Here is a 114,573-nt window from a genome sequence, read left to right on the forward strand (position 1 = left end):
GAACCGGCCGGCGCCCACGGCGGAGGCGTCGCCCGCCGCCGTGTCGTCGCCGCACGCGGCGGTGTTCACCGTGACCTGCGCGCCCGGCGCGACCGACGAGGGGTATACCTCCAGGTTCCCGGCCGACGGCCCGCGGGATTCCACGGCGTACGCGGGCGGCGCGGCGAGCAGCCCCGCCGTGGCCACGGCGAGCACGGCGCCGGTCAGACCGGTCATCCCGGTGACGCCGGTCAGCAGCCGGGCGGTACGTCGCATCGATGCTCCCTCGAGCTCATGAACGGGACCCGGCCCCGCGGCACCCCCAGGTGCAGCCGTCGGACGCGTCCCTGCCTCTTCGAGGTAAGTGCCACCGCGTCGGTACCGCTTCCCGAGCAGGCGCCGGAACGCGGGCCGAACGGGTGCCGCGAACCCCCGAACGCGCGCTTCCCGCACCGTGTTCCAGCAGGTCACCGGCGCCGTGCCGGACGGGTCGCGGAAAGCACCCGAAGGGTGGGCGGCGCGGCGGTGAACGGGTGACCGGTGCGGACGGCGGGGGAGGGGTTAGGGTCGCGTGCGGGGAGGTGGGCCGGCGTGAAGGTGAGACGCGGCAGAGTGGTGCTGGCGATGTGGGTCCTCGTGACCTGGGGGACGGTCCAGGCCTGCGGGGGAGTGACGAACCACGGGTTGAGCAGCGAGGCCGAGTGCCCCTGGCTCAACATCGGCCCGGACGGCGAGGAGCATCCGGCGCCGATGGGGCCCGGCGACCTGTGCCATACGGAGAGCGACGTCACGCGGACCTACGACGAGCAGTGGGCCTTCCAGCGCGAGGCGCGCCAGGACATCGTCATCGGTGCGTGGGTGCTCGGCGTCGGGGCGGTCGGACTGGGCGGGCTGTCCGTCGAGCGGCGGTTGCAGCAGGCGCGGGCGCGGCGCCCGTACGAGGCGCGGGCGCGGCGACGGCGCATCGTCCGGGAGGCCCGCCGGCCGTGAGGCGCCGGGGTGGCGCGCCGGCCGGTGGGCGGCGTCGTCGTGGGCGGGTCGGCGCGGGGCGGGTCAGCCGTGTCCCGCGTCGTCGTGGGGCGCGTCAGCCCCGCCACTCCCCGCCCTCGATCAGCTTCCCCCGCACCCGCAGCCGGGCGGCGACGGCGGGCGCCGCGACGTACACCCAGGCCCGCACCGCCGTCCCGTCGCCCGTCCGGACGACGTCCCGCGCCGTCCGCTCGTAGAGGTTGCGCGGATCACCCGGTACGTACTCCTCCAGCCGGTCCAGCTCGGCCAGCAACCCCGGGTACGCCTCCGGCAGCGCGGTCACCAGCTCCCCGCCCACCGCCGCCGCGCCCGGCTCCTCGACGGCGTACGGATAGCCGGGCCCCTCGTACAGCAACGCGCCCCGGAGCAGGCCGGGTTCCTCGCTCAGGGTGCGGCCGCGCAGGAACAGGCCGTGGTTGCGCCCGCCGGGGCGGAGCGTGCCGTAGACGAAGAAGGGGAGGGTCACTCGGGCCGTCCGCGGGGTCGGTCGGAGCCCCGCCGCACGGAAGACGCGCCGGAGCCTTGCGGGAACGATTCTCGCCCCTCGTACGGCTATTCGGGCCGTACGGCCTCCACGCGGACCGCGCACGCCTTGAACTCCGGCATGCGCGAGACCGGATCGAGGGCGGGGTTGGTGAGGCTGTTGGCGCGGCCCTCACCGGCCCAGTGGAACGGCATGAACACCGTGTCGGGGCGGATCGCGCCGGTGATCCGGGCCGGCGCCACCGCCCGCCCCCGCCGGGACACCACCGCCACGGGGTCGCCCTCGGCCGCGCCGAGCCGCTCCGCGAGCCGGGGGTGCAGCTCCACGAAGGGACCCGGAGCCGCGGCGTTCAGCTCGTCGACGCGCCGGGTCTGCGCACCGGACTGGTACTGCGCCACGACCCGCCCGGTGGTCAGCAGCACGGGGTACTCGGCGTCGGGCTCCTCGGCGGTCCCCCGGTGCGAGACGGGGGCGAACCGGGCCCGCCCGTCCTCGGTGGCGAACCGGTCGAGGAAGAGCCGCGGCGTGCCGGGGTGGCGGTCGGGGAGGTGGCCCGCCGCCGGTTCCCCGGGCGCCGGGCAGGGCCAGAAGACGCCGTTCTCCTCGGCCAGTCTGCGGTAGGTGATCCCGGAGTAGTCCGCCGGGCCGCCCGCGCTCGCCCGGCGCAGCTCCTCGAAGACCTCCTCGGGGTCGGTCGGGAAGCCCTTCTCCAGGTTCCGCTCCCCGCCGAGCCGCGCGGCGAGCTCGTGCATGACCTCCAGATCGCTGCGGACGCCGGCCGGCGGGGTGAGCGCGCGCCGCCGGAGCAGCACCCTGCCCTCCAGGTTGGTCGTCGTCCCCGTCTCCTCCGCCCACTGCGTCACCGGCAGGACCACGTCGGCGAGTTCGGCCGTCTCCGACAGCACCACGTCGCACACGGCGAGGAAGTCCAGCGCGCGGATCCGCTCCTCGACGTGCGCGGCGCGCGGCGCCGACACCACCGGGTTGGACCCCATCAGCAGCAGCGCGCGGATGTCCGTACCGAGTGCGTCGAGCAGCTCGTACGCGCTGCGTCCCGGCCCGGGCAGCGCGTCGGGGTCCACCCCCCACACCTCGGCGACATGCGCCCGCGCCGCCGGATCGGTCAGCTTGCGGTAGCCGGGCAACTGGTCGGCCTTCTGGCCGTGTTCGCGCCCGCCCTGCCCGTTGCCCTGCCCGGTGAGGCACCCGTACCCGGACAGCGGGCGGCCCGCCCGCCCCGTCGCCAGGCACAGGTTGATCCACGCGCCCACCGTGTCGGTGCCCTTGGACTGCTGCTCGGGCCCGCGCGCGGTCAGCACCATCGCCGTCTCCGGCTCGCAGAACAGCCGTACCGCCTCCCGCAGTCGCGGCAGCGGCACGCCCGTGATCCGCTCCACGTACTCCGGCCAGTGCGCCATCGCGGCCGCCCGGGTCTCCTCCCAGCCGGCCGTGCGCTCCCGGATGTACGCCTCGTCGGTGCGTCCCTCGGCGACGACGAGGTGCAGCAGGCCCAGCGCCAGCGCCAGGTCCGTGCCGGGGCGCGGCGCCAGATGCAGATCGGCCAGCTCGGCGGTCCTCGTGCGGCGCGGGTCGACGACGATCAGCGTGCCGCCGTTCTCCTTCAGTTCGGTGAGGTAGCGCACGAACGGCGGCATGGTCTCCGCCGGGTTCGACCCGACGAGGATCACACAGCCGGTCCCCGGGATGTCCTCCAGCGGGAACGGCAGCCCGCGGTCGAGCCCGAACGCCCTGCCGCCGGCCGCGGCCGCCGACGACATGCAGAACCGCCCGTTGTAGTCGATCTGCGAGGTCCCCAGCACCACCCGGGCGAACTTGCCGAGGCCGTACGCCTTCTCGTTGGTCAGCCCGCCCCCGCCGAACACCCCCACCGCGTCCGCCCCGAATGCCGCCCGCGTCCGCCCCAGCCCCTCGGCGACCCGCCCCAGCGCCTCCTCCCACGAGGCCGGCACCAGCGCGCCCCCCTCGCCCCGCACCAGCGGCGAGGTCAGCCGCACCCGCGACGACAGCACGGCCGGCGCCGTACGCCCCTTCCCGCACAGCGCCCCCCGGTTCACCGGGAAGTCCGCGCGCTCACCCACCTCGACGCCCGCCCCGTCCGGGGCCGGCGTCAGATTCATCCCGCACTGCAGCGCGCAGTAGGGGCAGTGCGTGGGCGTCACGGTGTTCTGCATACGACCCAGGCTGCGCGCCGGGTGTTACGCACCGCACCGACCGCTGTTACACCCCGGGTACGGCGACCTCCCGGCCGCCGCCGGCTCACGGTGAGGTGCCGGCTCTCCCGCTCGGACGCCGATCAGCCGCACACGGTCACCGCACAGCCGGGACATGTCGTCGATGTCGGACGTCAGTAGGGCCACCGGGCCGGGCTGGCGCAGTGCCATCTCGGCCACCGTCGCGTCGATCGCGTACTCGTGTCCGTGCGGGCCGGTGGTCTCGAGCAGCGCCGCCGCGGCTTTCGCCGCCTGCTCGGTCACCGGCTCGACCCTGACGCGGGACAGTGCCCACCGCAGCCGGGCCGTGCTCACCCGCGCGTGACTCACTTCCACGATGGTGTTGGCTCCGACGACGAAATCGGCACCCGCCGCATGGAACACCTGGAACATCGCGGCGGTCTTGCGATCCTGGGAGATCCACGCGGAGAGGCCCGCGGAGTCCAGGACCACGGTCTCGACGTACTCCCTCACGCAGCGCTCGCCGACCCGTCGGCATCGGTGTTCCCGAAGATCCGGGAACGGGCCTCCGCCGGCTCCTCATCGGTGAAGGCTCCGTATGCAGGGCCCGTCAGTCCGGCGTCCCCGGGCCCCGGGCCTCCGTCAGCGCCCGCTCCACCCCCCGTTCCCTCGGTCCGAGGAAGCGCGGGTCCGGGCGGAAGGCGGCGTCCAGTGCCGCCTTGCCGGCCGCGAAGATCTCCCTGACGCCCCCGTAGTACCAGGTCACGTCGTGACGGTCGGCCACGCCGACGCCGTACGAGGAGACCCCGGCCGTCTCGCACAGGGCCACCGCGCGGCGAATGTGGAAGCCCTGGCTGATCAGCACCGCGCGGTCCACGCCGAAGATCCGCTTCGCGCGGACGCAGGAGTCCCAGGTGTCGAAGCCCGCGTAGTCGCTGACGATCCGGGTGTCGGGCACACCGTGCCGGGTCAGGTACGTGCGCATCGCGTCCGGCTCGTCGTACTCCTCGCGGCTGTTGTCGCCGGTGACCAGCACCACCTCGATGCGCCCCGCGCGGTACAGCTCCGCCGCCGCGTCCAGCCGGTGCGCGAGGTACGGCGACGGCTCCCCGTCCCACAGGCCCGCGCCGAACACCACGGCGACATCGGTGCGGGGCACGTCGGCGGTGGTGCGCAGCCGCCCGTCCGTGGCCAGCCGCAGCCAGGTCGCCGGCAGCAGCGCCAGCACGCACACCGCGACCACCGCCCGCACCAGCCGCCGCTGCCCCGCACGCGTACGCGGCAGACGTGGACGGCGCACTTCGAAACGGCGCATCGGACGGGCCCCTCCCCGGTCGCTCCCCGACCGTGAGAGACGCCCCGCCGACCCTTCCGGTTCACCTCACCCACTGTGACCGGCTTCACGGCCGGCCCGCACCCGCAGGTCGAACGGCCTCACACCCGCCGCCGTCCGCATCGTGAACCGAGGGAAAACACCCGTCACGCCCGCGCAACGGGAAGGCAACGTGCCGCCTCCACGATCGGTGCATGACGACGTACACCACGCCCCCTCCCGCCCTCGTCGTCGTGGCGCACGGCAGCCGCGACCCGCGCGCGCTGAGCACCGTACGGCAGCTCCTGGACCGCGTCCGCGCCCTGCGCCCCGGCCTGCCCGTGCACCTGGGCCACATCGAGCTGAACGCGCCCCTGCTCCCCGACACCCTCGCCGGGCTGGACGCGCACGGCACCGGGGCCGCCGTCCTCGTCCCGCTGCTGCTCAGCCGGGGCCACCACGTCAAGCGGGACATCCCCGAGACGGCCGCCGCGGCACGGCCGCACACACGCGTGGCGGCCCCGCTCGGCCCGCACCCCCTGCTCGTGGACGCCCTGCACACCCGCCTCACCGAGGCCGACTGGCACACCCCGGCGGACGCCGCGACCGCCCGCGCGAGCGGTGTCGTACTCGCCGCCGCCGGCTCCCGCGACCCCGAGTCGAGGATCGACACCGGCCGCACCGCGCGCCTGCTCGCCGACCGCCTCGGCGTCCCCGTCCTCCCCGCCTACGCCTCCGCCGCGTCCCCCACGGTCCCCGAAGCCGTCCACGCCCTGACCGCCCGGGGCCGCCACCGCGTGGCCGTGGCCTCCTACTTCACGGCCCCCGGCCGCTTCGCCACGGAGTCCGCGGCAGCGGCGCCGGGCATCGCCTCCGCACCCCTCGGCACCCACCCCGCGATGGCCCACCTGATCCTCCACCGCTACGACCGCGCCCTGCGGACTCCGGCCGCCACGCCCCTGGAACTCACCTCGGCCTGAGCGTCGTTCGCGTTCAACGAGGACGAGGACACCGGCAGGGCTGCCGAGGACCTCGTCGGGCCGGTTCCCGCTCGCGGCCTCGGCACGTCCCCCGTCCGTCACACCCTCCCCGTACTGTCAAGGCATGGAAGGCACCGCACCACCCCCCGCATACGACCCGACGTCAGTCGCCCGCTGGGCCCCCGAACCCGACAAACGCCCCGGCCGCACCGCCTTCCAGCGCGACCGCGCCCGCGTCCTGCACTCCGCGGCCCTGCGCCGCCTCGCCGGGAAGACGCAGGTCGTCACGCCCGGCGAGCAGCACCAGATGTGGGACGCCAGCCCCCGCACCCGCCTCACCCACTCCCTCGAATGCGCCCAGGTGGGCCGCGAGCTCGGCGCCGCCCTCGGCTGTGACCCCGACCTCGTCGAGGCCGCCTGCCTCTCCCACGACCTGGGCCACCCGCCCTTCGGGCACAACGGCGAACAGGCGCTGAACGAGTTCGCCGAGGACTGCGGCGGCTTCGAGGGCAACGCCCAGTCGCTGCGCCTGCTCACCCGCATCGAACCCAAGCGGTTCACCGCCGAGGGCTCCGTCGGCCTCAACCTCACCCGAGCCGCCCTCGACGCCGCCACCAAGTACCCCTGGCCCCGCGACGCCCACCCCACCGACCCGGCCTCCCCGAAGTTCGGGGTCTACGAGGACGACCGTCCCGTCTTCGACTGGGTCCGCCAGGACGCCCCGGGCACCCGCATCTGCTTCGAGGCCCAGGTCATGGACTGGTCCGACGACGTCGCCTACTCGGTGCACGACGTGGAGGACGGACTGCACGCCGGTCACATCGACCCCAACTGCCTGCACGCCGAACCGGAGCGCCGGGCCGTCTTCGCCGTGGCCGTCGGCCGGTACGTCCCCGCGGACACCGACCCCGCCGAACTGGCGGAGGCCCTCGACCGCCTCCTCGCCCAGGAGTGGTGGCCGCACGGCTACGACGGCACCGCCGTCGCCCAGGCCCGCCTCAAGGACGCCACCAGCCAGCTCATCGGCCGCTTCTGCCTCGCCGCGGAGGGCGCCACACGGCAGGCCCACGGCACCGGACGGCTCACCCGATACGCGGCCGAGCTGGTCGTACCGCGCGCCACCCGTATGGAGTGCGCGGTCCTCAAGGCGGTCGCCGACCGCTACGTCATGCAGCGCGCCGAGCAGGAGCTGCTCCGCGCCGACCAGCGTGTCGTCGTGCTCGAACTGGCCGAGGCGCTCACCGCCCGCGCCCCCGACGGCCTGGACCCGCAGTTCCGCACCCTGTTCGACCGGGCCCCCGACGACCGCGCCCGCAAACGGGTCGTCGTCGACCAGATCGCGTCCCTCACGGACATCTCGGCCCGCTCGCTTCACGCCCGGCTCACCGGGCAGAGATGACCCGCATGGCCTGATCGGGTCACTCCCCCTTCCGGCATCATTCTGCGTGCGGGACTCTCGCAGATGGCTACACCGTTACGAGGAGGCATCACGTGGTCGACGCGGATCAGACTTTCGTCATCGTCGGAGGCGGACTGGCCGGCGCCAAGGCGGCGGAGACGCTGAGAGCGGAGGGCTTCACCGGCCGGGTGATACTGATCTGCGACGAACGCGACCACCCGTACGAGCGCCCGCCCCTGTCCAAGGGCTACCTCCTCGGCAAGGAGGAACGCGACAGCGTCTTCGTCCACGAGCCCGCCTGGTACGCGCGTCACGACGTCGAGCTGCACCTCGGCCAGACGGTCGACGCCATCGACCGTGCCGCGAGGACCGTCCGCTTCGGCGACGACGGCACCACCGTCCGCTACGACAAGCTGCTGCTCGCCACCGGCGCCGAGCCGCGCCGCCTGGACATCCCGGGCACGGACCTCGCGGGCGTGCACCACCTGCGGCGCCTCGCCCACTCCGAGCGCCTCAAGGGCGTCCTGACCTCCCTCGGCCGGGACAACGGGCATCTGGTGATCGCCGGCGCCGGCTGGATCGGCCTGGAGATCGCGGCGGCGGCCCGCCAGTACGGCGCGGAGGTCACCGTCGTCCACCGGGGTCAGACCCCGCTGCACTCCGTCCTCGGCCCCGAGCTCGGCCAGCTCTTCGCCGAGCTGCACCGCGAGCACGGGGTGCGCTTCCACTTCGGGGCGACGCTCAGCGAGATCACCGGGCAGGACGGCATGGTCCTGGCCGCCCGCACCGACGACGGCGAGGAGCACCCCGCCCACGCCGTCCTCGCGGCGATCGGCGCCGCCCCGCGGGTCGCTCTCGCGGAGGCGGCGGGACTGGAGCTCGCCGACCGCGCGGCCGGCGGGGGTGTCCTGGTCGACGAGCGGCTGCGCACGTCGGATCCCGACATCTACGCGGCCGGGGACGTCGCGTCCTTCCCGCACGGCCTCTTCGGCACCCGGCTGCGGGTGGAGCACTGGGCCAACGCGCTGAACGGGGGGCCGGCGGCGGCCCGCTCGATGCTGGGGCGGGAGGAGGGCTACGACCGGGTTCCCTACTTCTTCACCGACCAGTACGACCTGGGGATGGAGTACTCCGGGTGGGCGCCGCCCGGGTCGTACGACCAGGTGGTCATCCGCGGTGACGCGGGGAAGCGGGAGTTCATCGCGTTCTGGGTGAAGGAGGGGCGGGTGCTGGCGGGGATGAATGTGAACGTGTGGGATGTCACGGACCCGATCCAGGCGCTGATCCGGGGGCGGGCGCGGGTGGACACCGACGCACTCGCCGATCCGCGGGTGCCGCTGGAGAGCCTCGCCGCTTAGCGGACCTCACCAGGACCTTCCTGAGTGCTCCGGGCGACCACCGGTCCCCACGAACTCGTGGGGACCGGATCTCTGCCACATTTTGATTGTCAATGCGCTTAAATAATCAACGATGATCAAGAAATGGCACTTACCCCTTGTGGGAGGAGCACGTCAGAATGCCGGAGCTGCCCAAACGGACCACAGGTCGGGGCCGACCCGTGGAATTACCACCGGACAGGCCCTCCGGTGTCAACGACGCGGCGAAGCTGGCGGCAGCCCGTGCCGCTCTCGCCCGTGCGGCCAGGGCTCACCGAGCCGACACGGGTGAGGACGAGGCAACCGCACGACCGGAACCGCCCGCCGGTGTCGGCGGCCGTGACGCATCCGCCACCGGACCGGCGGCGCCGGACGGCGGCCCCCGGCCCGGCCGACGCCGCCCACCCGTGAAGTGGATGGCTGTCGCCGCCGTGGCCGTCCTGGTAACAGCCGCCGGAGTGGCCGTCACGGTCGGCGGGACGCAGGAGGAGACCGGCCGGCCGTCCCCCGTCGCGGGCGGGCCGGGCACGTACGATGCGGCCGGACCCGAAAGCCCCCATACGCAGCGGTCCCCGAGCGCGACCACATCGTCCCCGTCCCCGTCCTCCTCCGCCGTCTCCCCCACGCCCTCCGATCAGGAGACGCGACGGAGCACGGGCAAGGCGGAGGCCGGCGCGGAACCCAGCACGAGCGGGGTCCCGCTCAAGGACGGAACCGACCGAGGGGGCGACGCGGCTCCCGACCCCGGCAGGGCGCTCGTGGTCGAAGCCTCCGGCAACTGCCTGACCGGCGCCGGCCCGGGCGCCGAACTCGTGGTCGCCGCGTGCACCGGGGCTTCCTCCCAGTCATGGAACACCGGGTCCGGCACGGCACTCCGGCAGGGCGACCTCTGCGCGACCGTCACCGGCACCGCGGACCGCACGCCGGTGCTCCTCGCGCCGTGCGACCGGTCGTCGGCTCAGCGGTTCAGCCTGTCCGGAAAGTCGTTGCTGTCCGCGTCGAGCGGCAAATGCCTGGACCTCTTCGGAGGGGCGTCCGGCACCCAGGTGGTGCTCTGGGAGTGCAACGACCGTGACAACCAGCGGTGGACCAGTACCTGACCACGGTGCACGAGGGTCCGGCCGCCCGCCCGGGGCTGTCGGAGCGCACCCGTAGACTTCAGGTGTGGCTGGGCGGATCAATGATGAGGACGTGAAGGCGGTTCGGGACGCGGTTCCGATCGACGCCGTGGTGTCCGAGTATCTGCAGCTGCGCAACGCGGGCGGCGGGAACCTCAAGGGGCTCTGCCCGTTCCACGACGAGAAGTCGCCGTCCTTCCAGGTCAGCCCGAGCAAGGGACTCTTCCACTGCTTCGGCTGCCAGGAGGGCGGCGACACCCTCACGTTCGTGATGAAGATCGACCACCTCTCCTTCTCGGAGGCGGTCGAGCGCCTCGCCGGTCAGGCGGGCATCACGCTGCGTTACGAGGAGGGCGGGTACAACCCCACCCACCAGCGCGGCGAGCGCATCCGCCTGGTCGAGGCCCACAAGATCGCCGCCGAGTGGTACGCGGAACAGCTCGCGACCTCCCCGGAGGCCGAGACCGGCCGGGTCTTCCTCGCCGAGCGGGGCTTCGACCAGGGCGCCGCCGTGCACTTCGGCGTCGGCTACAGCCCCCAGGGCTGGGACCACCTCACCCGCTTCCTGCGCGGCAAGGGCTTCAGCGACAAGGAGCTCGTCCTCTCCGGTCTCTCCCAGGAGGGCCGCCGCGGTCCCATCGACCGCTTCCGCGGCCGGCTGATGTGGCCCATCCGCGACATCGGCGGCGACGTCGTCGGCTTCGGCGCCCGCAAGCTCTACGAGGCGGACAACGGCCCCAAGTACCTCAACACCCCCGAGACCGCGATCTACAAGAAGTCCCAGGTCCTCTACGGCATCGACCTGGCGAAGAAGGACATCGCGAAGTCCTCCCGCGCGGTCGTCGTCGAGGGCTACACCGACGTCATGGCCTGCCACCTCGCGGGCGTCACCACCGCCATCGCCACCTGCGGCACCGCCTTCGGCGGCGACCACATCAAGATCCTCAGACGGCTGCTGATGGACAACGGGTCGGCGCGCGTGATCTTCACCTTCGACGGCGACGCGGCCGGCCAGAAGGCGGCCCTGCGCGCCTTCGAGGACGACCAGAAGTTCGCCGCCGAGACCTACATCGCCATCGCCCCCGACGGCATGGACCCCTGCGACCTGCGCCTCGCCAAGGGCGACGAAGCCGTCGCCGACCTGGTCGAACCCCGCACCCCGCTCTTCGAGTTCGCGCTCCGCCAGGTCGTGCGCCGCTACGACCTGGACACCCCGGCCGGCCGCGCCGGCGCCCTCGACGAGGCCGCCCCGATCGTCGCCCGCATCAAGAACAGCGGCGCCCAGCACGAGGTCGCCGTCGAACTCGCCGGGATGCTCGGCATCCTCGACACCCAGTTCGTCGTCAAGCGGGTCGCCCAGCTGGCCCGCTGGGCCCGCGACCGCGGCGGCAAGGGTCCGGCCCCGGACCAGCGGCAGCGCGGCGGCGGTGGCCCGCAGCAGTACGCGCCCGCCCCCGCCGCCCCCCGCGGCCCCGCCCTCAACCTCCGCAACCCGGTCTTCGCCACCGAACGCGAACTGCTCAAGCTCGCCCTCCAGCGCCCCGAACTGGTCTCCCCGGCCTTCGACGCGTACGGCGTCGACGAGTTCACCGCCCCGCCCTACGCGGCCGTACGCCAGGCGATCCTGGACGCGGGCGGCGCCGAGCACGGTGTGGGGGACCCGCAGGAGTATCTGATCCGGGTGCGCGACGCCGCTCCCGACGACACCGTGCGCGCCATGGTCACCGAACTCGCCGTCGAGGCGATCATGCTGCACCGGGGCGTCAAGGAGGTCGACGAGACGTACGCGGGCGCCCAGCTGGTCACTGTCCGCCGCCGTGCCGTCGAGCGCCGCATCCGCGACATCGCCGGCCGCCTCACCCGCCTCGGCGCCCACGGCGACCCCGCTGAACTGACCGCCGTACAGAACGAGTTGTGGGTCCTTCAGCAGTACGACCAGGCGTTGCGGGAGCACGGCGCGGCCGCGCTGTGAGGCGACCCGCGTAACCGGCCGGTCACGCCCCGGACGCAAAAAGTCACCGCACGCCCCTCGTGGGGACGATGTGTCGTACCCCACACTGGGGGGCGGTGCCTGAGTCCTCGGAGCGCGGCCGATCCGTCGTCGGCGGGTCCCGGACATCCGCGGCTGTGCTCACCGCGTACGGGACGGACAGCGGCGAGGCCGTCGACTCCGCCCCCGAAGTACCGCTGCCCCACCCCCGGCAGCGATCATCCTGGAGGTCGCCCCCGTGCAGACCCAGACCCAGACCCTCACCCAGCCCGGCGCGGACGTGCTCGTCGCCATGCCCGCGCAGAGCAGTGTCGCGCTCCACCCCGAGACACCGCCCGAGCCCGCCGAACCGCCGGCCGAGGCGCTGGAACCGGCCGCACCGCGCGTCGACGCCGGTCGACCCGCCGATCCCGCCGATTCCGTCGAGCCGGTGGAGCCCGCCGAGCCGCGCGTGCCCGTCCGGCCCGAGACCGGGGGTCCCTCCTCGGACCTGTTCCGGCAGTATCTGCGCGAGATCGGCCGCATCCCGCTGCTCACCGCCGCCGAGGAGGTCGAACTCGCCCGCCGGGTCGAGGCGGGGCTGTTCGCCGAGGAGAAGCTGCGGCTGGCCCCCGATCTGGACAGCCGGCTCGCCGGCGACCTGGACCGGCTCGTCGTCATGGGCCGGATGGCCAAACGGCGGCTGATCGAGGCGAACCTGCGGCTCGTGGTGTCGGTGGCCAAGCGGTACGTGGGCCGGGGCCTGACCATGCTGGACCTGGTCCAGGAGGGCAACCTCGGGCTGATCCGGGCGGTGGAGAAGTTCGACTACGCGCGCGGCTACAAGTTCTCCACGTACGCCACCTGGTGGATCCGCCAGGCCATGTCCCGCGCGCTGGCGGACCAGGCCCGGACCATCCGCGTGCCCGTGCACGTGGTGGAGCTCATCAACCGGGTGGTGCGGGTGCAGCGGCGCATGCTCCAGGAGCGCGGGTACGAGCCGACGCCGGTCGAGGTCGCGGCCCACCTCGATCTGTCGCCCGAGCGGGTCGGCGAGGTGCTGCGGCTGGCGCAGGAGCCGGTGTCGTTGCACGCGCCGGTGGGGGAGGAGGACGACGTCGCGCTCGGTGACCTCATCGAGGACGGCGACGCCGCGAGCCCGGTCGAGTCGGCCGCGTTCCTGCTGCTCAGGGAGCACCTGGAGGCGGTCCTCTCCACCCTCGGCGAACGCGAGCGCAAGGTCGTCCAGCTCCGCTACGGCCTCGTCGACGGGCGCCCGCGCACCCTGGAGGAGATAGGCCGCCTCTTCGGGGTGACCCGCGAGCGGATACGGCAGATCGAGTCCAAGACCCTGAACAAGCTCCGCGACCACGCCTTCGCCGACCAGCTCAGGGGCTACCTGGACTGACGCCCCCGGATGGGGCGGGGAAACCCGTTGGATTAGTGTGATCATGCGCGAATCAGCGCAGAAGTCGCACACAGGGACGGGTGAGGTGCCCATGGAGAACAGAAGCCTGGAAGGCAAGAGGGCCGTCGTCACCGGAGGCGCCTCCGGCATCGGCGCGGCGATCACCCGGGTGTTCGCCGCCCGCGGCGCCCGCGTGGTCGTCGTCGACCTCCAGGAGGAGGCCGGCGAGAAGCTCGCCGCCGAGCTCGGGGACGCGGTGGTGTTCCTGCGCGGCGACGTGTCCGACCGGGCCGTGGCGGACGCCGCGGTGGGCAGGGCCGTCGAGCACTTCGGCGGACTGGACGTCCTGGTCAACAACGCCAGCGTCTCCCGGCAGCGCCCCTTCGAGGAGCAGACCGACGCCGACTGGGACCTCGCGATGGGCACCAGCCTCTACGCCACCCGGAACTTCATGCTCGCGGCCCTCCCCGAGCTGAAGAGGGCCGGCGGCGGCTCGGTCGTCAACTTCGGCTCCGGCGCCGCCCTCGACGGCCAGCCGAACCAGGCCTCGTACGCCGCCGTGAAGGAGGCCATCCGCGGTCTGAGCCGCGTCGTCGCCAACGAGTGGGCCCGGTACGACATCCGGGTCAACGTCGTCTGTCCCATGGCGCTGACCGAGGGCGTCGCCCGCTGGGCCGACGCCCACCCCGAGCAGTACGCCCAGTCCGCCGCGAAGGTGCCGCTCGGCCGGTTCGGCGATCCCGAGCGGGACGTCGCCCCCATCGTCGCCTTCCTCGCCGGCGACGACGCCCGCTACATGACGGGCCAGACCGTCATGGCGGACGGCGGCGCCAACAAACTGCGCTGAGACCCGCCCGTGCGGCGTCCCCGGCCGGGGACGCCGCACGGCGGCTCAGCCGTCCACCTCGGCCACCGCCTGCGCGAACTGCGCCCGGTACAGGCGGGCGTACGCCCCGTCCGCCGCCAGCAGCTTCCCGTGCGCGCCCTGTTCGACGATCGCGCCGTTCTCCATGACCAGGATCGTGTCCGCGTCCCGGATCGTGGACAGCCGGTGCGCGATCACGAACGACGTGCGCCCGTGCGCCAGTCGCGCCATCGCCTTCTGGATCAGCACCTCCGTACGGGTGTCCACGGAGCTCGTCGCCTCGTCCAGCACCAGTATCACCGGGTCGGACAGGAACGCCCGCGCGATGGTGATCAGTTGCTTCTCGCCCGCGCTCACCCCGCTGCCCTCGTCGTCGATCACCGTGTCGTAGCCGTCGGGCAGGGTGCGGACGAACCGGTCGGCGTGCGCCGCCCGTGCCGCCTCCTCGATCTCCTCGCGGGTGACCTCGCGGGAGGCTCCGTAGGCGATGTTCTCCGCGATGGTGCCGCCGAACAGCCAGGTGTCCTGGAGCACCATGCCGATGCCGGAGCGCAGTTCGTCCCGGGACATCCGCGCGATGTCCACCCCGTCGAGCGTGATCCGCCCGCCGGAGACCTCGTAGAACCGCATCAGCAGGTTCACCAGCGTCGTCTTGCCGGCGCCCGTCGGGCCGACGACGGCCACCGTGTGGCCCGGCTCGACCGTCAGCGACAGGTCCTCGATCAGCGGCTTCTGCGGGTCGTACCGGAACGACACGTGCTCCAGCGCCACCCGCCCGCGCGGCTCGGCCGGCTTCTCGGCCGGCGAGGCGTCGGCCTCCTGCTCCTCCGCGTCCAGCAGTTCGAAGACCCGCTCCGCCGAGGCGACACCGGACTGCACTAGGTTCGCCATCGAGGCGACCTGCGTCAGCGGCATGGAGAACTGCCGCGAGTACTGGATGAACGCCTGCACGTCGCCGATGGACAGCGTGCCCGAGGCGACCCGGAGCCCGCCGACGACCGCCACCAGCACGTAGTTGATGTTCGACACGAAGAACATCAGCGGCTGCATGACACCGCTGTTGAACTGCGCCCGGAACCCGGCCTCGTACAGCGCCTCGTTCTCCTCGGCGAACCGCTTCGCCGACTCCTCCTGCCGCCCGAACACCTTCACCAGGGTGTGTCCGGTGTACATCTCCTCGATGTGCGCGTTCAGTTGGCCGGTGGTGCGCCACTGCGCCACGAAGTGCGGCTGCGACCGCTTGCCGACGCGCGTGGCGACGACGAACGACAGGGGCACCGTCACCAGCGCGACCAGCGCGAGGATCCACGAGACGTAGAACATCATCGCGAGCACACCGATGATCGTGAGCAGCGAGTTGATCAGCTGGCCCATCGACTGCTGGAGGGTCTGCCCGATGTTGTCGATGTCGTTGGTGGCGCGGCTGAGCACCTCACCGCGCTGCCGCTTGTCGAAGTACGACAGCGGCAGCCGCGACAGCTTCGTCTGCACGTCCTCCCGCATGCGGAACATGGTGAGGTTGACGGCGCGGTTCACCAGCCGCGTCGCGACCGCCATCAGCAGGCCGGCGACCAGGAACACCGCCAGCGCGAACAGCAGCACGTTGCCGACGGCGGTGAAGTCGATGCCCTCGCCGGGGGTGAAGTCGGTGCTGCGGAGCATGTCGGCGACATCGCCCTCGCCCCGCTCCCGCATCGCGTCGAGCACCTGCTCCTTGGTGGCGCCCTCCGGCATGTCGCGTCCGACGACCCCGGCGAAGACCAGGTCGGTGGCCTCGCCGAGGATCTTGGGACCTATCACGCTGAGCCCCACGCTCAGGACGACGCAGGCCAGCAGCCCGTAGATCGTCAGGCGCTGTGGCCGGAACCGGGCGATCAGCCGTTTGCTCGACCCCTTGAAGTCGATCGAGCGCTGGTCGGGGCCGCCCCCGGCCATCATCCGTCCTCCGGGCCCGGCCATCAGGCGGCCTCCGCTTCCGTCAGCTGGGAGAGCACGATCTCCCGGTAGGTCTCGTTGTCCGCCATCAGCTCGTGGTGCCGGCCGGTGCCGACGACCCGGCCCTCGTCCAGGACCACGATCCGGTCGGCGTCCCGGATGGTCGCCACCCGCTGGGCGACGATCACCACGGTCGCCTCGGCCGTCTCCCGTGCGAGCGCCGCCCGCAGGGCCGCGTCGGTGGCGTAGTCGAGCGCGGAGAAGGAGTCGTCGAAGAGGTAGATCTCCGGCCGCTGCACCAGCGTGCGGGCGATCGCCAGACGCTGGCGCTGACCGCCGGAGACGTTCGTCCCGCCCTGCGCGACCGGCGCGTCGAGGCCGCCCTCCAGCCGCTCCACGAAGTCCTTGCCCTGCGCCACCTCCAGCGCGTGCCACAGCTCCTCGTCGGTGGCGTCCGGGTTGCCGTAGCGCAGGTTCGTCGCCACCGTGCCCGCGAAGAGGTACGGCTTCTGCGGCACCAGCCCGACGGTCCTGGCGAGCAGCCCGGGGGCGATGTCCGCCACCGGCACCCCGTCGACCAGCACCTCGCCGCCGGTCGCGTCGAACAGCCGCGGGATCAGCCCCAGCAGGGTGGACTTGCCGCTGCCGGTCGAGCCGATCACGGCGGTGACCTCGCCGGGCCGCGCCACCAGGTCGACCGACCTCAGCACCGGCTCCTCGGCGCCCGGGTAGCGGAAGCCGGCACCCCGGATCTCCAGATGCCCGTGCCGGCGCAGCTCGGTGACGGGCGCGGCGGGCGGCACGACGCTCGAGGAGGTGTCCAGCACCTCGTGGATGCGTTCGGCGCACACCTCGGCGCGCGGCACCATCATGAACATGAAGGTGGCCATCATCACGGACATGACGATCTGCATGAGGTAGGCGAGGAACGCCGTCAGATCGCCGATCTGCATCCCCCCGCTGTCGATGCGGTGCGCGCCGAACCACACCACCGCGATCGACGACAGGTTCACCACCGTCATGACCACCGGGAACATCAGCGCGAGCAGATTGCCCGTGCCCAGCGACACGTCCGTCAGCTCGGTGTTGGACTTCCGGAACCGCCGCTGTTCGTACGCGTCCCGGACGAACGCGCGGATCACCCGGTTGCCGGTGATCTGCTCGCGCAGCACCCGGTTCACCGTGTCGAGCCGCTCCTGCATGGTCCGGAACAGCGGGCGCAGCCGCCGCACGATCAGCGTCACGCAGATCGCCAGCACCGGGACGACGCCGACCAGCACCCCGGACAGCGGGACGTCCAGGCCGAGTGCCATCACGATGCCGCCCACGCACATGATGGGCGCCGACACCATCAGGGTGAACGTCATCAGGACCAGCATCTGCACCTGCTGGACGTCGTTCGTCGTACGGGTGATCAGCGAGGGCGCACCGAAGTGACCCACCTCCCGCGCGGAGAACGACTGGACGCGGTCGAACACGGCGGCGCGCACGTCCCGTCCCAGGGCCGCCGCCGTCCGGGCGCCGTGGAACACGGCACCCACGTTGCACACGACCTGGATCAGCGAGATGCCGATCATCAGGGCGCCGAAACTCAGGATGTATCCGGCGTCACCTTCGACGACACCGTTGTCGATGATGTCCGCGTTGAGCGTGGGCAGGTAGAGGGAGGCGCAGGTCTGCAGGAACTGCAGCAGCACCAGCAGGGCGATGGGTCTCTTGTAGGGCGTGAGGTGGGTCCGCAGGAGTCGTATGAGCACGCTGAATCTCTCGGGTGGTCGGCGAGGGCATTCGGTTGCCCGTGGCCCCTATCGTCGAACACTCCACCCGCGTTACCTCAACCGAATTAACCGGCGCGCCCGCGTCCCGCCCCGAGCACCGGCGCGCCCGCGACGACGACTCCTAGGCGCGGAACGCCCCCGGGTGCGTCTGCTCGCGCACCGCCACGAACTGCTGGCGCACCGCCTGTCCCACCGCCAGTTCCTCCCCGGGATCGAGCACCTGGGCCACCGGGCCCTGCCAGACGGGCGGGGTCCGCGGGTCGAGCGTGCCCTGCGACACGCCGAGCGCCCACGCCGCCTGCCGGGCCGCGCCGATCGCCGCGTAGTCGGCCGGCTGCGGCACCACCACCTGCGCCCCGAACAGCGACGGCGCCGCCGCCTGCACGGCCGGCAGTTCGGCGGCCTGGCCCAGCAGGAACACCCGCCGGACGTCCACGCCCCGGCCGCGCAGCACGTCCAGCGCGTCCGCGAGACCGCACAGCATCCCCTCGAACGCGGCCCGCGCCAGATGCTCCCGCTTCATCGACTCCCGGCGCAGACCCGCCAGCGTCCCGGCGGTGTGCGGCAGGTTCGGCGTGCGCTCACCCTCCAGATAGGGGAGCAGCACCAGCCCGTGCGACCCCGGCGTCGACTTCATCGCCAGCTCGGACAGGCTCTCCAGGTCGGGCAGCCCCAGCAGTTCCGCGGTCCCGCGCAGGGCCCGTACGGCGTTCAGGGTGGTGACGACGGGCAGGTGCATCCCGGTCGCGTCGGCCAGCGAGGTGATCATCCCGTGGTGGTCGACGAGCGGTTCGGGGTGCACGGCCATCACCGACCCGGACGCGCCGAGCGAGACCACCGCGTCGCCCAGACCGATGCCGAGCCCGAACGCCGCCGCCATCGTCTCGCCCGTGCCGGCGGAGATCAGCAGCCCCTCCGGGGTCGTACCGGCCGCGTCCGCCGGGCCGATCACCTCGGGCAGCATCACCTGGTGGCCGAGCGCCATCTCCACCAGGTCGGGCCGGTAGGCGCCGGTCGCGGCCGCCCAGTAGCCGGTGCCGGACGCGCCGCCCCGGTCGGTGGTGCGCCGCACCGGCCGGCCCAGCAGCTGCCACACCAGCCAGTCGTGCGCCTGCAGCAGTACGGCGGTGCGCGCGGCGTTCTCCGGTTCGCTGCGGGCCAGCCAGCGCAGCTTGGCCACCGGCTGCGCAGCCCCCGGCACACAGCCCACCGCCTGCGCCCAGGCCTCGCGCCCGCCGAGCGCGTCGAGCAGGTCGGCCGCCGCGACCTGCGCGCGCTTGTCCCCGCCGGTCATCGCCGGCCGCACCGTGTTGCCCTGCGCGTCCAGCGGCACCAGCGCGTTCGCCTGCGCCGACACGCCGATGGCCTGCACGCCCTCCAGCAGCCCGCCGCCCGCCGCCTCGCCCAGCGACAGCAGCCAGGCCTGCGGGTCCACGTCGGAGGGACGGCCGCCGCCGTCGGGGCCCTGCACCGGGTGCTGGGCATACCCCTGCCTGACCACGGCTCCGGTGTCCGTGTCACAGACGACGATGCGAGTGAAATCGGGCGCACTGTCCAGCCCGGCGACTATCCCCATGCCGCAATTTTGCCGCACGCTCCCCACCGGGTGGGGGCGTGGGCACCGTTGGAGTGACCTGCGGCGGGCACGTCAGGTGTTGCTGGTGCCCCAGTCGTCCTCCGCCGGGCCGTGGGCCGAGCGTTCACGGAGGGCGGAGACACGCTGGGCGACCGAGTCGGGCATGCGGTCGCCGACCCGGTGGCTCACCGCCTGGTAGGCCTTGTCGGCGAACTCGCGGCTCTGCTGCGCCGCGCTCTCCGCGGTGTTGCGCACCGCCGGGTTCTGTGTGAGCTGCTGCGCCGACTTCCTCAACTGCTCGTATCGCTCCCGCCCGGCTTTCGTGCCCAGCACGTAACCCAGGGCTGCTCCGGCGACGAACGTGAGCCGGTACTTCATGGCGGTCACCCTTCCCGTTGTTCTGGTCTGCACAGGTCTCCGGTGCGGCGACAGCGCCGGGGAGTACCGATTGGCGGAGCACCCCCCTGCTTGCGCTAATGTATGTGTCGCAGCGAGCGCGCGCCCCCTGGCGGATACCCAGGAAGGTGCGTTCGATGCAACGAGGCATTCCTCCGTAGCTCAATTGGCAGAGCAGCCGGCTGTTAACCGGCAGGTTACTGGTTCGAGTCCAGTCGGGGGAGCTCGGTCCTCCGTAGCTCAATTGGCAGAGCAGCCGGCTGTTAACCGGCAGGTTACTGGTTCGAGTCCAGTCGGGGGAGCATGCTGAACGAGGACCCCCGTAGGGGTCCTTTTTCATGTCCGGGGGAACCGTGCGCGCCTCGGCGCGGTCTCCATGGTCACCAAGGCCGTGAGCAGCCGACCATCCGAAGCAGGAGATCGTATGAGCGGCTATGCTGCGGCAGACGGCGCGCACACATGTACGCGACACGCCGCTATGGGGCGGTAGCTCAGCCGGTTAGAGCAGCGGACTCATAATCCGTCGGCCGTGGGTTCGAGTCCCACCCGCCCCACCACGAGCAGTGGTACGCAGAATCGTTTCTAGCCGTGAAACGGCGGAACGCGAACCGGCGCGCGACAACGGCGCCCCGCACTCACCCTCCCGGCCCAGGACCTGCCCCCGCGGGCACACCCGCGCGGGTCGCTCAGCTGCGCTCGGCGTTGTCGTCGGACGGGTCGGTGGCGTCGGCGGGGTCGCGTTCGCCCTCGGCCTGCGAGGGGGTGGTGTGCGGGATGTCCGGGGTGGCCCACTCGGCGTCGTCCCGGTCGCCCTCGGCCTGGGAGGGAGTGTGGTCGCTCATCGTGCTGCCTCCTGATCGCGGGGGTCGTGTCCGCCGGGTACCCCGCGCGGGCCGGTGTCACCGTGCCGAACGGCGGGCCAGCGCCCGGGACAGCGCCGTGCGGACCTCCTCGGGCGGACGGGCGTCCTCCGCCTCCGCGCACGTGGTGAGCGACGCCGCGACGTCGCGCAGTTTGGTATTGGACAGCTGGGACGCCTCACGCAGGATGTGCCAGGCCTCGTCCGAGGTGCAGCCGTACGTCGCCATCAGGATGCCGCGCGCCTGGTCGATGACCGGGCGGGAGGCGATCGCCTGCCGGAGCTGCTCGACCTCCTCCTGGAGCAGATGCAGCCGCTCCTCCCGTTCCCGCGCCACCGCCGAGACGACCGGCGCCGGTATGCCGTCCGGGGCCGGGGAGCGCAACGGGTCCGTGGTGTCGAGGCCGGCGAGCTCCAGTATGCGGCGCGGCTGACCGTTCCAGCGGGTGGCCGTGACCGGCACCGACCGCCGCCGGCCGTGGTCGCGCAGCACCTCCAGGAACTCCAGCCCCGCCGAGTCCATGAAGTGCACGCCGCTCATGTCCAGATCGACCCGGGCCGTGCCGGCGGGCAGCTGCGCCAGCTTCTCGGCCAGGGCCCGTGCGCACCCGCGCACCAGCTCGCCGCGCGGGGTGAGCAGCGCCCGGTCCGCGTCCATGCGACCGCCGATGACCAAGGTGTCCTGCCTTCCCGGGAGAGCCGGTGATGCCGCGGAGGTCATGTCCTCGCCTGTCGGTACTCGTGGATCGTCGGGGCGTTCGGGGTGATTCCGGCCGCCGCCGGCACCGGAGCGGTAGGCTGCGCACGGTCCCGGCTGCGCTGCCGGTGCGCCTGCCCACCGTGCGGCGTACTACACACCGCGCCGGGGAATGGCCGGGAACCGACGCGGGTATGCCCGGTCCCGGGAGCGTGGGGAGACGGGTGTTGGGCAGTCGTCATCGGACGCCGGACGGACCCGGAGGCGAGGGGCCGTCCCTGACGGTGAGCCCCCTGGAGGGGTGCAGCGGAATCCGCGCGGCCGGGGAGATCGGCCTGGCCACGCACACGATCTGGGAACGCGTACTGGATCAGGCGGTGCGCGAAGGTGAGGACGTGTACCACCTGGAACTGTCCGCGGTGACGTTCGTCGACGTCGCGGGCGCCGGCGCGCTCGCGGCGGCCGCCGGGCGGCTCGGCGACGGACGCCGCCTCGTGGTGCGCCGGCCGCCGCCCGCACTGCGCAGGGTCCTGGAGACGTTCTGGCCCGACCTGTCGACGATCGAGGTGTCGATGTCATGAGTACCGCGGCCACGTCCCCGGAAGCCATCCGCGACCCCTTCGTCCACCCCGCCCTGTTCTACCGGGACGACCGGGAGTACCTGGACGGCACCGTCCCCTTCGTGCGGGCGGGACTCGCCGCCGGGGAGCCCGTCGCGGTCGCCGTGCCCGGCGACCGGCTGCGGCTGATCCGGGACGCGCTCGGCGCCGACGCGGAGCGGGTCCGGCTCCTGGACATGCGGGAGGCGGGACGCAATCCCGGGCGCATCATCCCCGGCGTGCTGCGCGCCTTCGCCGACGGCCGGCCGGCCGGGCACCGGGTGCGGATCATCGGCGAGCCGATCTGGGCCGGCCGCTCCGCGAGCGAGTACCCCGCCTGCGTCCAGCACGAGGCGCTGATCAACGCGGCCTTCCGGGGCCGTACGGCGACCATCCTGTGCCCCTACGACGCCGTACGGCTGCCCGGGCACGTCCTCGAGGACGCCCACGCCACCCACCCCACCGTCATCCCGGCCGGCTCCCGCCGCGAGCGGCACAGCGAGGGCTACGCGCCCGACGCGGTCGTCGCCCGCCACAACGAGCCGCTGCCGCCCGTCGCGGACGCCATGACCTTCCCGTTCGCGGCGGAGTCGCTGCCCGGGGCCCGGCACGCCGCGACCGACGAGGGCCGGCGGCTCGGACTCACCGGCACCACCCTGGAGGACCTGGCCCTCACCACGGCCGAGCTGACCACCAACAGCGTGCTGCACGGCGGCGGTTCGGGCGTGCTGCGGGTCTGGGGCGAGGACGGGCGGGTGCTGTGCGAGGTGCGCGACACGGGGCGGTTCACCGATCCGCTCGCCGGCCGCCGGCCCGCCTCCCGCGACCAGCGCGGCGGACGCGGACTGCTGATGGTCAACCTGATCGCCGACCTGGTCCGGGTGCACACCGGTGAGGAGGGCACCACGATCCGCTGCTGGTTCTCCCCCTGACGGCCGCCTCCCCGGTACGGCTCAGGCGCCCAGCGGGTCCAGCACCATCGGCGCGATCCTGCCCTCCAGCATCGCGCCCAGCCCCTCCACGGCGCACAGCTCCGGCCGCTCCGCGATGTGCACCGGCATGCCCGTCGCCTGACGCAGCATCTGGTCCAGGCCCGGCAGCAGGGCGCTCCCGCCGACCATCATGATCCCGCGGTCGGCGAGATCGGCGACCAGATCGGGCGGGCACTCCCGCAGCACCCTGCCGATGCCGTCGAGCACGGCCGTGAGCGGTGTCTGGATGGCCCGGCGCACCGCGGCCGTGTCCACCTTCACCGAACGGGCCAGACCGGTGGCGACGTCCCGGCCGTGGATCTCCGTCGACTCCGGACCCTGCGGGGTGAGCCCGTTGCCGGACAGGGCGAGCTGCAGCGGCCGTACGGACTGGCTCGGCAGGATCAGCTCGTGCTGGTGGCGCAGATGCTGCACGATCGCGTTGTCCACCGCCTCACCGCCGACGGGGATGCGCTGCGCCTGCACGATCGCCCCCAGGGAGAGCACCGCCACCTGGGTCGCCGCCGCACCGCACACCATGATCATGGTCGCCTCGGGCTGCTCCACCGGCAGACCGCAGCCGACGGCGGCGGCGATCAGCGTGTCCACCAGCTCCACCCGCCGCGCACCGAGACCGACCAGCGTCTCGATCGCCGCGCGCTGGGCGAGCGGGTCGGCGTCGTGCGGGGTGCAGGCCGCGGCCCGCAGCCGCGGCCTGCGGCGCAGGGTGCGGCGGGTCCGGTCGCCGATCAGCTGCCGCAGCATGCGCTGCGCCATCTCGATGTCGACGACCGTCCCCCCGGTCACGGGCCGCACGACCCTGATGTAGCCCGGTGTACGGCCCGTCATCTTCTCCGCGAACTCACCCACCGCGATCAGCGCGCCCGTACGGGTGTTCACGGCGGCGACGGACGGCTGGTCGACGACGAGCCCCGCCCCCTTCACGTACACCCGGGTGCGGGCCGCCCCCAGGTCGACGGCGAAGTGGCAGCGGCGCAGCTGCTCCAGACTTGCGGTCACGGCAGACCCTCCCGAGTGCGGCCCGTCGGCCCGCCGGGCGGCGGACCTCTCAGGCATCGTCGCCGCGGGCGGGGGCGGGCGCCCTTCCTGGGGGGCCGGGTGGGGGGCCGCCGAACGGGGGTCGCCCGGACCGCGGGCGGGCGTGCCGTCAGGGACGAGGACGGCGGTCGTCCGCGGCTGTCACGATTCCCCGCACCACCCCCAGCTCCACCAGGTCCTGCGGACGGATGCGGAGCCGGCCGGCCGTCGGGCGCACCTGCTCCGGGGGGCGTTTGAGGATGGCGGCGGCGAGTTCCGGGGCGATCACCGAGAAGTAGCTGTCCGGGGTGGCCCAGGTGGTGCCCGGGGCCGCCAGGGCCAGCGCGCCGCCGGAGCCGCCCTCGCCGACGACCAGCGTGGTGACCGGCGTGCGGGCGGCGGCCACGGCGCCGAACAGATCGGCGATCGCGGCTCCCGCGCCCTGCCGTTCCGCCTCCGCGTCGTTGGCCGCGCCCGGGGTGTCCACCAGCGTCAGCACCGGGATGCCGAGCCGGTCCGCGAGCCGGACCAGCCGGGCGGCCGTGCGGTACCCGGCGGGACGGGTGGCCGCCCCCGTCTGCGCGGCGTAGGCGACCGTACGGCCCCCGTGGTCGCCGAAGCCGCAGAGCATGCCCTCGGGATCCCTGCCGCCGCAGCGGTCGCCGCTGAGCGTGACGCGGGAGGTGAAGTAGGCGTCCAGGTAGGCGGCGCGGGGGCGTTCGGGGGAGCGGGCGCGGCGGACCGCCTCCCAGCCGGTGGCCGGCAGGTCCGTGGCACCCAGGGCGGGGGGCGGCGGGGCGGGCGCGGTGGAGGGGCGGGTCAGCAGGCGCAGCCAGCGGCCCAGGGTGTCCCGCAGCTCCTCCGGCCGGACCAGCGCGTCCGCCGCGCCCGCCGCCACCTGCGCCTCGGCCGTGTACGCCGACGGGTCCGCGCCGGCCGGCCGCACCCGCGAACCGGCGAACCCGACCTGGGCGCCGGGCAGCGCCAGGACGACGTCGGCGCCCGCGCCCAGGGTGGCCCATCCGCCGCCGGTCGTCGGGTCCCGCAGGACCGCAATCCGGGGCAGCCCCGCCTCCGCGGTGAGCGCCGCTGCCCGGGCCACCCGCTGGAGCTGGGTGAGGGCGAGCATGCCCTCCTGCATCCGGCTGCCCCCGGTGGCGACCAGCGTGACCACCGGCAGCCGGTCCGCGCGGGCCCGCGCGAACGCGGCCTCCAGCCGGTCACCGGTGCGTTCGCCCAGGGAGCCGCCGAGGAAGCCGAACTCGAACGCGACGACGACCGCCCGGGTGCCGTCGACGCTCGCGGTGCCGCAGATCACGGACTCCCGCTCGCCGGTGCGTTCGGCGGCGCGGGCGCGGGCGGTGTCGTAGCCGGGCCAGCCGAGCGGGCCGTCCGGCGGTGACTGCCGCTCCGGATACGGCAGTTCGGTGAAGTCGCCGGTGAGGGCGGTGACGGCCTCGCGGGCGGAGAAACGGTCAGCCATGGGACAGCGCCCGCTTCATGATCTTGCCCATGTCGTTGCGCGGGAGGGCGTCCAGGTGGTGGAGGACGCGCGGGCGCTTGTGCGGGGCGAGACGCCCGGCGACATGATCGGCCAACTCCTCCAGGGCGGGCGGTGCCTGCGGATCCGCGGGCACCACCCACGCCACGATCCGCTCGCCCAGATCCGCGTCCGGCTCCCCGGTGACCGCCGCCTCCCGCACGCCCGGATGTTCCAGCAGCGCGTTCTCGATCTCCCCCGCGCCGATCTTGTAACCGCCGCTCTTGATCAGGTCGGTGGCCTTGCGGCCGACGATGCGGACACAGCCGTCGGGGTCGCGCACCGCCATGTCCCCGGTGCGGAACCAGCCGTCGGCGGTGAACGCGGCGGCCGTGGCGTCCGGCCGGCCGAGGTACTCCGTGAACAGGTTCGGCCCGCGCACCTGGATCTCGCCGACCGTCTCACCGTCGTACGACGTCACCGGCGAGCCGTCCTCCTCCACCAGCCGCAGCTCCACCCCCGGCAGCGGCACGCCCACGGTGCCGGGGCGGGGCTCGCCGTCCGCGCGGACGCCGGGCCGGGGGTCCGGGGGTGTCCACCGGGACGAGCACAGCATCAGGGTCTCCGTCATGCCGTACCGCTCGACGACCCGGCGTCCGGTCGCCGCCCCGATCCGCTCGTGGTCGTGCACCGGCAGCGCGGCGGACCCCGACACCAGCAGCCGCGCCCCGGCCAGCGCACGCGCCAGCTCCGGCTCGGCGGGCAGCGCCTCCGCGATGCGGTGGTACATCGTCGGCACGCCGAACAGCATGGTCGCGCCGCGGTTCAGCTCGCGCGCCACGCCCTCGGTGCTGAACCTGCCCAGGTGACGCACCGAGCCACCGCGGCGCAGCGGGCCGAGCGTGCCGAGGACCAGCCCGTGCACATGGAACAGCGGCAGCCCGTGCACCAGCACGTCGTCGCCGGTCCACCGCCAGGCGTCGGCGAGGGCGTCCAGCGTCGCGGCGATCGCACGGCGGGGGAGGACGGCGCCCTTGGGCGGGCCGGTGGTGCCGGAGGTGTAGACGATCAGGGCGGGCTCCTCCGGGTCCCGCCCGCCGTCGTCGGGGAGCGCACCCCGCGCCGACGGGTCCACGTCGACGCGGGGCACGTCCCGCAGCGGGGCGGGGAGCTGCTCGCCGGGCGCGGTGAGCACCAGGTCCGGGGCGCTGTCGGTCAGGATGTGACCGAGCTCCTTCCCGCCCGACCTGGGGTTGAGCGGCACGACGGTCACCCCCGCGACCAGCGCCCCGGTGACCGAGACGGCCGTTTCCAGCGCCGGCGCGGCCCACAGGGCGACCCGCCGCACCCCCCTCAGCTCCCCGGCCACCGCCCCGGCCGCCGAGGCCAGTTCCCCGTACGTCAGCGAGCGCTCACCGAAGCGCAGGGCGGGCCGGCCGGCGGGGCCGTCGGTCAGGGCCGGGAAGAGAGAGGACACGCGTCGTACTCCTTCGCTGAGAGTGTCTGCCGCCTGTGACCTACCCCCGCTCGGACACGACCACGTCCGCGACCACGCAGCTGATGTTGTCCGGGCCGCCGGCCTCGTTGGCGGTGGTGATCAGCGTGTGGACGGCCTCGTCCGGGGTGGGGGTCGTGGTCAGGAGGTGCCGGATCGTGTCGTCGGGGACGACCGTGGGGAGGCCGTCGGAGCAGAGGAGGTACCGGTCGCCGGGGTGGGCGTCGTGGAGGCGGAGGTCGGGGGAGGACGTGGTGGACTCCGTGCCGGTGAGGGCCTTGAGGAGGAGGGTGCGCTGGGGGTGGGAGACCGCCTCCTCCGGCGTCAGCCGGCCCTCGTCGAGCATCGACTGGACCACCGTGTGGTCGTGGGTGATGCGGAACAGCTCGCCGTCGCGGAGGAGGTACGCGCGGGAGTCGCCGATGTGGACCAGGGCCAGGCGGGAGCCCGTCCACAGGAGGGCGGTGAGGGTGGTGCCCGCCTCCTGCGCGCCGTCCGCCGCGTCGCGCACCGCCTGCGCCGCGCCCCGCACCGCGTCCTCCAGGAGGTTCAGCACCCCGCCCGCCGGTACCTCCCGCGTGTCCAGGAACCGCAGCGCCTCCACCGCCGCGCTGCTCGCGGGCGCCCCCGCCGGACCGAAGCCGTCGGCCACGGCGAGCAGCCGGCCGCCCGCGTACGCCGTGTCCTGGTTGGCGGGGCGGACCCGGCCCCGGTCGGAGTGGGCGCGGTAGCGCAGTTCGAGTGTGTTCATGGTGGTGTCCCTTCTCGACTCTTCCGTCAGGTGATCGACCAGGAACGCGGCGAGGTCCCGCCGCACGGCCGTCTCCGCCTCCACCCGGGCCCAGTACGCCCGGATCTCCACGGCGGCGGCGCCGTCGTCCAGCGAGCGGACGCGGCGGATCTCGGCCAGCGGCATGCCCAGGCGGCGCAGCCACGCCACCAGACGGGCCTGTTCGAGCTGCTCGGCCGCGTAGTAGCGGTAGCCTGTGTCCGGGTCCACCCGGGCGGGCCGCAGCAGGTCCAGCTCGTCGTACAGGCGCAGTGCCTTCGGGGACAGCCGGCACGCCTTCGCGAACGCGCCGATCGTCAGCATCTCCGTCGCCATCGGCTCCCTTTCGCCTCGTTCCGCCACCGATGCTGGGGCTTTCCCGAAGGGGAAGGTCAAGCGCGGGTCGTCCGGGGGATTTCCCGTACGTCCCCGGCGGCCCCGCTGTTAGCCTGCTCGTCGATCAACTGTTCGTACGAGGAGTGAGTCGTCGTGCCCCGTATCGCGCTCGTGACCTGCGCCCCCGGCCCCGAGGTCGCCGAGGACCGTGACCTGCCGGCGCTGGTGCGGGCGCTGGAGGACGCCGGTGCCGAGGCGTCCGCCGAGGTGTGGGACGACGGCGAGGTGGACTGGGCGGGCTTCGACCTCGCCGTGATCCGCTCCACCTGGGACTACAGCTGGCGGGCGGCGGAGTTCACCGCGTGGGCGCAGCGGTGCGCCGGGGTGACCCGGCTGGCCAATCCGGCGGACGTGGTGCGCTGGAACACCGACAAACGGTATCTCGGGGACCTCGCCCGCGCCGGGGTGCCCGTGGTGGACACCCGTTACCTGGCACCCGGGGACGCCCTCGACCTCCCGGACGGCCACGAGTACGTCGTCAAGCCGGCCTCCGGCGCCGGCGCCCGGTACGCCGCCCGCTACACCCCCGACGAGCACGCCACGGCCGTACGGCACCTGAGGCGCATGCACGCCGAGGGCCTGACCGCGATGGTGCAGCCCTACGCGCGCGGCATCGACACCACGGGCGAGCGGGCGCTGCAGTACGTCGGCGGGAGCCTGCTGCACGCGAGCCGCAAGGGGCCCGTCCTCGCCTCCGGCACCCCCTACGACCGGCGCAAGGTCGCCCATCCCGGGCTGACCGACTGGACCCCGAGCCTCGCCGAGGCCGCCGTCGCCCGGCAGGCGCTGGCCGCCGTACCGGGCGCGCCCGAGCTGCTGTACGCGCGCGTCGACCTCGTGGACGGGGAGGACGGACTGCCCCGGGTGATGGAGCTGGAGCTCGTCGAACCGAACCTGTTCCTGTGGCTGCACCCGGAGTCGCTGCCGCGCGTGGCGGAGGAGATCCTCAGGGCCGCCGCCCGCTGACCGCCGTCCGCTGCAACAGCCCCCAGGTGAACTCGGCGACGACCTCGCGCCGCACGCCCGCCGCGTCCGGGGCGGTGAAGGCCAGACCCCACCGGGTGGGCGCCGTCCCCTCCAGGGGGCGGGCGGGCGCGAAGGCGCGGGCGGCCTCGTCCACCGTGCAGGACCACGGGGTGAGGTCCTCCACCGTGCGCAGGGCGGGCGGTTCGGCGCCCGGCGCGCGGACCAGCCACGCGTTCCACACCGCGCCGCCGCCCGCCGGGGTCAGCACCTCGAAGCGCAGGTCCGGCCAGAGCGGCAGCGGCCACTGCCACGCCTCGCAGTCCAGGTCGCCGACCCTGCGCGGGGTGCGGGACTCCGGTTCGCCGAGCACGGAGCGGTAGCCGGAGAGGGCCGGGCGGGGGCGCGGTGAGCGGACCATCGCCTGCCAGCGCCTGTTGGCCTCGCGCATGTCCGCGAGGGAGGCGCCCAGGGCGCGCCGGGCGTCCTCCACCGGGCCGGGACTGTGGTCGGCCATGCGGCGCAGCAGCACGAGCTGGAAGTCGCGCGGGGTGAACGGTCTACTGGGGTGGCGTCCGGTCGGCACGGGAACCATCGTCGCTCACCGGGGGCGTTCCGGGGCGGCGGCCGTCCGGGAGGAACAGCACCGAGTTGACGTACCGCGGGCCCCTGAGTGCGGCGTGGGGCAGCACCCGGCGCAGCAGACCGTGCGTGACGACGTACGAGGTGCGTGCCTGGTGGGCCTCCAGCGGGAAGCGGGACAGCGGGACCCAGGTACCGGCGGGCAGCACCCAGCCGTCGTAGCCCAGCATGGACAGATACGTCACCACCGGGGCGACCGGCTGGATGCGGGACTCCAGCTCCACGAACAGGGCCGGGCGGTCGCGGGCCAGGACGCCGGTGGCGCCGCGCAGCACCGCCGACTCGTTGCCGTCCACGTCGATCTTGATGAACCCCACGCCGCGCAGGCCGAGTTCGTCCAGCGTGACACAGGTGACGTCGAGGGCGTGGCCGTGGATGTCCCGGCGGATCAGCGAGGACACGCCCCGGTCGCCGCCGTCGTCCGGGGGCAGCCACAGGTGGGCGGTGCCGGGCCGGTCCGAGGCCGCCGCGCGGATCACCCGCACGTTCGGCGGGGCGGTCGCGGTGAGCAGCCGGGCCAGGTGCGGGACCGGTTCCAGGGTCACCACCCGGCGGGCGCGCCCGGCCAGCCGGTGCGTCCAGGGGCCGTACCAGCCGCCGACGTCCACCGCCGTGTCGCAGTCCGGCGGGCACAGGTCGGCGAGGCGGGCCAGCTCCGGCTCGTAGCGGGGGTAGACCGCCCGGGCCGTCGCGGCCACCACGCGCGTGGGCAGGAAGGACGCCGCCCGGGCCGCGACCGTACGGCCGGCGGCCGTCACGGCGTCGGCCCCGGGGCCTCGGCGACCCGCGTCAGCAGCCGCTCGTGCTCGTCCTCCGCCACCTGCTCCCCGGACGACGGCAGCAGCTGCGGGACACCGTCGAGGATCGGGTAACGGCGGCGCAGCCGCGGGTTGTACAGCGCCTCACCGCCCTCACCGCCCTCGCCGTCCGCTGCGAGCAGGTGCAGCGGTCCCTTGTCGAGCGGACAGGCCAGAATCCTCAGCAGCGGGTCGTCGGGTGTCACGGTGGCGTCAACTCCTTGGCCTGGACGGACGGTTGTGGTGCGGTGTCGTGCTTGGGCATGGCCAGCAGTACGGCGACCGCGAGCACCGTGCCGGTGACGCGCAGGGCCAGCCGCAGTGGCTCGTCCGGCAGTTGCTCACCGAACGACAGGGTGCCGAGCACCGCCGTGAACAGACAGGTCACGGTCGTGCACACCGGCACGATCAGCGACGCCCGGCAGCGCTGGAGCGCCGCCTGCGACATGACCAGCCCGAACACACCGGTGAACAGCAGCAGATACGGGTAGGGGGAGCGCAGCAGGCCGACGACGGCACCGCCGAACCCGCCGGCCGTCAGATGGCTCGACACGCCCTTGATGGCGAGCGAGCTGACCCCGTAGAGCAGGCCGACGGCCACCCCGTACTCGACGCCCGTCGTGGGCCGCCGGTGCCGGTGGCGGGCGTTGCGCTCGGCGGAGGTGTAGAGCCACACCCCGGTCGCCAGCGCCGGCACGCACACCAGCAGGATCAGCGGGTACGGCGCGTCCCGTCCCACGGTGTCGGCGCCCGCGCCGCTCTCCTTCAGCGACAGCACCACCATCAGCAGGGCGAGCAGGATGGCGCCCAGCGCGTACCGTTCCCGGCCGCTGGTCTCCTCGCCCAGCAGCCGGGCCGACAGCAGCACCAGCAGCACCAGACCGGAGACGAACAGGCCCTGCGCGGCGGCGATGGGCAGCGTGCGGTACACGGCCAACTGGGCGGCGAAACCGGCCGCGAGGGCCAGCGAGCCGCCGACCCACAGCGGGCTGCTCACCACCAGCCCCAGCAGCCGCACCGGTTGGCGGACCGACACCTCGGGCAGGCTCGCCAGCGCCCGCTTCTCCAGCACGAACCCGCCGCTGTACAGGACGTTCGCCACCAGGGCCGCGGCCACTCCCCACCACATGCTCCCCCCGCCCCCTCTAGGTGCGCCGTGCGTGCAGCAGCAGGATCGACGCGAGCGGCGCCCGGGCGCAGGCCAGCCGGTCCAGCGGACGCAGCACGCGCGGCACCCCGTGGAAGGGGGCGCCCTCCAGACGTACGACGGTGAAACCGGACGCGGTGACGAACTCCCGCAGCGCACGGGCCGTGTAGAGCCGCAGATGGCCCACGACCTCCGCGCCCGGACGCCCGTGGATGCCGCGCAGGCTCACCTCGGAGAACACCGGCTGCACCCCGGCGAGCAGCAGCATCCGGTTGTACCAGGCGGCGAGGTTCGGCGTGGACAGCATCAGATGACCGCCGGGGCGCAGCACCCGGCGGAGTTCGTCGAGCGCCGCGTCCGGGTCGACGAGATGCTCGATCACCTCGCTGAACAGCACCGCGTCCGCCGACCCGGAGGCGAACGGCAGCCCGCCGCCGCCCAGTTCACCGCGCACCGCGTACGGCAGCCGGGTGCGGGCGCGGGCGAGGGCGTCCTGCGACCAGTCGACACCGACCAGCCGGTGGCCGCGCAGATAGGGGGCGGCGGTGGCGGCCGCGGTGCCGTCGCCGCAGCCGATGTCGAGGACGGTGCGCGGGCCGCCCGCGGCGGACGCCGGTCCGAGCGCGCGGGCCAGCATGCGGGCCTGGCGGCGGCTGCGGGAGGGGCCCGAGGCGACGGGCACGGCCGGGTTCTCGTAGAAGTCGCGCAGGTCGCGGGGAGGGGGAGCGGTGGTCGTCACTCAGGTCGCCTCCGTGGTGTGCAGATAGTGCTCGAACAGGTCGTGCAGATGCTCGCCGTCGTCCTGGCCGAGCAGGGCGCGCGACCAGCGCAGCGCCAGATGGAGCCGGCCCGCCGTGGACGCCGTGGTGAAGGTGAGCCCGCGGGGCATCCGGGCCGGCGCCGCGAACCACACGGCCCGCGCCCGGCCCGCCTCCTCCCCGAAGTCCAGCGCGTACGGGATACGGCCGATGTTGCTGAGCAGCGTGGTCGACGTCCAGGGCGCCACCGCCCTGCGCAGCCCCCGGGTGAGCGCGGCACGGCAGGCGACCGGCGCCCACGGGGCGGTGAGCAGGGCGGCGCCGTGGCCGAGCTGGGGGCGCGGGAGCGACTTCAGGGCGCGGGTGCGCGAGGCGGTGCGACGCAGCAGGTCCCGCAGGTCGGCACCCTCCAGCTCCTCCGGCGCGAACGGCACCTCCACCAGCCGGGTGCCGTTGCCGATGGGCATCGTGGCGTCCCGGGGGCGGTCGTCGACCGGCATGGTGATGCGCAGCGGGCGGCGTGCGGCGCCCTGCTCCCGGTTCCAGTGGGCGAGGGTCAGCGCGGTGGCGACCATGAGCTGGTCGTTGACGGTGTACGGGGAGCCCTTCGGCCGGTGCGGCAGCGGCAGCTCGGTGACGAGCAGGCCGTTGCCCGGCGACGACTCCGGCGTGCCCCGCGCCACCCTGGCCGGCCGCGCCCACGGGGAGGGGGTGTCCGGCGGGTTTTGCGGCGCGTCGGGGGCACGGACCGGCGGGGCGGCGGGGGCGTTGTCCCGGCCGCCGTAGAGCTCGGCGGCCGTGGCCAGGACCCGCAGGCAGGCGGGACCGTCCAGCGCGGTGTGGTGGATGGTGAGCAGGAGAACGGTTCCGCCCTCACCGCCCTCCGCGCCCACCTCGTCCTCCCCGCTCACCACGTCCAGCCGGACCGGCGGGGACGCGCTGAGCGGGGGTGCCTGGGTGAGCGCCCGGGTCCGCGCGTCCCGCAGGGCGTGCCGCCCCGGCGGCGCGAAGTGCACCACCTCCCGGTCCGGCCCGTCGGTCAGCTCCCACTCGTAGCGACGCCGGTACCAGGGCCCCGGCGCCTCCCGCACGAGGATCCGCGGGTGCCGCCGCAGCGCCTCCGTGAACGCCTTGCGCAGCCGGCCGGGGTCCAGCACGCCCGGGAGGCGCACCTCGATCAGCACCGTCTCCGGTTCCTCGTCCCGCAGGCAGTGCCGGGACACCTCGTCGACGACGGGGAAGGGGATGCGAAGGGGTGCGCTCATCCGGGCCGGCCCTCTCCCGGCCCGCCCCGCGGCGGGGGCGGCGGCACGAAGGGACGCACCCGGGCGGCCGACGGTGGCGGAGGCGGTGGTGCCGGGTAAGGTCCGGCGCCGGGCGCCGGAACCGGGGGCAGCACCGCCGTGGTGCCCGGTTCGTCCCGCGGCTGCCCGCCGCCCGGATCCGCTTCCCGCCCGCGCGACCCGCCGAGGCTCACCAGGGCGGCGAACAGGCCGGTCAGCGCCAGCAGTTGCGCCACATGCCCGTACGCGCCCTCGCCCGCGCCCACCGGTTCGCCCGCGCCGAGCGCCGCGGCGGCACCCGCTCCCGCGAGCCCCGCGAAGGCGATCGGCACCAGCAGCCCGGGCCGGCGCCACGCGAGCACCGCCAGGGCCGGCACCAGCAGCGCCCACCAGCCCGCGATCACCACGCCCACCAGCGTCAGCGCCACCGCGCCGAGCCACAGCCCGGGCGCCGGGGGCACCGGCTGCGGCGCGTCGGGGTTCTCGGCCCTGCGGCGCCACAGCACCAGACCGATCAGCACCGCGATCCCGGCACCGCTCGCGATCAGACCGGCGTCGTACGTGGTCGCCGGCTCGTAGGACAGCTTCACCGTGCCGCCCTCGCCCGCCGGGACGTGCCAGCCCTGCTGCCAGCCGTCCAGCCGCAGCGGCGTGAGCTCCTCGCCGTTCAGCGTGGCCTTCCAGCCGTCGTTGTGGTTCTCGTGCATCGTGAGGTACGAGGCGGCTCCCGAGCCGACGGCCACCTCACGGCGGTCGCCCAGCCAGTCGTTGATCCGCAGCTCACGGTCGGCGGCCGACACCTCCGGCACGGTCCCGCGCGTCAGGGTCACCTCCGTCAGCACCAGCGGGCCGGCGTCACCGCCCTCCACCCGGTGCGTTCCCGCCGGCAGCTCCAGTGCCGGAGTGTCCCGTCCGCCCTGGCAGAGTGTCACCTCGACCGGCCGCCGCTCCACCAGGTCCCGTACGGTTCCCCGCACGCCGGTCTCGTACAGCGTGCCGTCCACCGCCAGCACCGGGCCCTTGCCGCACTCCAGCGCGAACTCCGTGGTCCCCTCCGGCTGCGGGGTGCGGTGGTCGTCGAGGGCGGGGACGTACGCCTCGGTCAGCCCCACCGGCAGTTGCATGTCCGCGTCGACGGCCGGGTTGTGCAGGGTGAGCGGGGCGGTCCGGGTGACCGTGATGTCGAGCCGGTCGGTGGTGATCGCGGGGAAGCGGACCCAGCCGTTGTCGTCGACACCGGCGATCACCGCGCCGTCGGGGGAGCTGATGTGCACCTCGACGGCCCGTGCGGACAGCCCGCCGGCCGGGGCCAGCACCAGTTCACCGACCTCCTTCTTGCCCGTCCAGCTCAGATGGACGGTCGGCCGGCTGCCCGCGACCCACGCGGTGGTCAGGTCCCCGTCGGTGAGGTTGCGCGCGGACAGTCCCGCGCCGAGCCGGGCCGTGGAGTCGGCGGTGGCGGTGATCCGGCCGCGCTGCTCGGGCGCCACCTCGTACAGCAGCCGGTCCAGTGCCTCGCCGGGCACCGCCACGGCGTTCGCCGTCACCTCGTACGTCCCCGCCGCGTCCGTGTCGAACCGCCGGTGCAGGCCCGCCTCGCTGCCCGTGAGGGACATCCCGGTGGGGTCGGCGGCACGGTGCAGGGAGACGATCCGCGCGGAGGCCGTGGACCGTTCGGCGTCGGTGGGCAGCGCCAGCAGCCGGGTCACCTGGACGCCGGGCAGGTCGACCTCGGAGAAGCCCGCACCGGTGAGACCGGGGCGCTCGGCCGTCGAGTCGACGATCGTCAGCTTCATCCAGTCCGTGGGCCCCTCGGGCGCCTCGATCTGCTGCTTGGTGCCGTTGGCCCGCAGGAAGACGGTCTTCGACCCGTTCTCGGTCTCCACCCGCACCCGGGTCGCCGCCGCCCGCACACCGTCCTGCGGCAGCGGGATGAGGCCGATGGAGTCCGGCATGTCATAGGTGCCGTCGAAGGCGATCCGCAGCCACTGCCCGTCCGGGGAACCGGCCGCGCCCTCCGTCCACGCGGTGTCCGGGTTGCCGTCGAAGGCGTTCACCGGGTCGTACTGCGGCAGGTGGAACAGCCAGTTGCCGTAGGAGGAGGCGGTCACCGAGTGGGCGCCGCGCAGTTCGGCCACCGTCTGATGCTCCAGGCCCTCGGCCGGCAGGATCTGGTGCGGGCGCTCACCCGCGTTCTGGGCGGAGTCCGGCGCGTTGCGCTCGTCCCGCGTGTACGTGTACGACGTGTTGGCGTTGACCAGCCCGAACCGGGTGTCCGCCCGCCGCATCCCGTCGCCGATCACCTGCACCGGCGGGGTGCCGAGCCCCGGGTGCCCGTCCCCGGTCAGCACGGCCGGCCGGCCGCGCAGTTCGTCCGCCAGCGGCAGCAGCGCCTCGGGCCCGCCGGACACCACGGCGGTGTCGGCGACCGGCAGCAGCCGGGCCTGCCCCGGACGCGGCACGTCCGCACCGGACGGACGGTAGATCTCCACCGCCCGCTGCCTCGGGTACAGGCCCTCGACCTGGAGCGGGGTCCCGTCGGCGATCACCCCGCCGGTCATCACCGGCCCGAGGCCCTTGACCCGCTCGTACCCGGACTGCTCCAGGGTGCGCTTGACCGTCGCCGTCGGCACCTGGCCGATCTGGTCGGGGTCGAGGTCGTTGCGGACGACGACGTGGTAGAGGCCCGCCCTACTCAAGTAGTCGGCCAGTCCCGGCACTTCGCCGCCGGTCAGCAGGGCACGCTCCACCGCGTCCATGGCGCGCCGGTTGCCCGGGGTGCCGAACGGCACGTAATCGCGCTGCGCCCAGCGGGAGTCGGCGACCACGTCCAGCGGCTGGTCCATGGTCGAGCCCCAGGTGTGGATGCCGTGCGCGGTCGCGGGGACGACCAGGGCACGCGAGTCGGGGGACTCGTCCTTCAGCCAGTCGGCCGTCGCCCGCCAGTACTCGGGGATCTCCCGGAACGAACCCGGGGCGAGGATCGACCCGTTGAGATACGGCCACATCAGCCCCGGCAGCACGAGCACCGCCGCGACCAGCGGCGCGAACCGCCGGCTGCGCGCCCGGCCGGTGCCGCGCGAGCGCGCCGCCACCCCGACCAGATGCGCCAGCCCCAGGACGAACGCCAGCGCGAGCCCCGTCTGGAACTTGTAGATGTTGCGGAACGGCGCCAGCCACCCGTCCAGCCAGCCCTGCACCACCGAGTGGAACGGGGCACCGAACGCGCCCCCGTACCCGGCCAGCAGCACCAGCGCCGCCACCAGCACGGTCAGCACCAGCCAGCGCCGCTCGGGCATGTCCCGCCGGGCCAGCCCGGCCAGGCCCAGCCCCGCCGCGAGCGCCGAGCAGACGATCACCACCGCCGAGGAGGCGACCGCCCAGCCGGCCGGCAGCCACGCCTCACCGAAGTGCAGATACGCCACCCAGTTGCCGGCGCCGCGCAGCGCCTCGGTCGCCGCCATCGTGTCCGTCGTCGTCCGCGACGTCTCGATGTACGGCAGGAAGTTCTCGCCGTGGGCCCCGAGCAGCAGCAGCGGGATCCACCACCACGCCGTCGCCACGATCACCGCCGGCGTCCACCAGGCGATCAGCTTGCGCTGCCGGGGCCCCGGCGGACGGGAGAGCAGGTACAGCCCGACCGGCAGCAGGGACGCCAGCGTCGAGGCCGCGTTGACCCCGCCCATGAACGGCACCAGCAGCGCCGAACGCAGCGCCGCCACCCTGGCCGTGTACCGCTCGTCCACCAGCGGCAGCAGCACCCACGGCAGCAGCGCGCCCGGCAGGGCGGCCGCCGACGTCGAGCCGACGACCGTCGTGAACACGGGCCACAGCGCGTACGCGCCCGCCGCGAGCAGCCGCGACGGCCCGCTGCCCACGCGCAGCCGCTCCGCCAGCCGCAGCGCGCCCCAGAACGCCACCGACACGATCAGCGACATCCACAGCCGCTCCGCCAGCCACACCGGCAACTGCACCAGGTCGGCCAGCCAGTAGAACGGCAGCATCGGCCACACATAGCCGATGTACTGGTCGGAGATCCCGCCGAACGAGCCCCTGTTGTGCCACAACTGGCCCAGGTCCGCGAGGAACTGACCCGGGTCGACGGTGACGCCGAGCTTGGTGTCGAAGGTCTGCCGCCCCGGCTGCACCGCCAGGAACAGGACGAACACCACCGCCCAGAAGCCGAGCAGCCAGCGGCGTGACCGCGGGCCCTCAGGAGGGCCCGCGGTGGCACTGCGTGAGGGAACGGCTGCCGGGGGAGGAGCCTGGACCGTGGTCGTCATTCGGGACACCGCCGGAGGATGAGGAGGAGGTTCCAGGTGGCGAACTCGCGCAGACCGGGCACCTTGACCACGGTCCGCGTGAGGAACGGCCAGTAGCGGGAGCGCGCCGACACGATCCGCACGTCGTCGCGGGCCCGCACCTGCCGCAGGGTGGTACCGATGTGCACCGGGAAGAGGTTCTCGCCGAGCGTGTGCTTGGCGGGCCTGCCGGTACGGCGCCGGTAGCGGGCGCGGGCCCGCTCGGCGCCGAAGTAGTGCCAGGGCGCCCACTCGTGACCGCCCCACGGGGACAGCCAGTTGGTGAACGACACGTAGATCAGCCCGCCGGGCCGCGTGACCCGCGCCAGCTCACTGAGGAACGTCTGGGGATCGGCCACGTGCTCCAGCACGTTGGAGGAGAAGGTGACGTCCGCGACCCCGTCGGCCAGCGGCAGGAGATACCCGTCCGCGATCACGGCCCCGTCGACCGGTTTCTCGCCGAGCTCCCGCACATCGGGCTCGAACAGATAGGCCTGCGCCCCCCGCCGGCGGAACTCCTCGGCGAAGTGCCCGCTGCCGCCCCCGACGTCCACGACCACCCGCCCGGCCACGGCCCCGCCGTACGCCTCGACCTGACCGACCGCGTCCCGGGCAAGCAGCGAATAGCAGACCTCGGGCTCCTCCTGCTCCCGCATGAAGGCACGGAAGAGAGCGACCGACCGCCGAAGAGAGGGATCCTTGGCGACTCCGGGCTGAGCAGCAGACCTGACGGGGCGCGGGGCCGTGCCCCTGTGCGGCTCCGCCGCGGGGCGCGGCAAACCCCCACCGGCCCGCAGCCGCGAAACGACCGAACCGCCCCACCCCGTACGCCTCACCGGACCGCCTCACGAGCAACCGCCCGAAACCGCCGCACGGTGTGCTCCCACCGGTACCGCGCCGCGAATTCCCGCGCCGCCTTGCCCATGAACTCCCGCCGCTCCGTGGCCAGCGCGAGGGACATCCACGCCGCCGCGAACGACGACTCCCCCCGCGCCAGCACCCCCGTCTCGCCGTCCCGCACGGAATCCCGCAGCCCGGGCACGTCGAAGGCGATCGCCGGTGTCTCACGGGCCGCCGCCTCGGTGACGACGAGCCCCCACCCCTCCACGGCGGAGGGATGCAGCAGCAGCCACGCCGCGCACAGCAGCCGGTGCTTCTCCGCCTCGGAGACATGCCCGGCGAACCGGACCCCGGGGCCGGCGAGCCGCTCCAGCCGCTCCCGCTCAGGACCGTCGCCGACGATCACCAGCCGGCCGCCGGTGACGGGCCGCACCCGCTCCCAGAGCCGCAGCAGCAGATCGATCCGCTTGTACTCGACGAGCCGGCCCACCGCCACGAACAGCGGTTCCGGTGAGCGTTCGGTGCGCGGGCCGGGCTCGGCCACACCGTTGTGCACGACGCGTATCCGCTCCCGCGGTACGCCGATGCCGCGCAGCGCGTGCGCCGTGGACGGCGAGACCGCGACGACCAGCCCGTGCCGCCGGGAGCCGGTGAGCGCCCAGTGCTCGAGTCGTCGGCCGATCCGCGCGGCCGGGGCCAGCGGGCCGCCGAACCGCATCTTCCACAGATCGGTGTGCACATGGTTGACCAGGCACAGGGTGGGCCCGTGGTGCCACAGCGGCGCCAGATAGGGCATGCCGTTGCACACCTCGACCAGCAGGTCGCAGTCGCCGACCTGACGGGTGAAGGCGGAACGGGCGCGCAGGTAGTGGCCGTACGCCCCGCCCGCCGACACCACCCGGTAGTCGCGGTAGGCCGCGGGCCCCCCGCACAGCAGGGTGACCTGGTGGCCCAGTCGGGTCAGACCGTCGGCAAGCCGGTCGACCAGCAGCTCGGAGCCGCCGGCGGACGGATTGCCCAGGTCACGATGGGCGAGGAAGACGATCCGGCGGGGATGCGGGGGGAGCGCCGGGGAGTGCTGCGCCGCGCCGGGGAGCGCGGTGCGGTGGGGGTCCCCCTCCTCGAACGCGGTCGAGAGAGGGGAACGGGACGGCACGTGCTGGGGCATCGGTGCTCCAACTCGTCTAGGGGAACTCGGCGTGGGGAACGCGAGGAGGTGAAGAGGTGGGGTGTGGGAACGAGCCCCCGGTGAGGGCTCGACGGGTTTCTGAGTGAAGGGTGTGGACGGACTGTGGTGGGGTGGGGTTGGGACAGTTTTCGCCGAGCCGTCCCCCACGGCTACTCACGGGCGTGACAATTTCCCGCTTTTCTTACTCGCCAGTCACTTCACTTGGTGAGTGGCTGCCCGGGCGTACCGGACGTATCCGGACCTTCCGCGACCTTTCGTCCGCGTATCACCAAAGCGGCACCGATCGCCGCGAGGAGGGATCCCGCCACAGCCGCACCGACCGGCAACGTCTCGCCCACCAGGCGGAGTTGACCGCTGTCGCGCTTGGCCTGCCGCACGGCCTCCCGCTGGGTCCCGTCCGTGAACTCGACGCCCTTCTCGGCGTCCAGCAGCACCGCCGCGTCCGTCTTCCCGCCCGGCGCCCGCAGGGTCTGCCGGGGAGAGGTCCGCGCGTAGACGACCCGGCCGGTGCGCTGGTCGACGACCAGCTCCACGCCGTGGTTGGAGTACCACTCCTCGGCCAGCACCTGCGGCCGGTCCGGCAGGCCGACGATGCTGCCCGGCACCATCCGGGTGCCGGACCGCGTCGGCGGCACCGAGGCGGTGAACCGGTAGCCGGTGTAGCCCTGGACCTTCTCCGTGCCGCGGTAGCGCATGACGACCGTGTCGCCGAGGGTGTTGTCCCACCACTGGTAGGAGCGTTTCTGCACGTCGAAGGGGAACTTCAGATACGCCTCGCCCTCGATGTGCGGCTTCGCCTCACAGCAGCGCACGGGCTTGGTGGTCCTGCGGTCCAGCACCCAGCGGTGCGGGGTGAAGCTCAGGGCGTCGTGCGGGTCGGCGGCCGGCAGTGACTTGTCCGTGTCGACCGAGGTCGTCACGTCCCACACCGCGTTGCCGCTGCGTTCGCTCTCCCCGACGTTGCCGCGCACCCGCTGGGTGATGGTGATCTTCTGGTCGGGAACCGTCTCGACCTGCTCCAGGTCGAAGACGCTGCCCCGGCCGGTGTAGACGGCGGTGGTGTCGATGTCGACCGGGTTCACCGCCGCCCGCGGCTGCACGTACCAGGCGAACAGCGGCGCCAGGACCAGCAGAAACGTGCCGAGACCCAGCAGAACGAGGGAAAATGGGGAAGCTGTACGGCGCATCCGGGCACTCCAGTGACTTGGGACGGCGCGGCACGTACGGGCCGACGCCGTTCGGGAAGGTGCGCGTGCGGGAGTTCCCCACCCCCTACGGGCTGGGAACCGTAGGCGCCCCTTGACGTGGTGTCAATGTCATGTCGACACTGTGGGCACGACACACGGGGGTGGTCGGTCACGGTGGGGGGTGGGGAACCTCCCGACAGAGAGGCTGACCCTGCGATGTCCAGACTGCTCGCCGCCGCCCTGACGGTCGCGCTCGCCGCCGCCCTCGCCGTGGGCGCCGCGGTCGGTGTCGTTGCGCTGCTCGAAGCCACGCCCGACCAGCCGAACACCCCCTTGATCACCTACGAGCAGGCCGGCCAGGGGAGTTGACCGGTGACGCCACCCCGCGCCCTCACGGCCCGCTCCGCCTGGCACGACGTACCGCGCCACCAGGTGCGCAGGTTCGCCGAGATCGCCATGGCCGACGCGCCCGCGCTGGCCGAGGAGATCATGAGCGAGATCCAGCGCGAGTACCCCCATCTGCCGGTCGTCCTCGACGACTCCGGCGACCCCATGGCCCTCGTCGGCATCCGCCGCGCCATCGAGGCCTTCGTCCAGCAGGTCGCGCACGCCGACTACTCGGTGGGCCGGCCCACCGTACCGCCGGGCGTCTTCCAGGACTTCGGCCGGGGCGAGGGCCGGGGCGGACGGTCGCTGGACGCCCTCCAGGCGACCTACCGCATGGGCGTCCGCCTCGCCTGGCGCCGCTTCGCCGAGATCGGCCAGCGCATCGACATCCCGCCACCCGCCATGTACGAACTCGTCGACGCCGGATACGAGTACCTGGACGGCCTGGTCGACCAGTCGGTGCGCGGATACGCCGAGGCCGCCGCCCGCCAGGCCGGGGAACGGCTGCGGCTGCAGCGCCGGCTGATGGAGCTGCTCCTCGTCGAACACCACCGGGGCGACCCGGCCGACGCCCTCGCCGAGCGGGCCGCCCGCATCGGCTGGCCGCTGCCCGGGAAGGTCGCGGTGGGGGTGCTGCTGCGCCCGGCCCGGGAGGCGGTGGCGCCCGCCGTGGGGCAGGGAGTGCTGCTCGACATGGAGTACGAGCAGCCCCGCATGGTCGTGCCCGAACCGGACGCGGCCGGCCGCCCCGAACTGCTGCACCGCGCGCTCACCGGCTGGTCCGGGGCGATCGGACCGCCCGTGCCGGTCGCCGACGCGGCGAAGTCGCTGCGCTGGGCGGAGGCCGCCGTACGGCTGATGCGGCGCGGGCTGCTGCCCGCCGGTGAGGTGCTGTACTGCACCGAGCACACCGAGGCGCTGGTGCTGCTCCAGCCGGAGGAACTGATCGAGGACCTCGCGGCGCGGTGCCTGGCCCCGCTCGCGCAGTGCGGCTCGGCGCACGGCCGGCGCCTCGCGGAGACGCTGCTGGCCTGGCTGGAGACCCGGGGCGGGGCGCCGGAGGTCGCGGCGCGGCTCGGCGTCCACCCGCAGACCGTCCGCTACCGGCTGCGCCAGATCCGCGAGCTGTGGGGCGACGCGATCGACGACCCGGACCGCCGCTTCGAACTGGAGCTGGTCCTGCGCGCCCAGCGGCTGCGCGGCGCCCTCGGCGCACCCGGCGCGTCCGGCGCGTCCGGCGTCTGAGACGGCCGGGTCGCCGGTGGGCCCGTCAGCCCGCGAACGGCGGCTGGGGCACGCCCCAGCCCAGCGGCTGCGCGGCGCCCTCGGCGCGCCCGGCGCGCCCGGCGCGCCCGGCGCGCCCGGCGCGTCCGGCGCGTCCGGCGCCTGAGACGGCCGGGTCGCCGGTGGGCCCGTCAGCCCGCGAACGGCGGCTGGGGCACGCCCCTGCCCGCCCCCGGCACCACCAGCAGGGAACCCGCGAGGGGGTGCGGGGACGTCAGTCCGACCCGGGCCGTGGTGATGTAGAGGTCGGTCAGGTCCGGGCCGCCGAAGGCGCAGGCCGTGACCCGGGGGACGGGCAGACGGATCTCCCGGTCCAGGTCGCCGGAGGGGGTGTAGCGGCGGACCGCGCCGCCGTCCCACAGAGCCACCCAGACGCAGCCGTCGGCGTCGACGCACAGCCCGTCGGGGAAGCCGGCGCCGTGCTCGACGGCGACGACCGAACGGCGGTTGCCGATGCGGCCGTCCGCCCGGCCCACGTCGAAGACGTCGAGACGGCGGGTCGGTGAGTCGATGTAGTACATCAGCCGGCCGTCGGGGCTCCAGCCGGTGCCGTTGCTCACCGCCACGTCGTCCAGGAGGACCTTGACCGTGCCGTCGCCCCCGACCCGGGACAGGGTGCCGCCGCAGGGCGCCTCGTCGTAGCGCATGGTGCCGGCGAAGAGGCTGCCGTCGGGGGCGACGGCGGCGTCGTTGCCGCGGCGGCCGGGGACGGGCTCGCGGTGCAGCCAGCGGAAGGTGCCGTCGGGGTCGATCAGGCCGATGCCGTCCCGCAGGTTGAGCACGAGGCCGCCGCCCGCGCGGGGCTTGACGGCGCCCACGTGCTGGTCGGTGCGGCGGACCGTGCGCCGGCCGGTGGCCGGGTCGTAGGTGTGGACGCGGGAGCCGAGGATGTCGATCCACAGCAGGCGTCCCGTGGCCGGGTCCCAGGTGGGCCCCTCACCGAGTTCCGCCTCCGCGCGGACCGCCACGTCGAACGTGCTCGTCATGCGTTGCTCCTGTGGCCCAGCCGCTCGGACAGTTCGGCGGCACCCTTGACGGCGAGCCGCTCCAGCTCGCCCAGCCGCTCGTCGCTCCAGCGGATCATCGGTACGGAGATGGACAGCGCGGCCACCACCTGTCCCGCGCGGTCGCGCACCGGCGCGGCGACACAGGAGACGTCCGGATTGGACTCGCGGCTCTCCACGGCGACACCCCGGGCGCGGATCTCCGCGAGGGCCTCGCGCAGGGCGGCCGGGTCGGTGATGCTGTTCGGCGTCATCGCGGCCAGCTCCGCGCCGTCGGGAAGCCGCGCGGCGAGTTCCTGCTCGGGGAGGGAGGCCAGCAGCATCTTGCCGACGGAGGTGCAGTGGGCGGGCAGCCGGCGGCCGGCCGCCGACACCATCCGCACCGCGTGCGTGGAGTCGACCTTGGCGATGTAGATGACGTCGGTGTCCTCCAGGATCGCCACGTGCACCGTCTCGTCGCAGGTCTCGGCGACGGAGCGGGCGACCTGCTGGCCCTCGGCGGCGAGGTCGAGGTGCTCGGCGTAGCGGGCGCCGAGCTGGTACGGGCGTACGCCGAGCCGGTACCGTCCGGGCCGGCCGGTCACCGGGACGATGTACTTACGGGCGGCGAGCGTGGTCACCAGCTCGTGGACGGTGGTGCGCGGCAGCTGGAGCCGGCGCACGATGTCCGGGGCGGAGAGCGTCCCGTCCCCGTCGAGGAAGAGCTCGAGGATGTCGAGAGCCCGGGTCACGGCTGGTACGAGGCGTCCCACGACCGGCCCCCTCCTGTACGTGTCGTTCGAGATTTCAACAGCCGATCGGCATGACGAACACAGGCTAGCCACACCCCACTCCCACCGGCAATGCCCCCGCCCCGACCACACACCGAACCACGCCCCCGGCCCGACACCCCACCCCTCCCGGTCGGCCAGACCCGCGGTGCCACACCGCCCCGGCGGGGTCCTGGGCCGGGGGAGCCGCGGGGCCTGTCCGGTGTGCAGGGCGGGTGGTGCGTCGGTGGCTCGCCTCACCCCAGGCGGCACCCGCGGGCCGGGGCGGGACGGGAAGGGGCGGCGGCGAGGAGCCGTGGGCGCTTGCCCGGCGTGCGGGGGCCGGGGTGCAGCCCTGGGGGCGGGACGGGGAAGGCCCTGCGGAGGGAAGCCACGGTGGCCTGCCCGGTGTGCAGGTCGGGTGGTGCGTCGGTGGCCGGCCTCGCCCCAGGCGGCACCCGCGCGGGCCGGGGCGGGGCGGCGGCTCCGGGGGTACCGGATGATCGACTCCGCAGCCGGGAGGGAGGGGAGCGGTGGTGGTCGCCTGGCCGGCGTGCGGGGTCGGGTGTTGTGCCGGTCGCCCGCCCGGGTCCGGGCGGGCGACCGCTGTGCGGGGGCCGGGGCGCAGCCCCGGGGACGGGACGGGAAGGGGCGGCGGGGGCGAGCAAGGGTCTGCGGGGACGGCCGGAGCGGGGGCCGGGGGGCGGCTTCGGGGGCAGGGCCGAATTGCGGGCCCGGGGCGCGGCCCGTGACGGGGTCGGGGCAGGGCCCGTGGCGGGCCCTGCCCCGGTGTCACAGGCCCGTGCGGTCCAGCGCGTGCAGGATCTTCCGCTCGCCCGGCGTCAACGGCGGTTCCGTCGACGGGGGGAGCGGGGAGCCGGCCACGGCGGCCAGGACCGCGCCCGGCCGGAACATCCGCGTCGGCGGCGTCCGCAGGCTCGTGACGTCCCAGATCGCCGAAGCCGCCGGATACGAACCCGTCGCCGCGCTCATCATCCGGCGGCTGTACGCCGTCAGCACCCGCTCCGCCGCGGTCGGCCGCCCCCCGCGCACCTCCGGGTACAGCACGTCCTGACTCACCGCCATCGTCCACGCCGCGTCCGCCGAGCGCGCAGCACCCCGCAGCACCCGCCGCGCCAGCCCCGGCGCGGCGAGACCGCCGGCCCGGCCCAGCTCATGGCCGAGCACCCGCGCACCGAACGCCGCCACCGACATGCCGTGCCCGTACGCCGGGTTGAACGTGGCCAGCGCGTCCCCCAGCACCACGAACCCCTCCGGCCAGTGCGGCAACTCCTCCAGGTACCGCCGCACATTGCTGGTCGACCGGCTCAGATGCACATCCGTCAGCGGCTCCGCGCCGGAGATCAGCTGCCCCACGATCGGGTCGGGCAGCGCGAGCGCGTACCGCAGGAACCCCTCCGGGTCGGCCGGCGGCTCACCCCCGCGGGAGCCGCCGCAGCTCACCAGCCAGCGGTCCCCCTCGATCGGCATGACCATCGCGCTCCGGGCCGGCCGGGACACGTACGGATTGGCCTGTACGACCGTCAGCGGGAACCGCTCCGCCCCCTCCGGCACCCGGTAGACGCGCGAGGCGTTGACCAGCCCGGAGTCCACGGCCCGCTCCCGCACACCGGTCAGCCCCAGCCCGTCCAGCCAGCTGACCACCCGCGTCCCGCGCCCGCTCGCGTCCACGACCAGGTCCGCGTCCAGGTCCGTGTCCCCGCCCGGTGCCGCGATCCGCACCCCGCGCACCCGCCCCGCGGAACCCGTCAGGCCCACCACGGCCGCCCGGCGGATCTCCACCGCCGTCCGCTCCCGGACCGTCTCCCGCACCACCCAGTCCACCAGCGCCCGGCTGCACGTGATCATGACCGGGCCGGGGCGCCGCCACCGCCGCAGCCAGCCCTCGGACGTGAGGGCCAGCATGCCCGAGCTGAGCGATATCTCGTGCGCCCCGGCGGCGAGCAGCCGCGCCCGCAGTCCCGTGCCCGGCAGCAGCTCCTCCATGGCGTCCATGCCGCCCGGCATCAGCAGATGCGCGTGCCGCCCCTGCGGCAGCCCCTTGCGGTGTTCGGGCCCGTCGGGCAGCTCGTCCCGGTCCAGCACGATCACCTCGTCCGCTCCCGCGGCGGACAGGACGGCCGCGGCCAGCATGCCGGCCAGTCCGGCACCGATGACGACAGCTCTACGCGACATGGGGCTCCTCGGGTTCGGTCACGGATCCAGGAAGGGAGGGCGCCGCCGCGCCGTCGGGCGGGGCGGGCCGGGAGGGCGGCCGGTGCAGGGCCTGGGCCAGCTCCACCAGCCCGCCGGTGCCGGAGACCTCGGTGGCGTGCAGCCGGTAGGTGCCGGCGGTCTCGGGAGGCTCCTCGCGGCCGGCGGCCCGCCGCGCCGCGTCGGTGAGCATGGCCGCCTCCGCGGCCAGCCGCGCCTCGTGCGGGGAGCGGCCCGCGCGCAGCGCGGAGTCCCGCGTCCGCTCACGGACCTCGTGGTCGAAGTACGGCGCCAGCGCGAGCAGCGCGTCGTGGATCGACACCTCGCGCCACTGCAGCCGGGCCCGGGGCAGCTGCCACCAGCCGGCCGGCGGCTTGGGCGCGGTCGGCACCGGTTTCAGCAGGGACCACAGCGGGGCCAGCCGCCGGTGGTCGCCCAGCGCCCGCCGCTGGGCGACCGCGGACGGCAGCAGATACCCCGCCGAGCACAGCAGCGCGGCCAGCGACGCCATCGGCGGGGCGACCGTGGTGGACAGGAAGTCGAGGTCGTGCCCGTTCCAGCGGGCCACGATCGCCGTGTACTTGGCCGCCTGGAATCCCACGACGTCCAGCAGCGCCCCGACGAGGATCAGCCGCAGCCCGGTCCGCAGCGGGCCCCCGACCTCACGCCCCCACTTCACACAGACCGCGCACATCACCAGCATCGCCGCGCTGTGCCCGAGCAGGTACAGCAGGATCATCTCCCGCATGAACGGCGTGTTGGCGTAGTAGGTGTCGAGGTCGGTGAGCCGCTCGGTGTCCGCCTCGGCGAGCAGGAACAGCACGACGACGGCGGCCATCACCAGGCCGTAGGCGGTGATGGTGCGCAGCACCCTGCGCCGCACCCGCTCCCGGGTGCCGCCCCGCCAGTTGATCAGCAGCACCAGCACCGCGCAGCTGTACGCGCAGAGCATGCCGTAGGTGAGCGGGGCCCCGAAGTTGGGGACGCCGGTGAGCTCGTTGACGGTGGCCAGGGTGGCCGGGGCGGCGCACACGAAGACCAGCGCGCCGAGGACGATCGCCGCGCAGGTGGAGACGGTCAGCGGGTTCCGCATGGCTCTGCGCGGGCGGCGGAACAGCAGCACGGACGTCATCCCGAACACGAAGGCCGCCAGGTAGACGACGAGACTCATGCCGGCCGGCTCCTTTCCGCCGGGCGCCGGTTCACGCCGTCCCCGCCGTCGTCGTACCGCTCGCGACGGCGGGCACCGCGGGCGCCGGTACGGTGCCGGCCAGCGCGTCGGCGATCCGGGCGAGCACGGCCGGCTCCGGCACCCGGCCGGGGAGCGGGCGGTCGCCGTGCGGGACCGGGGCCGGCTCCCGGGGGTCCGCCTCCCGCCGTACCGCCGCCGTGATCACCGCGGCCCAGGCGGCGGCCTCCGCCCGCTCGGCGTCCTCGGTCGCCGCCAGCACACCGGCGCGGGTGCGGTCGTACAACTCCCGGTCGAAGTAGGCGTCCAGGTGGCCGAGAGCGTTGTGGATGCTGGTCTGGCGCCACATCAGCCGGGTGCCCGGGGTGGCGAACCGGGGGCGGGGCAGCCGCAGGGTCCGGCGGGTGAGCAGATCGTCCAGCGTCCGCTCCAGCGGCGCGAGCCGCGCGTACGTGCGCCGGGCCCGCCGCCACTCGACGGCCCGGGGTGTCGCCAGCGGCACCAGCACCCCGACGACCGTCAGCAGGGCGCCGAGTCCGGCGGCGGCCGGGGAGACGGTGGTGCCGAGCGCCGACCAGTCCCGCCCGGTCCAGCCGGCACCCACCGCGATCAGCTTGGCCACGCTGTACCCGGCCCCGCACAGCGCCCCGGTGCCGAGCAGGACCAGCCCCGCCCGCAGCCCGCCCCGCACCCGGCGCGCCCAGCGCAGCGCGGACACCGTGGTGACGGTGACGGTGGTGAGGTGGGCCAGCAGGTACAGCAGGATCATCTGGCCGATGAACGGCGTGGACGCGTAGTAGGTGTCCAGGTCGGTACGGCGCTCCACCGGCGCCTCGCCGAGGGCGAACGTCACCGTGATGCCGAGGACGACGACCGCGTAGGCGAGCAGCCAGCGGCGGGCGGTGCGGCGCACCCGGGGCCCGCCGCGCCAGTGCACGATCAGGACCTGGGAGGCGGCGCAGTATCCGGTGATCGCCACGTAGGTGAGGGGCGCGGCCAGGTTGGGCACGCCGCCGAGCCGGTTGACGGCGCCGACCGTCGGCGGCGCCCCGAGGAAGAAGCACAGCCCCGCCAGCCCCAGCACCGCGCAGATCGCCCGCAGATACGGGTCGCGCCGGTGCCGCAGCAGATCGGGGGCCTTCACCAGCAGCCCCAGCCACAGCACCCCGCAGCTGACGTAGTTGAGCAGGCCGCTCATCTCTTGGCCCCGCGGTAGTTGAGCGCGGCCCCGATGCGCCCGGCGAGGTCCTGCGGATCCCGGGCGCCGCCCTCCGCCTCGTACCGAGGGTCGGCGGAGCTGTCCAGCCAGGTGCGCAGCCGACGGCCCATCAGCATGCCGAAGCGGTCGGCCTCCTGTTCCTCCGCGAGACTGAAGTCGGTGCGCGCGGCGACCGGTTGCGGGTGCCGTGCGGGTCCGGGTCCGGGGTCCGCGTCCCGGCGGTTCATGTGCCACACCTCGTGGCAGAAGATCACGATCTGGTGCCACACGGCGGCCCGTTCGTCCACCACCACGTCGTCGTGGCCCTCGCGCTCCAGCCACAGCCCGCTCGCGGTGCGGGGCGGGAACGCCGCCCGGTGGACGACCACTTCGCGCCCCCGCCAGGCGCTGACGGAGGCGACGAGCGCGTCGAAGAGCACCTCGGGGTCGGCCGGTACCGCCACGTCGATGGGGTCGATGAGGGCGTCAGCGAGTCGACGCATCTCCTTCCTGGTACGCACCGCTGTCTCCCTGTTCCCCTGGGCGTCGCTCGGTCACCTGTGCAATATGCCAAGACGGGTGCCGTCAGGGCCAGTTCCGCGTGCGGCACGGTCACTCGGTGACCGCCACGGTGTCCCCGGGTGCCGCGGCGCGGGCGCGGACCTCCCGGATCACGTCGGGGTGGCGCAGGGCGCGGGAGACGGCCCCGATCTCGTGGAGCAGTTCCGTGGTGTCGGCCTCGTGGCCGCGGTCGCCGGCGTCGCTCCCGGCCGCGACCGCGTCGAGGATCACCACGGCCGCGGCGAACGCCCTCGCCCGCTCCGGCGGGAAGCCCAGGCCGAGGGCGGCGTCGTACGACCGCTCGCGCAGCCGCTCGTCGGTGCGCCGGGCCAGCGGCAGCAGCACGTCCCGGATGAACGTCTCGCGCCGGGTCAGGCGCAGCCCGGAGCCGGCGCGCAGCACGAACGGCAGTCCGGAACCGTGCACGTTCCGCATCAGCAGGTACAGGGGCCGCAGCCGGCGGTGGGCCAGCCGGATCCGCCAGCGCTCGTGCAGGTACTGGCCGGCGTGCGGCAGGATGAAGCCGACCGCGATCGACACGGCCGACAGACAGGCCAGCGCCGGGGCCACGTGCAGGCTGAGCCAGTCCAGGTCGTTGCCCGTCCAGCGGGCCCCCACGGCGGTGAGTTTCGCCGCGTCGAAGGCGAGGTTCAGCGCGTAGCCGATGCCCAGGAACTTCAGTCCCCAGCGCAGCCAGGCGTCGAGTCCGTCGGTGCGGATCCAGTTCCAGATCAGTTTCGAGGTGATGAGGACGGCGGTGGTGTGGGCGAGGAGGTAGAGCAGGATCTCCTCGCGCATGAACGGTGTGGTGGCGTAGTAGGTGTCGAGGTCACGGGTCCGTTCCACCGGTACGTCGGCGAGGGCGAACAGCACCCACAGCGCGGCGATCACACCTCCGTAGACGGAGACGACCCAGCGGGTGGCGCGGCGGGTGGAGGCCGAGTGCTCGGGCAGACCGTCCCGCCAGGCGATGATCAGCACCAGGCAGGAGGCGCAGAAGGCGGTCAGCAGTGAGTACACCCAGGGCGCCGAGATGTTCGGCACGCCCGTGACGCGGTTGACCCACGCGATGGTCGACGGGGCGACGAAGACGAACACCGCGCAGGCGAGCAGCAGCAGCCCGCCGACCGCGCGCAGCAGGGGGTCCTTCCAGAGCCGGATGATCGTCGGCAGCTTGATCGCCAGGGCGGCGGCCAGCACACCGGCCGGGATCCACCAGAACGACGTGTAGAAGGCGCTCAGGGACGAGGCGGGGGCCAGGGCAGCGTCCGCGTACCGCATCGCGTCCCCTCACTCCCATCGGCCGCCGCACACAAGGCCGTTCGAGCCTACGCGGCCGGGCGCGCCCGCGTCATGCGAGGACGCCCGCGCGCGGGGACACAACAGCGGGTTCCCGCCGGGACCATTGACGCGCCCACGCATCACACCTACGGTCCCGTTCGGCATGACGAGTGTCATTCGGTATGTCGAACAACAGGAAGGCTTCCGGAAGGTGTCCATGCGAACCGCCCGCTTCACCCTCGACCCCGCCTTCACCGTCGGCGACGTCAACCCCCGCCTCTTCGGCTCGTTCGTGGAACACCTCGGCCGCTGCGTCTACACCGGCGTCTTCGAACCCGGCCACCCCACCGCGGACGCGGACGGCCTGCGCCAGGACGTCCTGGACCTCGTGCGGGAACTCGGCGTGACCGTCATCCGCTACCCCGGCGGCAACTTCGTCTCCGGCTTCAAGTGGGAGGACTCCGTCGGCCCCGTGGAGCGGCGTCCGCGCCGGCTCGACCTGGCCTGGCGCACGACGGAGTCCAACCGCTTCGGCCTCTCCGAGTACATGGCGTTCCTCAGGAGGATCGGCCCCCGGACCGAACCCATGCTGGCCGTCAACCTCGGCACCCGGGGCGTCGCGGAGGCCCTGGAACTCCAGGAGTACGCCAACCACCCCTCCGGCACCGCCCTTTCGGACCTGCGCGCCGAGCACGGCGACAAGGACCCCTTCGGCATCAGGCTCTGGTGCCTGGGCAACGAGATGGACGGCCCGTGGCAGACCGGCCACAAGACCGCCGAGGAGTACGGCCGTCTCGCCGCCGAGACCGCCCGCGCGATGCGCCGGCTCGACCCCGGTGTCGAACTCGTGGCCTGCGGCTCCTCCCACCAGTCGATGGAGACCTTCGCCGCCTGGGAGGCGACGGTCCTGCGGGAGACGTACGACCTCGTCGACCACATCTCCCTGCACGCCTACTACGAGCCGCTCGACGGTGACGTGGACTCCTTCCTCGCCTCCGCCGTCGACATGGAGTCCTTCATCGAGAACGTCGTCGCCACCTGCGACCACGTCGGCGCCCGCCTCAAGTCGAAGAAGAGGATCAACCTCTCCTTCGACGAGTGGAACGTCTGGTACATGTCCCGCACCGAGGAGCAGATCGGTGCCCTGGACTGGCCCGAGGCGCCGCGCGTCCTGGAGGACAACTACAGCGTCACCGACGCCGTCGTCCTCGGCTCGCTCCTCATCGCCCTGCTCCGGCACGCCGACCGGGTGACCGTGGCCTGTCTCGCCCAGCTCGTCAACGTGATCGCCCCGATCATGACCGAGCCCGGTGGCCCGGCGTGGCGGCAGACGACGTTCTTCCCGTTCGCCCAGGCCTCGAAGTACGGCCGCGGCACGGTGCTGGACGTGCGGGTGGACTCACCGACGTACGGGACGCGGCGGTACGGGGAGGCCGATCTGCTGCACGCCACCGCCGTGCGCGCCGAGGACGGCACGGTCACCGTCTTCGCCGTCAACCGCGGCCGCACCGAGCCGCTGCCGCTGGAGGTGACGCTGGGCGGTCTCGGCCTCACCTCGGTCGTCGGGCACAGCGTCCTCTCCGACGCCGACCCCGACGCCCGCAACACCCTCGCCGACCCGGAGCGGGTCGCCCCGCACGCGGCCGAGGGCACGGCCCTGGACGGCGGCCGCCTCTCGGCCGTGCTGGAGCCGCTGTCCTGGAACGTGATCCGGCTGGCGTGAGCCGGCCGGCGTGAGCCGCGACCCTGGCGGTGGGCTCACTTCTCCGGTGAGTCCACCGTCTCCCTCGTCCGCACCGGTTCCACCGGAACCCCGCCCCGCGCCGCCCGCAGCAGCGTCAGCCGTACGTCGCCCGGCCCCGAGGGCGTGGTCCCGTCGGAGAGCACCGCCAGGGCCAGTGTGTTGGCGCCACGTGTGCGCAGAATCCCGTTCGGCAGGACGAAGGTGTGCTGCCGGCCCACATCGTTGAGGTACTGGCCCATGTTCCAGCCGTTGAGGAAGATCTGGACGCGGTAGGCGCGCTCCGGGTCGTCCTCCAGGGTGAGTCCGACGGAGGCGTCGATCTCCGGGTCGACGTCGAGACGGAAGTCCGTCCGGTACCAGGCGACGCCCTGCCGCCGCTCCTCGCGGGGGAAGTCCACGGGCCGCCAGTCCCGGTCGTCGTGCTCCGGCAGATGCCAGCCGTGGCGCTCCCCGTGCAGTCCGCCGTTGTTGAGGGGCCCGCGCGCCCGGTCCGGCGCCGCGGCGCCCTGGATCCGCCACTCCACGGTCCGCGGTCCGCCCGCGAACTCGGCGGCCGTCAGCCCGCGCGCGGCCTTGTAGGCGTCCGGCGTCCGCTCGTCCCCGTCGTGCGCCATCGGCCGTACGAGCACCGACAGCACGTGCCGGCCCCGCTCGCGCAGCTCCTCCGGCACGGCGAACCTCGCGGTGGCCGTCCAGGTGCCCCGGTCCGCGGTGTCCCCGTCCGGCGCCGGCATGCGGTGGGTGCCGAGCGGCTGTCCGTCCAGCCAGGCCATCAGCAGGCCGTGCGGCCCGGTGCTGTAGGGCAGCGACACCGACGTGGTGCCGCGCGTGTCCGTCAGACGGCCCCGGTACCAGACGTCGCCGTAGTGGAAGCCGTAGTCGTCCGCGAAGAGGACCGGTCCGCTCTCCGGCACGGGTGTGGTGCTGTGGGAGGAGGTGCGGTCGGCGACCGTCCACGCCGAGTCGTCGAAGTCCGGCCCGGACTCCGGGTCCCCGGCCCGTCGCCGCCAGCCGCGCAGCTCCGGCAGCGGCACGTCGGGCGCGTCCGGCACCATCCCCTCCATGACCAGGCTCCCGGCCCGGCCGAGATAGGTGCGCACCTCCTGACCGTTCCAGGTGACCGAGGTGATCCCGCGCGGCCCCCACACCTCCACCCCGGTCTCGCCGACGACATCACCGGTGAGGTGGACGGTGGAGCCGCGCAGGGTCGCCGAGCGCAGCATCGCGGGCCCGTAGACCAGCAGGGACCCGGACGGGGTCTCGTACGGCCACAGGCGCAGCGCGGTGGCGTCGTCGGCGAACAGCAGCACCAGGGGGACGTCGGAGTCGCCCTTCTGGACGAGGACCCGGCCCAGTCCTCCCCTGCCGAGCGGCGCGACGACGTTCAGCCTGCCCCGGTCGTAGGTCCAGGCGGGCTCGATGTCCGCGCGGAAGACCTCCGGCTGGCTGTCGCAGTCCAGCACGACCTGGGCCGTCTCGCCGCTGCGGCCGACGAACACGGCGACGTCCTGCCGTCCGGCGGCCATGTTCAGCAGGGGCTGCGCGGTGGTGTACGCCAGCTTCCGCCGGCCCAGGTCGAGCCCGGTGAACAGCAGCTTGGCGTCGTGCGGTGCCACGGTGACCGGCACCTCGACCCCGGTGCCCGGCAGCATCGAGTCGACCCGCTCGCCGGAGTCGTTGCGCAGCACGTACACCTGGGCGCCGGTGTCGGGATTGGCCAGGTGCTCCACGGCCAGCCGTTCGTCGGCCCCCCGCACCTCGTCCGCCGGTTCCAGCCGGGCGAGGTCGGGCACGGTCCGCGCCAGATGCCCGAACTGCTGGAGCGGGGCCAGCTCCGGGGTGGGCCGGCGGCCCTCGTCGATCGGCGCGCCGGAGCCGTACGCGGTGAGGTCGCCGGTGCCGGGCAGCCATCCCCACGAGGTCCCGCCGAACACCGTACGGACGTCATGCGCGGTGATGCCGTGCGCGAGGTCGGACAGATGACCGGTCCGCTCCCACCCCGCGTCGACGCGGAACCCCGGTGCCCGCGGGCCGCGCTCCCGGAGGCCGAACACCCCGTCGCCGTGGAGGATCGGTACGTCGATCCGGTCGGCGCGCGCCTTCGCGTACAGGTGCGCCAGATGGGCGCGGGCCGCCGGTCCGTCGGCCGGGGCGCCGCCCGCCTCCAGCCGGTACAGCAGTACGGTGCCGCCGCCCGCGGTGAACAGATGCCGCACGGCGATGGCATGGACGGCGCTCAGCCACTCGTCGACGTGCCGCAGATACTCCGGATCGTCGGTGCGCGCCGTCCCGCCGACGGCCGTCAGCCACCCGGGGAGCCCCCCGGCGTCCACCTCGGGGCCGAGGTGGGGCCCGGGGCGCAGGATGACGTACAGCCGCTCCTCGGCGGCCATGTCCAGGAGCCGGTTCAGATCCCGCACCCCGGTGAAGTCGTACGTGCCGGGTGCGGGGGAGTGGTGGTTCCACGGCACGGGGACGGTCACCGCGTTGTGCCCGTGGGCGCGCAGCTTCTGCAGCACGTCCCGCCACAGGGAGGGACTGGGCAGCCGGAAGGCGTGCATGCCGGCGGACCACAGCACCAGGCGCCGGCCGTCCACCAGCAGGGAGTGCCCGTCGTGGCCGATCCGGTGCCGCCGTCCGTCCGCGCTCGGCGCGGGGGGCGGGGGGCCGGTCGGCACGACCCGCGGACCGTCCGTGCCGGGCGCCGCCGCGCCGCTGCCGGCCAGCGCGAGACCGAGCGCGGCGGTGCCGGCCAAGGCGGTGAAGGTGCGCCTGCTGAGCTCCAAGGGAGCGCCTCCTGGTGTGATGCCACAAGCGGTGCTGGTGGGCCATTCTCTACGAACGGCCGCCTCCCGTTCACACGCCCGTCCCGGTACGTCCGTTCCGTCCGCTCCGTCCGGGGCGGAAGTGAATGGCCGGAGTTCGCTCTGTGCGGGGGTCGCGGGGCTCCATACGATGCGAGCGCTCCCGGCCTTCACCGCACCTTCATGCCTCCTTCACGAGGCCGGGAGCACATGTGCGCGCCATGTTGGCATGTACATGAAGTTTTCATCGTTCTTCCCTCATCCACCCCCCACCGAAGGACGGAGAACCATGGCTGGTGGCCTGCTCATGAGTGCGGCGGCGGCCGCGCTCATCACCGCCGCGTTACCCGCGCACAACCCGTCGACCGGGTTCGAGGACCCGCCGCCGGACAAGATCGTCATCAAGGTCGCCACGGTGAACGGATCGGGATGCCCCCAGGGCACGGCGGCCGTCGCCGTCTCGGCCGACAACACCGCGTTCACCGTGACGTACAGCGACTACCTCGCCCAGGCCGGCGGGAACTCCGACCCCACGGCCTTCCGCAAGAACTGCCAGCTCAGCCTGCTGGTCCACGTCCCCCACGGCTTCACCTACGCCATCGCCAGCGCGGACTACCGGGGCTTCGCCTCGCTCCAGCCCGGCGCGCGGGGCACGCAGCGGGCGTCGTACTACTTCCAGGGCTCACCGAACACCGAGTACCGCAGCCACCCCTTCGCGGGCCCCTACGACGACAACTGGCAGGCCACGGACGAGACCGACTGGGCGCAGCTGGTCTACGCGCCCTGCGGGGTCCAGCGCAACTTCAACATCAACACGGAGCTGCGCGTCAGCGCGGGGTCCTCGTCCGACGAGGTCAGCTTCATGACGATGGACTCCACGGACGGAGACATCAGCACGGTGTACCACCTGGCATGGAAGGAGTGCCCGGAGAACTGACCGTCGTCCGAGCGGCGGGCGGGCCGGCGTGCACGTGCGCGGGCCCGCCCGCTTCCGGCCGCACGGCCCGCGGACCGGGCCGGGTGCCGGCCCCGTGGGTCACTCCGCGCCGCCGGCGCCCCGCAGGTGGAGTGCGCGGAGGGCGACCTCGAGGGCGAACCGGTGATCGGGATCGGCGAGCCGGTCACCCAGGTAGGCGTCGAGCGTCCGCAGCCGGTAGCGGACGGTCTGGGCGTGCACGCCCAGTATCTCGCCGACCTGCTCGGCGGGGGCGCGGGTGGAGACGTGGACCCGGAGGGTCTCGACGAGCCGCTCACGCCGCTTGGCCGGCAGCTCGTCCAGCGGCGCCAGTTCACGGGCGGCGAGACGGTCGACGAGGGCGGAGTCGGACAGCAGCCACAGGGTCGCCAGGTGATCCTCGCAGTGGACCAGCGGGGCGTCGGGCACGACGCCCTCGTCGACGAGCTGGAGCGCCCGGCGCGCCCAGCGGACGGAGTGCGCGGCCCCCGCGACCGGAACGGTGAGGCCCACCGCGGCACGGGTGCCGGCCAGGGCCGTACGGAGCATGTCGAGGCGTCCCGGGGTGAGGTCACCGGGGACGAGCAGATGCGGCTGCGGGATGTCGAGGTCGGCGAGGACATCGCTGTCGAGTCCCGCCTGGATGTGCTCGGGCACCGGAGGGCGCAGGGCGACGAGGAAGCACGTCCGGGGCAGCTCCCAGGCGGCGGCCGTGCACAGTTCGGAGACGGTCGCCTGGGGGAGCGGGGAGGAGGCGAGCAGAAGATGTAACAACTGTCTTCGTAACGCGGACACCTCGGACGCCGCCCGGCCCCGCACCTCCGCGTATCCCTCGCGGGTGACGGCCTCCAGTTCCTCGACGTACGCGAACAGGGCGTCGGCGAAGGCGAGGATGAGCGCGGGGGAGAGGCTGTGCTGCCGGCCGAGGGTCTTGGCCCGGCGCAGTGCGATGCGGGCGCCGAGCCGGTAGGCGCCCTGCAGGACCTCCAGGTCGCGGCCCTCGTAGGCCTCGACCCGGCCGAACCGGCGCAGGAGGTCGTCCCGAAGCTCCGCGCTCCTGCCGGGATCGGCGACCCGGTCCACGAAGGCGGTGAGCGCTTGCTCCACGCCTTGTCGGATCGCGTGCCCGTCCGGGCCGTTGAGCAGTCGGCCGTACACCGGGTAGGCGCGGGTGACCTCGGTCCGTATCTCGTTCAGCAGCCCCGGGAGCAGCGGTCGCATGAAGGCGGCGAAGTTCCTGGGAAGCGGGTCGAGCGGTTCACCGAGCACCGAAGGACGTGCGATTGAGGGCATGAGTGATCCCTTGCTCTCCGACATGTCCGGCGGGGCGGCCGGCCGGGTTCCGCCCCGCCGGGCGGAGCCTGGCCGGCCCGCCACCTGCACCGGTCCGAAAACCTGACGGTAGGTCAACATCGTTGTGATGTACACCTCTTGGGAGGAAACCGCTTCACGCGGAGAGGTGCCGGTTCCCGGGCAGGCCGTGCGGCGCCGGGCCGGAGGGCGTCACCCGGTGGCGGAGTGCCAGTTCTCCGCCAGGACCTCGCCGGCGCGGGGGGCCGCGGTGCCGGGTGCGTTGAGGCCGGTGAGGTGGGTTTGGGTGTCGTCGAGCGTGAGGCTGTTCTCGCCGGAGGCGGAAGGCAGCCCGGTCTTCGCGTTGACCGCCAGATTGATGAGTCCGACGTTCAGGCCGCAGCCGGTGGCGCCGGGGACCGCGAAGGTGCTGTCGTTCTGGGTGGCGCCGGTGAGGTTGATCCGGCTCATCTCGCCGGCGTCGTCGAGGGTGCCGTCGCCCTGGAAGAAGGTCATCCCGAAGTCCGGGTAGTCGAGGTTCCGCGGGCGCAGGAGGATGGGGTCGGCGGCCGTTCCGATGTAGCACTTGCTGCCCAGGAGCGGGTTCTCCAGGTGGATGCGGACCGGGAGGGCGATGATGGGCATGTCCGTCAGGACGCCCGCGGTCTGGTCGAAGGCGTAGGGGGCGCCGACGGACTCCATGGTCGCGGTGATCTTGTTGAGGCTGGAGTTCTCCAGCGTCCTGCAGATGCTCGTGATCACCGGTATGTCGCTCGGGCACATCATGCCGAGCAGACCGCCGGGCACGGTGGCGGACTCGGCGTCGAGCGCGCCGGAGGGCGGGGCGACGACGCTGCTGGTGCCGTCCGCGTTCTGGACGACGCCGATCTGGAGGTTCGTCCGGCCCGTGACCACGGTGGTCTTGCCCAGCTTGATGGTGCCGCTGGCGGAGGTGGAGACCACGCACTGCGGGGTCCGGGCGAAGCCGTCGGCGGCCAGCATCGCCGGGGCGTCCACGGGGCAGCGGGTGAAGGGACCCCACTCGCCGTTGAGCGTGGGGTCGGCGGCGGTGGCGGTGCCCAGGGAGGCGAGGGCGCCGAGCGCGGTCAGGGCGGAGACGGTGGCGATCCTGGTGCGGGTGGTGAGCAGAGGCATGGGTGGTGGCCTTCCGTGGAGGAGGGAGGGGGTGCGGCTCAGCGCTCGGCAACGGGGATCTTGAGAGGCTGGAGGTCGTCGGTGCACTCATTGGGGTTGGGCACCTGCACCGAGCACGTCTGACCCTGTATCTGCTTGATGTGGTTGCCGGGACCGGAGACGGAGGCGGTGAGGAGGCGGTCGAGGTCCTCGCCGCCGCTGCCGCATCCGGTGAAGGCGGGGATGGTCGCCTCGCCGGTCAGCGGGCCGCCCGAGAGGAGCATGTAGCCGGTGGCGTCCGCGGGGAGCTTGTGCTCGCCCTTTCCGTACATGACCAGGTGGTCGCCGGGATGGTTCGCGGGGTCCGGTTCGGTGGAGCGGAGCGACGTCTCCGTCCGGCAGTCGGTGCCGACGTCCAGGGGGGCGCCGTTGACCTCGAGACCGAGCACCCGGAGTCTCAGCGGGACCCGGACGAAGGTCTCCGCCTCCAGGCCGTCCGGCACGTAGACGGTGTCGAAGCGGATGGTCATCGGACCGGTCTGTTCCAGCACCATGGTGGCTGTCGTCGGAACGAACCCGAAGGCGAGGAAGGTGGATCGGAAGGGGGGCGTCCGCATGCGCCCCTCGTGGTACAGCTCGCCCTCGGCTTTGATCGTCACGACCAAATTGCCGTTCTCGTCCGGTTCGGCGAGCATCTCCTTCGTCTCGAGCAGTACGCAGCTCACCGGCAGGTGCGAAGCGCCCTTCTGCTTCTTCACGTTGCTGTAGCCGGTGATGTACGCGGCCATCGACTGGGGCTGGGACGGGTTCTCCTCGGTGTAGCCGCAGAACGGTGCCTCGCGGTCCGACGCGGAGTCGGCCCGGTCCTGCGCCACCTCCGGTGCCCGGTCCCCCTGCCGGTCCCCAGGTGTCCCGGAGGACGGTCCCGGCGTTCCGGAGGAGGTGCCGGGCGAGGACGGCGAGCCGCTCGGCGCCGCCGCGTCCGTACCGACCGGCACGGCTGCCAGCAGCCCGTCCTCAGGCGTGTTCCCCGCGAGGGAGCACGCGACGGTCAGCGTCCCGGGACCGGTGGCGGTCCCGTCCGCCCCGCCGAGCGCCAGATCGAGGGCGAGGTCCCCGGCGGAGAACCTCAGATCGCCCTCGCCCCGTCCGGTCACCGACGGCACGTCGCCCGTCGCGGTCAGCGTCAGCGGTCCCGATCCGGGAAGGTCGACCGGCCGCGAGGTACCGTGCCAGATCGCCTCCGCCGTGGCCTTGTCCTGGGTGACGCCGACGGTGAGCCGGGTGCCGGCCTGCGCGGTGGTCGCCTCGAGGGCCGTGAGGTCCGCGACCGCCTCGGCCGGGAGTTCCACGGTGGTGGTGACACCGGTGGGTGAGACCGGCTCGCCCCGTGCCGCCCGGTCCGGGAACTCCGCCGAGATCCGTACCGTCGCGGCGCGCTCCCCCGAGGGGAGGTCGCAGACGTAGGGCAATGCGGCGTCGATCTCCTGGGCGCCCGCGGCGGAGGCCGCGGCCGGGACCATGGCGGCCAGCACGACGAACGCGGCGATCGCCGCGCTCCGGGCGCGGACCCGGGAGGGACGCGATGCGGCGGTACGGCTGCCTCTCAATGCTGCTCCGTTCAGGGCGGTCGGAATCGGGGACCGGCGGCCGGCACCGGTGGGCTCGGGCGCGGGTGGCCCGCGAACGCCCGGCCGGGGGTGCCGGCCGGGCATTCGCGGGCGGTGGCGCCTTACGGGTTGGTGCCGACGATCTTCGGGATGGCGCCGTTCGACGCCTTGATGGCGTAGTTGCCCTTGAAGAGGGGCTTGGTGGCGGTCGTGATGATCGAGCCGCAGTTCACCGGGTTGCTGACGACCAGTTCGCCGGCGACGCTGTTGACGGCCAGGATGCCGGTGGAGTTGGTGTAGGTGGCCGAGGCCTTGCCCTTCACCGTGAACGTGCAGATGCCGGCGGTCACGTTGGCCGTGACGTTCCCGACGTAGCCCTTGGTGACGCCGGTCGAGGCGGTGTAGTCCTGCGCGACGACGGACCAGGGGGTGACCGGCACGGTGCTGACGTTGCCCAGGACGCTGGTGCACGGCGTGGCGGCGGTGCCGAAGTTGATGGCGTTGATGGTGGCGACCTGGGCCGGGTTGCCGGTGTTGCTCGCCATGGTGCCCGAGGCGCCCGAGGTCGTGCACGTCATCGGGATCGTCGCGGTCAGCACGATGTTGCCGCTGTTCGTCGCCGTGTAGCTGCCCGACGGGGTGACGGTCCACGTCGTGGACGGCACCGCCGAGGCGGGGGAGAGGGCGAGGCCGAAAGCGGCCGTGGCCGCACCCGCCACGACGGCGGTCCTTCTGAGGGTCTTCTTCATGGCTCGGGAATCTCCTTGAGGGTTGGCCGGCGGAGACGGGCCGTGGCCGACGGGGGAGATGCAGCGGATGTACGGCCCGCGGCCGGACACGGCCTGTCCGTGAGCCGTGACGTTACCGGCGGTAAACTTGGCCGAACAATGCGGCGGTCCATGATTCTTTCAAAAGCGGAACAAGCTGTTTCCGGGGTGAGTGGTCCGCGGTTCACCTTACTCAGGTGCCGCCAAGGACGAAAGGTGCTGCCGAGGTACGGCGGTCCGCTCCCGCCGCCTTCCCCTTCGAGCCGTGATGCTCACCGGCTGACAAGGTTCCGAGGTCGTGTTGCGCTCTTTCTGACAAATTTCGGATGGCCGAAGTCGGTATCCCGGAAAACTCGGATTCCGGTGTTGCCCGCCGAGGTTACTCGGCCGTAACGTGCCGGTGCGGTGCTCGGTTCCAGGCCGGTGGCCCCCGTCGGCCGGAACCGCGACGGACGTTTTCCGGCCCACCCTTCCTCGGTTCGGGCGTTCGTCGGCGGGGTCTCGCCCGCCTCCACACCCCCCGGAGCGGCGAGACCCCGCCTGTCTCCCCGGAGACAAGCGCGGGGGCGCGGTGTTGTCTGCGCGGTGACAAGTTCCGGGGAGCCGGCGCGGATCCGGTGCCGCACCCATTGTCGATGGGCTCTGCACCGACTTAACGTGCGCCCGCAACGCGTATTCGATGGACGTCCGCTGGAGGTGATATGGGAATCGAAGTAGTGGTCGAGGGCCTGACCAAGTCTTTCGGTAAGCAGAGCATCTGGCGGGACGTGTCACTCACTCTTCCCGCCGGAGAGGTCAGTGTGATGCTGGGCCCGTCCGGCACCGGGAAGACCGTTTTCCTGAAGTCGCTCATAGGGTTGCTGAAACCCGAGAAGGGCCGTGTCCTCATCGACGGAGTGGACATGGTGAACAGTCCGGAAAGGGATATCTACGAGACCCGTAAATTGTTCGGTCTCATGTTTCAGGACGGAGCCCTCTTCGGGTCCATGTCCCTTTTCGACAACATCGCCTTCCCGCTGCGTGAGCACACCCGCAAGAAGGAGTCGGAGATCCGCCGTATCGTCATGGAGCGGATCGAGGTCGTCGGGCTGCTGGGCGCGGAGGGCAAGCTTCCGGGAGAGATCAGCGGAGGCATGCGCAAGCGGGCCGGCCTGGCCCGCGCGCTCGTGCTCGACCCGCAGATCATCCTGTGCGACGAACCGGACTCCGGACTCGACCCGGTCCGCACCGCCTACCTCTCCCAGCTGCTGATCGACCTGAACGCGCAGATCGACGCGACGATGCTGATCGTCACCCACAACCTCGACATCGCCGCCACCGTGCCCGACAACATGGGGATGCTCTTCCGGCGCGAGCTCGTCGCCTTCGGTCCGCGCGAGGTGCTGCTCACCAGCGACGAGCCGGTCGTCTCCCAGTTCCTCGGCGGCCGGCGCGAGGGGCCCATCGGGATGTCCGAGGAGAAGGACGCGGCCGCCCTCGCCGCCGAGGCGAACGCCGCCCCCGCCGCGCCCCGGGTGATCGTCCCGCAGCTGGAGCCCTCGCCCGGCCTCCCGGCGCGCCGGGCCGTCGCCCGACGGCACGAACGTGTCATGGGCATGATCGACTCGTTGCCGCCCGCCGCGCGCTCCGCCATCCGGGACACCTACGCGAACCACGCCCGGGCGACCACCCTGACGATGCCCGCCCCCGGGAGCGGCGCATGATCACCGGTGCGCTGCGGCAGACCGGCCGGCTCTTCGCGCTCGCCGCCGAAGTCAGCCGCGCCGTCTTCCGAAGACCCTTCCAGTTCCGGGAGTTCGTCGAGCAGTTCTGGTTCCTCGCGAGCGTGACCATCCTGCCCGCCGCCCTCGTCTCGATTCCCTTCGGCGCCGTCATCGCCCTCCAGGTCGGCTCCCTGACCCAGCAGTTGGGCGCCCAGTCGTTCACCGGAGGCGCCAGCGTCCTCGCCGTGGTCCAGCAGGCGAGCCCGCTCATCGTCGCCCTGCTGATCGCCGGCGCCGGCGGCTCGGCCATCTGCGCCGACCTCGGCTCCCGCAAGATCCGCGAGGAACTCGACGCCATGGAGGTCATGGGCGTCTCGCCGGTGCAGCGACTGGTCGTGCCCCGGGTGCTGGCCGCCATGGGCGTCGCGGTCCTGCTCAACGGACTGGTCTCCGTCGTCGGCATCCTCGGCGGCTACTTCTTCAACGTCGTCATGCAGGGCGGCACCCCCGGCGCCTACCTCTCCAGCTTCTCCGCCCTCGCCCAGCTGCCCGACCTGTACATCAGCGAACTCAAGGCGCTGGTCTTCGGGTTCATCGCGGGCATCGTCGCCGCCTACCGGGGCCTCAACCCGCGCGGCGGCCCCAAGGGGGTCGGCGACGCCGTCAACCAGTCCGTCGTCATCACCTTCCTCCTGCTCTTCTTCGTCAACATGGTGATGACGGCCGTCTACCTCCAGATCGTCCCGCCGAAGGGAGGCTGAGGTCCGATGGCCTCCCCGCTCGCCCTGCTCGACCGCTCCGGCGACCAACTGCTGTTCTACCTACGGGCCCTGCTGTGGATCCCGCGGACCCTGCGCCGCTACCTCAGGGAGGTGCAGCGCCTCCTCGCCGAGGTGGCCTTCGGCTCCGGCGGCCTCGGCGTCATCGGCGGCACCATCGGCGTGATGATCGCGATGACGCTGTTCACCGGCACCGTCGTCGGACTCCAGGGCTACGCGGCCCTCGACCAGATCGGCACCGCCGCGTTCACAGGGTTCGTCTCCGCCTACTTCAACACCCGCGAGATCGCCCCCCTCGTCGCCGGACTCGCCCTCTCCGCCACCGTCGGCGCCGGCTTCACCGCCCAGCTCGGCGCCATGCGCATCAACGAGGAGGTCGACGCACTGGAGGGCATGGGCATCCGCTCCATGCCCTACCTGGTCACCACCCGCATCATCGCCGGCGTCGTCGCCATCGTCCCGCTCTACGCGATCGGGCTGCTCTCCTCCTACCTCGCCTCCCGCTACGTGACCGTCCTGTTCAACGGACAGTCCCGGGGGACGTACGACCACTACTTCAACCTCTTCCTCTCCCCGACGGACGTGCTGCTCTCCGTACTGAAGGTGCTGATCTTCAGCGTGATGGTGATCCTCGCCCACTGCTACTACGGATTCCGCGCCTCGGGCGGACCGGCCGGCGTCGGCGTCGCCGTCGGCCGCTCGGTGCGCAACGCCATCGTGCTGATCAGCGTCACCGACTTCTTCCTGTCGCTGGCCCTGTGGGGCGCGACCACGACCGTGAAGGTGGCGGGGTGAGATGAGCGCATCACGAGGACGGAGGCTGCGCCACCGGCTCGCCGGAGTGGTGTTCGTGCTGGTGCCCGCCCTGCTGATCTGGCTGGCCGTCGCCGTCTACGACAAGAAGTTCACCGACTCCGATCCGGTGGTCGTCGAGACCGGCAGCGCCGGCAACCAGATGCACCCCGGCGCCGAGGTGAAACTGCGCGGCGTCGTCGTCGGCGAGGTCCGCTCCATCGACGCCACCGGCGACGGGGCCCGGCTCACCCTCGCCATGAAGCCCGGCGCGCTGGACGACGTACCCTCCGACGTACGCGCGCAGATGCTGCCGACCACCCTGTTCGGCGAGCGGTTCGTGGCCCTCGTACCGCCCGAGAACCCCTCGCCCCGGCCGCTGGCCGCCGGAGCCGTCGTCCCCCAGGACCGCTCCGCCAACGCCATCGAACTCCAGCAGGTGCTCGACAACGTCCTGCCGATGCTCACCGCCGTCCAGCCGCAGAAGCTCTCCGCGACCCTGTCGGCCGTCTCGCAGGCCCTGGAAGGGCGCGGAGGCAGACTCGGCGAGACGCTGAGCCTGCTGGACCGGCACCTGGCGGAGTTCAACCCCCACCTGCCCGCCCTCAACCGAGACCTCAGGGAACTCGTGAAGGTCAGCCATGTCTACGCGGACGCCGCGCCCGACATCATCACGGCGCTCACCGACTTCACCACCACCAGCGGCACCCTCGCCCAGAAGGAGGCCGAACTCGCCGGCACCCTCGGCGCCACGACCCGGACGGCCGAGGACATGACGGCCTTCCTGCGCAGGAACGAGGGCAACCTCATCCGGCTCTCCGCCGCCGGCCGGCCCACCCTGGAACTGCTCGCCGAGTACTCCTCGGCCTTCCCCTGCACCCTGCGCACCCTCGCCGAGTTCGTGCCGGCCATGGACAAGGCGCTCGGCAAGGGCACCGGCCGTCCCGGCGTCCACGTCGACGTCACCTCCGTCGCCGCGCGCGGCGCCTACCGCCCCGGCCGCGACACCCCGGTCTACGACTCCGGCGGCGGACCCCGCTGCCCCACCGTGCCCTACGTCGGCTCGCTGCCCCGGCCCACCGCGCCGGCCGCCTCCGCCGCGGCCGCCCAGGACCTCGGACCGGCCAACTCCCCGCAGGAGAACGACCTCGTCAACGAACTGCTCGCCCCCGCCGCCGGTGAGAGCCCCGGCGACCTGCCCGACTGGAGCAGCCTGCTCGTCGGCCCCGTCTACCGCGGTACGGAGGTGACCCTCGGATGACCGGCGCCGACAACGCGCACACCCGGCGCCGCCCGCTGACCGGGCCGGTGCTCAAGTCCCTCGTCTTCGTGGTGGTCACCGCCCTCGCCACGACCCTGCTCGGCCTCGGCGTCGCGGGCGGCGGCGCGGGAGCCGGCACCGGCGGCACCACCTACAAGGCCCTGTTCACCGACGTCACCGGCCTCATGGAAGGGGACAGCGTACGGATCTCCGGGGTGAGCGTCGGCGAGGTGACCGACGTACGGGTCGTCCAACGGCGCACCGCCCAGGTCACCTTCACCGTCCGCGACGACCGCAGGCTGCCCCGGTCGACCACCGCCGCCGTGAAGTACCTCAACATGGTCGGCCAGCGCTACGTCTCCCTCGGCCGCGGCAGCGGCGACCTCAGCGGCACCCTGGAGGAGGGCGGCACCGTCCCGCTGGAGCGCACCACACCCGCGCTCGACCTGACGCTGCTCTTCAACGGCTTCAAGCCGCTGTTCGAAGGACTCTCCCCCAAGGACGTCAACGAACTCGCCGGATCGATCGTGCAGGTGCTCCAGGGCGAGGGAGCAACCGTCGACAGCCTGATCCGCCACATCGGCTCGCTCAGCACGACCGTCGCCGCCAAGGACAAGGTGATCGGCCAGGTCGTCGGCAACCTCACCACCGTCCTGGACACCCTCAACGACCGCGAGGACGGCTTCGACGACCTCGTCGTCACCCTGCGGAAGCTCGTCACCGGCTTCGACCAGGACCGCAAACCCCTCGGCAAGGCCGTCGCCGCCATGGGCGACCTGACCACCGTCACCGCCGGCCTCCTCAAGGACGGACGCGCACCCCTCAAGCGGGACATCCGCGAACTGGGCCGGCTCTCGGAGAACCTCGGCGCACACACCCCGCAGATCGAGGACTTCCTCGCGCGGACCCCCGCCAAGATGACCGCCCTGGCCCGACTGTCCTCCTACGGATCGTGGTTCAACCTCTACCTCTGCGAGGCGCGCGTGAGCGGAGTGACCACCTCCGACGGCTCCGAACCGCCCACCGGTATCGCGATCACCGAATCGAGGTGCCGCGGATGAGACGCCCCCGCATCACACCCGTCAAGGAACGCGACCCCGTCGCCGTCGGCATCGCCGGCCTGCTCCTCCTCGCCCTGCTGGGCGGCCTCGCCTACAGCGCCGACCGGCTCCCCTTCACCGGCGGCACCGCCTACAGCGCCGACTTCTCCGAGGCGGCGGGCCTGGACGAGGGCGACGAGGTGCGCATCGCCGGCGTCAAGGTCGGCCGGGTCACCGGCGTCGCGCTCGACGGCGCCAAGGTGAAGGTCTCCTTCGAGGTCGAGGACGCCTGGCTCGGCGACCGGACGACCGCCGCCATCGCCATCAAGACCGTCCTCGGCGACAAGTACCTGGCGCTCGACCCGCTCGGCTCCGGCCGGCAGGACCCCGGCAGCCGCATCCCGCTGACCCGCACCACCTCCCCCTACGACGTGACCCAGGCGTTCCAGGACCTCAGCGGCACCGTCGACGACATCGACACCCGCAGGCTCGCGGAGAGCTTCGCGGCCATCTCCGACACCTTCAAGGACTCCCCGCCCCACGTGAGCAAGGCCGCCACCGGCCTGTCCGACCTGTCCCGGTCCGTCTCCAAGCGGGACGCCGAACTCACCCGGCTCCTCAAGGGCAGCGCCCGGTTCACCAAGACGCTGGAGGACAAGAAGTCCAGCTTCGAGACCCTCATCGAGGACGGCGGCTCCCTGCTCGGCGAACTGCAGGACCGGCGCGCCGCCATCGGCGCCCTGCTCAAGGGCAGCCGGGATCTCGGCACCGAACTCGGCGGCCTCGTCGAGGACAACGAGAAGCAGCTCGGACCCACCCTCAAGGCCCTCGGCCGGGTGACCGGTGTCCTGGAGAAGAACAACACCCAGCTCGGCAAGACCCTCGCACTGGTCGGCCCGTACTACCGCCTGGTCGGCAACACCCTGGGCAACGGCCGCTGGTTCGACAGCTACCTGTGCGGTGTCGTGCCCCGCGACTACCTGCCCGAGACCTCCCAGCCCGAGACCGGATGCCTGCCGCCGAAACAGCCGGCGGCGGCCCAGGGGAGCGGTGAGTGATGAGCCGACGCAGAAAGATCCTCACCGGCCTGCTCGCCCTCGTGGTGCTCGCCGCCGGCGGCCTGGTCGCCACCAGGGTCCTCGCCCCCGACGGGATCCGCGTCACCGCCTACTTCGACCGCGCCATCGGCGTCTACGCCGGATCCGACCTGCGCGTCCTCGGCGTACGGGCCGGCGAGGTGGAGTCGGTGCGGCCCGAAGGCACCACCGTCCGCGTGGTCCTCCGCCTGGACGAGGGGGTGAAGGTCCCCGAGGACGCGCGGGCCGTCGTCGTCGCGCCGAGCGTCGTCGCCGACCGCTACGTGCAGCTCACCCCAGCCCACAGCACGGGCCCCGCCCTCGCCGACGGCGCCGTACTGCCCGCCGCGCGCAACCGGATCCCCGTCGAGATCGACCGGATCTACGACTCGATCACCGAACTCGGTAAGGCCCTCGGCCCGGACGGCGCCAACGCCGAGGGCGCCCTGTCCGCGCTGCTGCGGACCGGCGCCGACAACCTCGACGGCAACGGCGAGGCCATCGGCGACAGCGTCGAGGAGTTCGGCAAGGCGGCCAAGACCCTCGACGGCGGCAGCGGCGACCTGTTCAGGACGCTCGGCAGCCTCCAGACCTTCACCACCATGCTGAAGGAGAAGGACACCGACGTGCGCACCGCGCAGGAACGCCTGGACGAGGTCGTCGGCTTCTTCGCCGACAACAAGGACGACCTCACCGGCGCGCTGGAGGAACTCGGCAAGGCCCTCGGCCAGGTCAAGACCTTCATCGAGGACAACCGGGGCGAGCTGAAGAAGAACGTCGACCGGCTCGCCCCCATCACCCGGACCCTGGTCGAGCAACGCGCCTCGCTGGCCGAGGCGCTGGACGTGGCACCACTGGCCGCGGGCAACGTCGTGAACGCCTACAACCCCGACACCCGCACCCTCGACGGCCGCGCCAACCTCAACGAGATCAGCATGGGCGGCCCACTGCTGCCGCTGCCCGTCACCGGGGCCTCGTCGGCGGCCTCCGGGAGGGGGGAGGGATGAAGCGCGGCGAACGGAACACCGGACGGGTCGCCGCCACGCTCGGACGCGGCGCGTTCACCACGGGCCGGGCCGTCGGCCTCACCGTCGGCGGACTGATCGCCCTCGGCCTCGGCTTCACGCTCGCCGTCGGCGGCGTCGCCGCCGCGCCCCGCGGCTTCGACGGCATCGAGGACCTGCCGCTGCCCGGCGGCGCCGACCTCGGCGACGACCCCTACACCGTCACCGCGGAACTCGGCGACGTCCTCAGCCTGGTCCCGCACTCCGCGGTACGGGTCAACGACGTCGCCGTCGGCCGGGTCACCGGCATCGAGCTCGGCGACGACGACTGGTCGGCCCGCGTCACCATGGAGATCAACGGCGACGTCGCGCTCCCCGCCGACGCGACCGCGCGGCTCGAACAGTCCAGCCTGCTGGGCGAGAAGTACATCCAGCTCGTCGCCCCCGCCGAGGGGACCGGCGGCAGGCTGGCCGACGGGAGCGTCATCCCGCTGGCCCGGACCAGCCGCAACACCGAGGTGGAGGAGGTGTTCGGCGCGCTGTCCCTGCTCCTCAACGGCGGCGGCGTCAACCAGCTCAAGACCATCACCCGGGAACTCAACACGGCGCTCGGCGGCCGGGAGCCCGAGGTCCGCTCCATGCTGAAGCGGGTCAACACCCTGGTGACCGACCTCGACGACCACCGGGGCGACATCACCGACGCCCTCGACGCCGTCAACCGGCTCTCCTCCACCCTCGCCCACCGCAAGGACGACGTCGGAACGGTCCTCACCGACCTCTCGCCCGGACTGAAGACGCTGGAGAGACAGCGCGGCTCCCTGCTGACCATGCTGCGCTCCCTCGACACGCTCTCCGGCGTCGCCGTCTCCACCATCGACGCGAGCAAGGACGACATGATCGCCGACCTCAAGGCCATCGCGCCGACGCTGAAGGCGCTCGCCGACGCCGGCGCGGACCTGCCCGACTCGCTCCAGGTGCTGCTCACCTACCCGTTCACCGACGAGGTGCTGAGCGGGGTGAAGGGCGACTACCTGAACGCGTATCTGAGCATGGTCGCCCTGCCCGGGACCCGGGTGATCCCGCCGATCGACGACCCGTCCTCGCCCTCCCCCTCCCCCACCTTCACGGTGGGCGGCGGGACGGATGCGGCGGGGAAGAAGCGGTCCTCCGGGGAGGACGACGGCGGGGAGACGGGCTCCGGGGCGTCGTCCGCCTCGTCCTCCGGGTCGCCGTCGTCGTCCGCGTCGCCGCCGGGGAGCTCTTCGCCGCTGCCGCTGCCCTCCGTGTCCGGGTCCGGAGGTGAGCGCGGGTGATCACCCTCGCCGTACGGCTGAAGAACCTCGCCTTCCTCCTCATCGCCGTCCTCGCCCTCTCCTTCCTCGGCATCCGCTACGCCGACCTCGGCCGGTACGTGGGCGTCGCCGACTACTACACCGTGGACGTGCAACTGCCGAGTACGGGCGGCCTGTTCACCCACTCCGACGTCACCTACCGGGGCGTCTCGGTGGGCCGCGTCGGCCCGATCGGCCTGACCGCCGACGGTGTCGTCGCCGAACTGCGGATCAAGAAGTCCGCCCCCCGTATCCCCGCCGACACCAAGGCCGTGGTCGCCGGACTCTCCGCCGTGGGCGAGCAGTACATCGACCTGCGCCCGGAGAGCGACGGTTCCCCCTACCTCGCCGAGGGCGCCCGCATCGAACAGGCCGACACCCAGGTGCCCGCACCCGTCACCGACGTCCTCACCAGCGTCGACGACCTCGTGAGTTCCGTCCCGCTGGACGACCTGCGCACGGTCGTCGACGAGTTCGGCAAGGCCTTCGAAGGGCACGGCGACGACCTCCAGGTGCTGCTCGACAGCGGCAGCGACTTCGTCGAGGCCGCGGACCGGGCCCTGCCGTCCACCACCCTGCTCATCACCGACGGCGAGACCGTCCTGCGCACCCAGGCCCAGGAAGCCAAGGCGATCCGCGGCTTCGCGGTGGGCGCGGAGGAACTGGCCCGTGCCCTCAAGGGCTCCGACGCCGATCTGCGCCGTCTCCTCGCCGTCACGCCCGAGGCCGCCACCCAGGTCAGCGGCGTACTGCGGGACCTCGACCCGAGCCTCGGCGTCGTGCTCGCCAACCTTCTCACCACCGCCGAGGTCGCCGTCACCCGGCAGCGCGGCATGGAGGAACTCCTCGTGAAGTATCCGGCGGCCGTCGCGGCCGGCGCCACCGCCGTCGACGGAGGGAAGCTGAACCTCGGCATGGCCGTCACCTTCTTCGACCCCCTGCCCTGCACGGCCGGCTACGGCGCCACGCGCTACCGCAACGGCCTCGACCTCGGCACCGCGCCCGCCCTCAACACCGGCGCGGCCTGCACCGCACCGGCCTCGGGAGGAGCGAACGTACGCGGCTCGGCCAACGCCCCGAAGGGCGGCCCGGTGCCCGATCCGGCCAGGCCCGGCTCCCTGCCCTCGGGCAGCGGGACGGCGGCGGGGAACCGGGCCGCGGCGCTTCCCGGCGCCCTCGCCCTGCCCGGGCAGAGCGGTGAGGCACCGCGGGACCTGACGGGCATCCTCGCCCCGGCCACCGGCGGTACGCGATGAGGCGGGCCGGGATCGTCGCCTCTGCGGGCCTCGCGCTGGCCCTCGGCGTCTGCGCCACCGGCGCGTGGACGTACGCCCAGGCACGCACCGACGACGCGCTCGCGTACGGCCGGGAGCGGGACGAGGCGCTCGCCGACGGACGTGAGGGCATCGCCGTGCTCACCACGTTGGAGGCCTCCACCCGGCAGCGGGCGGAGCGGAGCATCCGGGACTGGCGCGACGTCTCCACCGGGCCGTTGCGCAAAGAGCTGTCCGGCACCGAGGCGGAGGCGGGGGCCTCGGCGCGCGGCACGGTCACCGAGGCCGCCGTCACCGCGCTCGACACCCGCGCCGGCACGGCCAAGCTCATCGCCACCGTCCGCGTCGAGGTCACACCCGCCGGGACGAAGAAGCCGACCACCGACCGCAAGCGCCTGGAGGCGGTCCTGGCCCGCACGGGCGAGGACGAGTGGAAGGTGAGGGCACTGAACGCCGTACCGGTGGAAGGGGAGAGGGAGGACAGCGACCGATGACACCGACACGACTGCTGCGCGGCACCGGTTCACCGGAGCCCGGCACGGGTGCGGAGACGCCTCCGCGTCGGGGGGACGGGTCCGGGGAAGGGTCCGCGGACGAGCCGGAGGCGGTGCACGCGGGCGGGGCGGAGGACGGGCCCGAGGGCGAGTCCGGGGGCGGGTCCGGGGACGCGCCCGCCCTCCGCCCGCCGGGTCGGCGCCTGCGGCGGGCCGTCCTGGCCGGGACCGCCGCGGCCCTCGTCCTGGGCGGCTGCGGGTTCTTCCACGCGGCCCACCAGCTGAGGTCGGCCGCGCCCGCCCAGAACCGCGCGCTCACCGACACCGAGGCCACCCACCGCGTCGCCGGAGAGGTCGGCAACGCCCTCGCCCGTGTCTTCTCCTACACACCGGACGGCACCGCGGCCGCCGAGCGCTCCGCACGCACCGTCCTCGACGGCCGTGCCGCCCGCCAGTACGCGACCCTCTTCGACCGCGTCCGCGACGACCTCGCCGAGCAGCGCGTCACCCTGAGCACCCGGGCCGTCCGTACCGGAGTGGTCGAACTCGACGGCGACAGGGCCCGCCTGCTGGTCTTCCTCGACCAGACCTCCCGCCGGGGCAAGGACGAGGTCACCACCGCGGCGGCCCAGCTCACGGTCACGGCACGGCTCGAGGACGACCGGTGGCGGATCGTCGACATCAAGGCCCGCTGACCATGCGCGGGAGACTGGAGCACCCCATGAGAAGCGCGGTCCGCGTCCTCACCGGAACCCGCTGCCGGCCGCTGCCGGCCCTGGCACTGGCCCTGACCCTCGTCGCCGGCGGCTTCGCCGCGTGGACCGGCCAGGACTGGTACCGGGCGGCCCACGACGACCGGGCCGCGTACGCCGCGCAGCGGGACCGGGCGCTCGCCGCCGGGGAGCAGGCCGTGCAGAACCTGAACACGCTCGACCACCGCGACCTGAACCGGGGACTCGACCTCTGGGAATCGTCGACGACCGGCGAACTGCACGAGCAACTGTCGTCCGGGCGAGCCGAGTTCGCCGAGCAGGTGAGGGAGGCGAAGACGGTCAGCACCGCCCGGGTGCTGTCGGGCGCCGTCACCGAACTCGACGACCGCGCCGGCCGCGCCCGGGTGCTGGTCGCCCTGCGCGTCACCGTCAAGGCGTCCGACGGGGCGCGGACCGACAAGGACAGCCGCATGCTCGGCGAGCTCACCCGGACCGAGGGCCGGTGGAAGCTGAGCGCCCTGGGCCAGGCCCCCGTGGGCGGCACACCGGCCGGCTGACCGGTCCCGTACCGCAGAAGCCGGCCGCAGCGAGGAGGACACCGCACCATGTCGACGACCCGTCACCACATCAACCGCCAGCGGCGCCGTCAGGCCCGCGAGCTCCGGCCCACCGGGAGCCCGGAGAGTCCGGCAAGCCGTACCGGTACGCGCGGCACGGCCGTCCTGTCTCCCGAGGACGCGCCGCCCCCGCGCTCCGCGTCGCGGAAGCCCGAGCCGGCCGCGCCCGGGAAGGGGAGGACCGTCCGAACCCGCCCGCGCCGGCCCCTCGGGCCCGCGCTGCTCTGTGCGCTGACGGTTCTCCTCGGCGCCTTCGCGGGCTGGGCGCACGCGGAGGCCGGCGCACTGCGCGCCGAACCCGCGCGGAGCAACACCGCACTGACCGACCTCGCCCGCACCAGTGAGATCAAGGGGCAGGCGGCCAAGGCCGTCGACCGGCTCTTCTCCTACGACCACGCCGAACCCGGCGCTCTCGAGAAGGCCGCGAAGGACCTCCTGACCGGGAAGGCCGCCGACCAGCACGAGGACCTGCTCGCCGACGTCCGTGCGCGAGCCGACGAGCAGAAGGCGGTCATCACCACGACGGTCACCGAGACGGCGGTCGAGCGGATCGACGGCGACCGGGCCCGGGTCCTCGTCTACGCGGACCAGAGCAGCGTCGCCACCGCCGGGAACAAGGCCGCGCAGGACGACGGCGTGTACGCGGCGGCCATGCTCGCCGTGGACGTCGTGCACCGCGACGGACGCTGGCTCGTCTCCGCCATCGACACCTTCGGCCGCTGAACACCACACGACCGCCCCACACCCGCCCGCACCGCGCTGCACCTGCCCGCACCCGCCCGTACCGCACCGCGCCGCACCTGCCCGCACCCGCCTACACGGCCCCGCACCCGCCCGAACCGCACCGCGCTGCACCTGCCCGCACCCGCCTACACGGCCCCGCACCCGCCCGTACCGCACCGCCCCGCATCTGTCCGCACCCGCCTGTACCGTCCCGCACTCGCCCGAACCGCCCCGCACCTGCCCGAACCGCCCCGCACCTGCCCGTACCGCCCCGCACCTGCCCGTACCGGCTCGCGCCGCGCTGTACCCATACCGCACCGCCCCGCACCTGTCCGCACCCGCCCGTACCGCACCGCCCCGCATCTGTCCGCACCCGCCTGTACCGCCCCGCACCTGCCCGTACCGGCTCGCGTCGGCTCGTAGCGACGCTCGCGCCCGCCCGTGCAGGTTCCGCACCTCCAGCCCCTCCCCGTATCTCGCCGTACCTCCGACGGTTCCGACAGGAGTGACGACCATGTCCATACGCCGTGCCCGACGCCTGCGTTCCGGCCGGGCCCGCAGGGGACTGCGCACCACCGTCCTCGCCGTGGCGGCCATGACGGCCCTCAGCGCTTCCCAGGGGCCCGGCTTCGGCCAGGGCGCCACGGACGCCCATGCCGGTCCGGCCGCCGACGAGGGACCGGCGTCCGCGGGCGGCCCGTACGCCGAGCCCGCTCCACCGGGTGACGGCTCGTACCACACCGAACTCCCGCCGCTCGCGCCTCCGGAGATCGCGTCGGCCTCCCCCGCGCTCGGACGGGACGTCCGCGTCCAGTCGGGCATCCCGGCCACCGTGCTGCGCGCCTACCGCGCCGCCGAGGCGTCGGTGGGCAGGACGGACCCCGGCTGCCGGCTGTCCTGGGAGCTCCTCGCGGCGATCGGCAAGGTCGAGTCCGGTCACGCGCGAGGCGGCGCGGTCGACCGGGACGGTACGACCCGGGGCCGCATCACCGGACCGCCGCTCAACGGCCGGGGTTTCGCCCTGATCCGGGACACGGACGGGGGAGCCCACGACGGCGACACGGTCTACGACCGGGCGGTGGGCCCGATGCAGTTCCTGCCGTCGACCTGGGCCGGCTGGGGCGCGGACGGCAACGGCGACGGCCGCGCCGACCCGAACAACATCTTCGACGCGGCGCGGGCGGCCGGGCACTACCTGTGCGCGGGCGGCCGGGACCTGGGCCGGCCGGCGGACCTGGAGCGGGCGGTCCTCAGCTACAACCGCTCCCGTTCCTACCTGGAACTGGTCCGACACTGGCTGGAGTTCTACAGCCGGGGAGTCCACACCGTCCCCGACGGCAAGGGCGCCGTCCCCCGGAGCCCCGGCGCGGGCGGCGACACCCCGGCGACCGAACCCGTCGACGGCGGGAAGGGAGGCGGGGGCGAAGGGGGCGGCATCGACATCGGCCCGCAGCCGAGCGCTCCGGGCAGCTCAGGACCGCCCCGGCCGTCCCCGGGCCCCTCCTCCTCGCCCACTCCGGGTCCCACCTCCCCCTCACCGGGGCCCAGCGGCTCCCCGACGGACCCTCCGACGAGCCAGGAGCCCTCGGATCCGCCCGAGGAGACCCCCACCGCCACTCCGGATCCGTCGCCGGACCCGACCGGCCCGGACCCTTCGCCGACCGACCCGGACCCCTGCTCCTCGGAGCCCGGCTCCCCGTCGCCCGACCCCACGGCCTCCCCGGACGACCCCGGCTCCCCCTGCCCGACCCCGTCGGCCACCTCCTCCGAGGAGTAGAGGAGTAGAGGAGCAGGGGAACCGACGGGCGTCCGGTGGCTCAGCCCGCCTGGCCCATGCCCGCCGCGCTGGGCCACGCGGCCTGTGCGCCGGGCCAGCCCGTTGCCGGGGCCGTGGAGAGGCCGTCGGTGCCCCTGACCTGGGCGGCGGTCAGGCCGCCGCGGGCCGGGACGCCGGGCGGGGTGAGACCGGAGGGCGGCGGCACCGGAGCGGCCGGTGCGGGTGCCGGGAACGCCGTCGCGGGCATCGGCGCGGGCGGCTGCGGGGCCGGCTCCGGGAACTGCTGGGGCGCGGGCTGGGCAACGGGCTGGGGAACGGGCTGGGGAACGGGCTGCGGCATCTGCTGGGGCGCGGGCTGGGCGAGGGGCTGCGGAACGCCCTGAAGGGCGCCAGGGGGAACGCCCTGAGACACGCCCTGAGCCCCCATGGCCGCCCCCATCGACGCCGCGGCCGGCACCGGCATCCCGCCGGCCGGGTCCCCCGTCACGGTGGACGCGGCGGCGGGGAGCGGCATGCCGGTGCCGGCGGCCGGAGCGGCGGCGAGCCCCGGGGCGGCGACGGCGGCCTGAGCGGCGAGCCCCCGCATGCCCGACCCGTTGGTCTCGCTCACCAGACGGTCCACCGCCGCCGTACCCGAGCTGTAGCCGGTCCCTGTGGCCTGCTCGGGCACGGCGGCTCCCCTCCTGGACGTCCCGTAGAGCACCTGTTCCAGGCCGGACACCAGGCGACGCACGTCCACTTGGGGGCGTACCACGAGACGCAGGAAGCGGCTGGACGAGCCGATCTTGTTGCCGCACTCACGGACCAGGATCCGGTGCTCGGTGAGCATCCGGTCCCGGACCACGGTCCCCTCGGCGCCCACCGGCAGGCGCACAAAGAGGAAGTTCCCCTGGGACGGGTAGACCGTCAGTCCGGGCAGCGAGGAGAGCTGGCCGGACATGTCCATCCGGTCGCGGCGGACCTGGTGGAGGCTCTGGGCGTACTCGGCGCCGTGTTCCTTCAGCATGAACACCACGTGCTCGGCGAAGGAGTTGAGGTTCCACTTGGGGAGCATGGAGCGGATCCGGCCCGCGAGCGCCGGGTTGGCGACCAGATAGCCGAACCGGATGCCGTGCAGGCCGAAGTTCTTGCCGAGGCTGCGCAGCACGATGACGTTGGGCCGCAGCATCGCCTCCTGCACCACGCTCGGTTCGTTCTCCGCGTCGGCGAACTCCAGGAAGGACTCGTCGATCACCACCAGGTCGAGGTCGGCCATCGCGTCCATGAACTGCACGATCGCGTGCTTGTGGAGGAAGCCGCCGTCGGGGTTGTTCGGGTTGCAGACGACGGCGACCCGGGTGCCGCGCGCCCGGATGAACTCCGCGTACTGCGCCAGGTCGAGGGCGAAGCCGCCGGACTCCTGGAGCGGGAACATGTCGACCCGCTTGCCGGTCTCCATGGGCTGGTCGGTCCAGCGGCCGAAGGTGGGGACGGGCACGGCGAGGGACTCGCGGACCAGGAGGTGGTCGATCCAGGTGATGAGCTCCGTCGACCCGTTGCCCATCGCCACGCACTGCGGCGGCAGCCGGAGCAGGCTGCACAGTTCGGCGGTGATGGTGTCGGCGCTGCTCGGGTAGTACGTGATGATGTCGCGCAGTCGGGCCGCCATGTCCTCGAACATGGCGGGGGTGGGGAAGTACGGATTGCAGGGGATGCAGAAGTCCACCGGGCCGGCCCCGTCGCTCTCCCGCGTCAGCGCCGCCATCGACGGACTGTGCGCCGCGGTGCTGCGGAACAACGAGGTGACGTTGTCGGCCATGGAACCTCCGTGTGCGGCGGGCCCGCCGGGGACGTCGCGGGCCCGTCATGCCTGGGTGGCCCGCGCGGGGGAGCACGGGCCACCGAGGAGTACGGAGCGGAGCGCCCCGCCGTTCATTCCATGTGAGGAAGATGTGATGGTGGAGGGAGGTCGGCCGGCGGCCGGTCGGGGCCGGCTGCCTACGAGCCGACCCTGCGCTTGTTCCACACGTCGAAGCCGACCGCCGCCAGCAGCACCAGGCCCTTGATGACCTGCTGCCAGTCGCTGCCGATGCCGACGAGGTTCATCCCGTTGTTCAGCACGCCCAGGACCAGGCCGCCGATGATCGCGCCGAGGACCGTGCCGACCCCGCCGCTCATCGACGCCCCGCCGATGAACGCCGCGGCGATGGCCTCCAGTTCGAAGTTGAGGCCGGCCTTGGGCGAGGCCACGTTGAGGCGGGCGGCGAAGACCAGACCCGCCAGCGCCGCGAGCATGCCCATGTTCAGGAAGACCAGGAAGGTGACCTTCTTGTCCCGCACGCCCGACAGCTTGGCCGCGGGCAGGTTGCCGCCGATCGCGTAGATGTGGCGGCCGATGACGGCGTTGCGCATGACGTAGCCGAAGCCGACGAGCAGCGCCCCGAGGATCAGCAGCACGATCGGGGCGCCCTTGTAGCTGGCCAGCAGCATCGTCACCACGAGGACGGCGGCGGAGAGCGCGACGAGCTTCAGCAGGAACAGCTTGGCGGGCAGGACCTCGAGGGCGAACTCCTGCTGGCGCCGGCGGTCGCGGACCTCCTGGAGCACGACCAGCGCGATCAGGGCCAGACCGAGGAGCAGGGTGAGATTGTGGTAGTTCGTCTCGGGGCCGGTCTCGGGCAGGAACCCGTTGGTGACCTTCAGCAGGCCGTCGGGGAACGGGCCGAGGGTCTGGCCCTCGAGGAAGATCTCGGTGAGACCGCGGAAGGTCAGCATGCCCGCGAGGGTCACGATGAACGACGGTATGCCGCCGTAGGCGATGAACCAGCCCTGGACGGCGCCCGCGACGGCGCCCACCAGCAGGCACAGCACCACGGCGAGCGGCCACGGTATGTCGTTCCTGACCATGAACACGGCGGCCATCGCGCCGACGAACGCCGTCAGTGAGCCGACCGACAGGTCGATGTGGCCGGCGATGATGACGAGCATCATGCCGATCGCGAGGATCAGGATGTAGCTGTTCTGCACGACCAGGTTGGACACGTTGCGCGGCAGCAGCAGGTCGCCGTCGGTCCACACCGCGAACAGCGCCACGATCAGGCCGAGCGCGAACAGCATGCCGTACTGCCGCATGTTGCGGCGCATGCCGTCCAGCACCAGCCGGAGCAGGCCGTCACCGCCCGGTCCGTTCCCGCCCGGCGGCGCGGCTGCCGGGTTCTTGTCGGTGACTGTGCTCATCGGGACACCTCTTTGTCCTTCGTCATCTGACGCATCAGCGCTTCCTGGGAGGCCTCGGCCCGCGAGAACTCACCGGTCAGCCGGCCCGCGGCCATCGTGTAGATGCGGTCGCACATGCCGAGCAGCTCGGGCAGTTCGGAGGAGATGAAGACGACCGCCTTGCCCTGGGCGGCGAGCTGGTCGATGACCGTGTAGATCTCGTACTTGGCGCCGACGTCGATGCCGCGCGTCGGCTCGTCGAGGATCAGCACATCGGGACCGGCGAAGATCCACTTGCTGAGCACGACCTTCTGCTGGTTGCCGCCCGACAACTTGCCCACCGGTTCGAACACGGTCGGCGTCTTGATGTTCATGGAGGCGCGGAAGCCCTCGGCGACCTTCCGTTCCTCGTGCTCGTCGACCACACCGCGCCGGGCGACCTTGCCGAGCGCGCTGAGCGAGATGTTGCGGTGGACGGTGTCGATGAGGTTCAGGCCGTAGTGCTTGCGGTCCTCGGTGACGTACGCGATGCCGTGTCCGACCGCCTCGGGGACGGTCCTCGTACGGATCTCCCGGCCGTCCTTCAGGACCGTGCCGTCCGCGTGCCGGCCGTAGGTGCGGCCGAAGACGCTCATCGCCAGTTCGGTGCGGCCGGCGCCCATCAGGCCGGCGATCCCGACGATCTCGCCGCGCCGGACCGTCAGCGACACGTCGTCGACGACCTTGCGCTGCTGGTCGATGGGGTGGTGCACGGTCCAGTTGCGGACCTCCAGGGCCGGGGCGGTGCCCTCCTCGGGGTGGTGCGGGGTCCGCTCGGGGAAGCGGTGCTCCAGGTCCCGGCCGACCATGCCGCTGATGATCCGGTCCTCGCTGGTCGCGGGGGCCTTCACGTCGAGCGTCTCGATGGTCTTCCCGTCGCGCAGGATCGTCACCGAATCGGCGACCCTGCGGATCTCGTTCAGTTTGTGGGAGATGATGATGGAGGTGATGCCCTGGTCCTTCAACTGCAGGATCAGATCGAGGAGTTTGCCGCTGTCCTCGTCGTTGAGCGCCGCGGTCGGCTCGTCGAGGATGAGCAGCTTCACCTTCTTCGACAGCGCCTTGGCGATCTCCACGAGCTGCTGCTTGCCCACGCCGATGTCGGCGACGCGGGTCTCGGGGTGCTCGTCCAGCCCCACGCGGCGCAGCAGTTCGGCGGCGTGCCTGAGGGTCTCGTTCCAGTTGATGAAGCCCCGGGTGGCGTGCTCGTTGCCGAGGAAGATGTTCTCGGCGAGGGAGAGATAGGGCACCAGGGCCAGTTCCTGGTGGATGATCACGATGCCGTGCCGTTCGCTGGCCCGGATGTCCCTGAACCGGCAGAGCTCCTCCTCGAAGAGGATCTCCCCTTCGTAGCTGCCGTGCGGATGGACGCCGGAGAGGACCTTCATCAGGGTCGACTTGCCGGCGCCGTTCTCGCCGCAGATGGCGTGGACCTCGCCCCGCCGGACGGTCAGGGTGACGTCCGACAGCGCCTTGACGCCGGGAAAGGTCTTGACGATCGAGCGCATTTCCAGGACGGGTCCCGCCATGGTCGTGCCTTCCAGTCAGTGGTGAACGGCGGTCAGTTGAGGTCGCCTTCCTTGATGTAGCCGGAGTCGACGACGACCTTCCGGTAGTTCTCCTCGTCCACCGCGACCGGCTCCAGCAGGAAGGCCGGGACGACCTTGGCGCCGTTGTCGTAGGTCTTGGTGTCGTTGGTCTCGGGCTTCTTGTCGTTCAGCAGCGCGTCGACCATCGCGGAGGCGACCTTGGCGAGTTCGCGGGTGTCCTTGTAGACGGTCATCGACTGCTCGCCGGCGATGATCGACTTCACCGAGGCGACCTCGGCGTCCTGGCCGGTGACCACCGGCAGCGGCTTGTCCGCCGTGCCGTAGCCGTCCGACTTCAGGGAGGACAGGATGCCGATGGAGATGCCGTCGTACGGGGAGAGCACCGCGTCGACGCGGTCGCTGCGGTAGGCCGCGGTGAGCACGTCGTCCATGCGCTTCTGCGCGGTGCCGCCGTCCCAGCGCAGCGTGGTGACCTGGTTGAGCTCGGTCTGCCCGGACTTGACGACGAGTTGCTTCTTGTCGATGTAGGGCTGCAGGACGTTCATGGCGCCCTGGAAGAAGTAGCGGGTGTTGTTGTCGTCGTTGGAGCCGGCGAACAGCTCGATGTTGAAGGGGCCCTTCTCGCTGCCGTCCTTCAGGCCGAGCTTCTCGACGATGTAGGTGCCCTGGAGCTCGCCGACCTTCTCGTTGTCGAACGAGGCGTAGTAGTCGACGTTCTCGGTGCCGAGGATGAGGCGGTCGTAGGAGATCACCGGGATGTCGGCGTCCTTGGCCTGCTGGAGGACGTTGTTCATCGACTTGTTGTCGATGGCGGCGACGATCAGCGCGTCCACGCCCTGGGTGATCAGGTTCTCGATCTGCGAGACCTGCTGGTCGGGGTCGTCCTCCCCGTAGACCAGCTTGGCCTTGTAGCCCTTGGACTCGAGGTCCTTGACGACGTTGTCGCCGTCGGCGATCCAGCGCTCGGAGGACTTGGTCGGCATCGCGATGCCGATGGTGGCTCCCTCGGAGCCGCCCTTGTCCTCCTCGCTGCCGCCCTCGCTGTTCTGGCCGCAGGCGGTCAGGGTGAGGGCGAGGGAGGCGGCCGTGGCCGCGGCGGCGAGTGCGGCTCTGCGATTACGCATGATCAACATCCTTGGTGTGTGGGCGGCATCGGTCGGGACGGTGAGGCGTGTGCGGGGGGTCGAGCCGGTGGGTCGCGAACGGTTGTGTGGGATTGTGCGCGACTGTGTCTGCTTCTGTGAAGTCGAGTTTCCGAAGTGTTATGACGGGACGTCGAACCGGCTGAGCTGCCCCGGGAGCCGTGTGCCGAGCGGCGCCATGTCACCGCCCGCGCCATGGCGGGCCAGCAGGTCCAGGGCCAGCCGGCCGCGCCGCACCCGCTCCTTCGCGGTCGCCAGGGTCAGCTCCCGCAACTGGTGCCCGTACGGGTAGATCCCGGGCGCCTTCGCCAGGCCGAACTTCAGATACAGCGGGGCGCCGCGCCGGATCAGCTCGGCGACCTCGTACATCCGCACATAGCCGCCCAGGTCGTCCGGGGCCTCGATGTACATGTCCATCGGGGCGGCCGACACCCGGCGGATCTCCGTGAGATGGGTGAGCGTCAGGTCGCTGGGCACGTTGATCGAGTCCGCGCCGAGCCGCTCGTAGACCGCGTACGAGGCCGGGTTGACCGGCCCGACGAGCGCCGAGACCTTCAGGGTGGTGTCGGCGGGGAGCAGCCCGGCGGCCCGCGCCCGGTGCAGCGTCCACAGCACCCCCTCGTCCGCGACCAGCAGGCACCTGACGCCCAACTCCGTGGCCCGCACGGCGTCCTCGACACAGCCGGCGACCGCGTCGTGGCCCCGGGCACGCGGTCCCGCGCCGCGCGAGTCGGTCCGGGTCGAGCCGCCGGTGTCCCAGGTGCCGCGGGGGCCGGTGAACAGGCAGAGCTCGATGTCCCGCTCCGCCGTGGACTCGACCATCTCGGTGATCTCCGCGTCGGTCAGCATCCACACACCGCTGCCCTGGCTGATCCGGTGGATCGGCACATCCAGGCGCGCGGCCTCCTTCAGTACCACCGCCAGCGCCTCGGGCCCCTCGCACGAGGGGATCTCGGTACGCCAGCGGCCACCACCGGGGAAGGCGTACGGCGAGGAGTCGACGGGGTCGGGGGCGGGCGCGCTCAGTCCGAGCGCGGCGAGCGCCCGCTCGCCGGGCCGGCGGGGCGCCTGGGCGGAAGCGTGGGTCACAGGGTGTCCTTCGTGTTCGGTATGTCGTACGGGGTTCGGGGCTCGGGGCGCGCGGGCCGGCCGGGTCCGCGACGCGGAGGGGGCGCGGGGCCGGGGTGCACCGGTACGGGGGCCGTCGGGTCGCCCCCGCACCGGTGCGCGGTCAGGGACGCAGCAGGACCTTGCCGACCTTCGGGTCGCCCGAGCCCACCAGCGCGATGGCCTCCGCGAAACCGGTGAGCGGCAGCTCGTGGGTCACCAGCGGCAGCGGATCGAGCAGCCCGGCGGCGAAGACCCGCACGGTGTGCGCCCAGGCGGCCGGCGGCGCGCCGAAGACGGTGTGCACCTCCAGCTGCCGTACCACCAGGTCCGTCGGGTCGAGCCCGTCGGCGCCCGGCGCCGGGATCCCGGTCAGCACCAGCCGCCCCCCGCGCCGCGGCAGCGCGGCGGCCGTACGGGCCGCGTCGGCCGAACCGGCGGTCTCGATCACCACGTCGAAGCCGTCCGGGAGCGGCTGGTCCCTGGTGCGGAAGCCGGTCGCCCCGAACCGCCGCGCCAGCGCCTCCCGGTCGTCGCGGGTCCCGACCACCAGCAGTTCGGCGGGGGAGGACGCCCTGAGGAACTGCACCGCGAACATGCCGAGCGTGCCGGTGCCGACCACCGCCACCCGTTCACCGGGCACGGCGTTCGCCTTCAGCGCCGCGGCCGCGATACAGGCGGCCGGCTCCAGCAGCGCGGCGGCGCTCAGGTCGGCGTCGTCCGGCAGCACGTGCAGCAGCCGGGCGGGCAGGGTCAGTGTCGGGGCCATGGCGCCCGGCCGGGTGAACCCGGTCTCCTCGTACCCCGCCGAGCACAGCGTCGTCTCACCGGCGTGACAGCGGTCGCACACCTGGCAGTTGCGGAACCCCTCACCGACGACCTTGCGGCCGAGGAGCGCCCCGGGCACCCCCGCGCCCACCCGCTCCACGGTGCCGGACCACTCGTGCCCCGGCGTCAGCGGGTAACGCACGTACCCCTCGGGCCGGTTGCCCTGGTACACCTCGCGGTCGCTGCCGCAGATGCCGACGGCGTGGACGCGGACGAGCGCCTCGCCGGGCGCGGGGTCGCGCGGCTCGTGCGGGACCAGGCGGTGCTCGCCGGGTCCCTCGACGACGACGGCGGTGCTCACCGCGTGCCCTGCGGCCTGCGCTGCTCCCAGCCCTCGGCCCACAGGTCGAACCGGGCCTGCTGCTGCGGGAATTCGGCCGCCGCGTCGACGTCCAGCTCCACGCCGAGGCCGGGGGCGTCGGAGAGGTGGAAGCAGCCGTCCTCCGGGTTCACCCGCGGCGCACCCCGGACGACCTTCTTGATCTCCGCGTCCGCGAAGTCGTTGAAGTGCTCCAGGATCTTGAAGTTGGGGGAGGTGAAACCGACTTGGAGGGAGGCGGCGGTGAGCACGGGGCCGCCGACGTTGTGCGGCGCGACGAGCATGTAGTGGGTCTCGGCGGTCGCGGCGAGCTTGCGGGTCTCCCAGATGCCGCCGATGTGGCCGACGTCCGGCTGGAGGATGTCGACCGCCTGGCTCTCGAACAGTTCGCGGAACTCGATGCGGTCGTGGATGCGTTCGCCGGTGGCGAGGGGCATGTCGACCTTCGCGGCGACCTTCTCCAGCGCCTTCAGGTTCTCCGGCGGCACCGGCTCCTCCAGCCAGGCCGGGTCGAACGGTGCGAGCTCCCTGGCGAGGCGGACGGCGGTGGCGGGGGAGAAGCGGCCGTGCATCTCCAGCATCAGCTCGGCGTCGGGGCCGATGGCGTCGCGCACCGCCTCGATCAGCGAGACGGCGTACAGGGTCTGCCGGTGGTCGAGTTCGAAGTGGCCGGTGCCGAACGGGTCGATCTTCAGCGCCCGGTAGCCGCGTTCCATCACCGCCTGCGCGGCCTTGTGGTACGCCTCCGGGGTGCGCTCGGTGGTGTACCAGCCGTTGGCGTACGCCTTGACCTTGTCGGTGACCTTGCCGCCGAGCAGCTGCCAGACGGGGACGCCGAGGGCCTTGCCCTTGATGTCCCAGCAGGCCATCTCGACGACCGCGATCCCGGACATCACGATCTCGCCCGCGCGGCCGTAGTCGCCGTACTTCATCCGGCGGACCAGGTCCTCGACGGCGAACGGGTCGGAGCCGGCGACGTGGTTGGCCTCGGCTTCCTTCAGATAGCCCAGGAGGGCGTCGGTGTGGCCCAGCATCCGGGTCTCGCCGACTCCCGTGATCCCCTCGTCGGTGTGCACCTGGACGTAGGTCAGGTTGCGCCACGGCGTCCCGACCACGTGTGTGCTGATTCCGGTGATGCGCACGGCAGTTCGCCCCTCGCTGTGTTCGATATTTCGGCACACGTTCGAAATGCTGGCGTGACAGTAAGGACGGCGTGGCGGGGGTGTCAATGGGTCGCGCGCACAACGGTTTCGGCAGATGAGAAACCTTTGGGCAATGGTTCGCACCAAACCTTCACAGCAAGGCCTAGGAACCGGACCGTAGCGGAACCTAACCTTCCCGCGTCATGGACTTTTGCCACCCGTGCCGACGGCACCTCAATGGCGCGCTGGCCTGCCCCGGTTGCGGCACGCCCGTCGAAACGCTCCGCGCCCGGCAGCCCCAGGAGCCCGCCGCGACACCGGGGTACGAGGACGGGCCGGACGGAGCCGCGGAGGACGCCGCGGAGGCCGCCGGGGAACCCGTCGCCGGGCCCGGCGCCGCGGAGTCCGACGGCTACGGCGACGAGGCGCCGCGCGGACGGCGGGCGGACCGGCGCCGGGGCCGCGAACCGGCGGGCGGGGACCCCTCGGCGGGGCAGAGCCGACGGGACCGCAAGGCCGCCGCGCACCGCCGGCGGCGCAACCGCACGCTGATCGTCGCGGCGGGCTTCGTCCTCGCGGCGGGCGCCCTGAGCCTCGCCGAACTCGGCCTGGAGGAGCCCGGATCGAAGCCGGAACCCGCGACGGCCGGGGAGTCGCCCGACGGCGGCTCGGCGGAGGTGGAGACGACCGCGCCGGAGACCGGCGCCGCACGCGCGGAGACACCCGGAGAGACCCCGGGTCCCGGCGCGTCCGACTCGGCGTCGGCGTCGGCTTCCGCGTCCCCGGAGGACGAGGAGTCGCCGACGGCGGAGGAGACCGAGGAGGAGGCCCCGGCCGCGCCCGCGGACGTGCCCCCGGCCGACCCGGCGACACCCCCTCCGGCGGAGCCGCCGGCGGAACCGGAGAGCCCCGAACCGGAGCCGACCACCAAGAAGCCCGAACCGGAGCCCGAGCCCTCGGAGACGTGCGACCGTTTCCTGTGGTGGTGCACCTGAGCCGGGCCGGTGCGGCGGGGCGCGGCGGCGCTCAGTCCGTGCTCAGCATCCTGCGCAGCGCGTCCCGCAGCGCCACCCTCTCCCCCTCCGAGAGCCCCGCGAGCGGCTCGCGCGCGAACCGCAGGGACTCCTGAAGGCTCCGCGCCACCCGGCGCCCCTCGGCCGTCGCCGCCGCCAGCTTCACCCGCCGGTCCGCCGGGTCCGGGCGGCGCTCCGCCAGGCCCCGTGACTCCAGGCGGTCCACGATGCCCGTGACGTTCGACGGTTCGCACTTCAGCCGCTGCGCCAGCTTCCGCATCGGCAGCGGCTGAAGGGACAGCAGGCTCAGCAGCCGCGCCTGGGCGCCCGTCAGCGCGTGACCGGCCGCGGCCTCCTCGTACTCCTCGTGGTAGCGGGCCACCACCGAACCGATGAGTTCGACGACCTCGAGAGTGAGGGCGTCGGGGCGGCTGGGCGTGTCGCGGGGTGTGGCCATGCTCTCCAGGGTACCCACTTGCTTGACATCCTGAAATATTCAGCCGCATGGTTGTTTCAGGTAGTGAAACATTCCAGGAAGGTGCCCGCTCATGTCCGACGCCCCCACGCCCCCCGTCACCGGCCGCGAGTGGCAGCTGCTGAGCCGGCCCGTCGGCTGGCCGAAGCCCGAGGACTTCGCCCTCGTCGAGGCGGAGGTGCCCGCCCCGGGCGAGGGCCAGGTGCTGGTACGGAACGAGTACCTCTCCGTCGACCCGTACATGCGCGGCCGGATGAGTGCCGCCAAGTCCTACGTCGCCCCCTACGAGCTGGGCAAGGCCATGCAGGGCGGCGCCGTCGGCGAGGTCGTCGCCTCGAACGCCGAGGGGATCGCCGTCGGCGACCACGTCCTGCACTTCTTCGGCTGGCGCGAGTACGCCGTCGTGGACGCGAAGAACGCCGTCAAGGTGGACCCGGAGGCCGCGCCCCTCTCCACGTACCTGGGCGTACTCGGCATGACCGGGCTCACCGCCTACGCCGGCCTGCTGCGCACCGCCTCCTTCAAGGAGGGCGACTCCGTCTTCGTCTCCGGTGCCGCCGGCGCCGTCGGCAGCCAGGTCGGACAGCTCGCGAGGCTCAAGGGCGCCTCGCGGGTGATCGGCTCCGCCGGCTCCGACGAGAAGGTGAAGCTGCTCGTCGAGGAGTACGGCTTCGACGCCGCCTTCAACTACAAGAACGGCCCCGTGAGCGAGCAGCTGCGCGCCGCGGCCCCGGACGGGATCGACGTCTACTTCGACAACGTGGGCGGCGACCACCTCGAGGCGGCCATCGGCTCCCTCAACCGGGACGGCCGGATCGCGGTGTGCGGAGCGATCTCCGTCTACAACAACACCGAGCCCGCGCCCGGCCCGCGCAACCTCGCCCGGCTGATCCAGACCCGTGGCCGCATCGAGGGCTTCCTCGTCGGCGACCACTACGACCTCCAGCCGCGGTTCGTCCAGGAGGTCGGGCCGTGGGTCCGCTCGGGCGAGCTGAAGTACCGCGAGACCGTCGTCGAGGGCATCGAGAACAACCTGGAGGCGTTCCTCGGGGTCCTGCGCGGCGACAACACCGGGAAGATGATCGTCAAGCTCTGACGCTTCCCGGGATTTCCGTCATGCGGTAACTTCTTTCCGAAGCCGTCGCGGTCGTGGGCGCGAGCCGCGACGGACCGAGGAGGAACGCACCGTATGCCCATCCAGCAGACCGACGTCCTGTACACCGCCGTCGCGACCGCCGAGAACGGTCGCGACGGACGGGTGTCCACCGAGGACGGCACGCTCGACCTGATCGTCAACCCGCCCGAGGGGATGGGCGGCAGCGGCACCGGGACCAACCCGGAGCAGCTCTTCGCCGCCGGCTACAGCGCCTGCTTCCAGGGCGCCCTCGGAGTGGTCGCCCGCCAGGAGGGCGCCGACGTCTCCGGCTCGACGGTCACCGCACGGGTCGGCCTCGGCCGGAACGGGGACGGCTTCGGCCTCATCGTCGAGATCGCGGCGCACATCCCGGACGTGGACGCCGCCACCGCGCGCTCCCTCGCCGAGGCGGCCCACCGGGTCTGCCCGTACTCCAAGGCGATGCGCGGCGACGTCACGGTCACGCTGGTCTGACCCCGGCCGCCTGCCCGCGGCGGCCGCCGCCCACCCCGATACAGTGCTCCCATGCGCGATCTCGGGGTGGGTTTCCGGTACTTGCTCAAGGGCCACAAGTGGGTGGCCCGGCACGGCAAGCAGTACGGCTTCGGCCTGCTGCCGGGCCTGATCACACTCGTCCTCTACGCGGCCGCGCTGATCGCCCTCGCCCTGTGGGGCGCCGACCTCGTCACCTGGGCCACCCCCTTCGCCGACGACTGGTCCGACACCTGGTCCGGCCTGTTCCGCGGCCTCCTCACCGTCGTGCTCTTCGCCCTCGGCCTGCTGCTGTCCGTCCTCACCTTCACCGCGATGACCCTGCTCATCGGCCAACCCTTCTACGAGAGCCTCTCCGAGAAGGTCGACCGGGACGTCTCGCCCGACGGCACCGCCCCCGAGTCCGACCTGCCCCTGCTGCGCGAGCTGTGGATCTCGGGCCGGGACAGCCTCCGCATCGTCGCCCGCGCCCTCGTCTGGGCCGTGCTGCTGTTCGCCCTCGGATTCATCCCGGTGGCCGGCCAGACCGTCGTCCCGGTGATCGGCTTCTTCGTCACCGGGTTCTTCCTCACCGAGGAACTCACCGCCGTCGCGCTCCAGCGCCGCGGCGTCGAACTGCGCCAGCGGCTCGGCCTGCTGAGGTCGCGCAAGACCCTCGTCTGGGGCTTCGGCACCCCCCTGGCGGTCGCGTTCCTCGTCCCCTTCGTCGCCGTGTTCCTGATGCCGGGCGCGGTCGCCGGAGCCACCCTCATGGCCCGCGACCTGCTCGGCGAGGAGACGGCCGAAGACGGCGCCGGGGCGCCCGGCGCGTCCGAGGAGCAGGGCGTCACCCGGTGACGGAGCCGCTCGCCGGCGCCGTCACCACCGTCCCGGCCGGCCGCGGGGTCAGCCCCGCGTCCGCTCCGTCGCACCGACCGCCACGCTCACGATCGACCGGACCTGGCCTATGATGTCGAGCCGGTTGCGCACGAACTCGGGGTCGGTGACCTCGGTGGTGTTCCCGGCGCCGAACCGCAGGACGGGCGTGTGCACATGCCCGCCCGGCAGCTCCTCGCGCAGCCCGAGCCGGTCACGCAGCAGCGTCGCCCGGTAGGCGATCTCGTTGGACAGGTAGTCCCCGCCGCCGCCGGCACGCGCCGTCGAACCGGGCGTCGGCCCGTCCGGCCGGACGACCGGCTCGCCGCCTCCCGCCGGGATCTCCGTCACGGCGGTGTTGTCGTACACGGGGAACCGTCCGGTGTCCGCGGCGACGATCTCCGCGTACGGCAGCGTGGTCGACGTCCACTGCGGCTGCGAGGCCGGGTCGGTCACCGGGACCGTCTCCGTGCGGCCGATGTTCTCGTTGTCCCCGAAGCCGCCCCGCCAGGCCCCGTTGGTGCGCTCGATGTCGAAACGGCCCTCCCGGCCCTGGCTCACCGTGGCGAACAGGTCGACCTCCGGCAGATGCGGCCGCAGCGCCCGCTCCACCGTCCCCTCGGTGAAGTCCCGCCAGCGCACCGGGAACACGGCCGTCTCGACGCGCGCCGGACCCTGCGGCGTCTCGATCACCGTGCCGTCCAGGGCGAGCGCGACGGCCCCCGACGGGTTGGAGATACGGATGTCCCGGTCCAGGGTGAACGGGTCGAAGCCGGTCACCAGGACCCGCTTCATCCCCTTGCCGTGCGGAAACCGTACGTCGCCCTGCCCGCGCGAGGCCCGCTCCAACGCGTCCAGCAGCCGCGCCCGTTGCCCGTCCCCCAGCCGGAAACCCGGATCCCAGGCGCGCAGTTCACGGGTCATGCCGAGCCGCGCCCAGTACAGCGGCCGGTCGTCGTCCCGGCTGAGGTCACCGGCGGCCGGACCGCGCCCCTGCGCCCGGTCGACGGCCCGGCGCCACAGCCGCGTTCCCTCGCGTACGACGGCACGCCGGGCCTGGGCGTAGGAGTGTGCCCGGTCCAGGGCGCGGGCGAAGTCCGGTGCCGCGGCGTCGAATCCGGAGCGGCGCAGGATCTCCTGCGGGGCGGCCCCGTCGAGCCGGCGCTCCTCGACGGTGGGGCCCGGCGCGGTGCCGGCGGCACTCGCCGTGGTCGTGGGGGCGGCGAGACCCGTCAGCAGGGCCAGACCGAGGACACCTATGCGAACACGTAGGGAGTTCAAGGGGGTTGGGGCCTTCCGTCGTCGTGGGGGTACGGATGGATGCCGGAGTCCGCAGTATCGCGCGCCCGGAGTGGATCACGCCATGGGGCGATCACCCGGGGCCCCGGTCCGGACGGGACGGAAAACAGATGTGAAAGGTTCGTACGGGATTGAAGCGGGCAGTCTGATCGGGGGCCACCGGACCACGGCGGAGGTTACCGTCGGTCCGGGAAGTGCCCGCATGAGCAGCCCCGGCCCGGGACCCTGACCCCGGACCGGGGCTCATGCGCGTGCGAGGCCCGCCGGCGGGGCCTACCGCACCGAGAAGCCGTACACCGTCTCCGAACGGAACACCTCGCCCGGCCGCAGCACCGTGCTCGGGAACTCCGGACGGTTGGGCGAGTCCGGGAAGTGCTGGGTCTCCAGCGCGATGCCGGCCCCGGGCAGGAAGGGCTCCCCGATGTGGTCGGCGGTGTAGAGCTGCATCCCGGGCTCGGTGGTCGCCACCGTCAGCACCCGGCCCGACGCCGGGTCGTACAGCTCCGCCACCTCCTCCGGCGTGCGGGTCACCCCCTTGTCGAGCACGAAGTTGTCGTCGTACCCGGTCCCGGCCTTACGGGCCTCGCGGAAGTCGAACCGGGTGCCGGAGACATCGGCGAGCTCACCGGTCGGGATCAGCTCCGCGTCGGAGGGGGTGTAGCGGGACGCCGCGATCCGCAGCTCGTGCCCGGCCGCGCTGCCGGAGCCGGACAGGTCCCAGTACGCGTGGTTCGTCAGGTTCACGTGCGTCGGCGCGTCCGTGACCGCCTCGTAGGCGATCCCCAGCGCCCCCCGCTCGTCCAGCGTGTACGTCACCGAGACCTCCAGCCGTCCCGGGAAGCCCCCCTCGCCGTGCGCGCCGACCAGGGAGAGACGCAGGCCGTGCTCGACCGGGGCGGCGTCCCACACCCGCTTGTCGAAGCCCCGTTCACCCCCGTGCAGCGAGTTCGGCCCGTCGTTCGGTTCGAGGGCGTACGTGTACCCGTCCAGGAGGAAGCGCGCGCCCGCGATCCGGTTGGCGTACCGGCCGATCAGGGCGCCCAGGAAGGGTTCAGGATGCCGGAGATAGCCGTCCAGGCCGGAGAACCCCAGCACCACGTTCCCGGTCCGCCCGTCCCGGTCGGGCACCTCGACGTCCTGCACGATCCCGCCGTACGACAGGATCCGCACCCGTACGCCCGCCCGCTCCAGAGTCCAGCGGTGCACCGGCGTGCCGTCGGGAAGTGTGCCGATGAGTTCGTTCATGTGCGGAACAATAGGTCACGGCCTCGTCGCCGTGACCGTCCGGTACGCGATCTCCGCCAGCTTCGCCTGCCCGTCGACGCTGGGATGGAACCAGTCCCACTGGCTCAACTGCCCCGTGCCGAACCGGTAGTCGTGCACCGCGCCACCGTCGAAGCGGCAGCGGCGGTCCTCGGCGCAGACCTCCTCGAGCACCTCGTTGTAGTCCTCCACCCGGCTGTGCACCGTCTCGCGCCGCTGCGTCGCCGCCGCGTCCAGCGCGTCCGCGTCGCCCAGCATCGACGGGCAGATGCCCAGCTTCCACACCTGCTTGCCCAGCGCGCTGGTCCGCCCCTGCGACCACAGCCGCTTCAGGTCCGGCACGCTCGCCACGTACACCTGGGTCTTCGGCAGCGCCTCGCGCAGGGTGCGCATCGCCTCCCGGAAGCCGGCGCGGAAGTCCGCCACCGGGGTCATCGCCGACGTGGTCTCCCGGCAGGCGTCGTTCGCCCCCGCCATCACCGTCACCAGCTCCGGGGAGCGCCGCACCGCCCGCGCCATCTGCTCCGGCAGATCCGCCATCCGGGCCCCGGTCACCGCGTAGTTCCAGCTCCGCTGCTCCGCCCCGGCCCGCCCCAGCAGCCGGACCGCGAGACTGTCGACCCGCTCACTGCCGCCCGTCGCCCACGACACCTCGGGGCAGTCCGACAGCACCGCGCACGCGTCGAAGCCCGTGGTGATCGAGTCGCCCACGGCGGCGACCGAGTCCGGGCGGGTGTCCCACACGGGCGTCGGCTTCGGGGACGGCCGCCCCTGCTGCGCCGCCGTGCCGGACGGGGCGGGGGAGTCGCCGCCGACCGCGTCGCAGCCCGCCACGCCGAGCGCGGCGGCCGCCACCACCGCGGCCACGGCCCGTGAGCGGAGCCCCCTCCGCGTCGCCTGCTCCATCCGTCGCCTCCCCGCGCCGTACCGGTGTGTCCGTCCCCAACCCTTAACAACGCACGGGAGTTCCCGCCCGTCCGAAGCACCCGTCCGAAGCGCACCGCAGCGCCCGTCCGAAAGCGACACCGCCCACCCGCACAGGCGTCCTGCCGGGTGAATGACGAGCGTTTCCCGGCACCAGGACGGACGGTACGTCACACTCCTTGCGCCGTCGCACGGTAGCCTCGCCATCAACGTGGCCTGCGGGCCACGGCCGTTCCGCCCGATCCAAGACGACCCGCTCAGCCCGGAGGTTCCGGTGACGACTCGTGGAGTTCTGTACGTGCACTCCGCGCCCCGCGCGCTGTGCCCGCACGTCGAGTGGGCCGTCGCCGGGGTGCTCGGCACGCGCGTCAGCCTGGACTGGATCCGCCAGCCCGCGGCCCCCGGCACCTGGCGCTCGGAGTTCTCCTGGCAGGGCCGGCCCGCCACCGCCTCCCAGCTCGCCTCCGCGCTGCGCGGCTGGCAGATGCTGCGCTTCGAGGTCACCGCCGAGCCCTTCGCCACCACCGAGGGCGAGCGCTACAGCTGCACCCCCGACCTCGGCATCTTCCACGCCGTCACCGGCGTCCACGGCGACATCCTCATCCCCGAGGACCGCCTGCGCGCCGCCCTCGTCCGCTCCCAGACCGAGCAGACCGACCTGGAAGCGGAAATCGCCAAGCTCCTCGGCAAACCCTGGGACGACGAACTCGAACCCTTCAGATACGCAGGCGAGGGCGCCCCGGTCCGCTGGCTCCACCAGGTGGTCTGAAAGGGGCGCGGGGCTGTGCCGATATGCGGCTCCGCCGCGTGGGCGCAAGGGGGGGTCGGGGGCGCAGCCCCCGGGAACGGGACGGGAAGGGGCGGCGGGGGCGAAGAAACCCGCGAGCCCCCCACACCCCCCTCACCGCCCCACAGCACAGCAAAGGACCCCCACCCCCGCGAGGGTGAAGGCCCTTCACACAGCCGACGCAGGTCACACGGTCCGGAACGCCAGCACCACGTTGTGCCCCCCGAACCCGAACGAGTCGTTCAGCGCGGCAATCCGCCCGTCCACGGGCAGCTTCCGCGCCTCCCCCCGCACCACATCCGCGTTCGCCTCGGCCTCGGGATCGAGGTTCTCGACGTTGATCGTCGGCGGAGCCACCCGGTGGTACAGCGCCAGCACCGTCGCCACCGACTCCACACCCCCCGCACCCCCGAGCAGGTGCCCGGTCATCGACTTGGTCGCGGAGACCGCCATGTGGTCGGTGTCGTCCCCGAACACCTTCCGCAGCGCCTTCAGTTCGGCGATGTCACCCGCCGGCGTCGACGTCGCGTGCGCGTTCACGTGCACGATCTCCGCCGGGTCCAGGTCCGTCCGGTCCAGCAGGTTCTGCAGGGCGTGCGAGATGCCCCGCCCCTCCGGCTCCGGCTGCACGATGTCGTGGGAGTCGGCCGAGATGCCCTGACCGACCGCCTCCGCGTACACGCGGGCACCGCGCGCGGCGGCGTGCTCGGCGGACTCCAGGACGATCACGCCCGCGCCCTCGCCCATGACGAAGCCGTCCCGGCCTGCGTCGTAGGGACGCGAGGCGCCCTCGGGGTCGTCGTTGTTCTTCGACATCGCCATCATGTTGCCGAACGCGGCGATCGGCAGCGGGTGGATCGCCGCCTCCGTGCCGCCCGCGACGACGACGTCGGCGCGGCCGGTGCGGATCATCTCGATGGCGTAGCCGATGGCCTCGGCGCCGGACGCGCACGCGGAGACCGGGGTGTGGACTCCGGCGCGGGCGCCGACCGCGAGACCCACGTTCGCGGACGGGCCGTTGGGCATCAGCATGGGGACGGTGTGCGGGGAGACGCGGCGTACGCCCTTCTCCTTCAGCACGTCGTGCTGGTCCAGCAGGGTCGTCACGCCGCCGATGCCGGAGGCGATGACCGCGCCGAGCCGGTCGGGGTCGACGTTCGGGTCCTCACCGGCCTTGGCTTCGAAACCGGCGTCGGCCCATGCCTCCTTGGCCGCGATCAGCGCGAACTGCGCCGAGCGGTCCAGGCGGCGGGCCTGCGGCCGGGGGATGACCTCGGTGGGCTCCACGGCCACCCGGGCCGCGATGCGGACCGCCTGCTCGGCGGCCCACTCCTCCGTGAGGGCCTTGACGCCGGAACGTCCGGCGACCAGTCCCTCCCAGGTCGAGGCTGCGTCGCCACCCAGCGGTGTGGTTGCGCCGATACCGGTGACGACCACGGTGCGATTGGTCGGGCTCATCGGAATTCTTTCTCCAACGGATCTACGAGGATTCGTACGGCGCCACCGCCGGGTGGCGGGGCCGGTGCACCCGGCCCCCGGGCCTCCCGTACTGGCGGAAGCGGACGGAAGGCCCGGCAGGGCCCGGACCTACTTGCCCAGGTCCTGGTGCTTGAGGATGTACTCGGTCGCGTCGCCGACCGTCTTGAGGTTCTTGACGTCGTCGTCCGGGATCTTGACCTCGAAGCGCTCTTCGGCGGCGACGACGACCTCGACCATGGACAGCGAGTCGACGTCCAGGTCGTCGGTGAAGGACTTGTCCAGCTGGACGTCCTCAACCGGGATGCCGGCGATCTCGTTCACGATGTCCGCGAGACCGGCGACGATCTCTTCCTGAGTGGCGGCCATGATGGCGCTCCTTCGCTGTGATTCCAGAGGATGTGACGGTGGTGCCTCGCGTACCGGACGGATGATCCGGTACGCAGTGCCTAGGGGAGGGTAACGACCGTAGCGGCGTAGACGAGACCCGCCCCGAAGCCGATGACGAGCGCGGTGTCGCCGCTCTTCGCCTCGCCGGTCGCCAGGAGCCGCTCCATCGCGAGCGGGATCGAGGCGGCCGAGGTGTTGCCGGTGGTGCGGATGTCACGGGCGACCATGACGTGCTCCGGCAGTTTCAGGGTCTTCACCATCGAGTCGATGATCCGCACATTGGCCTGGTGCGGGATGAAGACGTCCAGTTCGTCCGGCGTCAGCCCGGCGGCGTCCAGCGCCTCCTTGGCGACCTTCGCCATCTCGAACACGGCCCAGCGGAACACCGCCTGGCCCTCCTGCGTGATCGCGGGGAACTTCTCGACGGTCCCGTCGCGGTAGTCCGTCCACGGCACGGTCTGCTTGATGGTCTCGGACTTGTCGCCCTCCGAGCCCCACACGGTCGGGCCGATCGCCGGTTCCTGCGACGGGCCGACGACCACGGCGCCCGCGCCGTCGCCGAACAGGAAGGCCGTCGCCCGGTCCTCCAGGTCGGTCAGGTCGCTCAGCCGCTCCACGCCGATGACGAGCACGTACTCGGCGGAACCTTCCACCACCATGCCCTTGGCCAGCGTCAGCCCGTAGCCGAAGCCCGCGCAGCCGGCCGAGATGTCGAAGGCGGCGGCCTTGTCCGTGCCGAGCTTGTCGGCGATCTCGGTGGCGACGGCCGGGGTCTGGCTGAAGTGCGACACGGTCGACACGACGACGGCGCCGATCTGCGCGGCGTCGATCCCGGCGTCCGCGATCGCCTTGCCGGACGCCTCGACCGACATCGCCGCGACGGTCTCCTCGGGGGAGGCCCAGTGCCGGGTCTCGATACCGGAGCGCGAACGGATCCACTCGTCGGACGAGTCGATCGTCTCCAGGATCACCTCGTTCGGCACGACCCGGGTGGGACGGTAGCCGCCCACGCCGAGGATGCGCGCGTACGGGGCGCCCTTGCTGGGCTTGATCTTCGCCATGCGGGTCGGCTCCTTAAGGCGATCAGGCGGTGTGCTCGGCGACGAGCTCGCGGGCCGCGTCGAGGTCGGCGGGGGTCTTCAGGGCCAGCGTCTTCACGCCGGGCAGGGCGCGCTTGGCGAGGCCGGTCAGGGTGCCGCCGGGGCAGACCTCCAGGAGGGCGGTGACGCCGAGCTCCTTGAAGGTCTCCATGCACAGGTCCCAGCGGACCGGGTTGGCGACCTGGCCGACCAGCCGCTCCAGCACCTCGGCGCCGGAGGCGACCGCCCTGCCGTCCCGGTTCGACACGTAGGTGAGCTTCGGGTCGCCGGGCGTCAGGGCCTCGGCGGCCTTCGCCAGCGCGTCGACCGCGGGGCCCATGTGGTGGGTGTGGAAGGCACCGGCCACCTTGAGCGCGACGACCTTGCGCACGCCCTCGGGCTTGTCCGCCTCCAGCGCGGCGAGCTGTTCCAACGTGCCGGCCGCGACGATCTGGCCCGCGCCGTTGATGTTCGCCGGGGTCAGGCCCAGCTTCTCCAGGTGCGCCACGGTCACCTCGGGGTCGCCGCCGAGCAGCGCCGCCATGCCGGTCTCGGTGATCGCGGCGGCGTCGGCCATGGCCAGACCCCGCTTGCGGACCAGGGAGAGCGCGGCGGTGTCGTCGAGGACACCCGCGAAGGCGGCGGCGGTGATCTCACCGACGCTGTGACCGGCGACGGCACCGGGTGCCACATCGCCGAGGGCGGAGGCGGACAGCAGCCCCGCCGCGACCAGCAGCGGCTGGGCGACGGCCGTGTCACGGATCTCGTCCGCGTCCGCCTTGGTTCCGTAGTGGACGAGGTCGAGTCCGATGGCGTCGGACCACGCGGCGACGCGGTCCGCGGCACCGGGGAGTTCGAGCCATTCAGTCAGGAAGCCGGGCGTCTGGGCGCCCTGGCCGGGAGCGACGAGTACGAGCACTCTCACACTCTCTCTTGGGGACGGCCAAGGCCGCCCGTGAGGACAGGGACGAAGAACAGCAGGGGGTTTTGTGGGGCCCCCACAAAAGACTAGGGCTGAAGATCGCCATCGACCAGACGCCCCAGAATCAGCGCGATCCGCAGCGTGAACGCAGAGCGTACATCGGAGGGTGACCATCCGGTGACGTCTGTCACACGTCGAAGCCGGTAACGAACGGTGTTGGGGTGAACGAACAGCATGCGCGCCGCGCCCTCGAGACTGCTCGCCTGCTCGAGATACACGCTCAGCGTCTCCAGCAGCGCGGCCCCGGCCTCCTCCAACGGTCTGTAGATCTCCTCCACCAACTGCTCGCGCGCCGACGGGTCTCCGGCGATCGCCCGCTCCGGGAGCAGATCGTCCGCCAGCACCGGGCGCGGGGCGTCCTGCCAGGCGGAACACGCCTTGAGGCCCGCCGCGGCGGCCTGCGCGGACCGGGTCGCGGCCAGCAGGTCCGGCACCACGGGACCCGCCACGACCGGACCCGCCGCATACGGCCCGATCAGCGACTTGGCCACGGCCAGCGGACTGTCGCTGCCGCCCGCGATCACCACGAGCCGGTCCCCGAGCACCCCGGTGAGCACCTGCAGCTTGGCGTGCCGGGCGGCGCGCCGGATGGCCTCCACGGTCAGCTCGGAATCCCCGTCGGGCGCGGTACCGAGCACCACGCACACGTGCTCGGGCGAGTTCCACCCCAGCGCGGCGGCCCGGGACACGGCCCCCTCGTCGGCCTCCCCGCTCAGCACGGCGTTCACCACCAGCGACTCCAGCCGCGCGTCCCAGGCACCCCGTGCCTCGGCGGCCTGCGCGTACACCTGGGCGGTGGCGAAGGCGATCTCCCGCGCGTACACCAGGAGCGCCTCGCGCAGTACGTTCTCGTCGCCGGGTGCCGCCACCTCGTCGATGGCCGACTCCATGACCTCGATGGTGGTGCGCACCATCTCCACGGTCTGGCGCAGGGTGATCGCCCGGGTCAGCTCGCGCGGCGCGGTGCCGAACACGTCGGTGGAGATGGCCTGCGGGGCGTCGGGACGCCGGAACCACTCGGTGAACGCGGCGATGCCCGCCTGGGCGACCAGACCGATCCAGGAACGGTTCTCCGGGGGCATGGCCCGGTACCAGGACAGCGTCTCGTCCATCCGCGCGATCGCCTGCGCGGCGAGACTCCCGGACGACTTCTCCAGCCGCTTCAGCGTCGCGGCATGCGGGTGGGCGGGGCGTGCTGCGGCTTCGTTGGTACTGGTTTCGGGTTCGGGCACGGGGACAAGACTGCCTTATCGGGACTGTCGCGCGTGTCGCAGGGCCTACGGTGGACCGTGTGATGGACGTACGGCGCGCGCACGAGCGCTACCAGGGCGGCGACCCGGCGGCCGGGATCGACACCCGCCACGCCTTCTCCTTCGGCCCCCACTACGACCCCGACAACCTCCGCTTCGGCGCGGTGATCGCCTGCAACGAGGAGCGCCTGGCCCCCGGCGCCGGCTTCGAGGAGCACCCGCACAGCCACACCGAGATCGTGACGTGGGTGGTGGAGGGCGAGCTGACCCACCGCGACTCCACGGGCGAGGAGACGGTGATCCGCCCCGGCGACGTCCAGCGCCTCAGCTCCGGCTCCGGAGTCCGCCACGTGGAACGCAACGCCGGTCCCGCCCCCCTCACCTTCCTCCAGATGTGGCTCGCCCCCCTGACCCCCGGCGGCGCCCCGCGCTACGAGGTGGTCCGCGGCATAGCCGACTCCACCCCGTACGCCCTCCCGGAGGCGGCCGCGATGCTCCACGTCCGCCGGCTGACGACGGGGGAACGGACGGCGGTCCCGGACGCCGCCCACGTATACGTCCACGTCGTCCGAGGCGAAGTGACACTGGACGGCGAGCACCTGACCCCGGGCGACGCGGCCCGCCTCACGGACGCGAAGGACGTCGAGGCGGCCGCCGCGAGCCCGACGGCGGAGCTGCTGCTGTGGGAGATGCGGGGCGCATGACGCACAGAACTCAAGGAAGACTCTGGTTTCGTGCGGATGCCCCGCGTGGAACTGAAGTAATCGTTGAGTTCGGCGACCCATCCAAGGTGGTCGTGTGCTCAACTTGTCTTTTAACGTCCAGCGTCGAACGCGGCTCGGACTGGATCAGCGTTTTCGCAGTTCGGCGGAGGTGCAGGGGCCTTCGTCTGATCCTGTGCTCCGTCACAGAGTGGATCAGCGCGAAGGCCGTGGTCGCGAGTTTGGTGCATCAGGGCGTCCTGCGGGATGCGGTCGCGGAAGTGTCACACTTCCGGTCGGAGCCGTACGCGTGTCAGACAGCGCGGGGCGACGCATTGTTCGAGTTGCGCGACGCGCTGCTGTGCACGGACGGGCCGGTGCGGACGCTGGTTGATCTCGCGCTCGCGCCCGAACACCGCCGTGGGCACGGGGCTCTGTACGGCGGACTCAACCAGGGGCGGATCGCTGTCGCACGGCTGCGTCGTGCCCTGGCCGGGGTGCCGCTACCGAGGGCGGCGGACGGTCGACTGGTCCTGGCCGTGGCCATCTCGCCGTGGCTGCGGCCGGACGCCAACACATACGCTCACCGGGCCTTTGCCACACCTTCGGCCGGGGCGAAGGCAAGCACCAGATGGTGCCTGGCTGGCCGTACCTGGTGGTGGCCGCGCTGGAGACCGGCCGCACGGCTGGACGGCGGTGCTGGACGCGGTTCGCCTGGAGTCCGGCGCCGGCGTCGCCGCGGTGACCACGGTGCAGATCCGTGGGGTCGTCGAGCGGCTGGTCGCCGCCGGCCAGTGGCGGCCGGGTGATCCCGAGGTCTTGATCGTGTTGGACGCGGGATACGACGCCCCGCGCATCGCCCACCTGCTGGGTGACCAGCCCGTCGAGATCCTCGGTCGGCTCCGTTCAGATCGGGTGATGCGGCGTCCGACACCCTCCCGCGAAAGTTCCACCTGGCCAACCCCAACGGCGGCCGACCGCCCAAGCACGGCGGCGAGTTCTTCTCTGAACTAACGAGAGCGTCCCGTGATCAGGTGACGGGACGCTCAGTCCCGAGGGAACCGGTGCGGGCCGGAGAACGGCTACGAACGGCGCGGGTGTTAGTTTCCTTCCCGTGTTAGGACACCAGGACGAGACGAGGGCGGCCTACGACGACGTCGTCGATCTGTACGCGTCGATGTTCGCCAACGGGCTGGAGACGCACCCGTTCGCGCGGAACATGATCGGCACTTTCGCCGAGCTCGTGCGTGGCACGGGGAACCTGCGGGTAGCCGACGTCGGGTGCGGCCCCGGTCATGTGACGGCGATGCTGCATGGCTTGGGGCTGGACGCCTTCGGGCTCGACCTCTCCCCAGCCATGGTCGCCCACGCCCGGCGGGCCCATCCGGCGCTGCGGTTCGACGAAGCGCGGATGGAGGCCCTGCCGGTCGAGGACGGTGCGCTGGGCGGAGTGCTGTCCCACTACTCGGTGATCCATACCCCACCTGGAGAATTGCCCGCGCTGCTCGCCGAGCAAGTGCGTGCCCTGGCACCAGGGGGCCTGCTCTTGGTGTCCTTCTTCGGGACCGAGGGACCGGAGCCGGTTCGCTTCGACCACAAGGTGACGCCCGCCTATAGCTGGCCGGCGGAGCAGTTTGCCGAGTTGCTGGCCGGGGCCGGTCTCGTCACATTTGCTCGGTTGCTCCACGACCCAGCGTCCGAGCGGGGTTTCCTCGACACTCATTTGCTGGCCCGCCGTCCGTAGAGCGAGGGTCGTGGCCTGGGCCCGGGGGGTGTAGATCATCCGCGTGAATGAGGCTCGGCTACTGCAACTCCCTCTCGGGATCACGTCCAAGCATCCACGGAAGCTAGCAGAAAGACCGCCTGACCTGCGAAAATGATCGAGTTAGTTCAGTCAACGGTTCGTCTCCGGCGACTCCACCACGTGGGGCGTCGAGCAGGCCGTGACGGTCACGGACACAGCCCCGGCTCCCCAGCTCGGAAGCGGCCGATCGATGGACCTGGCTCGTGATCGCCGCCCATGCCCAGCTCCGGCTCGCCCGACCGCTGGCCGCCGGCCCTGGGAGAAGCCGACGGAGCCGAACAAGCTGACACCCGCCCGCGTCCGCAGAGGGTTCAGAAACCTGCGCACGAAGACCGGCTCACCGGCCGGCGCACCGAAACCCTCCCGTGCCGGGCCGGTCGAGCGGGACGACGAGGCGGTCGCGCTGTGGTCGTAACAGGGAGGTGGAGCTGAGGGCAGCCTGGTCCGGGTGATGCCGGGGAGGGCGGGAGCGGCCCTGACAAGGCCGGGACGTGCCAGTACTGCCAGATGGTGCGGGTCCGCCGAGCGGGATGTCCTTCGTCGTGCACGGCCGGTGCCTGGCTGGGGATAGGCGCATAGACCGTCGAACGGTCCGGGTGGGGCGGAGCCGCCGTAGTACTCCGAGCCGGGGAGAGCCCGCGCGCATGGGGAAGGGCGGCATCTAACGCAGACCGGCGACGAATGCCTGCCAGGCTCCGGCGCCGATGGTGACGACCGGGCCGGAGGGGTTCTTGCTGTCGCGGACGGGGACGGTTCCGGTGACGCAGGTGGGGGCGACCTCGACGCAGTCACCACCGGTGTTTCCGCTGTACGAGGAGGTGCGCCAAGCGGCGCCGTCAGTGACGGTGCATTCGACGCATTCGCCGCCTGTGCTTCCGCTGTAGCTGGACTTACGCCACTGCGGGTTCCTCGGGCTGGGACCGGTCTCCATAGCGCTCCTCCATCACTCGCGCGATCAGCACCGCCGAGTCCTCCACGGAGAGGGCCGCGGCCTGCAGGCGAGCGTAGCGGAGGGAAGCCTCCCTGAGCGTCTCGGGATTGGCTGTCATATGGCCGGAGATGAGGTCCTCGGTGTAGATGATGTCCGGATCGTCGTCAAAGCGCATCACGGTGAAAGCCCCGTCGATACCTACATGTTCACCCGCCGAGTTCGGGAGGACCTGTACGTGCACCCATCAGTGACGCGTGAACTCCAACAGGTGGGCGAGTTGGCGCCGCATGACCTCGTGACCGCCGATCGGTCGGAGCAACACCGCCTCGTCCACGATCGCCCAGGTGAGCGGTGGTTGATCCCGTTCCAGGATGCGCTGGCGCTCCATGCGGGCCGCCACCAAGCCGTCCAGGTCGTCCGGCATTCCGGTGGCGAGCACGGCCCGCGCGTACTCCTTCGTCTGCAACAGTCCGTACACGAGCTGCGCTTGGTACGTGGAGAGGTAAGTAGCCCGCGCTTCCATCTCCGCGTGCGGCTGGAACCAGTTCGGGAGTTGGCTGCGCAGCACGAGGCCGATCAGGCGGGAGAAGAGGCCGTCCGTGCCGAGGGCCGCGTCCACGCGTTCGGAGAAGTCGCGGGTCGGGACCTTCTTCGTGGTTTCGATCTGGCCGATCAACGAGCCCGTGCAGAAGATGATCTCGCCGAGCTGACCCTGCTTGAGGCCGTGCGCCTCGCGTTGGCGGCGGAGTTCCCAGCCGTAGTAGTCGAGCGGGGACGCGGTGGGGTCGAGCGACTGGATGTTGACCACGGTGGCACCTCACTTCAACGCCGCGCGGCGTCCGTTTCGTCCCGTAGCCGAGCGTATGCGTAGCGTCGTTGCATGGTGATGTGAATCAGGCAATTGGTCCGCGGTCGGCGGACACTCTCAGTGAGTACCACGCCGAGTTCGCCGTGGGAGAGCACTCGGCCCGGCATCTGCGGCGCATCCTGCGGCTGCATCTCGTCGGGGCGGGGCTGGCCGGTGTGAGTGATGCGGCCGAGCTGGCGCTGACCGAGGTGGTGGCGAATGTCGTACGGCATGTGCCTGGCCGGCGGTGTCGGATCTGCTTCCTGCTCCGGCCGGGTGGTGTGCGGGTGGAGGTCGCCGACGAGTGTCCGCGGCTGCCCGTGCGGGGTGGGGGTGAGGGGCTTGAGGAGGAAGGCGGGCGCGGGATGGTGATCGTGGACGCGGTCACCGAGCGGTGGGGGTTGAGGTGCGGCCTGGTGGGCGGGGAAAGACCGTGTGGTTCGAGTGCGGGGACGGTGGATGACAGGGCTCCGCCCCGGCGCCGTGGGGTCGCGTCGGGGCGGAGGGGGAGCAGGGGGGTCAGAAGGTCAGGCCCCAGCTGTTGATGTAGCCGGTGTCGCCGGAGTAGACGTCCGTGACGCGGAGCTTCCACGTGCCGTTGGCCGTCTCCGAGGAGGCGTTCACGGTGTAGGTGGTGTTGATGTTGTCCGTGGAGCCGCCGGTGCCGGACTGCTTGAGGGTGTAGAGCGAGCCGTCGGGGGCGACCAGCTGGACCCTCAGGTCGCCTATGTAGGTGTGGACGATGTTCACCGGGACCTGGAGGGCCGAGGGCGCGTTGCCGGAGACGCCGGTGACGGTGATCGGGGACTCGACGGTCGACCGGTCGTTGATCCGGTAGTCCGTGGCGTTGGTGAAGGTCTTGCCGGGCGGCGGGGTGGTGCCGCCGTTGTCGCCGACGTTCAGCAGGCGGTTGGGGGAGCCGGTGCCCGGGTTGGTGACGACGCCCGGGGTGGAGCTCGCGATCAGCGCGGAGGCGACCTGCGACGGGGTGGCCGAGGGGTTGTCCGCGAGGTACAGCGCCGCGGCGCCCGCGACGTGCGGGGCGGCCATCGAGGTGCCGGAGATGGTGTTGGTGGCGCTGTCGCCGGTGTGCCAGCCGGAGGTGATGGACGAGCCCGGGGCGAAGATGTCCAGGTTCGAGCCGTAGTTGGAGTAGCTGGCGCGGGCGTCCGTGCTGGTGGTGGCGCCGACGGTGATCGCCTCGGAGACGCGGGCCGGTGAACCGGTCGCCGTGGTCGACTCGTTGCCCGCTGCCACGGTGAAGGTGACGCCGGCGGCGATGGCGTTGCGCACCGCGTTGTCGAGGGTGGTGCTGGCGCCGCCGCCGAGCGACATGTTGGCGACGGCCGGGAGGACCGCGTTGTCGGCGACCCAGTCGACGCCCTCGATGACGCCGGCGGTGGTGCCGGAGCCGTTGTTGTCGAGGACGCGGACGCCGACGATGTCCGCCTTCTTGGCGACGCCGTAGGCGCTGCCGGCGACCGTGCCGGCGACGTGGGTGCCGTGGCCGTTGCCGTCCTGGGCGACGTTGTCGCCGTCGACTGCGTCGTAGCCGTTGCGGGCGCGCCCGCCGAAGTCGCTGTGGGAGATGCGCACACCGGTGTCGATGATGTACGCGGTGACGCCCTGACCGGCCGTGTCGTCGTACGTGTACGAGTTGCTCAGCGGCAGCGCGGTCTGGTCGATGCGGTCCAGGCCCCAGGACGGCGGGTTGGTCTGCGTCGCCTGCGTGGTGAAGGTGCGGTTCTGCTCGACCAGCGCGACCGACGGGTCGGCGGCCAGCCGGGCGGCCTCGGCCTCGCTGGCCTCGACGGTGTAGCCGTTGAGGGCCTCGCGGAAGGTGTGCTCGACCTCGGCGCCGTGCTTCTCGGCGACACCCTTGCCCTTGGTGGAGGCGGCCTCGGTGCCCGGCTTGAGGGTGACGATGTAACTGTCCGCCACCGCGTTCGGCGCGTCCGCGTAGGCGATCGGCCCGGTCGCGGGGTCGGCGGCGTGCGCGGGGAGAGCGGTGAAGAGACCGCCGGTGAGAGCGGCCGTGGCGAGCGTGCAGATCCCGACGACCGTTCTCCGCTTGGCGTTTCGCTTCGCTGCCATCTGAGGGTTCCTCCTCGACAGGTGGGGAGTGTGGGGGACAGGCGAGTGTCAGGTGCATGCCAAACACGGATGCTGTGGCCGCGCTCGCACGCCCCTGTCGCCAGCCGAAAGATTGAATGGTCTACGCGGATTGCACAAGAGGGTCTGCCGCGGCTTAACCTCCAGGCCACACGGTGGAAATGACACATGCTCATCAAACGGCACAGATACGCTGGGTAAACGAGATCACTGTCACAGTGATCCCACGCCCCGTGCCCGGTGCCGGGGCTGTTCCTCGCCCCGGCACCGGGCACCGCCGGATCACTCCTCGTCGCGCAGCCGCGCCGCCAGGGCGGTCAGGGCTTCGGCCTCGTCGGTGTGGCCGAGCGCGGTCAGGCGGGTCACCGCCGCGTCCACACGGGTGAGGGCGGGGGCGGGGCGCTCCAGGTAGATCCCCTCCACCGCGCCCGCGAGGCGTACGCACTCGGCCCACTCCCCGGCCTGGCCGGGCTCCGCACCCGGGTCGCCGAGCAGCGCGAGGGCCTTGTCCAGCGCGGCCAGGGCGTCCTCGTACGCGCCGCAGTACGCGTTGACCCTGCCGTGCTCGTAGGCCAGGGCGGCGTCCAGCGGGCGGCCGTGCGCCTCGTACCCGGCGGCGCGGGCTTCGTCGGCGACCCGGGCGGCGTCGTCGAGGAAGGCGCGGGCGCCGGGCAGACCGTCGGGGCCCTGCTGCTGCGCCTGGAGGCGGGCCAGTTCGCGCAGGGCGTTGCTGAGGTTCTCGAAGCGCGCGTCGCGGGCGTGGGCGGCGAGGGCCTGGTCCACGGCCTCGCGGGCCCGGTCGAACTCACCGGACTCACCGAGCAGTACGGCCGTCTCCGCGGCGATCATGGCATGGCTGCCGGGGTCGTCGTCCCAGCCGGCCGACTCGGCCGCGAGGGCGACGAACTCCGCGGTGGCCGCCTTGAGGTCCTCCCCGGTGTGCAGCGCGCGGGCGCGGGTCAGGCGCAGCTGGGCGACGAGCCGGTCGTCCAGCTCCTCCGCGGTGACGCCGGGCTCGGCGAGCAGGGAGTCGAGCAGCGCGATGCAGTCCTCGACGCGGCCCAGGTCCAGGCTGAGCCGGGCGGCGTTGCTGTAGGTGCAGTACGCCTCGAACCGTTCGCCGGCCCGCAGGTGCAGCTCCGCCGCGCGCGTCAGGTGCCGCAGCGCCTCGTCGGGGCGGCCCAGGTGCATGCAGGCCTCCGCCAGGTCGCCGTGCAGGCGGCCCGCGTCGACGGTGTCGGCCGGCCACTCGGCCGCCACCCGCAGGCCCTCGCCGAGGTCCGAGTACGCGGCCTGGGCGTCGCCGAGGCCGAGCGCCAGGCGGCCGCGCAGCGCGAGCGCGTGGGGCAGGTACCAGGCCGGTCCGTGGGTCCTCAGCCGGTCGAGGAGCTCGCCGGTGCCGGCGTGCGCGGCGGGCAGGTCGCCGGCCATGGCGTGGGTGGTGGCCCGCAGCAGCAGGGCCCCGGCCGCCTGCCCGGCGATGTCGTGCCGGGTGGCGAAGGCCTCCAGCAGGTCCACCTCGGCGAGCACGGCGGCGACGTGCTCCTCGCTGCGCGACTCCTGCAGACGCAGCCCGAGCGCGGTCGCCCGCGTCCGGAGCAGGCGCGCCTCCTGGTACGGGGCGAGCCCGGACGCCTCCTCGTGCAGCCGGACGAGGGCCGCGTGGGCGGCGGTCAGGGCGACGACCGCGTCCGGGTCCTCGCCGGCGCCCTCGGCCGAGGCGTCGCCGTCACCTGCCCCCTTGCCGGCTCGACCGGCGTCATCCGCGGCAGCCGCGCTACCGGAGGCACCGCCCGCCCCCGCGACGCCCGGCGTGCCCGCCGCACCGGCGGCCCCTGCGGTGTCCGCTGCGTCGGTGCTGCGTGTGGCGTCTCCGGTGCCTGTGGCGCCCGGCGTGCCCGCAGCGCCCTGCGTGCCCGCCGCACTGGTGGCCCCTGTGACGTCCGCCGCGTCGGTGCCGCGTGTGGCGTCCCCGGTGTCCGCGGGGCCCGCCGTGTCTGCCGTGCCCGTGGCCCCTGCGGCGTCCGCCGCGTCCACGGCGCTCGCCGCGGCTGCCGTGCCACCGCCGCCCCCCGGCGCGTCGCTCCCTGACGCCCCGTCCGCCGACGGAACCCGTGCCGTCGCCAGCAGGGCGCCGGCGCGGGCGAGGGTTGCGTGGGGCGGGAGGCCGGCGTCGTCGTACAGGCCCGCGGCCTCCTCGTGGAGGGCGGCGGCGTCGGCGTACTCCTCCTTCTCGCTCGCCCGGCTCGCCTCGTCGGCCAGCAGGTCCGCGTGCAGCCGTACGACCGGGCCCACGGCGGGGTCGTCGGGGTGGGCGTAGTCGCGGGCGGCGACCAGGGTGCGCAGGCGCGCCCAGCAGGCACGCGCGTCCGGGTGGCCCTCCTCGTCCAGCGCCCGGGCGTGGGTGATGAGTTCGGCGACCGACTCCGGCAGGGCGGCGGCCGGTGCGGACGCGGACGCGGCGGCCGGCGCGGCGGCCGGGGTCACGTCGTCCAGGCTGCGGCTGCGCAGGGTCAGCTCCAGGGTGTCCAGGAGCGGGGCGCGGTCCAGCCGGGCGCGGCGGCGGTCGGCGTGGGCGGTGGTGCCGTTGCGGGCGTCGAAGCGGGCGGCGAGGTCGTCGGCGCGCCCCCGCACCTCGGCGCGCAGCGCGCTCACCGTCCAGGCGCGGCCGGTGAACCCGGCGGCGGGCAGCTCACCGTGCCCGAGCGACTCGACACGCTGCAGGAGGACCTCCGTACCGGTGAGGAAGTCGAGCAGCTCGCGCGGCGATTCCACCTCGTCGAACAGCGTCCGGTTCTCGGCGAGCAGTTCCAGGCCCCGCGCCTCGTTGCCGGTCAGCGCGCAGAACTCCAGGTGCCGGCCGACCTCCCCGGCCATCGAGGGGTTGCGGCGGCAGGCGCGGTAGCCGGTGAGGTGCAGCGCGCGCGCCTCCTCGGTCCGGCCCGCGCGCAGCACCGGCAGCAGCGCGTACGACATGGAGCGGGCCGGCTCCTCCTGGCAGGACTCCTTCCCCGCCAGGACCGGCTCCCAGGCGCGCAGCGCCCGCTCGTCGTCGCCCGCCGCCAGGTGGTACAGGGCGCGCTCGCAGATCTCGCAGGCCTCGCAGTCGCTGAGCCGGGTGCGGGTGCGGCCCGCCCACAACTCGTAGGCGAGGGCGGTGTCCTCGCCCACGTGGGCGGCGAGCTGGTAGGCCTGCCCGTAGTAGGGCTGGAGCTCCAGGCCCGCCTTCTCGTACCGGTCGCGCATCTCCGTCAGCCACTGGCGCAGACTGGCCAGCGGTATCTCCGGCAGGGCGCGCAGGGCGTTGGCCACCCACTTGAAGCGCCAGAACAGCATGTGGCGCAGCCGAGGGTCGAAGGCGTCGGGCTGCTCGTCGAACAGGGTGAGCAGCCGGGCGAAGACGACCGGCGACTTCCGCGGCTCGGAGCCGTAGGTGTAGGCCTCCTGGAGTTCGAGGAGGGCGTGGATGAGCGGCACGGGCTCGTCGAACTGCTCGGCCGCCTCGACGAGTTCCTCGGCGGTGACGGTGCGGGTACGGCCGTAGGGGCGCTCGTCGTTCTCCTGGAGCGCCAGGTACAGCTCGTCGGTCGTCTGGGGTGCGGTGGGCATCGTCAGCTGTCCTTGCGGAGGGCGTGGGCGAGAAGGTCGAGGAAGGAGCGGTTGATGAGACTCGACTCGGCGGGCCGCAGCGGTCGCCGGGACAGTAGCGCGGCCTGCCCGTAGAGGGCCTCGGCGCTGGTGCGGGCCAGTTCGGGCTCATCGATGGCGACGGCGGTGCGCACCAGCGGGTTGAGCTGGTTCAGGATGAGCTGGGCGCGCGGTGCCTCCTGCCGCAGGGCGCCCAGGATGTCGCCCCAGACGCCGCCCTCCTGCTCACGGGCGAGCTGGGAGCGGGTGCGTTCGTGCCGGGCCTCGCGGCTGTCGACGAGGAGGGCGGGCGCGGAGGCGGGCTGGAAGGCGCGCAGCGCGACGTCGCAGTCGAAGACGGCGAGGGCGTCGCGGGCCCGGGCGAGATAGGCCGCGGCGGCCAGCTCCGTGTCCCGGTCGACGGGGTCGAGGTGGGCGGTGAGGGTGGCCGGGTCGAGGTCGGCGACGGCCGCCTCGGGCCTGATCTCCGGCAGCCGGTGGACCAGTTGGCGGTCGTAGGTGTAGCCGCCGTTGACGACGCCGAGCCCGGCGGCCGAGGCGATCGCCGCGACCTGCCGGAACTCCTCCACGCTGGAGGTGACCAGCACGGTGCGGTGAGTGCGGGAGAACTCGTCGAGGGTGCAGTGCCCGTCGGTCGTCTCGAACGGCAGCCACGGCAGCAGCATCCGCAGGATCTCGTCGTCGTGCACGGCGAGGGACTTCACGGCCAGGTGATGGGCCTGGAGGAAACGGCCGAGCAGCTCCGGGTCGCTGGCGGCGGCCCGCGCGATCCACGCCCGCAGCCGCTCGGCGAGGGCGTCACGGACCGCGGCGAGGGTGTCGTCCTCGTACAGGGACTCGCGGGAGGCCGTGGGGCGCAGGCTCTCCGCGTCCACGACACAGCGCACGAAGAACGCCCACTCGGGCAGGATCTCCTCGGCCTGCTCGGACAGCAGCATGCCCTTGACGTGCACCCGATGGCCGTGGCGCCGTCCGGCGGGCACCGCCTCGGGCAGGACGCAGGCGATGCCCTTCAGGCCGACGGCCGGCAGGTCCAGCTCGATGGTGTCCAGCGGCGCGAACCCGAACACGTCCTCGCCGAAGGCGGCCAGCGCGCGGGAGCGGGCGCCGGGGGTGGCGTACGTGCGCTCCCAGGGCGCCGCCTCCGGGTTGACCGGGGTGCCGTCGCCCGGGCGGTCGGCGAAGGTCACCGGGTGACGCAGCAGCGAACCGAAGTGCCGGGCCAGCGCCTGGACTTGCGTCGGCCGGGTCCACTCGGCCGCGTCGGTGCGCGGGGTCAGGGTGACGGTGGTCCCGGGGCGGGGGCGGGCCGAGGCGGGCAGGGTGCGGACGCTGTAGCTGCCGTCGCCGCGCCCCCGCCACTCCACGGCGGGCGCGTCGGGCGTACGGGCGGAGCGGCTGACGACGTGGATCTCGTCCGCGACCAGGAAGCAGGAGAGCAGTCCGATGCCGAACTGGCCGATGAAGTCGCCGCGTTGCTCGGCGATCTTCTCGGCGCGCTTGCTGCTGCGGCCGATCGTGGCGAGGAAACGGTGGACGTCGGCCTCGGTGAGACCGACGCCGTCGTCCTCGACGCGGACCACGGAGCCGTCGGCGTACAGGCGGATGCCGAACGACCCGGCCGGGGCGGCCGGTTCGAGGGTGTGCCGGGCGGTCAGCGCGTCCACCGCGTTCTGCAGGAGTTCACGCAGGTAGACGCGGGGGCTGGAGTAGAGGTGGTGGGAGAGGAGATCGACGAGGCCGCGCAGGTCCACCTGGAAGGTGCGGTCGGCGCCGGCCCGGTCCGGGGCGGTGTCGGGCAGAGTCATGGGGCAGTCCGGGGTGAGGGGTTCGGAGGAGAGGGTGCGGGCTCAGGCGCGGCGGCTGCGGCGGGCGAACTGCTTCTCGGGCTCCGCGAAGAACGTCCAGGGCCACTCGGTGTAGGCGCCGTCCAGCTCGTGGAACACACGCCGGCAGACGATGCTCTCGGAGGCGAGCGAGAGGGCCATGGCGAAGATGTTGAAGTCGTGCTGCCAGCCCGGGAGCCGCTCGTAGTCCGGATGCAGGATGCTGCGCCGGGCGGCCGCCGCCAACTCCGCGTGGATCGCCGGGGTGTCGAGGCACTCGGAGTCGTCCGACTCCACCCAGTCCTCGATGTGGGCCATGGCGACCGCACAGCCGAGCGGATGACCGTCGGGCGCGCCGGCGAACGCCTCGCGGGCGAACGCCAGGGCCTGACCCTGCTCCCCGCCCCAGCGCGGCTGCAACTGCGACACCCACTCGAGGTGGCTCGCCGGGTTCAGCGGATCGCGGCGCAGGGCGGCGTCCAGCCGGGTCTCGTTGACGGCGCGGCCCAGCGACATGCCCCGCCCCGAGGTAAGGAGATGGCGCCACGGCGTGACCCACTCCGGCCGCAGCTCGGCGGCCTCGAACAGCTGCTCCTCGGCGATGTGCAGCCGCTCGTGGAACACCCGCCACTGCTCCTGGGTGACGTTCACGGCGCGGGCGCTGGTGCGTGCCTCCCAGCCCCAGCGGATGTGCCGGACGCCGGATATCAGCAGCGCCGTCGCCCGGTGCTCCTTGTCCTCCGCGACGGCACGGCCGATCCACTCCTCCACCCCGTCCAGGTCGGCCAGTTCACCGAGGACGCGGTAGTCGTGGCCGAGGTCGAAGGGGGCCAGCGCCTCCTTCACCGCCTCCCAGTCACCCGCGTCGGCCGCCTCCAGCACCGCCAGGACGCGCGTGTCGCCGAGGGCGCGCAGGGTGTACATCCCGTTCTTCCTGCGCGGGGCCGGAAGGGCGTACGGATTCCCCGGCCCCGGACCCGCCGGTCTCTCCTCGCCCCTGCCGAACAGCCTTCCGAACATTCGCGCCCTCCCTGGGTCCCCGCGTGATCATCGGGTGCAGCATAAGGCGCGCCACCGACAACGTATCCACAGGATTTTCACGGGGAGTTCACGGCGGGCGGGGTCAGCCGCGCAGTTCCGCCAGCACCGCGTCCGTGAACGGCGGCCACGCCTCGACCGCCCACGGCCCGAAGGCCCGGTCGGCGAGCGCCACGCACGCCGCGCCCGCGTCCGGGTCGATCCACAGGAACGTGCCCGACTGGCCGAAGTGCCCGAAGGTGCGCGGCGACGACGACGCGCCCGTCCAGTGCGGCGACTTGGCGTCACGGATCTCGAAGCCGAGGCCCCAGTCGTTGGGGTTCTGGTGGCCGTACCCCGGCAGGACGCCCTTGGTGCCCGGGTACTGCACGGTCATCGCCGCCGCGACCGTGCGCGGGTCCAGCAGGCGCGGGGCCTGCACCTCGGCGGCGAACCGCAGCAGGTCGTCCACCGTGGAGACGCCGTCCTTCGCCGGGGAGCCCTCCAGCGTGGTCGCCGTCATCCCCAGCGGCTCCAGCACCGCCTGCCGCAGATACTCGCCGAACGGGATGTCCGTCGCCTTCGCGACATGGTCCCCGAGCTGTTCGAACCCGGCGTTGGAGTACAGCCGCCGCTCACCCGGCGCCGAGGTCGTCCGGTGCTCGTCGAAGGCCAGCCCCGAGGTGTGCGCGAGCAGGTGCCGCACCGTCGAGCCGTCCGGGCCCGCCGCCTCGTCCAGCTCGATCGCGCCCTCCTCGTACGCCACCAGCACCGCGTACGCCGCGAGCGGCTTGGTGACCGAGGCCAGCGGGAAGCGGTGGCCGGCCGGCCCGTGGGTGCCCGCGACGGTGCCGTCCGCCCGTACGGCACCCGCCGCGACGGTGGGAACCGGCCAGTTCTCGATCAACGCCAGACTCTTCAACGACATGCTTCCGAGACTAAGCGCTCACAGCCTCAGCTCCAGCAACGGGTCGGGCCGGGGACGGAAGCCCAGGGAGACGTACAGCGGTTCGGCCTGCGAGGACGCCGTGAGCCGGACCCGCCGGACGCCACGCCCGCGGAACCACTCCAGCAGCGCCTCCACACACGCCCGCGCGTACCCCCGGCGGCGCGCGTCCGGGTCGGTGGCGACGCTGAACACGTACCCGTCCATGCCGTACGGGTTGCGCGCACCGCCGATGCGGTAGTCGACCGTGCCGGCCACCAGCGCCGCGAGCGCGCCCGGCCGCTGCGGATGGTCGACGACGAACGCGGCGAAGTCCCCGTCAGGTTCGGACAGTCTGGCGCGCAGCACCGGCAGGGACACGGTGTGCCAGGCGGTGGACGGGTCGGAGCGGGCCACCGAGTCGATCATCACCTGACGCAGCCGGAGCACTTCCTCCGCGTCCCCGGGCGTGGCACGGCGTACTGGGGTCATGCCCGCACGGTAACCGGACACCGCCGCCGCGCACCGCTCGTTTCCCGCCTGCGCCGCTTGCCTGGAGTGCACTCCAGCGTTCTAGCGTGGGGGCATGACGGTGACGGAGACCGAGACGACGGAGACGACAGGACCCGGCGCCGACGACTGCGCCGGACCGCCGCAGGGGAACCGCCGGCCGGACGGCCAGGACAGGTACACGATCAGCGAGGTCGTCGCCCTCACCGGGCTGACCGCGCACACCCTGCGCTGGTACGAGCGCATCGGGCTGATGCCGCACATCGACCGTTCGCACACCGGCCAGCGGCGCTACAGCAACCGCGACCTCGACTGGCTCGGCCTCGTCGGCAAGCTCCGCCTGACCGGGATGCCGGTCGCGGACATGGTGCGCTACGCGGAACTGGTCCGCTCCGGCGACCACACCTACACCGAGCGCTTCGAGCTGCTCCAGCGGACCCGCGAGGACGTACTGTCCCGGATCGCCGAGCTCCGGGGCACGCTCGCCGTACTCGACCGGAAGATCGGCTTCTACGCGGACGCGGGGCGGGCCCTGGCGTCGGAGGGAACACGATGACGGACGGCAGGATCGCGACGGCGGCACTGGGCGAGGGCGGCCCCGGGGTGGGGGTGCAGGGCCTCGGCTGCATGGGCATGAGCTTCGCCTACGGCCCCGCCGACGCGGACACCTCCCGCGCGACCCTCGAACGGGCGCTGGAACTCGGCGTCACGCTGTACGACACGGCCGACGCGTACGGCGACGGCGACAACGAACGCTTCCTCGCACCGTTCTTCAAGGCGCACCGGGACGAGGTGGTCGTCGCCACCAAGTTCGCCCTGTCGATCCCGCCGGACGAGCCGCACCGGCGGATCGTCCGCAACGACGCGCCCTACATCCGCCAGGCCGTCGAGGCGAGCCTGAAGCGCCTGGACGTCGACGTGATCGACCTCTACTACATGCACCGGCGCGATGTGGACGTGCCGGTCGAGGAGAGCGTCGGGACCATGGCCGAGCTGGTGCGCGAGGGCAAGGTCAAGCAGCTGGGCCTGAGCGAGGTCACCGCCGGCGAACTGCGCGCCGCGCACGCCGTGCATCCGATCGCCGCCGTGCAGTCGGAGTGGTCGCTGTTCAGCCGGGACATCGAGGCGAAGGTGGTGCCGGCCGCGCGCGAGCTGGGCGTGACCCTGGTCCCGTACTCGCCGCTCGGCCGCGGATTCCTGACCGGCTCCTTCACCGACGCCGACCGGGACCTCACCGCGGACGACTTCCGCCGTCTGATGCCCCGCTTCACGGGCGACAACGCGGCGGTCAACGCGGCCCTGCTGGCCCCGGTCCGCACTGTCGCCGCCTCCCACGGCGCCACCCCCGGCCAGATCGCCCTGGCCTGGGTCCACCAGCAGGCGGACCTCCACGGCCTGGCGGTCGTCCCCATCCCGGGCACCCGCAGGCCGGACCGGGTGGAGGAGAACACGGCGGCGGCGCGCATCACCCTGACCGAGGAGGAGCTGGCCCTGCTGGACCCGATCGCCGCCGGTGTCGCGGGCACGCGTTACGCGGACATGGCGTTC

98 protein-coding genes, 3 tRNA genes and 4 pseudogenes (2 of these 105 running past the window's edge) are annotated in these 114,573 nt (G+C 72.9%); 44 read left to right on the forward strand and 61 right to left on the reverse strand.

Annotated elements, in window-relative coordinates:
• Positions 1–255, reverse strand: the 5' portion of a protein-coding gene (locus ACZ434_RS02690) for a hypothetical protein (protein WP_468451017.1). It extends 309 nt beyond the left edge of the window; 255 of the gene's 564 nt are visible here — the first part of the coding sequence; the start codon lies at positions 253–255; its stop codon lies off the left edge, out of view.
• Between the two features lie 315 nt (positions 256–570).
• On the opposite strand from ACZ434_RS02690, the gene ACZ434_RS02695 reads away from it, so the two are divergent.
• The gene (locus tag ACZ434_RS02695) at positions 571–969 is read left to right on the forward strand and encodes a hypothetical protein (protein WP_468451019.1); all 399 of its coding nucleotides are present in this window, start codon (positions 571–573) and stop codon (positions 967–969) included.
• Positions 970–1,063: 94 nt separating this feature from the next.
• Here ACZ434_RS02695 and ACZ434_RS02700 read toward each other — a convergent pair whose 3' ends face one another.
• The 4 genes and pseudogenes from ACZ434_RS02700 to ACZ434_RS02715 all read right to left on the reverse strand — a co-directional run bounded on the left by ACZ434_RS02700 (position 1,064) and on the right by ACZ434_RS02715 (position 4,999).
• Entirely contained in the window at positions 1,064–1,474 is a 411-nt protein-coding gene (locus ACZ434_RS02700) for a gamma-glutamylcyclotransferase family protein (protein WP_468451021.1), read from the reverse strand.
• Between the two features lie 86 nt (positions 1,475–1,560).
• Positions 1,561–3,684, reverse strand: coding sequence for a molybdopterin oxidoreductase family protein (locus ACZ434_RS02705; RefSeq protein WP_468451023.1), 2,124 nt, complete (start codon positions 3,682–3,684; stop codon positions 1,561–1,563).
• Positions 3,685–3,798: 114 nt separating this feature from the next.
• Positions 3,799–4,197, reverse strand: a pseudogene (locus ACZ434_RS02710) (DNA-binding protein); the annotation flags it as partial.
• A 97-nt stretch (positions 4,198–4,294) separates the two neighbouring features.
• Positions 4,295–4,999 (reverse strand): SanA/YdcF family protein, encoded by a 705-nt coding sequence (locus tag ACZ434_RS02715; protein ID WP_468451026.1) that lies wholly within the window; start codon positions 4,997–4,999, stop codon positions 4,295–4,297.
• A gap of 212 nt (positions 5,000–5,211) precedes the next feature.
• Here ACZ434_RS02715 and ACZ434_RS02720 point away from each other — a divergent pair, with 212 nt between their 5' ends.
• The 7 genes from ACZ434_RS02720 to ACZ434_RS02750 all read left to right on the forward strand — a co-directional run bounded on the left by ACZ434_RS02720 (position 5,212) and on the right by ACZ434_RS02750 (position 14,093).
• A complete protein-coding gene (locus tag ACZ434_RS02720; protein ID WP_468451028.1) occupies positions 5,212–5,976 on the forward strand; it encodes a sirohydrochlorin chelatase in 765 nt (254 codons plus the stop codon).
• 124 nt (positions 5,977–6,100) lie between these two features.
• Positions 6,101–7,375, forward strand: coding sequence for a deoxyguanosinetriphosphate triphosphohydrolase (locus ACZ434_RS02725; RefSeq protein ID WP_468451030.1), 1,275 nt, complete (start codon positions 6,101–6,103; stop codon positions 7,373–7,375).
• Between the two features lie 92 nt (positions 7,376–7,467).
• Complete coding sequence (locus ACZ434_RS02730; RefSeq protein WP_468451032.1) at positions 7,468–8,733, forward strand: NAD(P)/FAD-dependent oxidoreductase; 1,266 nt, start codon at positions 7,468–7,470, stop codon at positions 8,731–8,733.
• A gap of 434 nt (positions 8,734–9,167) precedes the next feature.
• A complete protein-coding gene (locus tag ACZ434_RS02735; protein ID WP_468451035.1) occupies positions 9,168–9,851 on the forward strand; it encodes an RICIN domain-containing protein in 684 nt (227 codons plus the stop codon).
• A gap of 64 nt (positions 9,852–9,915) precedes the next feature.
• Positions 9,916–11,841, forward strand: coding sequence for a DNA primase (gene dnaG, locus ACZ434_RS02740; protein ID WP_468451037.1), 1,926 nt, complete (start codon positions 9,916–9,918; stop codon positions 11,839–11,841).
• 145 nt (positions 11,842–11,986) lie between these two features.
• Positions 11,987–13,246 (forward strand): RNA polymerase sigma factor, encoded by a 1,260-nt coding sequence (locus ACZ434_RS02745; protein WP_468451789.1) that lies wholly within the window; start codon positions 11,987–11,989, stop codon positions 13,244–13,246.
• Between the two features lie 91 nt (positions 13,247–13,337).
• Entirely contained in the window at positions 13,338–14,093 is a 756-nt protein-coding gene (locus ACZ434_RS02750; RefSeq protein WP_468451039.1) for an SDR family NAD(P)-dependent oxidoreductase, read from the forward strand.
• A 45-nt stretch (positions 14,094–14,138) separates the two neighbouring features.
• On the opposite strand, the gene ACZ434_RS02755 is transcribed toward ACZ434_RS02750, so the two are convergent.
• From ACZ434_RS02755 to ACZ434_RS02770, 4 genes are all read right to left on the reverse strand, one after another.
• Entirely contained in the window at positions 14,139–16,070 is a 1,932-nt protein-coding gene (locus ACZ434_RS02755; protein WP_468451041.1) for an ABC transporter ATP-binding protein, read from the reverse strand.
• Positions 16,070–17,803: an ABC transporter ATP-binding protein gene (locus ACZ434_RS02760; RefSeq protein ID WP_468451043.1), complete on the reverse strand. Its 1,734-nt coding sequence runs from the start codon at positions 17,801–17,803 to the stop codon at positions 16,070–16,072. Before ACZ434_RS02760 ends, ACZ434_RS02755 begins: the two co-directional genes overlap by 1 nt.
• A gap of 142 nt (positions 17,804–17,945) precedes the next feature.
• On the reverse strand, positions 17,946–19,400 hold the full coding sequence (locus tag ACZ434_RS02765; RefSeq protein ID WP_468451045.1) for an FGGY family carbohydrate kinase: 1,455 nt from the start codon (positions 19,398–19,400) through the stop codon (positions 17,946–17,948).
• A gap of 72 nt (positions 19,401–19,472) precedes the next feature.
• On the reverse strand, positions 19,473–19,778 hold the full coding sequence (locus ACZ434_RS02770) for a YtxH domain-containing protein (protein ID WP_468451047.1): 306 nt from the start codon (positions 19,776–19,778) through the stop codon (positions 19,473–19,475).
• Positions 19,779–19,947: 169 nt separating this feature from the next.
• Between ACZ434_RS02770 and ACZ434_RS02775 the strand changes: the two genes are divergently transcribed.
• From ACZ434_RS02775 to ACZ434_RS02785, 3 genes are all read left to right on the forward strand, one after another.
• Positions 19,948–20,020 (forward strand) — tRNA-Asn (locus ACZ434_RS02775).
• Positions 20,021–20,025: 5 nt separating this feature from the next.
• Positions 20,026–20,098: transfer RNA gene (locus ACZ434_RS02780), tRNA-Asn, on the forward strand.
• A 178-nt stretch (positions 20,099–20,276) separates the two neighbouring features.
• Positions 20,277–20,353: transfer RNA gene (locus tag ACZ434_RS02785), tRNA-Ile, on the forward strand.
• A gap of 129 nt (positions 20,354–20,482) precedes the next feature.
• Here the strand turns inward: ACZ434_RS02785 and ACZ434_RS02790 are convergent.
• Complete coding sequence (locus ACZ434_RS02790; RefSeq protein WP_468451049.1) at positions 20,483–20,638, reverse strand: hypothetical protein; 156 nt, start codon at positions 20,636–20,638, stop codon at positions 20,483–20,485.
• 57 nt (positions 20,639–20,695) lie between these two features.
• The gene (locus ACZ434_RS02795) at positions 20,696–21,376 is read right to left on the reverse strand and encodes an ANTAR domain-containing response regulator (protein ID WP_468451051.1); all 681 of its coding nucleotides are present in this window, start codon (positions 21,374–21,376) and stop codon (positions 20,696–20,698) included.
• A gap of 203 nt (positions 21,377–21,579) precedes the next feature.
• Between ACZ434_RS02795 and ACZ434_RS02800 the strand changes: the two genes are divergently transcribed.
• The gene (locus ACZ434_RS02800) at positions 21,580–21,933 is read left to right on the forward strand and encodes an STAS domain-containing protein (protein ID WP_468451053.1); all 354 of its coding nucleotides are present in this window, start codon (positions 21,580–21,582) and stop codon (positions 21,931–21,933) included.
• Entirely contained in the window at positions 21,930–22,883 is a 954-nt protein-coding gene (locus tag ACZ434_RS02805; protein WP_468451055.1) for an anti-sigma factor RsbA family regulatory protein, read from the forward strand. The genes ACZ434_RS02800 and ACZ434_RS02805 overlap by 4 nt, the downstream gene beginning before the upstream one ends.
• Positions 22,884–22,904: 21 nt before the next feature.
• Here ACZ434_RS02805 and mreB read toward each other — a convergent pair whose 3' ends face one another.
• The 4 genes from mreB to ACZ434_RS02825 form a co-directional block, all read right to left on the reverse strand.
• Positions 22,905–23,942 (reverse strand): rod shape-determining protein MreB, encoded by a 1,038-nt coding sequence (gene mreB, locus ACZ434_RS02810; protein ID WP_468451057.1) that lies wholly within the window; start codon positions 23,940–23,942, stop codon positions 22,905–22,907.
• 148 nt (positions 23,943–24,090) lie between these two features.
• The gene (locus ACZ434_RS02815; protein WP_468451059.1) at positions 24,091–25,443 is read right to left on the reverse strand and encodes a carboxyl transferase domain-containing protein; all 1,353 of its coding nucleotides are present in this window, start codon (positions 25,441–25,443) and stop codon (positions 24,091–24,093) included.
• Positions 25,436–26,917: an acyl-CoA synthetase gene (locus tag ACZ434_RS02820; RefSeq protein WP_468451061.1), complete on the reverse strand. Its 1,482-nt coding sequence runs from the start codon at positions 26,915–26,917 to the stop codon at positions 25,436–25,438. The genes ACZ434_RS02815 and ACZ434_RS02820 overlap by 8 nt, the downstream gene beginning before the upstream one ends.
• Positions 26,918–26,957: 40 nt before the next feature.
• Positions 26,958–28,040: a MerR family transcriptional regulator gene (locus tag ACZ434_RS02825; protein ID WP_468451063.1), complete on the reverse strand. Its 1,083-nt coding sequence runs from the start codon at positions 28,038–28,040 to the stop codon at positions 26,958–26,960.
• Positions 28,041–28,193: 153 nt separating this feature from the next.
• Here ACZ434_RS02825 and ACZ434_RS02830 point away from each other — a divergent pair, with 153 nt between their 5' ends.
• Positions 28,194–29,066 (forward strand): ATP-grasp domain-containing protein, encoded by an 873-nt coding sequence (locus ACZ434_RS02830; protein ID WP_468451065.1) that lies wholly within the window; start codon positions 28,194–28,196, stop codon positions 29,064–29,066.
• Here ACZ434_RS02830 and ACZ434_RS02835 read toward each other — a convergent pair.
• The 10 genes from ACZ434_RS02835 to pgfA form a co-directional block, all read right to left on the reverse strand.
• Complete coding sequence (locus ACZ434_RS02835; protein WP_468451067.1) at positions 29,047–29,658, reverse strand: hypothetical protein; 612 nt, start codon at positions 29,656–29,658, stop codon at positions 29,047–29,049. The two genes, ACZ434_RS02830 and ACZ434_RS02835, sit on opposite strands and share 20 nt — an antisense overlap.
• On the reverse strand, positions 29,624–30,463 hold the full coding sequence (locus ACZ434_RS02840) for an FkbM family methyltransferase (protein WP_468451069.1): 840 nt from the start codon (positions 30,461–30,463) through the stop codon (positions 29,624–29,626). The genes ACZ434_RS02835 and ACZ434_RS02840 overlap by 35 nt, the downstream gene beginning before the upstream one ends.
• Entirely contained in the window at positions 30,460–30,708 is a 249-nt protein-coding gene (locus ACZ434_RS02845; protein ID WP_468451071.1) for a Trm112 family protein, read from the reverse strand. The genes ACZ434_RS02840 and ACZ434_RS02845 overlap by 4 nt, the downstream gene beginning before the upstream one ends.
• Complete coding sequence (locus ACZ434_RS02850) at positions 30,705–31,619, reverse strand: hypothetical protein (protein ID WP_468451791.1); 915 nt, start codon at positions 31,617–31,619, stop codon at positions 30,705–30,707. Before ACZ434_RS02850 ends, ACZ434_RS02845 begins: the two co-directional genes overlap by 4 nt.
• 28 nt (positions 31,620–31,647) lie before the next feature.
• On the reverse strand, positions 31,648–32,388 hold the full coding sequence (locus ACZ434_RS02855) for a class I SAM-dependent methyltransferase (RefSeq protein ID WP_468451073.1): 741 nt from the start codon (positions 32,386–32,388) through the stop codon (positions 31,648–31,650).
• Entirely contained in the window at positions 32,389–33,672 is a 1,284-nt protein-coding gene (locus ACZ434_RS02860; protein WP_468451075.1) for a condensation protein, read from the reverse strand.
• Entirely contained in the window at positions 33,669–37,973 is a 4,305-nt protein-coding gene (locus tag ACZ434_RS02865) for an alpha-(1->3)-arabinofuranosyltransferase domain-containing protein (protein ID WP_468451077.1), read from the reverse strand. Before ACZ434_RS02865 ends, ACZ434_RS02860 begins: the two co-directional genes overlap by 4 nt.
• Positions 37,970–38,647, reverse strand: coding sequence for a class I SAM-dependent methyltransferase (locus tag ACZ434_RS02870; RefSeq protein WP_468451079.1), 678 nt, complete (start codon positions 38,645–38,647; stop codon positions 37,970–37,972). Before ACZ434_RS02870 ends, ACZ434_RS02865 begins: the two co-directional genes overlap by 4 nt.
• Before the next feature lie 176 nt (positions 38,648–38,823).
• On the reverse strand, positions 38,824–39,999 hold the full coding sequence (locus ACZ434_RS02875) for a glycosyltransferase family 4 protein (RefSeq protein ID WP_468451081.1): 1,176 nt from the start codon (positions 39,997–39,999) through the stop codon (positions 38,824–38,826).
• 218 nt (positions 40,000–40,217) lie between these two features.
• A complete protein-coding gene (pgfA, locus tag ACZ434_RS02880; protein ID WP_468451083.1) occupies positions 40,218–41,207 on the reverse strand; it encodes a cell envelope lipid trafficking protein PgfA in 990 nt (329 codons plus the stop codon).
• Positions 41,208–41,423: 216 nt separating this feature from the next.
• On the opposite strand from pgfA, the gene ACZ434_RS02885 reads away from it, so the two are divergent.
• Positions 41,424–41,576, forward strand: a complete 153-nt coding sequence (locus ACZ434_RS02885) for a hypothetical protein (protein WP_468451085.1) — start codon at positions 41,424–41,426, stop codon at positions 41,574–41,576.
• Between the two features lie 3 nt (positions 41,577–41,579).
• Positions 41,580–42,839 carry a PucR family transcriptional regulator gene (locus ACZ434_RS02890; protein ID WP_468451087.1) on the forward strand — a complete coding sequence of 420 codons (1,260 nt, stop codon included), beginning with the start codon at positions 41,580–41,582 and terminating at the stop codon, positions 42,837–42,839.
• 170 nt (positions 42,840–43,009) lie between these two features.
• On the opposite strand, the gene ACZ434_RS02895 is transcribed toward ACZ434_RS02890, so the two are convergent.
• From ACZ434_RS02895 to ACZ434_RS02925, 7 genes are all read right to left on the reverse strand, one after another.
• Entirely contained in the window at positions 43,010–43,864 is an 855-nt protein-coding gene (locus tag ACZ434_RS02895) for an SMP-30/gluconolactonase/LRE family protein (protein WP_468451089.1), read from the reverse strand.
• A complete protein-coding gene (locus tag ACZ434_RS02900) occupies positions 43,861–44,634 on the reverse strand; it encodes an IclR family transcriptional regulator (protein WP_468451091.1) in 774 nt (257 codons plus the stop codon). Before ACZ434_RS02900 ends, ACZ434_RS02895 begins: the two co-directional genes overlap by 4 nt.
• A gap of 789 nt (positions 44,635–45,423) precedes the next feature.
• A complete protein-coding gene (locus ACZ434_RS02905) occupies positions 45,424–46,827 on the reverse strand; it encodes an FAD-dependent monooxygenase (RefSeq protein WP_468451093.1) in 1,404 nt (467 codons plus the stop codon).
• Positions 46,817–48,016 (reverse strand): MAB_1171c family putative transporter, encoded by a 1,200-nt coding sequence (locus ACZ434_RS02910; RefSeq protein WP_468451095.1) that lies wholly within the window; start codon positions 48,014–48,016, stop codon positions 46,817–46,819. Before ACZ434_RS02910 ends, ACZ434_RS02905 begins: the two co-directional genes overlap by 11 nt.
• 31 nt (positions 48,017–48,047) lie before the next feature.
• Positions 48,048–49,232: an MAB_1171c family putative transporter gene (locus ACZ434_RS02915; protein WP_468451097.1), complete on the reverse strand. Its 1,185-nt coding sequence runs from the start codon at positions 49,230–49,232 to the stop codon at positions 48,048–48,050.
• A complete protein-coding gene (locus ACZ434_RS02920; protein ID WP_468451099.1) occupies positions 49,229–49,735 on the reverse strand; it encodes a toxin in 507 nt (168 codons plus the stop codon). Before ACZ434_RS02920 ends, ACZ434_RS02915 begins: the two co-directional genes overlap by 4 nt.
• Before the next feature lie 109 nt (positions 49,736–49,844).
• A complete protein-coding gene (locus ACZ434_RS02925; RefSeq protein ID WP_468451101.1) occupies positions 49,845–51,074 on the reverse strand; it encodes a DUF6545 domain-containing protein in 1,230 nt (409 codons plus the stop codon).
• A 217-nt stretch (positions 51,075–51,291) separates the two neighbouring features.
• Here ACZ434_RS02925 and arfA point away from each other — a divergent pair, with 217 nt between their 5' ends.
• The gene (arfA, locus tag ACZ434_RS02930) at positions 51,292–52,797 is read left to right on the forward strand and encodes an arabinosylfuranosidase ArfA (RefSeq protein WP_468451103.1); all 1,506 of its coding nucleotides are present in this window, start codon (positions 51,292–51,294) and stop codon (positions 52,795–52,797) included.
• A gap of 35 nt (positions 52,798–52,832) precedes the next feature.
• Here arfA and ACZ434_RS02935 read toward each other — a convergent pair whose 3' ends face one another.
• Positions 52,833–55,604, reverse strand: coding sequence for a glycoside hydrolase family 35 protein (locus ACZ434_RS02935; protein WP_468451105.1), 2,772 nt, complete (start codon positions 55,602–55,604; stop codon positions 52,833–52,835).
• A gap of 307 nt (positions 55,605–55,911) precedes the next feature.
• Between ACZ434_RS02935 and ACZ434_RS02940 the strand changes: the two genes are divergently transcribed.
• The gene (locus ACZ434_RS02940; RefSeq protein WP_468451107.1) at positions 55,912–56,559 is read left to right on the forward strand and encodes a DUF4360 domain-containing protein; all 648 of its coding nucleotides are present in this window, start codon (positions 55,912–55,914) and stop codon (positions 56,557–56,559) included.
• A gap of 99 nt (positions 56,560–56,658) precedes the next feature.
• Here ACZ434_RS02940 and ACZ434_RS02945 read toward each other — a convergent pair whose 3' ends face one another.
• From ACZ434_RS02945 to ACZ434_RS02960, 4 genes are all read right to left on the reverse strand, one after another.
• Complete coding sequence (locus ACZ434_RS02945; RefSeq protein ID WP_468451109.1) at positions 56,659–57,870, reverse strand: PucR-like N-terminal domain-containing protein; 1,212 nt, start codon at positions 57,868–57,870, stop codon at positions 56,659–56,661.
• 210 nt (positions 57,871–58,080) lie between these two features.
• On the reverse strand, positions 58,081–59,022 hold the full coding sequence (locus ACZ434_RS02950; RefSeq protein WP_468451111.1) for a hypothetical protein: 942 nt from the start codon (positions 59,020–59,022) through the stop codon (positions 58,081–58,083).
• Between the two features lie 38 nt (positions 59,023–59,060).
• Positions 59,061–60,611: a DUF6801 domain-containing protein gene (locus tag ACZ434_RS02955; RefSeq protein WP_468451113.1), complete on the reverse strand. Its 1,551-nt coding sequence runs from the start codon at positions 60,609–60,611 to the stop codon at positions 59,061–59,063.
• A 122-nt stretch (positions 60,612–60,733) separates the two neighbouring features.
• On the reverse strand, positions 60,734–61,360 hold the full coding sequence (locus tag ACZ434_RS02960; RefSeq protein ID WP_468451115.1) for a hypothetical protein: 627 nt from the start codon (positions 61,358–61,360) through the stop codon (positions 60,734–60,736).
• A 719-nt stretch (positions 61,361–62,079) separates the two neighbouring features.
• Between ACZ434_RS02960 and ACZ434_RS02965 the strand changes: the two genes are divergently transcribed.
• The 14 genes from ACZ434_RS02965 to ACZ434_RS03030 all read left to right on the forward strand — a co-directional run bounded on the left by ACZ434_RS02965 (position 62,080) and on the right by ACZ434_RS03030 (position 75,962).
• Positions 62,080–63,081, forward strand: coding sequence for an ABC transporter ATP-binding protein (locus ACZ434_RS02965; RefSeq protein ID WP_468451117.1), 1,002 nt, complete (start codon positions 62,080–62,082; stop codon positions 63,079–63,081).
• Positions 63,078–63,842 (forward strand): MlaE family ABC transporter permease, encoded by a 765-nt coding sequence (locus ACZ434_RS02970; RefSeq protein ID WP_468451119.1) that lies wholly within the window; start codon positions 63,078–63,080, stop codon positions 63,840–63,842. Before ACZ434_RS02965 ends, ACZ434_RS02970 begins: the two co-directional genes overlap by 4 nt.
• 6 nt (positions 63,843–63,848) lie before the next feature.
• Positions 63,849–64,655 (forward strand): MlaE family ABC transporter permease, encoded by an 807-nt coding sequence (locus tag ACZ434_RS02975; RefSeq protein WP_468451121.1) that lies wholly within the window; start codon positions 63,849–63,851, stop codon positions 64,653–64,655.
• Between the two features lies 1 nt (position 64,656).
• Entirely contained in the window at positions 64,657–65,913 is a 1,257-nt protein-coding gene (locus ACZ434_RS02980; RefSeq protein ID WP_468451124.1) for an MCE family protein, read from the forward strand.
• On the forward strand, positions 65,910–66,974 hold the full coding sequence (locus tag ACZ434_RS02985) for an MCE family protein (RefSeq protein WP_468451126.1): 1,065 nt from the start codon (positions 65,910–65,912) through the stop codon (positions 66,972–66,974). The genes ACZ434_RS02980 and ACZ434_RS02985 overlap by 4 nt, the downstream gene beginning before the upstream one ends.
• Positions 66,971–68,011, forward strand: a complete 1,041-nt coding sequence (locus ACZ434_RS02990) for an MCE family protein (protein ID WP_468451128.1) — start codon at positions 66,971–66,973, stop codon at positions 68,009–68,011. The genes ACZ434_RS02985 and ACZ434_RS02990 overlap by 4 nt, the downstream gene beginning before the upstream one ends.
• The gene (locus ACZ434_RS02995) at positions 68,011–69,036 is read left to right on the forward strand and encodes an MCE family protein (protein ID WP_468451129.1); all 1,026 of its coding nucleotides are present in this window, start codon (positions 68,011–68,013) and stop codon (positions 69,034–69,036) included. Before ACZ434_RS02990 ends, ACZ434_RS02995 begins: the two co-directional genes overlap by 1 nt.
• Complete coding sequence (locus ACZ434_RS03000) at positions 69,033–70,346, forward strand: MCE family protein (protein WP_468451131.1); 1,314 nt, start codon at positions 69,033–69,035, stop codon at positions 70,344–70,346. The genes ACZ434_RS02995 and ACZ434_RS03000 overlap by 4 nt, the downstream gene beginning before the upstream one ends.
• Positions 70,343–71,620, forward strand: a complete 1,278-nt coding sequence (locus ACZ434_RS03005) for an MCE family protein (protein ID WP_468451133.1) — start codon at positions 70,343–70,345, stop codon at positions 71,618–71,620. Before ACZ434_RS03000 ends, ACZ434_RS03005 begins: the two co-directional genes overlap by 4 nt.
• Positions 71,617–72,132, forward strand: coding sequence for a hypothetical protein (locus tag ACZ434_RS03010; RefSeq protein WP_468451135.1), 516 nt, complete (start codon positions 71,617–71,619; stop codon positions 72,130–72,132). Before ACZ434_RS03005 ends, ACZ434_RS03010 begins: the two co-directional genes overlap by 4 nt.
• Positions 72,129–72,827: a hypothetical protein gene (locus tag ACZ434_RS03015; protein WP_468451137.1), complete on the forward strand. Its 699-nt coding sequence runs from the start codon at positions 72,129–72,131 to the stop codon at positions 72,825–72,827. Before ACZ434_RS03010 ends, ACZ434_RS03015 begins: the two co-directional genes overlap by 4 nt.
• A gap of 26 nt (positions 72,828–72,853) precedes the next feature.
• Positions 72,854–73,402 carry a nuclear transport factor 2 family protein gene (locus tag ACZ434_RS03020; RefSeq protein WP_468451139.1) on the forward strand — a complete coding sequence of 183 codons (549 nt, stop codon included), beginning with the start codon at positions 72,854–72,856 and terminating at the stop codon, positions 73,400–73,402.
• A gap of 48 nt (positions 73,403–73,450) precedes the next feature.
• On the forward strand, positions 73,451–74,185 hold the full coding sequence (locus ACZ434_RS03025; RefSeq protein WP_468451141.1) for a hypothetical protein: 735 nt from the start codon (positions 73,451–73,453) through the stop codon (positions 74,183–74,185).
• Between the two features lie 514 nt (positions 74,186–74,699).
• Positions 74,700–75,962 carry a lytic transglycosylase domain-containing protein gene (locus ACZ434_RS03030; protein ID WP_468451143.1) on the forward strand — a complete coding sequence of 421 codons (1,263 nt, stop codon included), beginning with the start codon at positions 74,700–74,702 and terminating at the stop codon, positions 75,960–75,962.
• 40 nt (positions 75,963–76,002) lie between these two features.
• On the opposite strand, the gene ACZ434_RS03035 is transcribed toward ACZ434_RS03030, so the two are convergent.
• The 7 genes from ACZ434_RS03035 to ACZ434_RS03065 all read right to left on the reverse strand — a co-directional run bounded on the left by ACZ434_RS03035 (position 76,003) and on the right by ACZ434_RS03065 (position 85,284).
• A complete protein-coding gene (locus ACZ434_RS03035) occupies positions 76,003–77,760 on the reverse strand; it encodes a pyridoxal phosphate-dependent aminotransferase (protein ID WP_468451145.1) in 1,758 nt (585 codons plus the stop codon).
• A gap of 179 nt (positions 77,761–77,939) precedes the next feature.
• Entirely contained in the window at positions 77,940–79,178 is a 1,239-nt protein-coding gene (gene mmsB, locus ACZ434_RS03040) for a multiple monosaccharide ABC transporter permease (protein ID WP_468451147.1), read from the reverse strand.
• Positions 79,175–80,725: a multiple monosaccharide ABC transporter ATP-binding protein gene (mmsA, locus tag ACZ434_RS03045; protein ID WP_468451149.1), complete on the reverse strand. Its 1,551-nt coding sequence runs from the start codon at positions 80,723–80,725 to the stop codon at positions 79,175–79,177. The genes mmsB and mmsA overlap by 4 nt, the downstream gene beginning before the upstream one ends.
• Positions 80,726–80,757: 32 nt before the next feature.
• Positions 80,758–81,870, reverse strand: a complete 1,113-nt coding sequence (gene chvE / locus ACZ434_RS03050) for a multiple monosaccharide ABC transporter substrate-binding protein (RefSeq protein WP_468451151.1) — start codon at positions 81,868–81,870, stop codon at positions 80,758–80,760.
• Between the two features lie 138 nt (positions 81,871–82,008).
• The gene (locus tag ACZ434_RS03055; protein ID WP_468451153.1) at positions 82,009–82,977 is read right to left on the reverse strand and encodes a hypothetical protein; all 969 of its coding nucleotides are present in this window, start codon (positions 82,975–82,977) and stop codon (positions 82,009–82,011) included.
• A gap of 142 nt (positions 82,978–83,119) precedes the next feature.
• Positions 83,120–84,124 carry a zinc-dependent alcohol dehydrogenase gene (locus ACZ434_RS03060; protein WP_468451155.1) on the reverse strand — a complete coding sequence of 335 codons (1,005 nt, stop codon included), beginning with the start codon at positions 84,122–84,124 and terminating at the stop codon, positions 83,120–83,122.
• Complete coding sequence (locus tag ACZ434_RS03065) at positions 84,121–85,284, reverse strand: mandelate racemase/muconate lactonizing enzyme family protein (RefSeq protein WP_468451157.1); 1,164 nt, start codon at positions 85,282–85,284, stop codon at positions 84,121–84,123. The genes ACZ434_RS03060 and ACZ434_RS03065 overlap by 4 nt, the downstream gene beginning before the upstream one ends.
• A 203-nt stretch (positions 85,285–85,487) precedes the next feature.
• Here ACZ434_RS03065 and ACZ434_RS03070 point away from each other — a divergent pair, with 203 nt between their 5' ends.
• The gene (locus ACZ434_RS03070) at positions 85,488–86,279 is read left to right on the forward strand and encodes an SCO2400 family protein (RefSeq protein WP_468451159.1); all 792 of its coding nucleotides are present in this window, start codon (positions 85,488–85,490) and stop codon (positions 86,277–86,279) included.
• Between the two features lie 31 nt (positions 86,280–86,310).
• Here ACZ434_RS03070 and ACZ434_RS03075 read toward each other — a convergent pair whose 3' ends face one another.
• On the reverse strand, positions 86,311–86,754 hold the full coding sequence (locus ACZ434_RS03075; protein WP_468451161.1) for a MarR family winged helix-turn-helix transcriptional regulator: 444 nt from the start codon (positions 86,752–86,754) through the stop codon (positions 86,311–86,313).
• Positions 86,755–86,845: 91 nt separating this feature from the next.
• On the opposite strand from ACZ434_RS03075, the gene ACZ434_RS03080 reads away from it, so the two are divergent.
• From ACZ434_RS03080 to ACZ434_RS03090, 3 genes are all read left to right on the forward strand, one after another.
• A complete protein-coding gene (locus ACZ434_RS03080; protein WP_468451163.1) occupies positions 86,846–87,868 on the forward strand; it encodes an NADP-dependent oxidoreductase in 1,023 nt (340 codons plus the stop codon).
• 93 nt (positions 87,869–87,961) lie between these two features.
• The gene (locus ACZ434_RS03085; RefSeq protein WP_468451165.1) at positions 87,962–88,381 is read left to right on the forward strand and encodes an organic hydroperoxide resistance protein; all 420 of its coding nucleotides are present in this window, start codon (positions 87,962–87,964) and stop codon (positions 88,379–88,381) included.
• Positions 88,382–88,432: 51 nt separating this feature from the next.
• A complete protein-coding gene (locus ACZ434_RS03090) occupies positions 88,433–89,236 on the forward strand; it encodes an EI24 domain-containing protein (protein ID WP_468451167.1) in 804 nt (267 codons plus the stop codon).
• A gap of 48 nt (positions 89,237–89,284) precedes the next feature.
• On the opposite strand, the gene ACZ434_RS03095 is transcribed toward ACZ434_RS03090, so the two are convergent.
• The 3 genes from ACZ434_RS03095 to ACZ434_RS03105 all read right to left on the reverse strand — a co-directional run bounded on the left by ACZ434_RS03095 (position 89,285) and on the right by ACZ434_RS03105 (position 92,722).
• On the reverse strand, positions 89,285–90,535 hold the full coding sequence (locus tag ACZ434_RS03095) for a pyroglutamyl-peptidase I (protein WP_468451169.1): 1,251 nt from the start codon (positions 90,533–90,535) through the stop codon (positions 89,285–89,287).
• Positions 90,536–90,826: 291 nt separating this feature from the next.
• Positions 90,827–91,798 (reverse strand): aldose epimerase family protein, encoded by a 972-nt coding sequence (locus tag ACZ434_RS03100; protein WP_468451171.1) that lies wholly within the window; start codon positions 91,796–91,798, stop codon positions 90,827–90,829.
• A 15-nt stretch (positions 91,799–91,813) separates the two neighbouring features.
• Positions 91,814–92,722 (reverse strand): SGNH/GDSL hydrolase family protein, encoded by a 909-nt coding sequence (locus ACZ434_RS03105; protein WP_468451173.1) that lies wholly within the window; start codon positions 92,720–92,722, stop codon positions 91,814–91,816.
• A 292-nt stretch (positions 92,723–93,014) separates the two neighbouring features.
• Between ACZ434_RS03105 and ACZ434_RS03110 the strand changes: the two genes are divergently transcribed.
• Positions 93,015–93,509 (forward strand): DUF3145 domain-containing protein, encoded by a 495-nt coding sequence (locus tag ACZ434_RS03110; protein WP_468451175.1) that lies wholly within the window; start codon positions 93,015–93,017, stop codon positions 93,507–93,509.
• Positions 93,510–93,713: 204 nt separating this feature from the next.
• Here the strand turns inward: ACZ434_RS03110 and fabF are convergent, their stop codons facing one another.
• The 5 genes from fabF to fasR form a co-directional block, all read right to left on the reverse strand.
• Complete coding sequence (fabF, locus tag ACZ434_RS03115) at positions 93,714–94,985, reverse strand: beta-ketoacyl-ACP synthase II (RefSeq protein WP_468451177.1); 1,272 nt, start codon at positions 94,983–94,985, stop codon at positions 93,714–93,716.
• A 129-nt stretch (positions 94,986–95,114) separates the two neighbouring features.
• Positions 95,115–95,372 (reverse strand): acyl carrier protein, encoded by a 258-nt coding sequence (locus ACZ434_RS03120; RefSeq protein WP_468451179.1) that lies wholly within the window; start codon positions 95,370–95,372, stop codon positions 95,115–95,117.
• An 80-nt stretch (positions 95,373–95,452) separates the two neighbouring features.
• Positions 95,453–96,454 carry a beta-ketoacyl-ACP synthase 3 gene (locus tag ACZ434_RS03125; protein ID WP_468451181.1) on the reverse strand — a complete coding sequence of 334 codons (1,002 nt, stop codon included), beginning with the start codon at positions 96,452–96,454 and terminating at the stop codon, positions 95,453–95,455.
• A gap of 22 nt (positions 96,455–96,476) precedes the next feature.
• The gene (locus ACZ434_RS03130) at positions 96,477–97,391 is read right to left on the reverse strand and encodes an ACP S-malonyltransferase (protein WP_468451183.1); all 915 of its coding nucleotides are present in this window, start codon (positions 97,389–97,391) and stop codon (positions 96,477–96,479) included.
• An 89-nt stretch (positions 97,392–97,480) separates the two neighbouring features.
• Positions 97,481–98,686, reverse strand: coding sequence for a fatty acid biosynthesis transcriptional regulator FasR (fasR, locus tag ACZ434_RS03135; protein WP_468451185.1), 1,206 nt, complete (start codon positions 98,684–98,686; stop codon positions 97,481–97,483).
• 62 nt (positions 98,687–98,748) lie between these two features.
• Between fasR and ACZ434_RS03140 the strand changes: the two genes are divergently transcribed.
• The 4 genes and pseudogenes from ACZ434_RS03140 to ACZ434_RS03155 all read left to right on the forward strand — a co-directional run.
• On the forward strand, positions 98,749–99,408 hold the full coding sequence (locus ACZ434_RS03140) for a pirin family protein (RefSeq protein WP_468451793.1): 660 nt from the start codon (positions 98,749–98,751) through the stop codon (positions 99,406–99,408).
• A 239-nt stretch (positions 99,409–99,647) separates the two neighbouring features.
• Positions 99,648–100,406, forward strand: a pseudogene (locus ACZ434_RS03145) (transposase); the annotation flags it as partial.
• Positions 100,407–100,519: 113 nt separating this feature from the next.
• Positions 100,520–101,149, forward strand: a complete 630-nt coding sequence (locus ACZ434_RS03150; RefSeq protein ID WP_468451187.1) for a class I SAM-dependent methyltransferase — start codon at positions 100,520–100,522, stop codon at positions 101,147–101,149.
• A gap of 212 nt (positions 101,150–101,361) precedes the next feature.
• Positions 101,362–101,585: pseudogene (locus tag ACZ434_RS03155) on the forward strand (NF041680 family putative transposase); the annotation flags it as partial.
• A gap of 285 nt (positions 101,586–101,870) precedes the next feature.
• Here the strand turns inward: ACZ434_RS03155 and ACZ434_RS03160 are convergent.
• Both ACZ434_RS03160 and ACZ434_RS03165 read right to left on the reverse strand, forming a co-directional pair.
• The gene (locus ACZ434_RS03160) at positions 101,871–102,140 is read right to left on the reverse strand and encodes a DUF397 domain-containing protein (protein WP_468451189.1); all 270 of its coding nucleotides are present in this window, start codon (positions 102,138–102,140) and stop codon (positions 101,871–101,873) included.
• A pseudogene (locus ACZ434_RS03165) lies at positions 102,100–102,948 on the reverse strand (helix-turn-helix domain-containing protein). The gene ACZ434_RS03160 and the pseudogene ACZ434_RS03165 overlap by 41 nt, the downstream one beginning before the upstream one ends.
• Positions 102,949–103,163: 215 nt before the next feature.
• On the opposite strand from ACZ434_RS03165, the gene ACZ434_RS03170 reads away from it, so the two are divergent.
• Positions 103,164–103,532, forward strand: a complete 369-nt coding sequence (locus ACZ434_RS03170; RefSeq protein ID WP_468451795.1) for an ATP-binding protein — start codon at positions 103,164–103,166, stop codon at positions 103,530–103,532.
• Here ACZ434_RS03170 and ACZ434_RS03175 read toward each other — a convergent pair.
• From ACZ434_RS03175 to ACZ434_RS03200, 6 genes are all read right to left on the reverse strand, one after another.
• On the reverse strand, positions 103,507–105,081 hold the full coding sequence (locus ACZ434_RS03175; protein ID WP_468451191.1) for a S8 family peptidase: 1,575 nt from the start codon (positions 105,079–105,081) through the stop codon (positions 103,507–103,509). The two genes, ACZ434_RS03170 and ACZ434_RS03175, sit on opposite strands and share 26 nt — an antisense overlap.
• A gap of 300 nt (positions 105,082–105,381) precedes the next feature.
• A complete protein-coding gene (locus ACZ434_RS03180) occupies positions 105,382–108,708 on the reverse strand; it encodes a hypothetical protein (RefSeq protein WP_468451193.1) in 3,327 nt (1,108 codons plus the stop codon).
• 2 nt (positions 108,709–108,710) lie between these two features.
• Positions 108,711–110,555 (reverse strand): HSP90 family protein, encoded by a 1,845-nt coding sequence (locus tag ACZ434_RS03185; RefSeq protein WP_468451195.1) that lies wholly within the window; start codon positions 110,553–110,555, stop codon positions 108,711–108,713.
• A gap of 42 nt (positions 110,556–110,597) precedes the next feature.
• Positions 110,598–111,593: a hypothetical protein gene (locus ACZ434_RS03190; protein WP_468451197.1), complete on the reverse strand. Its 996-nt coding sequence runs from the start codon at positions 111,591–111,593 to the stop codon at positions 110,598–110,600.
• Between the two features lie 103 nt (positions 111,594–111,696).
• A complete protein-coding gene (locus ACZ434_RS03195) occupies positions 111,697–112,518 on the reverse strand; it encodes a serine hydrolase domain-containing protein (protein ID WP_468451199.1) in 822 nt (273 codons plus the stop codon).
• 18 nt (positions 112,519–112,536) lie between these two features.
• Entirely contained in the window at positions 112,537–113,007 is a 471-nt protein-coding gene (locus ACZ434_RS03200; RefSeq protein ID WP_468451201.1) for a GNAT family N-acetyltransferase, read from the reverse strand.
• A gap of 94 nt (positions 113,008–113,101) precedes the next feature.
• On the opposite strand from ACZ434_RS03200, the gene ACZ434_RS03205 reads away from it, so the two are divergent.
• Together ACZ434_RS03205 and ACZ434_RS03210 are read left to right on the forward strand one after the other, a co-directional pair.
• Positions 113,102–113,581: a MerR family transcriptional regulator gene (locus tag ACZ434_RS03205; protein WP_468451203.1), complete on the forward strand. Its 480-nt coding sequence runs from the start codon at positions 113,102–113,104 to the stop codon at positions 113,579–113,581.
• Positions 113,578–114,573, forward strand: partial view of an aldo/keto reductase gene (locus tag ACZ434_RS03210; protein ID WP_468451205.1) — the 5' portion only. Its footprint extends 21 nt past the window's final position; only the first 996 of its 1,017 coding nucleotides appear in the window; it begins with the start codon at positions 113,578–113,580; its stop codon lies off the right edge, out of view. Before ACZ434_RS03205 ends, ACZ434_RS03210 begins: the two co-directional genes overlap by 4 nt.

It is taken from the genome of Streptomyces sp. NPDC030893 (assembly GCF_055571535.1).

Coding starts and splice junctions, on each gene's coding strand:
- ACZ434_RS02705 (WP_468451023.1), bottom strand. CDS start 3,684: ATGCAGAACACCGTGACGCCCACGCACTGCCCCTACTGCGCGCTGCAG.
- ACZ434_RS02715 (WP_468451026.1), bottom strand. CDS start 4,999: ATGCGCCGTTTCGAAGTGCGCCGTCCACGTCTGCCGCGTACGCGTGCG.
- ACZ434_RS02720 (WP_468451028.1), top strand. CDS start 5,212: ATGACGACGTACACCACGCCCCCTCCCGCCCTCGTCGTCGTGGCGCAC.
- ACZ434_RS02725 (WP_468451030.1), top strand. CDS start 6,101: ATGGAAGGCACCGCACCACCCCCCGCATACGACCCGACGTCAGTCGCC.
- ACZ434_RS02735 (WP_468451035.1), top strand. CDS start 9,168: ATGGCTGTCGCCGCCGTGGCCGTCCTGGTAACAGCCGCCGGAGTGGCC.
- ACZ434_RS02750 (WP_468451039.1), top strand. CDS start 13,338: ATGGAGAACAGAAGCCTGGAAGGCAAGAGGGCCGTCGTCACCGGAGGC.
- ACZ434_RS02755 (WP_468451041.1), bottom strand. CDS start 16,070: ATGGCCGGGCCCGGAGGACGGATGATGGCCGGGGGCGGCCCCGACCAG.
- ACZ434_RS02765 (WP_468451045.1), bottom strand. CDS start 19,400: ATGGGGATAGTCGCCGGGCTGGACAGTGCGCCCGATTTCACTCGCATC.
- ACZ434_RS02770 (WP_468451047.1), bottom strand. CDS start 19,778: ATGAAGTACCGGCTCACGTTCGTCGCCGGAGCAGCCCTGGGTTACGTG.
- ACZ434_RS02790 (WP_468451049.1), bottom strand. CDS start 20,638: ATGAGCGACCACACTCCCTCCCAGGCCGAGGGCGACCGGGACGACGCC.
- ACZ434_RS02795 (WP_468451051.1), bottom strand. CDS start 21,376: ATGACCTCCGCGGCATCACCGGCTCTCCCGGGAAGGCAGGACACCTTG.
- ACZ434_RS02805 (WP_468451055.1), top strand. CDS start 21,930: ATGAGTACCGCGGCCACGTCCCCGGAAGCCATCCGCGACCCCTTCGTC.
- ACZ434_RS02815 (WP_468451059.1), bottom strand. CDS start 25,443: ATGGCTGACCGTTTCTCCGCCCGCGAGGCCGTCACCGCCCTCACCGGC.
- ACZ434_RS02825 (WP_468451063.1), bottom strand. CDS start 28,040: ATGGCGACGGAGATGCTGACGATCGGCGCGTTCGCGAAGGCGTGCCGG.
- ACZ434_RS02835 (WP_468451067.1), bottom strand. CDS start 29,658: ATGGTTCCCGTGCCGACCGGACGCCACCCCAGTAGACCGTTCACCCCG.
- ACZ434_RS02860 (WP_468451075.1), bottom strand. CDS start 33,672: ATGAGCGCACCCCTTCGCATCCCCTTCCCCGTCGTCGACGAGGTGTCC.
- ACZ434_RS02865 (WP_468451077.1), bottom strand. CDS start 37,973: ATGACGACCACGGTCCAGGCTCCTCCCCCGGCAGCCGTTCCCTCACGC.
- ACZ434_RS02870 (WP_468451079.1), bottom strand. CDS start 38,647: ATGCGGGAGCAGGAGGAGCCCGAGGTCTGCTATTCGCTGCTTGCCCGG.
- ACZ434_RS02875 (WP_468451081.1), bottom strand. CDS start 39,999: ATGCCCCAGCACGTGCCGTCCCGTTCCCCTCTCTCGACCGCGTTCGAG.
- pgfA (WP_468451083.1), bottom strand. CDS start 41,207: ATGCGCCGTACAGCTTCCCCATTTTCCCTCGTTCTGCTGGGTCTCGGC.
- ACZ434_RS02885 (WP_468451085.1), top strand. CDS start 41,424: ATGTCCAGACTGCTCGCCGCCGCCCTGACGGTCGCGCTCGCCGCCGCC.
- ACZ434_RS02895 (WP_468451089.1), bottom strand. CDS start 43,864: ATGACGAGCACGTTCGACGTGGCGGTCCGCGCGGAGGCGGAACTCGGT.
- ACZ434_RS02905 (WP_468451093.1), bottom strand. CDS start 46,827: ATGTCGCGTAGAGCTGTCGTCATCGGTGCCGGACTGGCCGGCATGCTG.
- ACZ434_RS02910 (WP_468451095.1), bottom strand. CDS start 48,016: ATGAGTCTCGTCGTCTACCTGGCGGCCTTCGTGTTCGGGATGACGTCC.
- ACZ434_RS02915 (WP_468451097.1), bottom strand. CDS start 49,232: ATGAGCGGCCTGCTCAACTACGTCAGCTGCGGGGTGCTGTGGCTGGGG.
- ACZ434_RS02920 (WP_468451099.1), bottom strand. CDS start 49,735: ATGCGTCGACTCGCTGACGCCCTCATCGACCCCATCGACGTGGCGGTA.
- ACZ434_RS02925 (WP_468451101.1), bottom strand. CDS start 51,074: ATGCGGTACGCGGACGCTGCCCTGGCCCCCGCCTCGTCCCTGAGCGCC.
- arfA (WP_468451103.1), top strand. CDS start 51,292: ATGCGAACCGCCCGCTTCACCCTCGACCCCGCCTTCACCGTCGGCGAC.
- ACZ434_RS02940 (WP_468451107.1), top strand. CDS start 55,912: ATGGCTGGTGGCCTGCTCATGAGTGCGGCGGCGGCCGCGCTCATCACC.
- ACZ434_RS02945 (WP_468451109.1), bottom strand. CDS start 57,870: ATGCCCTCAATCGCACGTCCTTCGGTGCTCGGTGAACCGCTCGACCCG.
- ACZ434_RS02950 (WP_468451111.1), bottom strand. CDS start 59,022: ATGCCTCTGCTCACCACCCGCACCAGGATCGCCACCGTCTCCGCCCTG.
- ACZ434_RS02960 (WP_468451115.1), bottom strand. CDS start 61,360: ATGAAGAAGACCCTCAGAAGGACCGCCGTCGTGGCGGGTGCGGCCACG.
- ACZ434_RS02965 (WP_468451117.1), top strand. CDS start 62,080: ATGGGAATCGAAGTAGTGGTCGAGGGCCTGACCAAGTCTTTCGGTAAG.
- ACZ434_RS02970 (WP_468451119.1), top strand. CDS start 63,078: ATGATCACCGGTGCGCTGCGGCAGACCGGCCGGCTCTTCGCGCTCGCC.
- ACZ434_RS02975 (WP_468451121.1), top strand. CDS start 63,849: ATGGCCTCCCCGCTCGCCCTGCTCGACCGCTCCGGCGACCAACTGCTG.
- ACZ434_RS02980 (WP_468451124.1), top strand. CDS start 64,657: ATGAGCGCATCACGAGGACGGAGGCTGCGCCACCGGCTCGCCGGAGTG.
- ACZ434_RS02985 (WP_468451126.1), top strand. CDS start 65,910: ATGACCGGCGCCGACAACGCGCACACCCGGCGCCGCCCGCTGACCGGG.
- ACZ434_RS02990 (WP_468451128.1), top strand. CDS start 66,971: ATGAGACGCCCCCGCATCACACCCGTCAAGGAACGCGACCCCGTCGCC.
- ACZ434_RS02995 (WP_468451129.1), top strand. CDS start 68,011: ATGAGCCGACGCAGAAAGATCCTCACCGGCCTGCTCGCCCTCGTGGTG.
- ACZ434_RS03000 (WP_468451131.1), top strand. CDS start 69,033: ATGAAGCGCGGCGAACGGAACACCGGACGGGTCGCCGCCACGCTCGGA.
- ACZ434_RS03010 (WP_468451135.1), top strand. CDS start 71,617: ATGAGGCGGGCCGGGATCGTCGCCTCTGCGGGCCTCGCGCTGGCCCTC.
- ACZ434_RS03015 (WP_468451137.1), top strand. CDS start 72,129: ATGACACCGACACGACTGCTGCGCGGCACCGGTTCACCGGAGCCCGGC.
- ACZ434_RS03020 (WP_468451139.1), top strand. CDS start 72,854: ATGAGAAGCGCGGTCCGCGTCCTCACCGGAACCCGCTGCCGGCCGCTG.
- ACZ434_RS03025 (WP_468451141.1), top strand. CDS start 73,451: ATGTCGACGACCCGTCACCACATCAACCGCCAGCGGCGCCGTCAGGCC.
- ACZ434_RS03030 (WP_468451143.1), top strand. CDS start 74,700: ATGTCCATACGCCGTGCCCGACGCCTGCGTTCCGGCCGGGCCCGCAGG.
- ACZ434_RS03035 (WP_468451145.1), bottom strand. CDS start 77,760: ATGGCCGACAACGTCACCTCGTTGTTCCGCAGCACCGCGGCGCACAGT.
- mmsB (WP_468451147.1), bottom strand. CDS start 79,178: ATGAGCACAGTCACCGACAAGAACCCGGCAGCCGCGCCGCCGGGCGGG.
- mmsA (WP_468451149.1), bottom strand. CDS start 80,725: ATGGCGGGACCCGTCCTGGAAATGCGCTCGATCGTCAAGACCTTTCCC.
- chvE (WP_468451151.1), bottom strand. CDS start 81,870: ATGCGTAATCGCAGAGCCGCACTCGCCGCCGCGGCCACGGCCGCCTCC.
- ACZ434_RS03070 (WP_468451159.1), top strand. CDS start 85,488: ATGGACTTTTGCCACCCGTGCCGACGGCACCTCAATGGCGCGCTGGCC.
- ACZ434_RS03075 (WP_468451161.1), bottom strand. CDS start 86,754: ATGGCCACACCCCGCGACACGCCCAGCCGCCCCGACGCCCTCACTCTC.
- ACZ434_RS03080 (WP_468451163.1), top strand. CDS start 86,846: ATGTCCGACGCCCCCACGCCCCCCGTCACCGGCCGCGAGTGGCAGCTG.
- ACZ434_RS03085 (WP_468451165.1), top strand. CDS start 87,962: ATGCCCATCCAGCAGACCGACGTCCTGTACACCGCCGTCGCGACCGCC.
- ACZ434_RS03090 (WP_468451167.1), top strand. CDS start 88,433: ATGCGCGATCTCGGGGTGGGTTTCCGGTACTTGCTCAAGGGCCACAAG.
- ACZ434_RS03100 (WP_468451171.1), bottom strand. CDS start 91,798: ATGAACGAACTCATCGGCACACTTCCCGACGGCACGCCGGTGCACCGC.
- ACZ434_RS03105 (WP_468451173.1), bottom strand. CDS start 92,722: ATGGAGCAGGCGACGCGGAGGGGGCTCCGCTCACGGGCCGTGGCCGCG.
- fabF (WP_468451177.1), bottom strand. CDS start 94,985: ATGAGCCCGACCAATCGCACCGTGGTCGTCACCGGTATCGGCGCAACC.
- ACZ434_RS03120 (WP_468451179.1), bottom strand. CDS start 95,372: ATGGCCGCCACTCAGGAAGAGATCGTCGCCGGTCTCGCGGACATCGTG.
- ACZ434_RS03125 (WP_468451181.1), bottom strand. CDS start 96,454: ATGGCGAAGATCAAGCCCAGCAAGGGCGCCCCGTACGCGCGCATCCTC.
- ACZ434_RS03140 (WP_468451793.1), top strand. CDS start 98,749: ATGGACGTACGGCGCGCGCACGAGCGCTACCAGGGCGGCGACCCGGCG.
- ACZ434_RS03160 (WP_468451189.1), bottom strand. CDS start 102,140: ATGGAGACCGGTCCCAGCCCGAGGAACCCGCAGTGGCGTAAGTCCAGC.
- ACZ434_RS03175 (WP_468451191.1), bottom strand. CDS start 105,081: ATGGCAGCGAAGCGAAACGCCAAGCGGAGAACGGTCGTCGGGATCTGC.
- ACZ434_RS03180 (WP_468451193.1), bottom strand. CDS start 108,708: ATGCCCACCGCACCCCAGACGACCGACGAGCTGTACCTGGCGCTCCAG.
- ACZ434_RS03185 (WP_468451195.1), bottom strand. CDS start 110,555: ATGACTCTGCCCGACACCGCCCCGGACCGGGCCGGCGCCGACCGCACC.
- ACZ434_RS03190 (WP_468451197.1), bottom strand. CDS start 111,593: ATGTTCGGAAGGCTGTTCGGCAGGGGCGAGGAGAGACCGGCGGGTCCG.
- ACZ434_RS03195 (WP_468451199.1), bottom strand. CDS start 112,518: ATGTCGTTGAAGAGTCTGGCGTTGATCGAGAACTGGCCGGTTCCCACC.
- ACZ434_RS03200 (WP_468451201.1), bottom strand. CDS start 113,007: ATGACCCCAGTACGCCGTGCCACGCCCGGGGACGCGGAGGAAGTGCTC.
- ACZ434_RS03205 (WP_468451203.1), top strand. CDS start 113,102: ATGACGGTGACGGAGACCGAGACGACGGAGACGACAGGACCCGGCGCC.